The 115,343-nt window shown below is 42.4% G+C and carries 107 protein-coding genes, 2 pseudogenes, 2 riboswitches and 1 other annotated feature (1 of these 112 running past the window's edge); of the genes and pseudogenes, 96 read left to right on the forward strand and 13 right to left on the reverse strand.

What is annotated here, in order from left to right; translation table 11 throughout:
* From BMI76_RS03670 to BMI76_RS10760, 14 genes are all read left to right on the forward strand, one after another.
* Positions 1 to 95: IS3 family transposase (locus tag BMI76_RS03670; protein WP_142355034.1), on the forward strand; the 95-nt coding region annotated here is incomplete at its 5' end.
* 31 nt (positions 96 to 126) lie between these two features.
* Positions 127 to 639 carry a GNAT family N-acetyltransferase gene (locus tag BMI76_RS03675; RefSeq protein WP_075346258.1) on the forward strand — a complete coding sequence of 171 codons (513 nt, stop codon included), beginning with the start codon at positions 127 to 129 and terminating at the stop codon, positions 637 to 639.
* Positions 640 to 773: 134 nt separating this feature from the next.
* On the forward strand, positions 774 to 1,463 hold the full coding sequence (locus BMI76_RS03680) for a response regulator transcription factor (RefSeq protein WP_075346259.1): 690 nt from the start codon (positions 774 to 776) through the stop codon (positions 1,461 to 1,463).
* Entirely contained in the window at positions 1,453 to 2,625 is a 1,173-nt protein-coding gene (locus BMI76_RS03685) for a cell wall metabolism sensor histidine kinase WalK (protein WP_075346260.1), read from the forward strand. Before BMI76_RS03680 ends, BMI76_RS03685 begins: the two co-directional genes overlap by 11 nt.
* Positions 2,625 to 2,747, forward strand: coding sequence for a teichoic acid D-Ala incorporation-associated protein DltX (locus BMI76_RS03690; protein ID WP_075346261.1), 123 nt, complete (start codon positions 2,625 to 2,627; stop codon positions 2,745 to 2,747). The genes BMI76_RS03685 and BMI76_RS03690 overlap by 1 nt, the downstream gene beginning before the upstream one ends.
* A 13-nt stretch (positions 2,748 to 2,760) precedes the next feature.
* Positions 2,761 to 4,299: a D-alanine--poly(phosphoribitol) ligase subunit DltA gene (gene dltA / locus BMI76_RS03695; RefSeq protein WP_075346262.1), complete on the forward strand. Its 1,539-nt coding sequence runs from the start codon at positions 2,761 to 2,763 to the stop codon at positions 4,297 to 4,299.
* Positions 4,296 to 5,561 (forward strand): D-alanyl-lipoteichoic acid biosynthesis protein DltB, encoded by a 1,266-nt coding sequence (dltB, locus tag BMI76_RS03700; protein WP_075346263.1) that lies wholly within the window; start codon positions 4,296 to 4,298, stop codon positions 5,559 to 5,561. The genes dltA and dltB overlap by 4 nt, the downstream gene beginning before the upstream one ends.
* 180 nt (positions 5,562 to 5,741) lie before the next feature.
* Complete coding sequence (gene dltC / locus BMI76_RS03705) at positions 5,742 to 5,981, forward strand: D-alanine--poly(phosphoribitol) ligase subunit DltC (RefSeq protein ID WP_075346264.1); 240 nt, start codon at positions 5,742 to 5,744, stop codon at positions 5,979 to 5,981.
* Positions 5,974 to 7,233, forward strand: a complete 1,260-nt coding sequence (gene dltD / locus BMI76_RS03710) for a D-alanyl-lipoteichoic acid biosynthesis protein DltD (protein WP_075346265.1) — start codon at positions 5,974 to 5,976, stop codon at positions 7,231 to 7,233. The genes dltC and dltD overlap by 8 nt, the downstream gene beginning before the upstream one ends.
* Before the next feature lie 308 nt (positions 7,234 to 7,541).
* The gene (locus BMI76_RS03715) at positions 7,542 to 8,063 is read left to right on the forward strand and encodes a nitroreductase family protein (protein ID WP_180372825.1); all 522 of its coding nucleotides are present in this window, start codon (positions 7,542 to 7,544) and stop codon (positions 8,061 to 8,063) included.
* A 181-nt stretch (positions 8,064 to 8,244) separates the two neighbouring features.
* The gene (locus BMI76_RS03720) at positions 8,245 to 8,661 is read left to right on the forward strand and encodes a hypothetical protein (RefSeq protein WP_075346267.1); all 417 of its coding nucleotides are present in this window, start codon (positions 8,245 to 8,247) and stop codon (positions 8,659 to 8,661) included.
* Positions 8,662 to 8,855: 194 nt separating this feature from the next.
* On the forward strand, positions 8,856 to 9,245 hold the full coding sequence (locus BMI76_RS03725) for a PaaI family thioesterase (protein WP_075346268.1): 390 nt from the start codon (positions 8,856 to 8,858) through the stop codon (positions 9,243 to 9,245).
* Between the two features lie 49 nt (positions 9,246 to 9,294).
* The gene (locus tag BMI76_RS03730) at positions 9,295 to 9,768 is read left to right on the forward strand and encodes a hypothetical protein (protein WP_075346269.1); all 474 of its coding nucleotides are present in this window, start codon (positions 9,295 to 9,297) and stop codon (positions 9,766 to 9,768) included.
* A 29-nt stretch (positions 9,769 to 9,797) separates the two neighbouring features.
* Positions 9,798 to 9,947: a hypothetical protein gene (locus tag BMI76_RS10760; RefSeq protein ID WP_180372826.1), complete on the forward strand. Its 150-nt coding sequence runs from the start codon at positions 9,798 to 9,800 to the stop codon at positions 9,945 to 9,947.
* Between the two features lie 357 nt (positions 9,948 to 10,304).
* Here BMI76_RS10760 and BMI76_RS03735 read toward each other — a convergent pair whose 3' ends face one another.
* Positions 10,305 to 11,231: an aldo/keto reductase family oxidoreductase gene (locus BMI76_RS03735; RefSeq protein ID WP_075346270.1), complete on the reverse strand. Its 927-nt coding sequence runs from the start codon at positions 11,229 to 11,231 to the stop codon at positions 10,305 to 10,307.
* Positions 11,232 to 11,494: 263 nt separating this feature from the next.
* Here BMI76_RS03735 and BMI76_RS03740 point away from each other — a divergent pair, with 263 nt between their 5' ends.
* The 3 genes from BMI76_RS03740 (at position 11,495) to BMI76_RS03750 (ending at position 13,086) form a co-directional block, all read left to right on the forward strand.
* Positions 11,495 to 11,905, forward strand: coding sequence for a thioesterase family protein (locus BMI76_RS03740; protein WP_075346271.1), 411 nt, complete (start codon positions 11,495 to 11,497; stop codon positions 11,903 to 11,905).
* Positions 11,906 to 11,991: 86 nt separating this feature from the next.
* Positions 11,992 to 12,834 carry an SDR family oxidoreductase gene (locus BMI76_RS03745; RefSeq protein WP_075346272.1) on the forward strand — a complete coding sequence of 281 codons (843 nt, stop codon included), beginning with the start codon at positions 11,992 to 11,994 and terminating at the stop codon, positions 12,832 to 12,834.
* A gap of 27 nt (positions 12,835 to 12,861) precedes the next feature.
* A complete protein-coding gene (locus BMI76_RS03750; RefSeq protein ID WP_075346273.1) occupies positions 12,862 to 13,086 on the forward strand; it encodes a DUF4649 family protein in 225 nt (74 codons plus the stop codon).
* 83 nt (positions 13,087 to 13,169) lie between these two features.
* On the opposite strand, the gene BMI76_RS03755 is transcribed toward BMI76_RS03750, so the two are convergent.
* Positions 13,170 to 13,532: a thioesterase family protein gene (locus tag BMI76_RS03755; protein ID WP_075346274.1), complete on the reverse strand. Its 363-nt coding sequence runs from the start codon at positions 13,530 to 13,532 to the stop codon at positions 13,170 to 13,172.
* A 182-nt stretch (positions 13,533 to 13,714) separates the two neighbouring features.
* On the opposite strand from BMI76_RS03755, the gene BMI76_RS03760 reads away from it, so the two are divergent.
* The 6 genes from BMI76_RS03760 to BMI76_RS03780 all read left to right on the forward strand — a co-directional run bounded on the left by BMI76_RS03760 (position 13,715) and on the right by BMI76_RS03780 (position 17,938).
* Positions 13,715 to 13,843, forward strand: coding sequence for a DUF4044 domain-containing protein (locus BMI76_RS03760; RefSeq protein ID WP_003087827.1), 129 nt, complete (start codon positions 13,715 to 13,717; stop codon positions 13,841 to 13,843).
* A 54-nt stretch (positions 13,844 to 13,897) separates the two neighbouring features.
* Positions 13,898 to 15,208 carry a GTPase ObgE gene (gene obgE / locus BMI76_RS03765; protein ID WP_075346275.1) on the forward strand — a complete coding sequence of 437 codons (1,311 nt, stop codon included), beginning with the start codon at positions 13,898 to 13,900 and terminating at the stop codon, positions 15,206 to 15,208.
* A 557-nt stretch (positions 15,209 to 15,765) separates the two neighbouring features.
* Positions 15,766 to 15,927, forward strand: coding sequence for a hypothetical protein (locus BMI76_RS10640; protein ID WP_142355036.1), 162 nt, complete (start codon positions 15,766 to 15,768; stop codon positions 15,925 to 15,927).
* Between the two features lie 134 nt (positions 15,928 to 16,061).
* Entirely contained in the window at positions 16,062 to 16,433 is a 372-nt protein-coding gene (locus tag BMI76_RS03770) for a GntR family transcriptional regulator (protein WP_075346470.1), read from the forward strand.
* 3 nt (positions 16,434 to 16,436) lie between these two features.
* Positions 16,437 to 17,288 carry an ATP-binding cassette domain-containing protein gene (locus BMI76_RS03775; protein WP_075346276.1) on the forward strand — a complete coding sequence of 284 codons (852 nt, stop codon included), beginning with the start codon at positions 16,437 to 16,439 and terminating at the stop codon, positions 17,286 to 17,288.
* Positions 17,285 to 17,938, forward strand: coding sequence for an ABC-2 transporter permease (locus BMI76_RS03780; protein ID WP_075346277.1), 654 nt, complete (start codon positions 17,285 to 17,287; stop codon positions 17,936 to 17,938). The genes BMI76_RS03775 and BMI76_RS03780 overlap by 4 nt, the downstream gene beginning before the upstream one ends.
* Before the next feature lie 420 nt (positions 17,939 to 18,358).
* Here the strand turns inward: BMI76_RS03780 and BMI76_RS03785 are convergent, their stop codons facing one another.
* A complete protein-coding gene (locus tag BMI76_RS03785; RefSeq protein WP_075346278.1) occupies positions 18,359 to 19,099 on the reverse strand; it encodes an amino acid ABC transporter ATP-binding protein in 741 nt (246 codons plus the stop codon).
* Complete coding sequence (locus BMI76_RS03790) at positions 19,099 to 21,291, reverse strand: ABC transporter substrate-binding protein/permease (RefSeq protein WP_075346279.1); 2,193 nt, start codon at positions 21,289 to 21,291, stop codon at positions 19,099 to 19,101. Before BMI76_RS03790 ends, BMI76_RS03785 begins: the two co-directional genes overlap by 1 nt.
* 158 nt (positions 21,292 to 21,449) lie before the next feature.
* Here BMI76_RS03790 and uvrB point away from each other — a divergent pair, with 158 nt between their 5' ends.
* The 9 genes and pseudogenes from uvrB (at position 21,450) to rpsU (ending at position 29,587) form a co-directional block, all read left to right on the forward strand.
* Complete coding sequence (gene uvrB / locus BMI76_RS03795; protein WP_075346280.1) at positions 21,450 to 23,441, forward strand: excinuclease ABC subunit UvrB; 1,992 nt, start codon at positions 21,450 to 21,452, stop codon at positions 23,439 to 23,441.
* A 10-nt stretch (positions 23,442 to 23,451) separates the two neighbouring features.
* Positions 23,452 to 24,597: an FRG domain-containing protein gene (locus tag BMI76_RS03800; protein WP_075346281.1), complete on the forward strand. Its 1,146-nt coding sequence runs from the start codon at positions 23,452 to 23,454 to the stop codon at positions 24,595 to 24,597.
* A 27-nt stretch (positions 24,598 to 24,624) separates the two neighbouring features.
* Complete coding sequence (locus tag BMI76_RS03805; RefSeq protein ID WP_180372827.1) at positions 24,625 to 25,119, forward strand: hypothetical protein; 495 nt, start codon at positions 24,625 to 24,627, stop codon at positions 25,117 to 25,119.
* Positions 25,068 to 25,637: pseudogene (locus BMI76_RS03810) on the forward strand (transcriptional regulator); the annotation flags it as partial. The gene BMI76_RS03805 and the pseudogene BMI76_RS03810, both read left to right, overlap by 52 nt.
* A gap of 58 nt (positions 25,638 to 25,695) precedes the next feature.
* Positions 25,696 to 26,160, forward strand: a complete 465-nt coding sequence (locus tag BMI76_RS03815; protein ID WP_075346282.1) for an 8-oxo-dGTP diphosphatase — start codon at positions 25,696 to 25,698, stop codon at positions 26,158 to 26,160.
* A 140-nt stretch (positions 26,161 to 26,300) separates the two neighbouring features.
* Positions 26,301 to 27,116, forward strand: a complete 816-nt coding sequence (locus BMI76_RS03820; protein ID WP_075346283.1) for a transporter substrate-binding domain-containing protein — start codon at positions 26,301 to 26,303, stop codon at positions 27,114 to 27,116.
* A gap of 165 nt (positions 27,117 to 27,281) precedes the next feature.
* Positions 27,282 to 28,400: an aminotransferase gene (locus BMI76_RS03825; protein WP_075346284.1), complete on the forward strand. Its 1,119-nt coding sequence runs from the start codon at positions 27,282 to 27,284 to the stop codon at positions 28,398 to 28,400.
* Positions 28,401 to 28,450: 50 nt separating this feature from the next.
* On the forward strand, positions 28,451 to 29,263 hold the full coding sequence (locus tag BMI76_RS03830; RefSeq protein WP_075346285.1) for a transporter substrate-binding domain-containing protein: 813 nt from the start codon (positions 28,451 to 28,453) through the stop codon (positions 29,261 to 29,263).
* A 147-nt stretch (positions 29,264 to 29,410) separates the two neighbouring features.
* Complete coding sequence (gene rpsU / locus BMI76_RS03835; RefSeq protein WP_000048058.1) at positions 29,411 to 29,587, forward strand: 30S ribosomal protein S21; 177 nt, start codon at positions 29,411 to 29,413, stop codon at positions 29,585 to 29,587.
* A 247-nt stretch (positions 29,588 to 29,834) separates the two neighbouring features.
* Here the strand turns inward: rpsU and mscL are convergent, their stop codons facing one another.
* A complete protein-coding gene (mscL, locus tag BMI76_RS03840) occupies positions 29,835 to 30,215 on the reverse strand; it encodes a large conductance mechanosensitive channel protein MscL (protein WP_075346287.1) in 381 nt (126 codons plus the stop codon).
* Between the two features lie 136 nt (positions 30,216 to 30,351).
* On the opposite strand from mscL, the gene BMI76_RS03845 reads away from it, so the two are divergent.
* The 16 genes from BMI76_RS03845 (at position 30,352) to gorA (ending at position 52,545) form a co-directional block, all read left to right on the forward strand.
* A complete protein-coding gene (locus BMI76_RS03845) occupies positions 30,352 to 31,839 on the forward strand; it encodes an HlyD family secretion protein (protein ID WP_075346288.1) in 1,488 nt (495 codons plus the stop codon).
* Between the two features lie 178 nt (positions 31,840 to 32,017).
* Positions 32,018 to 33,775 (forward strand): DNA primase, encoded by a 1,758-nt coding sequence (gene dnaG, locus BMI76_RS03850; protein ID WP_075346289.1) that lies wholly within the window; start codon positions 32,018 to 32,020, stop codon positions 33,773 to 33,775.
* A 7-nt stretch (positions 33,776 to 33,782) separates the two neighbouring features.
* The gene (gene rpoD / locus BMI76_RS03855; protein WP_075346290.1) at positions 33,783 to 34,898 is read left to right on the forward strand and encodes an RNA polymerase sigma factor RpoD; all 1,116 of its coding nucleotides are present in this window, start codon (positions 33,783 to 33,785) and stop codon (positions 34,896 to 34,898) included.
* Positions 34,899 to 34,912: 14 nt separating this feature from the next.
* A complete protein-coding gene (locus BMI76_RS03860) occupies positions 34,913 to 35,248 on the forward strand; it encodes a metal-sulfur cluster assembly factor (RefSeq protein WP_075346291.1) in 336 nt (111 codons plus the stop codon).
* Between the two features lie 152 nt (positions 35,249 to 35,400).
* A complete protein-coding gene (rfbD, locus tag BMI76_RS03865) occupies positions 35,401 to 36,255 on the forward strand; it encodes a dTDP-4-dehydrorhamnose reductase (RefSeq protein ID WP_075346292.1) in 855 nt (284 codons plus the stop codon).
* Positions 36,256 to 36,267: 12 nt separating this feature from the next.
* The gene (locus BMI76_RS03870) at positions 36,268 to 38,094 is read left to right on the forward strand and encodes a hypothetical protein (protein ID WP_075346293.1); all 1,827 of its coding nucleotides are present in this window, start codon (positions 36,268 to 36,270) and stop codon (positions 38,092 to 38,094) included.
* A 263-nt stretch (positions 38,095 to 38,357) separates the two neighbouring features.
* Entirely contained in the window at positions 38,358 to 39,512 is a 1,155-nt protein-coding gene (gene cps2T / locus BMI76_RS03875) for a beta 1-4 rhamnosyltransferase Cps2T (protein WP_075346294.1), read from the forward strand.
* Complete coding sequence (locus tag BMI76_RS03880) at positions 39,502 to 40,455, forward strand: glycosyltransferase family 2 protein (RefSeq protein WP_075346295.1); 954 nt, start codon at positions 39,502 to 39,504, stop codon at positions 40,453 to 40,455. Before cps2T ends, BMI76_RS03880 begins: the two co-directional genes overlap by 11 nt.
* Positions 40,456 to 40,464: 9 nt before the next feature.
* Complete coding sequence (locus BMI76_RS03885) at positions 40,465 to 41,277, forward strand: ABC transporter permease (protein WP_003087886.1); 813 nt, start codon at positions 40,465 to 40,467, stop codon at positions 41,275 to 41,277.
* Complete coding sequence (locus BMI76_RS03890) at positions 41,277 to 42,500, forward strand: ABC transporter ATP-binding protein (RefSeq protein ID WP_075346296.1); 1,224 nt, start codon at positions 41,277 to 41,279, stop codon at positions 42,498 to 42,500. Before BMI76_RS03885 ends, BMI76_RS03890 begins: the two co-directional genes overlap by 1 nt.
* Positions 42,501 to 42,514: 14 nt before the next feature.
* Positions 42,515 to 43,909, forward strand: a complete 1,395-nt coding sequence (locus BMI76_RS03895; RefSeq protein WP_075346297.1) for a glycosyltransferase — start codon at positions 42,515 to 42,517, stop codon at positions 43,907 to 43,909.
* Entirely contained in the window at positions 43,906 to 45,657 is a 1,752-nt protein-coding gene (locus BMI76_RS03900) for a rhamnan synthesis F family protein (RefSeq protein ID WP_075346298.1), read from the forward strand. The genes BMI76_RS03895 and BMI76_RS03900 overlap by 4 nt, the downstream gene beginning before the upstream one ends.
* Positions 45,654 to 48,125, forward strand: coding sequence for an LTA synthase family protein (locus BMI76_RS03905; protein ID WP_075346299.1), 2,472 nt, complete (start codon positions 45,654 to 45,656; stop codon positions 48,123 to 48,125). Before BMI76_RS03900 ends, BMI76_RS03905 begins: the two co-directional genes overlap by 4 nt.
* A 27-nt stretch (positions 48,126 to 48,152) precedes the next feature.
* The gene (locus BMI76_RS03910) at positions 48,153 to 49,088 is read left to right on the forward strand and encodes a glycosyltransferase family 2 protein (protein WP_075346300.1); all 936 of its coding nucleotides are present in this window, start codon (positions 48,153 to 48,155) and stop codon (positions 49,086 to 49,088) included.
* A 187-nt stretch (positions 49,089 to 49,275) separates the two neighbouring features.
* Positions 49,276 to 50,919 carry a GBS Bsp-like repeat-containing protein gene (locus BMI76_RS03915; protein WP_075346301.1) on the forward strand — a complete coding sequence of 548 codons (1,644 nt, stop codon included), beginning with the start codon at positions 49,276 to 49,278 and terminating at the stop codon, positions 50,917 to 50,919.
* Positions 50,920 to 51,192: 273 nt separating this feature from the next.
* Complete coding sequence (gene gorA, locus BMI76_RS03920) at positions 51,193 to 52,545, forward strand: glutathione-disulfide reductase (RefSeq protein ID WP_075346302.1); 1,353 nt, start codon at positions 51,193 to 51,195, stop codon at positions 52,543 to 52,545.
* Positions 52,546 to 52,560: 15 nt separating this feature from the next.
* On the opposite strand, the gene BMI76_RS03925 is transcribed toward gorA, so the two are convergent.
* Both BMI76_RS03925 and BMI76_RS03930 read right to left on the reverse strand, forming a co-directional pair.
* On the reverse strand, positions 52,561 to 53,811 hold the full coding sequence (locus BMI76_RS03925; RefSeq protein WP_075346303.1) for a folylpolyglutamate synthase/dihydrofolate synthase family protein: 1,251 nt from the start codon (positions 53,809 to 53,811) through the stop codon (positions 52,561 to 52,563).
* A gap of 123 nt (positions 53,812 to 53,934) precedes the next feature.
* Entirely contained in the window at positions 53,935 to 54,417 is a 483-nt protein-coding gene (locus BMI76_RS03930) for a DUF6556 family protein (protein WP_075346304.1), read from the reverse strand.
* 128 nt (positions 54,418 to 54,545) lie between these two features.
* Here BMI76_RS03930 and BMI76_RS03935 point away from each other — a divergent pair, with 128 nt between their 5' ends.
* The 7 genes and pseudogenes from BMI76_RS03935 to rpmA all read left to right on the forward strand — a co-directional run bounded on the left by BMI76_RS03935 (position 54,546) and on the right by rpmA (position 60,293).
* Positions 54,546 to 55,688: a cysteine desulfurase family protein gene (locus tag BMI76_RS03935; protein ID WP_075346305.1), complete on the forward strand. Its 1,143-nt coding sequence runs from the start codon at positions 54,546 to 54,548 to the stop codon at positions 55,686 to 55,688.
* Between the two features lie 226 nt (positions 55,689 to 55,914).
* A complete protein-coding gene (gene thiI, locus BMI76_RS03940) occupies positions 55,915 to 57,132 on the forward strand; it encodes a tRNA uracil 4-sulfurtransferase ThiI (RefSeq protein ID WP_075346471.1) in 1,218 nt (405 codons plus the stop codon).
* Positions 57,133 to 57,492: 360 nt separating this feature from the next.
* A pseudogene (locus BMI76_RS03945) lies at positions 57,493 to 58,542 on the forward strand (CapA family protein); the annotation flags it as partial.
* Positions 58,543 to 58,572: 30 nt separating this feature from the next.
* Entirely contained in the window at positions 58,573 to 59,106 is a 534-nt protein-coding gene (locus tag BMI76_RS03950) for a GNAT family N-acetyltransferase (RefSeq protein WP_075346307.1), read from the forward strand.
* Positions 59,107 to 59,207: 101 nt separating this feature from the next.
* Positions 59,208 to 59,281, forward strand: a sequence feature (ribosomal protein L21 leader region).
* A gap of 35 nt (positions 59,282 to 59,316) precedes the next feature.
* The gene (rplU, locus tag BMI76_RS03955; protein ID WP_075346308.1) at positions 59,317 to 59,631 is read left to right on the forward strand and encodes a 50S ribosomal protein L21; all 315 of its coding nucleotides are present in this window, start codon (positions 59,317 to 59,319) and stop codon (positions 59,629 to 59,631) included.
* A gap of 11 nt (positions 59,632 to 59,642) precedes the next feature.
* A complete protein-coding gene (locus BMI76_RS03960; RefSeq protein ID WP_075346309.1) occupies positions 59,643 to 59,978 on the forward strand; it encodes a ribosomal-processing cysteine protease Prp in 336 nt (111 codons plus the stop codon).
* Positions 59,979 to 59,999: 21 nt separating this feature from the next.
* On the forward strand, positions 60,000 to 60,293 hold the full coding sequence (gene rpmA / locus BMI76_RS03965) for a 50S ribosomal protein L27 (RefSeq protein ID WP_027976253.1): 294 nt from the start codon (positions 60,000 to 60,002) through the stop codon (positions 60,291 to 60,293).
* Between the two features lie 235 nt (positions 60,294 to 60,528).
* On the opposite strand, the gene BMI76_RS03970 is transcribed toward rpmA, so the two are convergent.
* Positions 60,529 to 62,325, reverse strand: a complete 1,797-nt coding sequence (locus tag BMI76_RS03970; RefSeq protein ID WP_075346310.1) for a hypothetical protein — start codon at positions 62,323 to 62,325, stop codon at positions 60,529 to 60,531.
* Positions 62,326 to 62,622: 297 nt separating this feature from the next.
* Here BMI76_RS03970 and BMI76_RS03975 point away from each other — a divergent pair, with 297 nt between their 5' ends.
* The 12 genes from BMI76_RS03975 (at position 62,623) to thiD (ending at position 77,093) form a co-directional block, all read left to right on the forward strand.
* Entirely contained in the window at positions 62,623 to 63,528 is a 906-nt protein-coding gene (locus BMI76_RS03975; RefSeq protein ID WP_075346311.1) for a LysR family transcriptional regulator, read from the forward strand.
* Between the two features lie 9 nt (positions 63,529 to 63,537).
* A complete protein-coding gene (gene lspA, locus BMI76_RS03980) occupies positions 63,538 to 64,005 on the forward strand; it encodes a signal peptidase II (RefSeq protein ID WP_075346312.1) in 468 nt (155 codons plus the stop codon).
* Positions 63,989 to 64,885, forward strand: a complete 897-nt coding sequence (locus BMI76_RS03985; protein ID WP_075346313.1) for an RluA family pseudouridine synthase — start codon at positions 63,989 to 63,991, stop codon at positions 64,883 to 64,885. Before lspA ends, BMI76_RS03985 begins: the two co-directional genes overlap by 17 nt.
* Positions 64,886 to 65,460: 575 nt before the next feature.
* Positions 65,461 to 66,033: a TVP38/TMEM64 family protein gene (locus BMI76_RS03990; protein ID WP_075346472.1), complete on the forward strand. Its 573-nt coding sequence runs from the start codon at positions 65,461 to 65,463 to the stop codon at positions 66,031 to 66,033.
* Between the two features lie 211 nt (positions 66,034 to 66,244).
* Positions 66,245 to 66,769 carry a bifunctional pyr operon transcriptional regulator/uracil phosphoribosyltransferase PyrR gene (gene pyrR / locus BMI76_RS03995; protein WP_075346314.1) on the forward strand — a complete coding sequence of 175 codons (525 nt, stop codon included), beginning with the start codon at positions 66,245 to 66,247 and terminating at the stop codon, positions 66,767 to 66,769.
* Between the two features lie 91 nt (positions 66,770 to 66,860).
* Positions 66,861 to 67,787 carry an aspartate carbamoyltransferase catalytic subunit gene (locus BMI76_RS04000; protein ID WP_075346315.1) on the forward strand — a complete coding sequence of 309 codons (927 nt, stop codon included), beginning with the start codon at positions 66,861 to 66,863 and terminating at the stop codon, positions 67,785 to 67,787.
* A gap of 117 nt (positions 67,788 to 67,904) precedes the next feature.
* The gene (locus BMI76_RS04005; protein WP_075346316.1) at positions 67,905 to 68,990 is read left to right on the forward strand and encodes a carbamoyl phosphate synthase small subunit; all 1,086 of its coding nucleotides are present in this window, start codon (positions 67,905 to 67,907) and stop codon (positions 68,988 to 68,990) included.
* 115 nt (positions 68,991 to 69,105) lie between these two features.
* The gene (gene carB, locus BMI76_RS04010) at positions 69,106 to 72,285 is read left to right on the forward strand and encodes a carbamoyl-phosphate synthase large subunit (RefSeq protein ID WP_075346317.1); all 3,180 of its coding nucleotides are present in this window, start codon (positions 69,106 to 69,108) and stop codon (positions 72,283 to 72,285) included.
* 417 nt (positions 72,286 to 72,702) lie between these two features.
* Complete coding sequence (locus tag BMI76_RS04015) at positions 72,703 to 73,998, forward strand: efflux RND transporter periplasmic adaptor subunit (protein ID WP_075346318.1); 1,296 nt, start codon at positions 72,703 to 72,705, stop codon at positions 73,996 to 73,998.
* Positions 73,999 to 74,003: 5 nt separating this feature from the next.
* A complete protein-coding gene (locus BMI76_RS04020; protein ID WP_075346319.1) occupies positions 74,004 to 74,711 on the forward strand; it encodes an ABC transporter ATP-binding protein in 708 nt (235 codons plus the stop codon).
* A 14-nt stretch (positions 74,712 to 74,725) separates the two neighbouring features.
* Positions 74,726 to 75,964: an ABC transporter permease gene (locus tag BMI76_RS04025; RefSeq protein WP_075346320.1), complete on the forward strand. Its 1,239-nt coding sequence runs from the start codon at positions 74,726 to 74,728 to the stop codon at positions 75,962 to 75,964.
* Between the two features lie 164 nt (positions 75,965 to 76,128).
* Positions 76,129 to 76,228, forward strand: a riboswitch (TPP riboswitch).
* A gap of 73 nt (positions 76,229 to 76,301) precedes the next feature.
* Complete coding sequence (gene thiD / locus BMI76_RS04030) at positions 76,302 to 77,093, forward strand: bifunctional hydroxymethylpyrimidine kinase/phosphomethylpyrimidine kinase (protein ID WP_075346321.1); 792 nt, start codon at positions 76,302 to 76,304, stop codon at positions 77,091 to 77,093.
* A 111-nt stretch (positions 77,094 to 77,204) separates the two neighbouring features.
* On the opposite strand, the gene thiE is transcribed toward thiD, so the two are convergent.
* From thiE to thiW, 3 genes are read right to left on the reverse strand one after another with little or no spacing between them, the layout of a single operon-like run.
* A complete protein-coding gene (gene thiE, locus BMI76_RS04035) occupies positions 77,205 to 77,831 on the reverse strand; it encodes a thiamine phosphate synthase (protein ID WP_075346322.1) in 627 nt (208 codons plus the stop codon).
* A complete protein-coding gene (locus tag BMI76_RS04040; protein WP_075346323.1) occupies positions 77,828 to 78,628 on the reverse strand; it encodes a hydroxyethylthiazole kinase in 801 nt (266 codons plus the stop codon). Before BMI76_RS04040 ends, thiE begins: the two co-directional genes overlap by 4 nt.
* Positions 78,625 to 79,152: an energy coupling factor transporter S component ThiW gene (gene thiW, locus BMI76_RS04045; RefSeq protein WP_075346324.1), complete on the reverse strand. Its 528-nt coding sequence runs from the start codon at positions 79,150 to 79,152 to the stop codon at positions 78,625 to 78,627. Before thiW ends, BMI76_RS04040 begins: the two co-directional genes overlap by 4 nt.
* Positions 79,153 to 79,361: 209 nt before the next feature.
* Positions 79,362 to 79,450: riboswitch (TPP riboswitch) on the reverse strand.
* A gap of 190 nt (positions 79,451 to 79,640) precedes the next feature.
* Between thiW and rpsP the strand changes: the two genes are divergently transcribed.
* From rpsP to BMI76_RS04165, 24 genes are all read left to right on the forward strand, one after another.
* Positions 79,641 to 79,916 carry a 30S ribosomal protein S16 gene (gene rpsP / locus BMI76_RS04050; RefSeq protein WP_057490283.1) on the forward strand — a complete coding sequence of 92 codons (276 nt, stop codon included), beginning with the start codon at positions 79,641 to 79,643 and terminating at the stop codon, positions 79,914 to 79,916.
* A gap of 11 nt (positions 79,917 to 79,927) precedes the next feature.
* Complete coding sequence (locus tag BMI76_RS04055) at positions 79,928 to 80,170, forward strand: KH domain-containing protein (protein WP_075346325.1); 243 nt, start codon at positions 79,928 to 79,930, stop codon at positions 80,168 to 80,170.
* Positions 80,171 to 80,292: 122 nt separating this feature from the next.
* The gene (locus BMI76_RS04060; protein WP_075346326.1) at positions 80,293 to 81,030 is read left to right on the forward strand and encodes a bifunctional 2-polyprenyl-6-hydroxyphenol methylase/3-demethylubiquinol 3-O-methyltransferase UbiG; all 738 of its coding nucleotides are present in this window, start codon (positions 80,293 to 80,295) and stop codon (positions 81,028 to 81,030) included.
* A gap of 91 nt (positions 81,031 to 81,121) precedes the next feature.
* Entirely contained in the window at positions 81,122 to 81,640 is a 519-nt protein-coding gene (gene rimM / locus BMI76_RS04065; protein WP_075346327.1) for a ribosome maturation factor RimM, read from the forward strand.
* Entirely contained in the window at positions 81,630 to 82,352 is a 723-nt protein-coding gene (gene trmD, locus BMI76_RS04070; RefSeq protein ID WP_075346328.1) for a tRNA (guanosine(37)-N1)-methyltransferase TrmD, read from the forward strand. The genes rimM and trmD overlap by 11 nt, the downstream gene beginning before the upstream one ends.
* A gap of 83 nt (positions 82,353 to 82,435) precedes the next feature.
* Positions 82,436 to 83,449 (forward strand): NAD(P)/FAD-dependent oxidoreductase, encoded by a 1,014-nt coding sequence (locus BMI76_RS04075; RefSeq protein ID WP_075346329.1) that lies wholly within the window; start codon positions 82,436 to 82,438, stop codon positions 83,447 to 83,449.
* 496 nt (positions 83,450 to 83,945) lie between these two features.
* Positions 83,946 to 84,689 carry a DeoR/GlpR family DNA-binding transcription regulator gene (locus BMI76_RS04080; protein WP_142355038.1) on the forward strand — a complete coding sequence of 248 codons (744 nt, stop codon included), beginning with the start codon at positions 83,946 to 83,948 and terminating at the stop codon, positions 84,687 to 84,689.
* Positions 84,686 to 85,597: a 1-phosphofructokinase gene (gene pfkB / locus BMI76_RS04085; RefSeq protein ID WP_075346331.1), complete on the forward strand. Its 912-nt coding sequence runs from the start codon at positions 84,686 to 84,688 to the stop codon at positions 85,595 to 85,597. The genes BMI76_RS04080 and pfkB overlap by 4 nt, the downstream gene beginning before the upstream one ends.
* Positions 85,594 to 87,555 (forward strand): fructose-specific PTS transporter subunit EIIC, encoded by a 1,962-nt coding sequence (locus tag BMI76_RS04090; RefSeq protein WP_075346332.1) that lies wholly within the window; start codon positions 85,594 to 85,596, stop codon positions 87,553 to 87,555. The genes pfkB and BMI76_RS04090 overlap by 4 nt, the downstream gene beginning before the upstream one ends.
* Positions 87,556 to 88,178: 623 nt before the next feature.
* The gene (metE, locus tag BMI76_RS04095) at positions 88,179 to 90,416 is read left to right on the forward strand and encodes a 5-methyltetrahydropteroyltriglutamate--homocysteine S-methyltransferase (protein ID WP_075346333.1); all 2,238 of its coding nucleotides are present in this window, start codon (positions 88,179 to 88,181) and stop codon (positions 90,414 to 90,416) included.
* A 16-nt stretch (positions 90,417 to 90,432) separates the two neighbouring features.
* Positions 90,433 to 92,286, forward strand: coding sequence for a bifunctional homocysteine S-methyltransferase/methylenetetrahydrofolate reductase (locus BMI76_RS04100; RefSeq protein ID WP_075346334.1), 1,854 nt, complete (start codon positions 90,433 to 90,435; stop codon positions 92,284 to 92,286).
* 177 nt (positions 92,287 to 92,463) lie between these two features.
* The gene (locus BMI76_RS04105) at positions 92,464 to 92,967 is read left to right on the forward strand and encodes a phosphatase PAP2 family protein (RefSeq protein WP_075346335.1); all 504 of its coding nucleotides are present in this window, start codon (positions 92,464 to 92,466) and stop codon (positions 92,965 to 92,967) included.
* Positions 92,968 to 93,160: 193 nt separating this feature from the next.
* Entirely contained in the window at positions 93,161 to 93,682 is a 522-nt protein-coding gene (locus tag BMI76_RS04110; protein WP_075346336.1) for a hypothetical protein, read from the forward strand.
* A 69-nt stretch (positions 93,683 to 93,751) separates the two neighbouring features.
* A complete protein-coding gene (locus BMI76_RS04115; RefSeq protein ID WP_075346337.1) occupies positions 93,752 to 94,126 on the forward strand; it encodes a DUF1149 family protein in 375 nt (124 codons plus the stop codon).
* A 5-nt stretch (positions 94,127 to 94,131) separates the two neighbouring features.
* Positions 94,132 to 94,992: a DegV family protein gene (locus tag BMI76_RS04120; protein WP_075346338.1), complete on the forward strand. Its 861-nt coding sequence runs from the start codon at positions 94,132 to 94,134 to the stop codon at positions 94,990 to 94,992.
* Entirely contained in the window at positions 94,989 to 95,756 is a 768-nt protein-coding gene (gene dapB, locus BMI76_RS04125) for a 4-hydroxy-tetrahydrodipicolinate reductase (protein WP_075346339.1), read from the forward strand. The genes BMI76_RS04120 and dapB overlap by 4 nt, the downstream gene beginning before the upstream one ends.
* Entirely contained in the window at positions 95,753 to 96,964 is a 1,212-nt protein-coding gene (locus tag BMI76_RS04130) for a CCA tRNA nucleotidyltransferase (RefSeq protein WP_075346340.1), read from the forward strand. Before dapB ends, BMI76_RS04130 begins: the two co-directional genes overlap by 4 nt.
* Positions 96,957 to 98,825, forward strand: a complete 1,869-nt coding sequence (locus BMI76_RS04135) for an ABC-F family ATP-binding cassette domain-containing protein (RefSeq protein ID WP_075346341.1) — start codon at positions 96,957 to 96,959, stop codon at positions 98,823 to 98,825. Before BMI76_RS04130 ends, BMI76_RS04135 begins: the two co-directional genes overlap by 8 nt.
* Entirely contained in the window at positions 98,825 to 99,298 is a 474-nt protein-coding gene (locus tag BMI76_RS04140; protein ID WP_075346342.1) for a GNAT family N-acetyltransferase, read from the forward strand. Before BMI76_RS04135 ends, BMI76_RS04140 begins: the two co-directional genes overlap by 1 nt.
* Positions 99,299 to 99,313: 15 nt before the next feature.
* The gene (locus BMI76_RS04145) at positions 99,314 to 101,050 is read left to right on the forward strand and encodes an ABC transporter ATP-binding protein (RefSeq protein ID WP_075346343.1); all 1,737 of its coding nucleotides are present in this window, start codon (positions 99,314 to 99,316) and stop codon (positions 101,048 to 101,050) included.
* A gap of 8 nt (positions 101,051 to 101,058) precedes the next feature.
* The gene (locus tag BMI76_RS04150) at positions 101,059 to 102,834 is read left to right on the forward strand and encodes an ABC transporter ATP-binding protein (RefSeq protein ID WP_075346344.1); all 1,776 of its coding nucleotides are present in this window, start codon (positions 101,059 to 101,061) and stop codon (positions 102,832 to 102,834) included.
* A gap of 108 nt (positions 102,835 to 102,942) precedes the next feature.
* Positions 102,943 to 103,863: an AEC family transporter gene (locus BMI76_RS04155; RefSeq protein WP_075346345.1), complete on the forward strand. Its 921-nt coding sequence runs from the start codon at positions 102,943 to 102,945 to the stop codon at positions 103,861 to 103,863.
* Between the two features lie 184 nt (positions 103,864 to 104,047).
* Positions 104,048 to 108,442, forward strand: coding sequence for a glycoside hydrolase family 70 protein (locus BMI76_RS04160; protein ID WP_075346346.1), 4,395 nt, complete (start codon positions 104,048 to 104,050; stop codon positions 108,440 to 108,442).
* A gap of 131 nt (positions 108,443 to 108,573) precedes the next feature.
* Entirely contained in the window at positions 108,574 to 110,016 is a 1,443-nt protein-coding gene (locus BMI76_RS04165) for an IS1182 family transposase (RefSeq protein WP_374057269.1), read from the forward strand.
* A 59-nt stretch (positions 110,017 to 110,075) separates the two neighbouring features.
* On the opposite strand, the gene BMI76_RS04170 is transcribed toward BMI76_RS04165, so the two are convergent.
* Positions 110,076 to 110,582, reverse strand: a complete 507-nt coding sequence (locus BMI76_RS04170) for an HdeD family acid-resistance protein (protein ID WP_075346347.1) — start codon at positions 110,580 to 110,582, stop codon at positions 110,076 to 110,078.
* A 280-nt stretch (positions 110,583 to 110,862) separates the two neighbouring features.
* Between BMI76_RS04170 and gdhA the strand changes: the two genes are divergently transcribed.
* The 5 genes from gdhA (at position 110,863) to BMI76_RS04195 (ending at position 114,908) form a co-directional block, all read left to right on the forward strand.
* Positions 110,863 to 112,212, forward strand: a complete 1,350-nt coding sequence (gene gdhA, locus BMI76_RS04175) for an NADP-specific glutamate dehydrogenase (protein ID WP_075346348.1) — start codon at positions 110,863 to 110,865, stop codon at positions 112,210 to 112,212.
* A 182-nt stretch (positions 112,213 to 112,394) separates the two neighbouring features.
* Complete coding sequence (locus tag BMI76_RS04180; protein ID WP_075346349.1) at positions 112,395 to 112,847, forward strand: LytTR family DNA-binding domain-containing protein; 453 nt, start codon at positions 112,395 to 112,397, stop codon at positions 112,845 to 112,847.
* Positions 112,837 to 113,277, forward strand: coding sequence for a hypothetical protein (locus BMI76_RS04185; RefSeq protein ID WP_075346350.1), 441 nt, complete (start codon positions 112,837 to 112,839; stop codon positions 113,275 to 113,277). Before BMI76_RS04180 ends, BMI76_RS04185 begins: the two co-directional genes overlap by 11 nt.
* Positions 113,278 to 113,286: 9 nt before the next feature.
* On the forward strand, positions 113,287 to 114,123 hold the full coding sequence (locus tag BMI76_RS04190) for an ABC transporter ATP-binding protein (protein WP_075346351.1): 837 nt from the start codon (positions 113,287 to 113,289) through the stop codon (positions 114,121 to 114,123).
* Positions 114,120 to 114,908 (forward strand): ABC transporter permease subunit, encoded by a 789-nt coding sequence (locus tag BMI76_RS04195; RefSeq protein WP_075346352.1) that lies wholly within the window; start codon positions 114,120 to 114,122, stop codon positions 114,906 to 114,908. Before BMI76_RS04190 ends, BMI76_RS04195 begins: the two co-directional genes overlap by 4 nt.
* 225 nt (positions 114,909 to 115,133) lie before the next feature.
* Here BMI76_RS04195 and BMI76_RS04200 read toward each other — a convergent pair whose 3' ends face one another.
* Positions 115,134 to 115,343, reverse strand: partial view of a hypothetical protein gene (locus BMI76_RS04200; protein WP_075346353.1) — the final stretch only. Its footprint extends 774 nt past the window's final position; only the last 210 of its 984 coding nucleotides appear in the window; the start codon falls outside the window, past its right edge — the gene reads right to left on this strand; it ends in the stop codon at positions 115,134 to 115,136.

Raw genomic sequence — 115,343 nt, forward strand, 5'->3', positions numbered from 1 at the left:
TCACAGACTATATTTTTTATTACAATCACAAACGCATTAAGACAAAATTAAAAGGATTTAGCCCTGTTCAATACAGAACCAAATCCTTTCAATAATAGTTCTTGTCCAACTTTTTGGGGTCAGTACATGGAGGACAAGGAGCAATTTATTCGTGACAATCAAGAAGCGTTTAACTATGGAGCGCTGGAAGAGTTTGGCAGAAGAGATGATCATTTTGAAGAAGATGGAGAGATTATCTCACGGGAGACCATTGTTAACTCAATTGACAGCGGTCAGGCGTACAGAATTTTATGGAAGGGTAAGAAAGTCGGCGGTTTGGTCGTCCGAGTGGATGGTCAGCAGGGTGAACTTGACTTGCTGTTTACAGCGCCTGCTTTTCACAGTAAAGGGATTGGCTATGCTGCTTGGTGCGAGGTAGAGCGGCTTTTCCCCGAGGTGAAGGTTTGGGAAACAGTGACTCCTTATTTTGAAACGAGAAACATCCATTTTTATGTCAATCGCTGTGGTTTTCATATTATTGAATTTTTTAACAGCCACCATCTTAATCCTAATGATCCTGACGACAGGCATAAACCAGAAGATGAACAGTTTGCGGACGGCATGTTTAGATTTCAGAAAAAAATACAGCATAAACTCTGAGATATGAAAACAGCAGCGCAGCTTGCCTGCTGTTTTATCTATTTTTAAAAATAATTTAGGATTTCAAGGTTAATTCAATCCTAATGGTTTATACTAAATAACAACAGATTTTAAAAGATAAGGGAAAGAAGTGTATGCGAATTTTAGTTGTTGAAGATGAAGAAGGTATTGCAGAAGCTATAAAAGCTATCTTGGAAGAGGTTCATTACGATGTTGATTTAGCTTTTGACGGTGAAATGGGAATGGATTATATTTTAACGGAACTTTATGATTTAGTTTTGCTGGATATTATGCTGCCTAAGATGGATGGTATGACAGTCTTGAAACGAGTTCGTCAGCTGGGCTCAGAAGTTCCTATTATTTTCCTGACAGCTAAGTCTCAGCTGGATGATAGGGTATCTGGTCTTGATTTAGGAGCAGATGATTATATAACAAAGCCTTTTGAAGCGGATGAGCTGCTGGCACGCATTCGCGCAAGAACCCGCCAGTCTTCCGCCTTAAACGTTAACTATTTAAAGCTGGGGAATATTATGCTGAATTTGGATAAACGCGAGTTAAGTGCCAATGACCATGAGGTTAAGCTGTCCAATAAAGAATTTCTGCTAATGGAAGCTCTGCTGCGGAATCCCAGCCAAATTATCCCTAAAAATCAGCTGATTCTTAAAGTTTGGGGGCCAATGGATGGTTCGGAATATAATCAGCTGGAAGTTTTTGTTTCCTTTTTAAGAAAAAAGCTCCGCTTTTTAAAGGCCGATGTGGAAATTAAAACAACTAAAGGAGTTGGTTATTCTTTGGAGGAGGATTCTAAAAAGTATGCTAAGTAATCTGCGAAAGCAATTTGTTATTATCACCATGTCTTTGCTGGCAGCGGTTATTCTCCTGTTGTTTTTTATCAGCAATCATTATGACCGCTATTGGGATTATTACGATACTTACCGAATTGTTAAAATTGTGGCTAAAAATGGTTATGTCAAAGATTACTCTGATGAAGCTATTGCCATGGTCACTGTCAGGGAAGACGGGGAGGCCGCTATTATTGTCAATGAGACAGAACTAGCTGACAAGGCTGTAAAAGAAGTGAGCCGTTCTCTGCTGAAAAGAAATAAAAAAGGCTGGAAGTGGCGGCACTATGTTTATTCGTTACAAGAAAAGAAAGAGGGCGTCTGGCAGCTGGCCTTCATTGATTTAAACAGCTATTCGAGCTCATCTGAGCAGCTTTTGCTGACGGCTCTCTTCACTGTTTTTGACTTTTTGCTTCTGACGGGTGTCAGTATTTATCTGTCGCGCTTTATTATTCAGCCAGCTAAGGATGCTATCGATCGGGAAAAGCAGTTTGTTTCTGATGCCAGCCATGAATTAAAAACCCCTATTGCAGCTATTCGGGCCAATGCTCAAGTGCTGCAAAATCAAATCGAACCCAACCGTTACTTGGATCACATTCTTTCAGAAACCAAGCGAATGGAGCATTTAGTTCAGGACTTGCTTGGCCTCTCCAAATTGGATGAGACTAAGCAGACGGCTAATTTTACCAGGGTCGATTTGTCGAAAATCTGTGAGGAGATGATTCTCAGCTATGAAAGTCTGGCTTATGAAGAGGGCAAACTGATTGATTCTCAAATAACTGATGGTGTTTGGATCCTGGGTGAGGAGTCACAATTAAAGCAATTAATTACCATCTTACTGGACAATGCCATCCAATATTCTCTGGCTAACAGCACCATTCATATCAGCTTGGCACAAGTGAAGAAGACGGCTGTTTTGCAAGTATCGAATCCAAGTCAGATTTATTCAAAAGAAGTCATGGACAATCTGTTTGAACGTTTTTATCAGGCAGAAGGCTCTCGCCACAGCACATCTAGTTTTGGGCTTGGTTTAGCCATTGCTAAGGGAATCGTTAAGCATCATCAAGGACAGGTGAGGGCTTGGCAGGATAAAGGAGAAATGATTTTGGAAGTGCGGCTGCCAATCACGCAAGGAGTTAATTAATGAAACCATTTGTTCAATTTGTACTGAGAACATTCGTTTATGCTTTGATTTTCTTAATTTTAATTTATTTTTTCAGTTATCTGGGTCATGGCAAAGGTAACTTTATCTATAATGAATTCTAGAAAGGATCGATGTATGCTGCATGATATGATTGACAATCTTGAGCATCTGGCTCAATCGCAGGGAGATTTTCCCGTTTATAATATTTTGGGAGAGGTTCACACTTATGGGGACTTGAAGGCTGACTCTGATTCCTTAGCGGCTTACATTGATGTTGTGAAGCTGCCAGCCAAGTCACCTGTATTGGTCTTTGGCGGTCAGGAGTATGAAATGCTGGCTAGTTTTGTGGCGCTGACAAAATCAGGTCACGCTTATATTCCAGTGGATCAGCATTCAGCTTTAGAGCGCATTGAGGCCATTATGGAAATAGCAAAGCCCAGTCTCATTATTTCCGTTGGGACTTTTCCCTTGGCTGTTAAGGCTATTCCTGTCATTGAGCTGACGCAGTTAAAGGATATTTTTGCACAAAAGACTTCTTATGAGCTGACGCACTCTGTCAAGGGTGACGATAATTACTACATTATCTTTACCTCCGGCACGACTGGCAAACCTAAAGGAGTGCAAATTTCTCACGACAATCTGCTCAGTTTTACTAATTGGATAATTTCAGCAGAAGCTTTTTCGGTGCCAGATCAACCGCAGATGCTGGCGCAGCCGCCTTATTCTTTTGACCTGTCGGTCATGTATTGGGCACCGACCTTGGCTAAAGGAGGTACGCTTTTTGCCCTGCCAAAAGAACTGACAACAGACTTCAAGTACCTCTTTGACACTATCAACCAAATGCCTATCCAAGTCTGGACATCAACGCCGTCCTTTGTAGACATGGCCATGCTGTCAAACGACTTCAATGCTGAGACTTTGCCGCACTTAACTCATTTTTATTTCTGCGGAGAAGAACTGACCGTCAGGACAGCGCAAAAACTGCACGAGCGGTTTCCGAAAGCCCGTATCGTTAATTCCTATGGTCCGACGGAAGCAACTGTTGCGCTGTCAGCTCTTGCAGTGACTGATGAGATGCTAAAAAGCTGTCAGCGTCTGCCAATTGGTTACCCTAAGCCTGACTCACCAACCTTTATCATTGACGAAGAGGGCAGGGAGCTGCCCCATGGGCAGCAGGGTGAAATCATCGTAACGGGTCCTGCCGTGTCCAAAGGCTATTTCAACAATCCGGAACGCACCGAGACGGCTTTCTTTGAATTTGACGGTCTGCCTGCCTACCACACTGGTGATGTGGGCAGCATGACTGAGGAAGGTCTGCTTCTTTACGGAGGCCGTCTGGATTTCCAAATAAAATTTAATGGCTACCGCATTGAGCTGGAAGAGGTATCGCAAAATCTTAATAAATCCCGTTACGTCAAGTCAGCTGTCGCTGTGCCCCGGTATAATAAAGATCACAAGGTACAAAATCTTTTAGCCTATGTCATTCTTAAAAAAGGTGCCGGCAAGCAGTTCAGCCGGGAATTGGATCTAACCAAGGCTATCAAAACAGATTTGAAAGACATCATGATGGACTATATGATGCCATCTAAGTTTCTTTACCGCGACAGTCTGCCGCTGACGCCAAATGGCAAGATTGACATCAATGGTCTGATGAGTGAGGTAAACAGCCGATGATTGACTTTCTCCATCAGCTGCCTCACTTAGCGGCCTACAGCAATCCCCAGTACTTTATCTATTTGATTGCGGCAGTTACGCCCATTTTTGTCGGTCTTTTTTTCAAGAAACGTTTTCCAGTTTATGAAGCCCTGGTCAGCCTGGCCTTTATTGTGCTCATGCTGACAGGCAAAAATCTCCATCAGCTGGCCTCGCTCTTAGCTTACGTCATCTGGCAGAGTGTGCTGGTTTGCAGCTACAAGTTTTACCGCAGGATGCGTGATAATAAATGGGTTTTCTATCTGTGGGTATTTCTATCTGTTTTTCCTCTTGTTTTTGTGAAAATCAGCCCACTGATTGAAGTGGGAAATCGATCCTCGCTCTTTGGCTTCTTAGGAATTTCCTATCTGACGTTTCGTGCGGTGGGCATAATTATGGAGCTGCATGACGGGGTACTGACAGACTTCAGTCTTTGGCAATTCCTGCGTTTTCTGCTCTTCATGCCGACTTTCTCCAGCGGACCAATTGACCGTTTCAGACGTTTTAATGAAGACTATGAGACTATCCCTGAGCGTGAAGAATTGCTGGATATGTTGGAACAATCTGTTCGCTATATCATGCTAGGCTTCCTCTATAAGTTTATTTTAGCCTATATTTTTGGGCAGGTGCTCATGAATCCTATCAAGGTAATGGCTCTGCAGCGCGGCGGTATTTTTAATCTGCCGGCACTCGGTGTTATGTATACTTACGGTTTGGATCTCTTCTTTGACTTTGCAGGTTACAGTATGTTTGCCTTAGCCATTTCCAACCTTATGGGCATTAAGAGTCCTGCCAATTTTAATCAGCCGTTCAAATCACGTGATTTGAAAGAATTCTGGAATCGCTGGCACATGAGTTTATCCTTTTGGTTCCGAGATTTTGTCTTTATGCGTCTGGTTAAGGTTATGGTCAAAAACAAAGTTTTCAAAAACCGCAATGTGACATCAAGTGTTGCCTATATCATCAATATGCTCATCATGGGCTTCTGGCATGGGGTGACTTGGTATTATATTGCTTATGGGCTTTTCCACGGCTTTGGTCTGGTCATCAATGACTGGTGGCTGCGCAAGAAGAAAACAATCAACAAGGAACGAAAAAACAAAGGACAAAAGCCGCTTCCGGACAACAAATGGACCAAGGCTCTGGGTATCATCATTACCTTTAATACCGTCATGCTGTCCTTCCTGATATTTTCAGGATTTTTAGACCAGCTCTGGTTTCCAAAACCACTGATAAAACCGTAGACTTTATCTCCCGACACTAATCATTGGGTGACGGGCTTTGTATCTTAACCAACTGAACACGGGCTAAACGCTGTGTCAAAAAGATAGAAATCCTAGAGTCTTGAGGACTCTTCGGCTTTTTCCTATTTTGACTTTGCGTTCTTAACGCCCTTTGTATCTTAATTAAAGGAGTGACTGACAATGGATGTAAAATCAGAAGTATTAGCAATTATTGATGATCTTTTCATGGAAGATGTTTCTGACATGATGGATGAAGATTTGTTTGATGCGGGTGTGCTTGACAGTATGGGAACTGTTGAGTTGATTGTAGAGCTGGAAAGCCGTTTTAATATTACAATTCCCGTATCAGAATTTGGCCGTGATGACTGGAACACTGCCAATAAAATCATCGCCGGAATAAAGGAGCTGAACCATGCTTAAACGCCTCTGGCAGATTTTAGGCCCTGTTTTTTGCGCTCTGCTGTTAGCCCTAACTCTCATTATTTTTCATCCTATAGCTGTAAAGTACTCCTTGACGGCTGAAAAAAAGGATGCAGTGGCTCTGACTAAAACTAGTTTTAAAAGCAAATATAAAAAAGTTCGCGCATTGACAGACCCTAAGCAGCGCTTTGTCCCCTTTTTTGGCTCAAGTGAGCTGTCGCGGCTGGACAAGATGCATCCGTCAGTTTTAGCTCAGGCCTATCATCGTAATTACAGGCCTTATCTATTGGGACAAAAAGGGGCGGCCTCTCTGACACATTACTTTGGTATTCAGCAGATTAGCAAAGAACTTGAAAATAAGCAGGCTGTCTATATTATCTCACCACAGTGGTTTGTGCCTGAGGGAGCCAATTCTCACGCTTTTCAAAATTATTTTAGCAGCAGCCAGTTCGTTGATTTTTTGCAGAATCAGACCGGCAGTCCTTATGATCGCTATGCTGCTAAGCGTTTTCTGCAACTCTATCCAGATTCAGAATTTAAACCTTTAGCGCAAAAAACAGCGAAAGGAAAAGAAATAAACTCTTCCGACCAGTCTTGGCTGGCTTTAAAAGAGAAAATGTTAGCTAAAGAAGATGCTTTTTTCAGTGATCTGTCATTTTTTGATGACTATAAGAAAAAGGTTTTATCCCAGACGGCTGATTTACCCTCCCATTTTTCCTATGCTGCATTGAAACGGCTAGCTACTGAAGAAGGGGAAAAATCAACGTCTAACAATAGGTTTGGGATTGAAAATACTTTCTACAGCATGCGTGTGCAGCATCAGCTTAAAAGACTGCAAGGGTCGCAAAAGTATTTTGATTATATTAAATCTCCTGAGTACAATGATTTACAGCTGGTATTGGACCAATTTGCGAAAACCCATACTAATGTTCTCTTTGTTATTCCGCCTGTTAACAGTAAGTGGGCTGCTTTCACAGGACTTAACCAGACTATGTATCAAAAAGCTGTTGCCAAGATTAAGTATCAGCTGCAGAGCCAAGGTTTCACTAACATTGCTGATTTTTCAAAAGACGGCAGCAAACCCTACTTCATGCAGGACACCATCCACATAGGCTGGAACGGCTGGCTGGCACTGGATAAGGAGGTTAACTCCTTTCTCAGTAAAGAGGAAGATGCTCCCGCCTATACGATTAACAATCGCTTCCTGAACAAAGACTGGGCTAATTTTACGGGGCAGCCGGATAAATTTTAGACTGGCTGATAAGATTGCTGCTTTGATAGCTATTAAAAAAGCATACTTCTGTACAATATGAGACTAATAAATGGAGTGGGGAAGACAGCCATGATTGCTGCTAAAGTCTAAAGCATCGAAATTTCTTCTATCTCTCCCAAAAGTGCTATAATAAAGTTAGCTGAAATCGATTTCAGCTAAGGTGACAAATCTGACTGCTTTAGGTTTAACTGCTAACCAGCGGAGATTTTAAAGCGATTCATTTGAACTTTATGCTGGGTCGGTTGGATGCCAAAAAGGCAAATCATGATTTAAAGGAGGGAAAATCGATGAATACAATGGAAGCAATCACAAGCCGCTATGCTTGCCGGAAGTTTACAAAGACACAGCTTACAGATGCAGAGACGCAAGCTTTGATTCAAGCAGCTAACGCAGCTCCAGCTGGAATGGGTGATTACAGCGGACTGAAGCTGACTGTTGTACAAAGTCAAGAAAATCTTGAAGCTATTGAAGCAGCCGCTGCACATGGTATGCCTAGGATGGGAGACCACCCGACTTATCAGGCACCAACATTAATGATACTCAGTGCAAAAATCAATGAGCAGGTTCCCATGATTTCTCATTGTAATGTGTCTGCTGCAGCTGAAAATATTATGCTGGCGGCGACAGATATGGGACTGGCTTCAGTTTTCATCATGTCTGTTCCAGCTGTTATACAGGATAAGCAGGAACTACTGGAAAAACTGAATATCAGAGATGGCTTTAAACCTCTTGTTATCGTTGCGGTAGGACATGCAGAATCTCAGATGACAGTTGAAAAAGAAAAAAGGCTTGCAGTGGAAATACTGTAACTGCCGATTGGTTCATATCAAAAAAAGAGCAGGTATCTCTGCAGGAAGACTTCCGCAGATACTTGCTCTTTGTCTATTTAATGGTAAGATGCGATAATAAGCCGAGCCTTCTTCTGAAAAAGTGTTATAATAAAAGCAAAGCTAGTCATCAGAGGTCGTGAAGAATCAAGGAGGTTTGCTGATGAAAAAAATAAACAGTAAAATCTATCTCGTTGGTCTTTCAGTGGCCGGCATGCTGTCCTGTCTTCTACCATGGTCAGGTGTCTATATGGGCAGTATACCGCCTGGGGACCTTCCGAATAAGATTTTTTATGGCTACCAGAAAAACGGCATCATTTGCGGCGCTTGTTTTGCTTTTATTCTTTTAATCTGTTTGCTGACTTCCGTTAAGAAGCCGATGAGCCGTACAGTGGCAAGGGCCAATCTGTTCCTTTCACTTATATCATTAGCTGTCTGTTTATGGGATATAGTTGGGATTATGCTGAAATCTGGCATGGTAGGAGCTGTTCCTCTTTTGGAAGTGGGACCGTTTGTGATGGGAGTTATAGCTATTCTTACAATAGTTATTGTCATTGCTGCAGTCAGACGGAAATCTTAAGCAATTACTGATGAAGCAAATAGGTTTAACTGGTCTAGCTTTACTGAAGAGACGGAAGTCTGTTGCTTATTTAAAAATACAGCAACACAGCCCTCAGTTTGAAAGTCTGAGGAAAGCAAGAGAGCTGCTGTTTCAACTGATTGATGATGAGGGCAATGGACCGTTTGAATGTTAGAATACTGAAAGGAAAACGAATGACTGATAAACATTTGCACGAAATTCGCGTATTTGAAAATTTTGATATGGTTTCTTTTGACAAAGGCCATGTGGTGGTGACGACAGAAGTAGTGGATAAATCTTTAAATTACTACGGTTTTGCCCATGGCGGCTATATCTTTACCCTGTGTGACCAAATCAGCGGCTTGGTTTCGATTTCGACCGGCTTTGATGCGGTGACGCTTCAGTCCAGCATTAATTATTTAAAATCTGGAAGGCTGGGAGATACATTATTGATTGACGGGCGCTGTGTCCATGACGGCCGGACAACAAAAGTCGTTGATGTCACCGTCACCAATCAGCTGGAACAAGAAGTGGCCAAGGCTACCTTTACCATGTTTGTCACAGGTGAGCGCGCGAATGATTGACCGTTTATTTTGCCATCAATAAAGCGCATGCCAATGGGAGAATAATCTGATGAAAAAAATAATGATCTGGATTTCAGCTATTTTTCTTGTCATTGTTCTAGCTGGAGGTATCTATATTATAGGGTGGGGAATGCCGGGAAATGCCCTGCATGCCAAAATCAGCTACGGACACTCTAAAATCTACACCCTAAAAGATCGAAAAGCGGCTGCTAATCTGATAAGGAGAAATTTCATTACCTTTAATGGCTGCCGTCTGGAAACATTGAACTATACTTCAGATAAAACATCTCTGGAAATGTTAGCATCAAAAAAACAGATGGATACTGACAGGTATAAGGAGAAGTATGCTAAGAAAGATGTTTCCAAGACCTATGATGAGTGCATTGTTTACCAATCAAGCTTCAGCACCGACGGCTGTCCTGATGAAGGTTTTAGTGCTAATAGTCATTACAGTCATTGGAATTGGATTTTAGTCCGGAAAAAAGGCGGCTCTTGGCGGCTTTACAGCTATGGTCATGATTAAAAATGGCTTGGGCAGAAATAACAGAATAATTGCTGAATCTAGCGACCTCAACCTTTGCGGATGGGATTGCTATTGTCATTACTGTAGCGAGGGTTAAAGCTGCGCGGCTGGTTTTTCATTATGACATGACTAATCAAAAGAGAGAAACTGTCTGTCAGGCTCAGTCCAAGACTCAATAAGAAGTTTTGCTGCGGGCTGTCTGAAAACTTTTTCATGCACAAAAAAAGCAGGTGCTCCTGCTTTAGCTTGAAGAAAAAGTCTTTTCTTTGATACTTCCTTAGATGATGTCGGACGGCAGCGACTTCCTAGGGAATTCCATGCCTAAACTTTGAGCCACGGTCTCAAAGTTTCCGAGTGTCAGAATTGGCTAAAATTCACCATTTCTGACACTTTCATCACGGCGGAAGTATCCTTTATCTAACTCGTCTGTGTTTGTGGAATTTATATGGTAGTCTGCAGACTTTTTTGCTGATCAAGGTAGACAAATGGAGATTTGTCTACAGTCTGAAGAGAGTGTGCCCCACTCTCTTTAGCTATTAAGGTAAAAATTTGCCGGCTGCCAGATAGAGCTGATACCATTCGTGGTGAGTCAGTTCCACATCGGCTGCTGCACAGACATCAATGAGGTGCTTGGGATTCATGGTTCCGACAATAGCCTGCATTTTGGCCGGATGGCGCAGGATCCAAGCGATAGCTACAGCGGCTTTGGATACGCCGTATTTATCGCCCAGTTCCTGCAGGGCTTGATTGAGTTCTGGGAATTTAGGGCTGTCTATAAAGCTGCCTTCAAACATACCGTATTGGAGCGGAGACCAAGCTTGAACAGTGATGTCGTTCAAACGGCAGTAGTCTAGCGTGCCGTTGTCGCGGTCAATAGACATATCGGTTGTTTTATTGTTGACGTAGAGAGCTTGATCAATGAGCTGAGATTGTTCCAAAGAAAGCTGCAGCTGATTGAAAACAAGCGGCTGCTTAACGTATTTTTTGAGCAGCTCCATCTGAAGCGTCGGCACATTGCTGACACCGAAATGGCGCACTTTTCCGCTTTGTTCCAATTCATCGAAAGCTTGCGCGACTTCCTCAGGATCAAAGATCAGATCAGGCCTATGCAGCAAGACAGCGTCCAAATAGTCAAGCTTCATGCGGCGCAAACTGTCATCAACACTTGAGAGAATATTTTCCTTGGTCCAGTCAAATTCATTGCGCTCAAAGCAGAGCCCGACTTTGGACTGAATAATGACATCCTCGCGTTTAATGCCAGTCAAAGCAAAAGCGTCACCAAAGCGGGTTTCAGCCTCGCCACTGCCATAGCAGGTGGCATTGTCAAAGAAATTCACACCGTTTTCGACAGCGGTCTGAATCATCTCTGCAGCCTTTTCGACAGAAAGTGCCGGCATGCGCATGCAGCCAAGGATAATAGCAGCAGCGTCCTGCGGACCGTTTACAACATTGATTGTTTTCATGACACAACCTCCAGAGTTATTTTGATAAAATAAGTATATCATTTATAATAAATCCATTCCATTTTTTAAATACGATAGCCAGCATGAATGCTGTGCTATAATGTCAGTAGGAGGGATTGATATGCGGCGCTTCAACCTGCACACCCCAATCCTGTTGCAAGAAAGCTGAAAAAGCTGCCCTGCTTGCTGATGCTTGGGATGGTTTTCTGATCTTATCTTAGACAGGTGTCAATGTATTATTGTTATTTGTGAAAGGAGCTGACATGACAGCATATAAGCACTTGGTTCAATATTATGAAACGGATCGCATGGGCATTACCCATCATTCCAATTATATTCGCTGGATGGAAGAGGCGCGTGTTCATTTTTTGACAGAAATCGGCTGGCCCTATGATAAATTGGAAGAAGAAGGCATCATCTCTCCGGTTGTTTCAGTCAGCTGTCACTATCTAGCGACATCAACCTTTGCGGATGAGATTGCTATTGTCATTACTGTAGCGAAGGTTAAAGCTGCGCGATTGGTTTTTCACTACCAAATGACCAATCAAAAAGGTGAAACTGTCTGCCAGGCTCAGTCTGAACACAGCTTTTTAGCTCAAAGCGGCAGCTTTGTCAATATCAAAAAAGAATATCCTGACTTTTACAGCAAGTTATCAGAACTCAGCCAGTCTTGACCGTAACTGCCTGCCAAACTAAAACCGCTCTTTTTTGACCTTTCAATGTTATAATAAGTTTATAAGATTAAAAGGAGGTCGTTACGATGATTGCTATTACAGGTGTGACAGGAAAATTAGGCGGTAAAACTGCTGAGCTGATTTCAAAAAAAGGAATTGCAGCCAGACATCTTGCCCGAAATCCGCAAAAAGCGACTAATTATGACAATGCTGAAATTGTCAGAGCTGCTTTTGAAAATTCTCCAGAAGCTATTAAAGCTCTAAAGGGGATTGATACTTTATTGATGGTATCTGCTTCAGAAAGTCCCAATCGCTTGCAGCAGCATTTTGATTTTATCGATGCAGCTGACGCGGCTGGTGTCAAGCATATTATTTATACTTCTTTTTATAATGCCAATGCTGAGGCTGATTTTACTTTAGCGCGCGATCATGCCAAGACAGAAAACTACATCAAGGAAAAAGGCTTTGCCTATACTTTTTTGCGGGATAATTTTTATTTGGATTTCTTTTTGGATCTGTGTTTAGAAAATGGTGAAATTCGCGGACCAGCCGGTGATGGGAAAGTATCTGCCGTCGCTCGGCAGGATGTTTCTGAAGTGGCAGCAGCAATTTTAGCCGATCCTGATCAATGGAAAAATCAAACATTAAACATGACCGGACCAGAAGATTTGTCCATGACTGATATTGTTCAATTTGTCGGCAAAGAAAGAGGTCAAACCATTCCGTATATCAATGAAACGATTGAAGAAGCCTATCAGTCACGCAAGGCTTGGCCGGCGCAAGACTGGGAATACGATGCCTGGGTCAGTACTTATACAGCTATCAAAGAAGGAGAGCAAGCCGGGGTCTCCTCTGATATTGAGCGTGTCCTCGGACGTCCGGCGACCTCTTTGCAACAATTAATGCGTCAAAAAACTGACCTGAAATAAACTGTTGATTTTGTAAAGGAACCATTCATGATTGTATTAACTTATTTAGATGCTTACCAAACTAAAAGAGAAAGCCATTTTAACAGTCCTGAAGAATTTATGCTGTCCCTCAGCGGCTGTGTGACCCTGCCGGATTCTTACCAAGTTGTGTCTTTGACCTACAAGGGGCAGGATGTTGGCTATAAAGGAGCGATGGGAGATTTATACCGAACAGTCAGCCAGATGGACTGGCGGCAGTTTGAATCAAATTAAATCTTAGCTGCTTGGCTGAAAAGAAAAAAACAAAAGCGGAAAAATCGTGTGTTCAACCGAACAGATTTTCCCGCTTTTTGATTTTAATCTAACTTATCAAGAAACTTTTTAATATCAACAGTGACGCGCGTGTGATCTCCCTTGCCAATGAGTTTATCACCCTCGTAAACCTCAATATTGAAATGGGAGCGCCGCCCGTCTTTCTCAACATCCAAGATTTTGACGTCTACTGTTTTTCCGATTTTAGTAGCAGCTAAGTGCTGAACAGAAATTTGAGCACCAACCGTTGTTGTTGACACATCTAAGTCTTCTTCACAATACAAAAAAGCTGCATTTTCTATGAAAGCAATCATACTGGGAGTTGACAAAACGTTAAGACTGCCTGAACCCCAGTTCATAGCTGAATGCTCAGATGTGGTGACATAAGACTTACTGTAAATTGACATGGCTGCCTCCTTTTGCTTAAGAAAAATAAAGCGTTAATGGTTAGCTTGTATTCTAACTTTAACACATTTAATTAGAAATCACAAATAATTTCTGGAAGCGTTTCCCATAACTTGCTGTTTGCTTATTCCTGCAATTCATGGTAAGATAAATAAGATAAAACGCTGTGAAAGAGGTAAAAAAATTGGCTTTTGGAGATAATGGACCGCGTAAGAAAACACCGTTTGAAAAACTGACCTTAGTTGTCGTTATCATTATGGTTTTGGTTACTGTTGGAGCACTGGTTCTCAGTGCCCTTAGCGCCGTTATTTAAAAAGAAACGCTCACGGGCGTTTTTTTAAGCGAATTACAATAAGGTAGAAAAGTTATGAGCATGTTTTTAGATACCGCTAAGGTTTCGGTAAAAGCTGGGCGCGGCGGTGATGGTATGGTTGCTTTCCGCCGTGAAAAATATGTCGCTAATGGCGGTCCTTGGGGCGGCGATGGCGGCCGCGGCGGCAATGTCATCTTTGTCGTTGATGAGGGACTTCGCACCCTCATGGATTTTCGCTACAACCGCAAATTTAAGGCAAAAAATGGTGAAAAAGGCATGACTAAAGGGATGCACGGCCGCGGTGCTGAAGATCTCTATGTGCATGTGCCGCAGGGGACAACAGTCCGCGATGCTGAAACTGGCAAAGTCCTTGCAGATTTGGTTGTAAACGGTCAGGAATTTATTGCGGCTCACGGCGGCCGCGGCGGCCGCGGGAATATTCGGTTTGCGACACCTCGCAATCCGGCTCCTGAGATTTCTGAAAATGGAGAACCGGGAGAAGAACGTGAACTGGCTTTGGAATTGAAAATTCTGGCTGACGTTGGTCTGGTAGGCTTTCCTTCCGTTGGGAAATCAACGCTGCTCAGTGTCATTACAGCAGCCAAACCTAAAATCGGAGCCTACCATTTCACAACCATTGTTCCCAATTTGGGCATGGTGCGTACCAAATCCGGGGAATCCTTTGCAGTGGCTGACTTGCCGGGCTTGATTGAAGGAGCCAGTCAAGGCGTTGGTCTTGGAACACAGTTTCTGCGCCATATTGAGCGGACACGTGTTATCCTGCATGTCATTGATATGTCAGCGGCAGAAGGCCGTGATCCTTATGAGGATTATTTGGCCATCAATAAGGAGTTGGAAACTTACAATCTGCGTTTGTTGGAACGCCCGCAAATTATTGTTGCCAATAAAATGGATATGCCTCAGGCCGCGGAGAATCTTGAAAAATTCAAAGAAAAATTAGCTGCTAACTATGACGAGTTTGAGGAGCAGCCGCTAATCTTTCCTATTTCAGGGATTGCTCATCAGGGATTGGATGCACTTTTGGATGCAACAGCCCAGCTTCTGGATCAGACAGATGACTTCTTGATTTATGATGAATCAGACATGCAAGAAGAAGCTTATTATGGTTTTGCCGAGGAAGAAAAAGCCTTTGATATTTCACGTGCAGACGATGCTTCTTGGATACTTTCGGGTGAGAAGTTAGAGAAGCTCTTTGTCATGACCAATTTGGAACGCGATGAGGCTATCATGAAATTCTCCCGGCAATTGCGGGCTATGGGAGTTGACCAGGCTCTGCGCGAACGCGGAGCCAGAGACGGTGACACTGTCCGCATTGGCAAGTTTGAATTTGAATTTGTGGATTGATGTTGGAAGCATATCTAAGTACTAAAGTACTTGATATGCAACGGCAGCCGCTATGGCGGACTGCCTACCATCATCACTAAGGCAGTCAAGTCAGTAATACGGACTGACCTGACCGCCTGTCGTAACATTAAGCATTTTATTGGCAAGTTATCCGGTGAAAGGCGATAATTATTAGGCCGCATAGCTAAGCGACTGACTAGCTCGAAAAATGCTTAATATCGAACCGTTTTTCTCACGTCGTGATGGATGCATGAGTAATTGAAATCGATAGAGGACTGCCTACCAGCATCACTAATGCGGTCAAGTCAGTAAAATGGACTGACCTGACCGCCTGTCGTAACATTAAGCTTTTTATTGGCAAGTTATCCGGTGAAAAGCGATAATTATTAGGCCGCATAGCTAAGCAACTGACTAGCTCGAAAAATGCTTAGTATCGAACCGTTTTTTTCACGTCGTGATGGATGGATTCATGAGTAAGCAAAATTGTTAGGGCATTGCCTGCCAACCCTTAGCACTACTAACAAAACGTTAAGCACAATCAAGATGGAGGTTTTATTATGGGTGATAAACCAATATCATTTAAAGATAAAGATGGTAATTTTGTATCAGCAGCTGATGTCTGGAATGCTGACAAATTAGAGAAACTTTTCAATAAACTCAACCCCAACCGCAAGCTGCGCTTGGAGCGCGAAAAATTGGCCAAAGAAAAAGCGGAATAAGTCAAAATACCAGCCTGATATTCAGATCAGGCTGGTATTTTTAAAAAAAAATTTGCGATAAACAGCATATAACACTTGACAAGAGATATATACTGTTATATACTGTTTATAACAAGAAGGAAGACATTCAGATGATGCAAATAATAATTAATAACTCTTCTATGGTTCCAATCTATGAACAGATTGTGGAGCAAGTAAAGAAAGGCATTCGAACAGGTCAGTTAAAAAAAAATGACCTCTTGCCGTCCGTTCGCTCCTTATCCAAGGATTTAAAAATCAGTGCACTGACCGTAAAAAAGGCCTATGATGTTTTAGAAAGTGATGGTTTTACAATCACTGTCCATGGCAAAGGCAGCTATGTTGCTGCTGTAAATCCGGCACTCTTATTGGAAGAGCAGAAAAAAGAAGTAGAAACTGATTTTGAGCGTGCCATTCAAAAAGGACGGCGTTACGGCCTTTCCGATAAGGAGATCAGGAGTTTATTTGATTTGATTTTGGAGGATTAAGCAATGTTAAAAATCAAAGATGTAAGGAAACAATATGGTCGCTTTTCTCTGAATGCTTCGTTAGAAATAAAAGAGGGAATGATCACTGGTTTGATTGGACAGAACGGCTCTGGGAAAACCACACTGTTTAAGTCCATCTTAGGTTTAATTTCAACGGATGGCGGGCAAATTAGTCTGTTTGGAAAAGATAGTCGGAATTTGACCGCTAAGGACAAAGAAAAACTAGGTGTGGTGCTTTCTGATTCTGGATTTAGCGGCTATTTACGGATAGTAGATATTGTTTCGATTTTAGAAGCTATGTATCCGGCTTTTGACAAGACATTCTTTCTTAGACAGCTCGATAGATTTCAGCTGCCAAAAGAGAAGTTCTTAAAAGATTTCTCAACAGGTATGAAAGCCAAATTGAAGGTCTTAGTTGCTATTTCTCATCAAGCAGAACTTCTAATACTGGATGAGCCGACAGCAGGTCTGGATGTGATGACCAGAGACGAACTGCTGGATTTACTGAGAGATTATATGGAGCAGGATGACAGACGCTCTATCTTGATCAGTTCCCATATTTCAAGCGATTTAGAAAGTCTGTGCGACGATCTCTACATGATAGATGAAGGCCAGATTATTCTGCATGAAGAAACGGATGTTTTACTGAGTGATTATGCTGTTCTGAAAGTCACAGAGGAACAGTTTGCTGAACTGGATAAATCATTTATTCTTCGCTTTAAAAAAGGAACATTTGGTTATAGCTGTCTGACCAATCAAAAGCAATTTTACTTGGAAAACTATCCTACGATTGCTCTTGAAAAGGGAACCATTGACACGGTGACAACCTTGATGATAAGGGGGGATAAATTATGAAGGGCCTTTTGATAAAAGATTTTAAATTGATAGGGCAGCAAAAAACCTTCTTTTATTTGCTGCTGGCTGTTGTGATTGGGTTGGTTAGCTTTTCTGATGATATTGCTTTTCCTTTATATTTTATGACTTTTTCCGTTTCCTTATTTGCTCTAACAACTACTAGCTATGATGAACTCGACAATGGAAGTGCCTTTTTGTTCACCCTTCCTCTCACCCGCGGGAAGTATGCTCTTGAGAAGTATATTCTGGCCGTCCTGCTGAGCTTCAGTTCTTGGGTAGCTGCTCTCCTTTTGGCAATAGTAGCTGCCAGTTTAAGGGGAATGGCAGTTAAAGAAATTGTGATAACAGCCATCTTTGTTTTTCCCCTAGTTGTGATGATGCAAGCCATCATGCTCCCGATTCAGCTGAAATTTGGAGCAGAAAAAGGCCGTATCGCTATGATTGCAAGCATTGCCGGGCTTGTTGTTCTGGGCATTGTTCTTCTTAAAGCTGCTAAACTGTTGTTTAACATTGACTTAGCAAATTTACTCACCCAGATGCCTGCTCTAAGTGCAGAAGCACTAGCCGCTTTACTAACTCTCGCAGCTCTGCTGATTTTAGCTTTTTCCTTAAAAGTCAGTATTGGCATTATGAAAGCTAAAGAGTTTTAGCAATAAGGTTAGCTAGGAATGAAAAGAGGGTAGGACAGGCAGCCATGATTGCTGCGCCATCATCTGCAAAATAATGTTAGCCACAAGATTCAGTATAATCATCTTGACTACTGCTGAAGTTCTATAGAATTTTTTCGCAGATAAGTTAGCTTATCCTTCACGGCACCAAAGCAATTACGACAATTAAAAAGCAAGGCCGATAATGTCTTGCTTTTTAACTTAGTAAGGGAGCTAGTCAGTCCACTATAGTGGCTGACGTTGATAACTAGGACCTATAAAAGATTCATTTGCTGATGTTACGATGTAAAACAACTTAGTTCGATAATAACGAAGTTGTTTGACTAGTAAGGTGTTTAGCAAAGTCCCATAGGAGTTTGCGTAGTTTAGCTAGTGACTTTAGTCACAGATAAACTTAACACATTAGACATTCAGCACCTTATCCAAGAAGTCTTTGAGACGCGGGTGCTGTGGGTTATCGAAGATTTCTTCGGGGGTACCGTCTTCGAGGAACTGTCCGCCATCGGTAAAGATGACGCGGTTGGCAACCTTGCGGGCAAAGCCCATTTCGTGAGTTACAATCAGCATGGTCATGCCTTGTTCAGCTAAGTCCTTCATAACGTTGAGAACATCACCGACCATTTCAGGGTCAAGAGCCGATGTCGGCTCATCAAAGAGCATGATATCCGGATTCATGGCCAGACTGCGAGCGATAGCCACACGCTGTTTCTGTCCGCCTGACAGGCTGTCCGGGTAGGCCTGAGCCTTGTCAGACAGTCCGACTTTTTCCAAAAGTTCCATGCCGTGCTTTTGAGCTTCTTCCTTAGACTCTTTCCCCAGTTCAATCGGAGCAAAGGTGATGTTTTCAAGAACGGTCATATGCGGGAAAAGGTTGAAGTGCTGAAATACCATGCCGATATTTTCCCGCGCCTTATCGACATTGGTAGAAGGATCTGAAAGTTCATAACCGTCAACGATGACCTTGCCGCTGGTAACCGATTCGAGAAGGTTCAGCGTCCGGAGGAAAGTTGATTTTCCGGAACCCGAAGGGCCGATGATACAGACAACATCTCCCTCATTAAATTGCACATCAATGCCCTTGAGGACTTCGTTTTGTCCGAAAGATTTATGCAAATCCTGAACATCAATTTTTAAATCAGTCATTAGTTAATCCTCTTTTCTAAGCGTTTTGCCAGACGTGTCAAGAGTGTAATGATTACAAGATACATCAGAGCAAGAATGGCATACATGCGGAATGATTGGTAGTTGCGGGCGATGATAATTTTGCCGGCTTGGAAAAGCTCAATCAGTCCGATAGCTGAGATAATGGTTGTATCTTTAAGCGAGATAACAAATTGGTTGATGAAGTTAGGCAGCATCATTTTGAAGGCCTGCGGCAAAATAATTTTTTGCATGGTTGTCTTGTAGGAAATACCCAAACTGCGGCTGGCTTCCATTTGCCCGGTTGGAACAGCTTCGATACCGCCGCGGACGATTTCAGCGATATAAGCACCGCCGTTTAGGGTCAGGGCAATGGTACCTGCTACGAAGTCGTTGATTGGACTTTGATGGCCGGTAACAGACTCAATCAGGTTAGGAATTCCCCAGAAGATAAAGGCCGCAACAATCATCAGCGGAATACCGCGAACGACATCAACAAAAATGGCAGCTATAACACGCAATGCCTTATAAGGGCTGACACTCATCATACCAAAGAGAATACCGACAATCAGAGCAAGAGCAAATGACAGAAGAGCTAAACTCAGGGTTGTTCCAAGGCCGGATAAGAGCTGTTTATAATTGTTGGTAATCAAGCCCCGAATGGTTGATTCATCAACAGCTGAGGCTGATGAATCCTTTTGCTTATCATCAGACAGGTATTTATTGATAATCTTATCGTACTGACCGGATTTTTTAAGAGCTGCCAAACCGTTGTTAAACATTTGAATGAGCTCAGGATTATTTCCTTTTTTAACGGCAAAACCGTATTCGCCGGATTTTTCACCCGGAATCGGTGTTTCAAATCGACGACCCTGCTTAATAGCATATTTAAGTACGGCTTCATCATCCATGAGGGCATAGATAGAACCTGAATTCAGACTGTCGTACATGGTTGAGGCTTCATCGAATGATTTCAATGAGTAGCCGTATTTGTCTTTGTTTTTTTCAAGAAAGGCATAAGAAGCAGTTCCATTTTTGGCACCAACTTTTTTGCCTTTCAAATCCTTATAAGACACCACGTCGCTTCCCTTGCGGACAGCAAGCAGGGTGTTTGAAGTGTAGTAAGGATCTGAAAAATCGAAAATTTTCTTGCGTTCATCGGTAATGGACATGCCTGCCATAACAGCGTCTGCCTGACTGGCTTGGACAGTGTTGAGAGCTGCATCAAAACCAGGATTCTCGGTTTTGATATTAAAGCCCTGCTGTTTAGCAATGGCCTTGATCAGCTCGACGTCAATTCCTACGTATTTGCCGGCATCATTTTGGAATTCAAATGGTGCAAAGGAAGAATCCATGACAATTTTGTAGCTGCTTTTAACAGGTTTTGCCTTTGCATTGGCATTGCCAGTACCGGTGCTTTGCGATTTAGCGGTATCAGCAGAAGCAGACTTAGAAGAAATCCACTTGTTCATGATTTCATCATAAGTCCCATCGGCTTTCATCTGTTTTAAGGCTTTGTTGAAATCTTTGATGAGGTATTCATACTGGCTGCCTTTTTTGACGGCGAAGGCAAAGCTGCCGATAGGCTCACCCTCCATTTCGATACGGAGATTTTGCCCCTGATTGATAGCGTATTGAGCAACAGGCTTATCATCCATAACCGCATCAACAGAAGCCGACTCTAGGCTGTTGTACATAGAATCCCCAGTGTCAAAGGATTTGATTTTATAGTGGTATTTGTCCTTCTTTTTTTCAAGGAAGTTTTGAGCGGCTGTTCCGTTCTTGACACCAACCGTTTTTCCTTTTAACTGGCTGTACTTGGTAATTTTGTCCTTTTTGCGGGTAACAATGACAATTTTAGTATCATAGTAGGTATCTGAAAAAGTAAAGACCTTCTTACGTTCTTTAGTAACAGTTGTCCCTGCCATCAAAGCATCGGCCTGACCGGACTGAACGGCATTGACCGCCGCATCAAAGCCAGGGAAGGTCATCTTATAATCCCAGCCGCTGATTTCAGCCGCTTTTTTAATGATATCTACATCAATGCCCTTATAAACCTGGTCACTGTCCTTAAATTCAAATGGTGCATAAGTGGAGTCTGAGACAATCTTAATCGTATCAGCAGAAACTTTTGCGCCAAACATAAAAGCCAGTGTCAAAAATGCTGTCATAAGAGCAATTATCTTTCGCTTCATGTTCGTACTCCTTCATAAAAATTACCTTATTATATCAAATATTAGGGATTTAGGCAACTTTCATTTAAAGTAGTGTTAGGTTTTCTGACATATATAGTAAGGTTCTTCCTCCCTTAATTTTTTATCAGAATATGTTAGAATAAAAAAGAGGTAAAAACATGATTGACAAAGTTGAGAACAATAGATTTAAGTTAGTTTCTAAATACCAGCCTTCCGGCGATCAGCCGCAGGCCATTGAAGCTTTGGTGGATAATATTGAAGGCGGCGAGAAGGCACAAATCCTGATGGGTGCAACCGGTACAGGTAAGACCTATACCATGAGTCAGGTTATTCAAAGGGTCAATAAGCCAACCCTAGTCATCGCCCACAATAAAACTCTGGCCGGACAGCTTTACGGGGAGTTTAAAGAGTTTTTCCCTGACAATGCGGTTGAGTACTTTGTATCTTACTACGATTATTACCAGCCGGAAGCTTATGTGCCATCTAGCGACACCTACATTGAAAAAGACAGCTCGGTCAATGATGAGATTGACAAACTCCGTCACTCGGCGACCTCATCCTTACTCGAGCGCAACGATGTTATTGTGGTGGCGTCTGTCTCCTGTATTTACGGTTTGGGTTCGCCCAAGGAATATGCAGACAGCGTTGTCAGCCTGCGGCCCGGTCAGGAGATTTCCCGGGATCAGCTCTTAAACGATTTGGTGGACATTCAGTTTGAGCGTAATGACATTGATTTTCAGCGCGGCCGTTTTCGTGTGCGCGGCGATGTGGTTGAGATTTTTCCGGCCAGCCGTGATGAGCACGCCTTTCGTGTGGAATTTTTCGGCGATGAAATTGACCGCATTCGTGAAATTGAAAGTCTGACCGGCCGTGTTCTCGGTGAGGTTGACCACCTAGCTATCTTCCCGGCTACTCACTTCATGACCAACGATGAGCACATGGAAATTGCTATCGCAAGGATTCAAGAGGAGCTGAAAGAGCAGCTCAAGCTCTTTGAATCAGAGGGCAAGCTCTTAGAAGCGCAGCGATTGAAACAAAGAACCGACTACGACATCGAAATGCTGCGGGAGATGGGCTATACCAATGGCGTCGAAAACTATTCCCGCCATATGGATGGAAGAAGTGAGGGCGAGCCGCCTTACACGCTTTTGGACTTTTTCCCTGAGGATTTTCTGATTATGGTTGATGAAAGTCACATGACCATGGGGCAGATTAAAGGAATGTATAATGGTGACCGTTCGCGTAAAGAGATGCTGGTTAACTACGGCTTTCGTCTCCCCAGTGCCTTGGACAATCGCCCCTTGCGCCGGGAAGAATTTGAAAGCCATGTTCATCAGATTGTCTATGTCTCAGCAACGCCGGGGGATTACGAGCTTGCGCAGACTGACACAGTCATTGAGCAAATTATCCGTCCGACCGGTCTCTTGGATCCGGAAGTAGAAGTGCGGCCGACCATGGGGCAGATGGACGATTTGCTGGGTGAAATTACTAAGCGTGCCGAAAAAGGGGAGCGCACCTTTATCACCACGCTGACTAAGAAGATGGCGGAAGATTTGACAGACTACCTCAAGGAAATGGGGATCAAGGTCAAGTACATGCACTCGGACATCAAGACCCTGGAACGTACCGAGATTATCCGCGACCTGCGTCTGGGCGTTTTTGATGTGCTTGTAGGGATTAATCTGCTGCGCGAAGGTATCGATGTACCTGAGGTCAGCTTGGTAGCTATCCTCGATGCGGACAAGGAAGGCTTCCTGCGCAATGAGCGCGGTCTCATCCAGACCATTGGCCGGGCTGCCCGCAACAGCGAGGGTCATGTTATCATGTATGCTGACACTATGACCCAGTCCATGAAAAATGCCATTGATGAAACCCACCGCCGCCGTCAAATTCAAATGGCCTACAACGAAGAACACGGCATTGTTCCGCAAACCATCAAGAAAGATATTCGCGACCTTATCGCCATCAGCAAATCCACAGACAGCGATGTAGCAGAAGAAACCGTTGATTATAATGCTATGACCAAATCTGAACGCCAAGAAACCATCAGGAAGCTGCAAAAGCAAATGCAGGAAGCCGCCGAACTGTTAGACTTTGAGCTGGCCGCCGAGATCCGCGATATGGTACTGGAACTGAAGGCGATGGATTAAGAGAGGTAATATGCCAGAAAATAATTTTAATATTCAAAAAGTTAATACTATAACAGAATTTGTAAGTTTAATAAATGATTCTTTGCAATCTGACAATAAAAATTATTATTATAGAGGTGAAAATGAATACTTTGATTATAGAACTCCATCACTATATTTAGAGGAATCTCTTGTTTATTTAGGTTCAGAATATTATTATCGAACACTTATTAAAGAAATGGGAGATGAAGTGTTACTCAATAATGTTGAGTTAACACGACAACTAGCTGAAAGACAGCATTATGGTGCTAAAACTAGGATATTGGATATTACAACAAATCCTTTGGTTGCATTATTTTTTGCTGTAGATATTGATAATGATAAAGATGGATATGTTTATATTTATGAAGAGGAAAATCAAAAAGAAAAATTTGATAGTGGACATACGATTGCAATAAAAACTGCTTTGAACTTTATTGACCAAAAGGTGATTAATAATTTTCTAAGTTATATGGATTTTGCGGAGAAGTTAGATAAACAATCAAAATCTTTTGATATTAGTGAAAGTCAAACTACTGACGATATTATATCTAAATTTAGTAATAATATGCAATTTGATTTAATAAGATCTTGTATTGATGATGGCAAAAAATACTCTGAAGGAGATGATGGTCTTTATTATGTTGTTGGTGAAAAGAATTTTGGCTATTATCCCGAAGATATCGATTGTTATAAATCTTTGAGTCAGAATGAGAGGGAGCATTTTAATGATATTTTAAATAGTGATTATTTAAGTAATTTTATGGAACTACTTAATCAACGTGCTATGGTAAAGGAAAAACTCATTTATCCATATAAAATTTATAAAGATTTAAAAAAAGCTCATATTGTCTTTATTAGCAAATCAACCGAAAGAATAAAGCAACAACAAGGAGCTTTTATCTATCCTTGTTTTGTCAATACAATGGACAAAGATTTTGAAAATATAAAATCAGAAATTAATGATTCTATTAAGAAAAAATCAAATTCATTAATTATAAAAATTAAAAGTGAGATGAAAAAGACAATTAGAAAAGAGTTAAGAAAGTTTGGAATAACTGAAGGCTATATTTACCCTGATATTCAACATAAATCTAAAGATATATTGGAAGTATTAAAGGATGAATATAATAAATGATGGAACTAAGTAAAGGAGTCAGTTGATATGCATCCTAAAACTACGATTAAGATGATTGGAGTCAGTCTTATCTGGTTAGTCCTTTTTGGCTTAACGGTTAATCTGGGTTTGTCTCATGATCTTCTCAGTCTTTATATGGATGAAAAGGGAGTGATCGTCGGTGGTGTGCTGCTTAATAGTGTAGGGTTGGCAGTCCTTGCTTTTAGTCACCGCCAATGGACTAAATCGCTCATAGCGGTTAGGCAAAGGAAAACTTATCTGCTTTATCTCATCTTACTGCTGGCTGCTGGGAGTGTTCTGCTGCATTATCACTGGACGGGATTGCCGGCGGTCTACTATTTACTTTTTACGACAGTATCAGTAGTTTGGCAGGATTACCTTACCTTTGGTTTTTTGCAAAATTATTTGCGGCAGCTGTTCTCTTTTAAACAAGTTTTAATCCTATGGGCGGTGCCTATGAAGTCATCCTGCAAGCCGCTAAGAGTGAAAAGGTTAAGGTCAGTCTTCTCAGCAATGTGTTAGACAGGTTAGAAGAACTTTTTAAAATAAAGATTGATGACATTAAAAACAGCATTGATATTGATTTAAATCGGTTAGAAGATATGACTGAAGCTATTGCTAAGGAAAATCTAAAGGTTCTGATTGTCCTGCCTGAAAAATATCTTGGGAGTCTTGAACTTGGGGTCAACTGCAAGGAACTACACTTGATTAATATATGCAGTTCCAATTTTGAATTGACCGGAAAAGTCTCACGTATTACTGTGGATGGCGGTGTCGGAGAGATGGAATTTGACAGCAACTTAGATATGTTTGTTGATGTTTTATCTCACCAGGGCGAGATTGCTCTCAACCAGATTGCAGGGACATCTAAGATTCAGGTGCCTAAAGATTATGTTTTTCAAGCTGTTAAAAAGGGATTGGCTACAAAAATATCCTTTGAAGAAAATGGGGAGGCCTGTGATGATTTTTCACTTCAGGATTGTGAAAATGTCCTCGAATTAAATGGTTTTAAAAGCGAGCTGGTTATTTCAAAGAAATGAATAATTAATGCTAACTATGTTATAATGGATGTCATTAAAAAACATGAAGGAGTTCTCTATGTCCCGTTCAGAAAAGGTCATTCTAACCAATATGTGCTTAGTTGAAGATGGAAAGGGTAATATTCTTATACAGTTTCGCGACCCTAAGCGCTACACTTGGTCAGGAGCTGCTCTGCCCGGCGGGCATGTCGAAGCTGGAGAATCTCTGCACGCTTCGGTTGTTCGTGAGATTTTTGAAGAGACCGGCCTGACCATTGCCAATCCCAGTTTGGTTGGTATGAAGCACTGGCATACCAAAGAAGGTATTCGTTATCTTGTCTTTTTGTATCGAACTCACGAATTTGAAGGGGAAATTCGCTCATCGGAGGAGGGAGAAGTGCGCTGGATAGCGCGTGAAGAATTGCCTCATATAAATCTGGCTTATGATTTGCTCAATTTGCTGCGCGTCTTTGAGGAAGATGAGCTCTCGGAACTTTTTTACAGTGAGCGTTTGCAGGATGACTTTGTCAGAGAATTTTGGTAATAGTTTTTTAGCTGTTTAAGCTAATAGCGAAGTGGACTAAGATATAATGTTTTTGGATTTTTATAAAAAAATGCTTGACAAATGCATAAATATGAAATATAATAATCCTATCTTAATAAAATTAGAAATTGAGGATTGTTATGAAAATAGTTAAAAAAGTTTTAGTAGGAGCTCTTACCGCTTTATCGCTGATCAGTCTTGCTGCCTGCAACTCTTCATCCAAGGATGATTCTGTAAAAAAGATCGAAGACAAAGGAAAGCTTGTTGTTGCCATGAATCCTGAGTTCGCTCCGTTTGAATTCAAGACACTGGTTAACGGCAAAGATACCATCGTCGGAGCAGATGTTGAGATTGCTAAGGCTATTGCCAAAGAATTGGGTGTAAAAGTAGAATTTTCAGCTATGTCTTTTAACAATGTCCTGTCAAGTGTTCAGTCAGGTAAGGCTGATATTGCTATTTCAGGCATTTCGGCAACCAAAGAGCGTCAAAAGGTTTATGATTTCTCAGAAACTTATTACGAATCTGTTAATGTGGTGATTGTCAAAAAATCTGAGTTGGCAAAATATAAGAAAACTGATTCCCTGAAGGGTCTCTCCGTAGCCACTCAAAAGGGAAGCATTCAGGAAGATGTTGCCAAGAAACAATTGACAGGTGCTAAAATTATCTCTCTCGTTCAAAATGGTGAAATGATTAACGAATTAAAATCTGGCCAAGTTAACGGCGTTGTTTTAGAAAAGCCGATTGCAGAAGGCTATGTTGCTAAAAACAGCGATTTGGCTATTGCCCAAATCAAATTAAAATCCGGGGCTTCCGATTCTTATGCTGTTGCCATGCCTAAGGGAAGCACCTCTCTTAAGAAAAAAGTGGATAAGGTTATCAAGGAGCTTAAGAAATCTAACAAAATTGATAATTTTGTTAAAGAAGCCTACAACTTGTCTGTTTCCAGCAAAGAATAAGAAAATCTTCTTTGGGATAAACGTTCAGGAACTATCACGAAACCCTTCAGCAGGTGTTTGCGCATCTGCTGGAGGTTTTTTTGTTAATGCCAACCTGATTTCTTGGCATTGACAAGTACCTGTTTATTAAGTATTATCATTAGTAGGAAAACTAAAGGAGTCAAGATGAAATTACCACGTTTTGGAGTGGAAGAATGGCTGAACGTTCATGAAAAGGAGGCCCTCTATGATATTGCCGGTGTGTCTATCTCGGCTTTGACCCTGGAGGAGCTTTTTGAGCTGGCACACCAGGATCTGAGCGCTTTTTTTCAGGAACTCTCCCGAAAAAAGATGGACTATGGCTGGATAGAGGGCTCACCCGAATTTAAAAAGCAAGTTTGCGGACTTTATAAAAAAATGAGGCCTGAGCAGATTTTGCAGACCAACGGTGCAACGGGTGCTAATTTGCTGGCGCTCTATGCCCTTATTGAGCCTCAGGACCATGTCATTTCAGTCTACCCCGCCTACCAGCAGCTCTATGATATTCCCAAATCTTTGGGAGCGCAGGTAGACTTGTGGCGGATCAGAGAGGATCATAATTGGCTGCCGGATTTGGATGATTTGCGCAGGCTGATTCGTCCTAATACTAAAATGATCTGCATCAACAATGCTCATAATCCGACGGGGGCCATCATGGATGAGGCCTACTTACAGGAATTGGTCGCTATTGCTGAATCCTGCGGGGCCTATATTCTGTCCGATGAAGTCTATAAGCCATTTTCTGATCAGTCAGAAGTTCCTGCTATTGCTGACTTGTACGACAAGGGGATTTCAGTCGACAGTCTGTCCAAGGCCTATTCACTCCCCGGCATTCGTGTAGGCTGGGTAGCTTCAAATAAGGAAGTAGCGGATATTCTCAGAAACTATCGTGATTATACCATGATTTGTGCCGGTGTCTTTGATGATCTGCTGGCTGCCTTTGCACTGAAAAACCGGCAGGTCATTATTGAGAGGAATCAAAAGATCGTGAGTGAAAATCTGGAGATTTTAAAAAATTGGCTGGCGCAGGAGCCGCGAGCTCATGCTATTTTGCCGGATCATGTTTCCACCTCTCTGGTTAAACTGGATGTGCCGCTTCCCATTGAGGAGTTCTGCCGGCAGCTCTTAGCAGCTTATGGGGTGCTGCTTGTCCCGGGAAGTCGTTTTGATCTTGAAGGCTATGTTCGCCTCGGTTACTGCGGTGACAGGGACATTTTAAAAACGGCTCTGTCAAAACTATCCCAGTGTTTGGAAAGCTTTGATTAATAAAGGTTATAACTGTTATAACAGACTTATCAAATAGAAAAGAGAAAAAAATGACATTAAGAAAATTATTGCTGGCTTGCTTCAGCCTTTTGGCTGTGATTGCTCTGACTGCCTGCGGCGCTTCAAATGCAAAAGACATGCAGGATAAAGTAAAGGAGAAGAAGAAAATTGTTGTTGCTGTCAGTCCGGACTATGCACCCTTTGAATTCAAGGCTCTGATTAACGGAAAAGATACTGTTGTCGGTGCTGATATCGAATTGGCAAGGGCAATTGCCGATGAACTGGGCGTCAAATTGGAAATCTCCTCCATGAGCTTTGACAATGTTCTCTCTAGTTTAAAGACAGGAAAGGCTGATATCGCTATCTCCGGTCTGTCCTATACTAAGGAACGTGCCAAGGTTTATGATTTTTCAGATGCTTATTACGAGACTGAAAATGCTATCCTAGTCAGAAAGTCTGATGTTAATAAATATACATCACTGGCTGCTTTCAACAAGGCTAAGGTGGCCGTTCAAAAAGGAACCATTGAAGAAGGTTTGGCAAAAGATCAGCTGAAGAAATCAAATATCACTGCTCTGACTTCCATGGGTGAAGCTGTTAATGAACTGAAATCAGGGCAGGTCGATGCTATTGATTTGGAAAAGCCGGTAGCAGAAGGCTATATTTCTCAAAACAGCGACCTTGTTCTTGCGAAAGTTGCCCTGAAAACGGGTGAAGGTGACGCCAAAGCAGTTGCCCTGCCCAAAGACAGCGGTAAATTAGTTAAGACAGTTAATAAGGTTATTAAAAAGCTTAAAAAAGAAGGCAAGTACAAACAGTTTATCAGCGATGCGGTTAAATTGACCGGACAGCAAGTTGACTAAAAAGGACTTATTTTCGGGTTTAATTTTCAGCGTTCGTGAAAATAAATTTTAAAATAGTCTGAAAATGTCTTGACATTTATTTCCACATTCCTGTATAATGTTTAAGAACGTGTAAATGTTACAATGAAATTGAGGGGAGTGAGATACATGTCAAAGACTGTAGTGCGTAAAAATGAATCACTTGACGATGCTCTTCGTCGTTTCAAACGTTCTGTAACTAAAGCTGGTACACTTCAAGAATCACGCAAACGTGAATTCTACGAAAAACCTTCTGTAAAACGTAAACGTAAGTCAGAAGCAGCTCGCAAACGTAAAAAATTCTAAAGTGATTATTGTGAAAGGCTGAAACAAAGTTTCAGTTTTTTATTTTGCCATCAATTCAGTTAACTCCTTCTTTATATGTACTGTGTTTTAAAAAAGCCAATAAAAAAAGACAGCCTCACTATTGAACTGTGCCAGAAGTCAGATGAAAACTCTAACGATTGGGCTCAGTACCGTAAGGTCTGTCTTTTTTCAAGAAGAGAAGAAGCAGTTCATCGATTGTTTAATCATGATTGCTTCTCGGCGGTTTTTACTTTTGGTTTTCTAAGAGGGCTTTAATGTCTGCCAGCAGTTCAACTTCAGTAGGCTCAGTTTCAGCAGCATCTTCTTCTGCCTTTTTGGTAAGAGCCATTGCATGATTAGCAGCTTTAACAACGAAAAAGAGTGTTGTTCCCACAATCAAGAAGTTAATGACAGCACTTAAGAAGTTACCGTAAGCGACACCGTTCCATGAAAGATCAGCAATCTTGTCTACACCGGCAGCTTTTAAAGCAGGGTTCAAGAAGAGCGGTGTGATAACGTCTGAAACGAAGGATGTGATAATAGCATTGAATGCTGCCCCCATAACAACAGCTACAGCAAGGTCAAGAACACTTCCTCGGAACAAAAACTCTTTAAGTTCTTTAATCATTTCATTTTTCCTTTCTTATTATTAGTTACCTATTATACGGGAAAAAGAGACATTTGACAATATATGTGCTTCACTTTTTTCAAAAATATGGTAAAATTGAAATGCTGTAAAAAATATATTTTCTGAAGGGAAGACAATGGGAAACAGAAGACACAAGCGAAAGGGGCTAGTTCGGAAAAGAGAAATTATCGCATTAGCTATTTTTGTTTCGTCGGCCGTTTTGCTTCTGGCGGCAACGAATTCTTTCGAGGTTCTGGCCAGAACCCTGAATTTAAAGCCTATCGGAATCACCCTTCCTTTTGTCAGTAAGGAAGCAGGGCAAAAATCACGATACGATTCCGGCCAAAAGGTTCAAATAAGTTCTGGTCAAAAACTGGCAGATTACCAAAACTGGATTGGAACAATCAAGAAGGTCAAATCGACAGAGACCTCACAGCAAAAATTAGCATACACCTATGAAATTAAATTTGACAACGGACGCACCATTAAAAACGTTGGGGAAAGTGATCTAGCCAAAACTAAGAAATCAAGATACCAGCAAGGCCAGATTGTCAAGCTAAAATCGTCTGCCAAAGAGAACTTAAATGGCCGCAGCCTGTCTGATTATCGGACATCGGCCGGCCGAGTTGAGCAGGTCTCTTATAATCACAGCAGTGCTGCCGGCGGCTATAAATATGATGTTACCTTTGATGACGGCGGCAAGGTCACTGACATCCAAGAAGGGGATTTGGAGACTATTTACCAAGTTAAGCTAAAAGCAGAAAACAGTGCGGCTCAAAACAATGACGTTTTGAGACAGGCCTTTGCTTATGCTAAGGAGCACCCGGGCACCATTTTAAGTCTGCCCAGCGGTAAATTTAAAATCGGCAGTCAGACACCGAATAAAGATTACCTCACCCTGGCTTCCGATACTGAAATCAGAGGCGACAATACAACGCTTGTGGTTGAAGGAGCGGCTTACTGGTTTGCCCTGGCAACAGGACCCAAAGCAACTGATGGGGTTAAAAATTTCACCATGCGCAATCTTAATATTAAGGCCAGCGATTTGGATAAGGGCAACCACTTTATGATTATGGCCAACCACGGCGATCATTGGCGGGTTCTTAATAACAGTTTTACCATGGTTCATAAAAAGGGCAGCCACGTTTTTGACTTGGGAGGCCTGCAAAATTCCACTTTTAAGGGGAATCAGTTCACGGGCTATGCTCCAGAGCTGGTTAATGCTAAACAAATTGATGCCAATCTTTCCCTTCACGACTATTATTCGGAGGCCATTCAGTTAGATGCTTCGAGTGACAACGGTGTATGGGACGGCGGTTTAATCAAGGCGATTGACCCTAATTACGGTACGCACAATAAAGACAGGCAGATCAGCCGAAATATCGTTATCACTGATAATTCCTTTGTTCCTTATTACGACAGCAAAGGCAATATCAAAGCTTACAGCGGAAGTGTTGGTCAGCATTCTTCGGATGTAGGTCCGATTAAAATTTACAATAATGTCTTTAGCAATACGTTGGTTGACCGGCTTAATGTCAATGAGAAAAATAAACTTTGGCTGTTTAAGGCCGTCCATCTAAAGTTGGAACGCAAAGGCACTGTATACGATAATGATATAGACTAATCGCTCCTCTTAAAAAATTCTGACAGGGCACTCTCTGAGCCGGTCGCAAAGACCAAGCTCAGAGAGTGCTTTTGTACCTCTTTAATTTACAAAAAGTCCTAAAAATGTTATAATGAAAAGCAACGCTAAAATAGGGATTTTGATGTGGAGGTGATGATTTCTGGCTATTGATAAGGAAATGATTAACGACATTAAAAACAGCGTCAATATTGTTGATGTGATTGGCGAAGTTGTCAGTCTTTCACGGGCTGGCCGCAATTATTTAGGTCTTTGTCCCTTCCACAAAGAGAAGACGCCCTCCTTTAATGTTATTGAAGACAGGCAGTTTTTTCACTGTTTTGGCTGCGGGCGTTCAGGCGATGTCTTTAAATTTTTAGAAGACTACCGCAATATCAGCTTTTTAGAGAGTGTTCAGGTGCTTGCTGACCGCGCTGGAATTAATATTACGGTTCAGGACAAGAGTCAGGAAACAAGGCAGGAGCACCCCAACCAACGATTTTTCAGCATCAATGATGATGCCGGCAAGTTTTATCAGGCTGTTTTAAAGACGACCAAGATAGGGGAAACAGCCCGCCAGTATCTTTATGAAAGAGGACTGACGGATGAGCTGATTGATTATTTTAAGATAGGTTTGGCTCCGGATGAACATGATTATCTTTATCAGGCCATGCTGAAAAAATATGATGAAGATACCATCATTAATTCTGGTCTTTTTAATCTGTCGGACAGCAACACGGTTTATGATGCCTTTCGGAACCGCATCATGTTTCCTTTGACGGATGAGTTTGGTCACATTGTCGGTTTTTCAGGCCGTATTTGGACAGAGGCCGACAGTGCCAAAAAACTGGCGAAATATAAAAATACACGTGCGACAGCTGTCTTTAATAAGTCTTATGAACTTTATCATTTGGACCGAGCCAAAGCAGTTGCCAAAAAAGAACATGAAATCTACCTTATGGAGGGTTTCATGGACGTTATTGCCGCCTATCGCTGCGGAATCAGCAATGCGGTCGCTTCCATGGGAACAGCGCTGACGCCGGAGCATGTGAAGCATTTGCAGAAATTCACTAAAAAAGTAATCCTGACCTATGACGGTGACAGTGCCGGGCAGAACGCTATTGCCAAATCCTTGGACATTTTATCAGATATGGCAGTGGAAATCGTCAGAATTCCCGGTCAGATGGATCCCGATGAGTTTATCAAGGAAAATTCTGCGGAAGAACTGAAAAAACTTCTGACCCAGTCAAGGATTAGCAGCGTTGAGTTTTGGCTCCATCATCTAAAACCTGAAAATATTGATAACTTGCAGGCAGAGATTGACTATGTGGAGAAGATGGCGAAAATCATCGCCGCCTCCCCGTCAATTACTGCTCAAAACACCTATATCAATATGGTGGCAGAAGTTCTGCCGGACTTCAATTATCAGCAGGTAGAGCAGGCGGTTAATAATGAGCGCCTGCAAACGCGCTCACAAAGAAGCGAACAGGCGCTCAGCCAGCCTATTAAGGCAGAGCTGCCCATGAGTAAGCATCTGAGTGCTGTGGTTAAGGCTGAGAATCAGCTCTTTCACCGGATTCTTCACCATGGTTACCTTTTGAATGAATTTCGCAATAGGGATGATTTTAAATTTGAGACTCCGGAATTGCAGGAACTTTATCAGCTTTTAAAAAGCAATGGTGAATTGAATGCCTATGATTTGGCTCAGCTTCCCGAGGAACTTCAAAATGCCTACTACCGTGTTTTAGAGGAAAATCTTCCTGAAGAGATTGCTGAGGGTGAAATCAGGCAGCTGGAAAGCCAGAGAAATAAATACCTGCAGCAGCAGGAGATGCGAAAACAAAGCAAAACCATCCGTGAAAGCAGCAATCACGGAGACATAGATACTGCAGTTGAGGGCTTGGCGGCTCTCATCGCTCAAAAAAGAAATATGGAATAGAGGAAAAATGGCAAGTAGTAGTAAAAAAACATCAAGTACCTTTAATGTTCAAGTGGCAGATTTTATTCGCAATCATAAAAAAGAAGGGGTTGCTATTGACGATGAAGTTACTGAAAAACTCGTCATCCCTTTTGGACTTGAAGCCGAGCAAATTGACGATCTGCTGGAACGTTTGACTGACGGCGGTATCTCTATCACTGACAAAGACGGCAATCCTTCGTCTAAGTATGCTGTTGAAGAGATTAAACCCGAGGAGCTGACTGATGAAGAGCTGCTGGGCAGTAATTCTGCAAAGGTCAATGATCCTGTACGTATGTATTTAAAAGAAATTGGCGTTGTTCCTCTTTTGACAAATGAAGAAGAAAAAGAACTGGCTATTGCAGTTGAAAACGGTGACCTTGAAGCCAAACAGCGTTTGGCAGAAGCCAATCTGCGTCTGGTTGTCTCCATCGCTAAGCGCTATGTCGGCCGCGGCATGCAGTTTTTGGATCTTATCCAAGAAGGTAACATGGGCTTGATGAAGGCGGTTGATAAGTTCGACTACTCCAAGGGATTCAAATTTTCAACCTATGCAACCTGGTGGATTCGTCAAGCTATCACACGTGCGATTGCGGATCAGGCCCGCACGATTCGGATTCCCGTTCACATGGTGGAAACCATTAACAAATTAGTGCGCGAGCAGCGCAATCTCCTGCAAGAACTGGGACAGGACCCAACGCCTGAACAGATTGCAGAGCGGATGGATATGACCCCGGACAAGGTTCGTGAAATCCTGAAAATTGCTCAGGAGCCAGTGTCTCTGGAAACACCGATTGGTGAAGAGGACGACAGCCATCTGGGGGACTTTATCGAAGACGAAGTCATTGAAAATCCGGTGGATTATACAACGCGTGTTGTGCTGCGCGAGCAGTTGGATGAAGTGCTTGATACGCTGACCGACCGAGAAGAAAATGTCCTGCGCCTGCGTTTCGGTTTAGATGACGGCAAGATGCGCACACTGGAAGATGTGGGCAGAGTGTTCAATGTTACTCGTGAACGCATTCGTCAGATTGAAGCTAAGGCCTTGCGTAAATTGCGCCATCCCAGCCGCAGCAAGCAGCTGCGTGATTTTGTAGAGGATTAAAAGGAGAGGGAACTATGGCAGAAGCAAACTATACTCCCGAGGAAGTCACAAAGATTAAAGACAGAATTCTTGAAGCTTTGGAAATGGTTATTGATCCGGAATTGGGCATTGATATTGTCAATCTGGGGCTTATCTATGACATTCGTTTTGATGATTCAGGCCATACGGAGATTGATATGACCCTGACCACCATGGGCTGTCCTTTGGCCGATTTGCTGACGGACCAGATTTACGATGTTTTAAAAGATGTGCCTGAGGTTCTTGATGTTGATGTCAAGTTAGTGTGGTCACCAGCTTGGTCAGTTGACAAAATGAGCCGCTATGCACGGATTGCTTTGGGGATTCGCTAATTGGCAGCAAACAAATTAAGACAAAGACTTGATAAAAAAGATGAGGCTGTTAAGGCTGACTAAATCGCAGAAAGTTTGATAAAGTCGGCTTTTTTGCCATTTTTTGGTAAAGCTGCTGTTTTTTGATGAATATATTTTAAAGGAGAATACGAATGATTTTAATCACAGGAAGCAATGGACAGTTAGGCACTGAATTACGCCATCTGCTTGACGAGCGCAATGAAGATTATGTGGCTGTAGATGTCGCAGAAATGGACATTACGAATGCAGAAAAAGTAGATGAGGTTTTTTCACAAGTGCAGCCCAGCCTTGTTTATCACTGCGCGGCCTATACAGCCGTCGATGCGGCAGAAGATGAAGGCAAGGAACTGGATTACGCGATCAATGTGACAGGAACTGAAAACATTGCTAAAGCCTGTGAAAAATACGGTTCAACTTTGGTTTACATTTCAACAGACTATGTCTTTGACGGTCAAAAACCTGTCGGTCAGGAGTGGGAAGTTGATGATCAGCCCGATCCAAAAACGGAATACGGCCGGACAAAACGCTTAGGTGAAGAAGCCGTTGAAAAATATGTCAGCCATTTCTACATTATCCGTACTGCTTGGGTTTTTGGCAATTATGGGAAGAACTTCGTTTTCACCATGCAAAATTTGGCTAAGACCCATGATACCCTGACTGTCGTAAATGATCAGCACGGCCGTCCGACCTGGACCCGTACTTTAGCTGAGTTTATGACCTATTTGGCTGAAAATCAAAAAGAATTTGGCTATTACCATCTGTCAAACGATGCAGCAGAAGATACAACCTGGTATGATTTCGCCGTTGAAATCTTAAAAGATACAGATGTTGTTGTAAAGCCTGTCGATTCCAGTCAGTTCCCTGCTAAAGCTAAGCGCCCATTAAATTCAACGATGAGTTTGAAAAAAGCCAAAGCAACCGGTTTTGTTATTCCAACTTGGCAGGAAGCTCTGCAGGAGTTTTATAAACAAGATGTAAAGAAATAAAAAGGGGAAAGAATGAAACAGAGTTTGAGGAATTCAAGACCGTTGCTAGTGGATTTTTTGGCTAAATTAGTTCAATCTAACTCCAAAAAAATATTTTATACTTCAGTGGTAGTATTCGCTATTTTTAGAATACTATTATTAAATCATTCTAATTTTCATCTCTATCTTGAAGGTTATGATGACTTACTTCAAATTAAAAATAGTGTGACACTTGCTAATTTTGAGTGGCTGGGAGCATATACAAATATTACAATGGCCAAAAATATTGGCTTCCCGAGTTTTTTAGCTTTAGCTCAATACTTAAATCTTCCTTATGCTTTTTTATACGGATTATTGATTGTTTTAGCATCGTTTGTCTTTATTAAAGCAATTGAGCCCTGTATTAAAAATTATAGAGTTTTATTTTTAACTTATCTGTTTGTTTTATATATTCCTGTTAACCATTGGGGAGCTTTTCGCATCTATAGGAATGCTTTGGTTCCTTGGCTCGTTTTGCTGGTAGTTTCCTTTTTAATTGGAATGTTTATCAGGAGACAAGCAGCCTTTAATCAGTATTTTTTATGGTCTTTCGGCTCTTTTTGCTCTATTGGTTATTTTTGGATTTTGAGAGAAGATTCTGTTTGGTTGTTGCCCTTTATTATTACTGCAATAATTTGTCTGATTGTCTCGAATTTTTTCTACTTTAGGAAAGATAGAGGTCAGCTTTTTAGCAGAATTTTTGCTTCTCTCTTTCCACTTTTGGGAATTTGTTTCGTTACATTTTTTGTTTCTGTAATGAATTATCATTATTATGGTATATATGCAACGAATGACCGTTCACAAACCTATGGTGCTAAATTGATGACTTACCTTTATAAGATAGATGATGGGAGGAATAATAGAAAAAATTCTGATGTTTGGGCTTCTAAAAAATCTTTTCAATTAGCGATAAAAGCTAGTCCGACGCTAGCAACGATAAAGAAGCCGTTATTAGATAACTATACTGCTTGGGCTGGTGGTAAGTCAAATATTAAGGGTGATCTTGTTCAGTGGGCTGTGAGATCAGCCATGTCTGATAAGAGTGTGGGTTATTATAATAACAATGCCGTTGAAACAAACAAATTTTATAAAAAAGTATGTCAAGAATTAGACACAGCTTTTAAATCTGGTAAATTAAAGAAGAAAGACGGCATTTTCTTATCTGCGCAAACTGGAGCTTTTCATGTTAAAGATTTTTCAGAAAGTATCGGATTGAGTTTGCAGTCAACTTTCAACATTCTTAATTATCAAGATGCGGATCCGGTTGAAGAAATTTTTCACGATAACTTTAGTGAAAAAGAAATTGCATACTTCCAAGATGTTTTAGGAACAGCAATACCTAGAAATACAGTACAGTTGATTAATATTAATGTTAATCAAGAAACAGCTAAACAGGAATTTGGCTTAACTAGTACAATTGATTCAATGATGGTTAAAAACAATGCTCTTATTCGCAATCATCAATTAAGTCTAAAATTTCAAAAGGGGATTGTAAAGATTTATAAGCTTATTTCAAAATTAATGCTTCTTTGTGGTTTTTTAGGCTATATTATTTTAGTTGTGAATTTATTTAGAGATAAATTGAAAGTTGATAGCAATATACTTAACTTTTTCTTAGCCATAACAGGTTGTGCACTTTCGGGATTTCTTAATATTATGGTCGTCGTTTTATTTTCACGATGGATTACCAGAGATCCGAACAGTATTATCTATGGTTACTATGCTTCATCTTCATATGTTCTATATTCAATCGCAATGCTATTAGGATGCCTTGTTTTGTATCTTCAGGCGAAGAACGTGTATCTGAAAAAACGTAATTAAATCTTTGTAATAGTATAAATGGAGGTCGGGTAAAAAGGTTAACCTCCTCAATTAGAGTTCGTTTTAACATCATAACGCAGTGGTTGAATGGCATTTCGTTCGCGTTTTACGCTTTTGATCTGATCTATTCAACTGTGCGGGGGTGGGAAGACGAACTCTTTTGTTATTTGTTGAGTTCTTTCCCACTCCCGTTTCTTTTCGCAAAATTCCATGAAATATGCTATAATGATATGGATTGTATTGTTAAAATGGGGGAATAGAGTTTGCGTCATGTATTCATCATCGGAAGCCGAGGATTGCCGGCTAAATACGGCGGTTTTGAGACTTTTGTAGAAGAATTGGTTAAGCATCGACAGTCACAAGAAATAATTTATCATGTGGCCTGCCTGAGCGACACGGACCACCATAAGCATTTTACCTATCTGAATGTTGATTGTTTTACAATCAAAGCTCCTAAATTAGGACCTGCCAGAGTGATTGCCTATGATATGATGGCCATTAGCTACGCTTTAAAATTAATTAAGACCCAAAGTATTGCAGCCCCTATTTTTTATGTTTTAGGCAATACAATAGGCGCCTTTATGGCACCTTTTGCTAAAAAGATTAAGGGGATAGGCGGGCAGTTTTATATTAATCCAGACGGATTAGAGTGGCGCCGTTCTAAATGGTCTCGTCCCGTACAGTCTTATCTGAAATATGCTGAAAAATGCATGACAAAGTGGGCAGACTTGGTTATCTCAGATAATATTGGAATCGAAGACTATATCAAAAGGACCTATCCTTGGTCAAAGACCGTTTTCATTGCCTATGGAACTGATACATCGCCATCCGGGCTGAGTGCAGATGTTCCCAAAGTCCAAGAATTTTACGAGCGGTGGGGGCTTAAGAACAAGGATTATTATTTAATTGTTGGCCGTTTTGTACCTGAAAACAACTATGAGACGGCTATTCGAGAATTTATGACATCGACAAGTAAACGCGATTTAGTCATTATCTGCAACCATGAAGGAAATGTCTATTTTGAAGAATTGAGGCAAAAGACTGCTTTTGATAAGGATCCGCGCATTAAATTTGTCGGGACGGTCTATGACCGCGATTTACTGACCTATATTCGCGAGCATGCTTTCGCTTATATCCACGGACATGAAGTTGGTGGGACAAATCCCGGATTGCTGGAGGCCTTAGCCCATACTGACTTGAACCTTGTCTTAGGTGTTGATTTTAATCGCTCGGTTGCACGGGATGCCGCTTATTATTGGACTAAAGACACAGGCAGTCTTGCGCATTTGATTGAACAGGTTGACAGACAGGCTGATTTTTCAGAATATGGTCAAAAAGCCAAAGAGATTGTTCACAGCCATTACACATGGAAAAAAATTGTAGGAGAGTACGAGGACTTATTTTTGCATGAAAATTAATATTGTAATGTCTGCCTACAATGGTCAGGAATTTATCGCAGAACAAATTAGGAGCATTCAGCAGCAGACCTTCAAAGATTGGAAACTGCTGATCCGCGATGACGGCTCAACTGATGACACACCAAAGATTATTGCAGACTTTGCACAGCAAGATTCCCGTATTCATTTTATAAATGCTGCTGAGCGTATTAACTACGGTGTGATTAAAAATTTTTATACGCTGGTTAAATATGAAAAGGCTGATTATTACTTTTTAAGCGACCAGGATGATATTTGGCTGCCTAATAAATTAGAACTGTCTTTGGCAGAAGCACAAAAATATGACAATGCGAAGCCTCTGATGGTTTATACTGATTTGAAGATTGTTGATAAACATCTGCAGGTTTTGCATGAGAGCATGATTAAAACACAGTCTCATCATGCAAACCAGACACTGCTACAGGAATTAACAGAAAATACAGTAACCGGCGGTACAGCCATGTTTAACCATACTTTAGCTGAAAAATGGAAGGTTTACGATGGCATTCTTATGCACGACTGGTATCTGGCATTGCTGGCTGCTGCTTTAGGAGAATTGGTCTACATGGATGCTGCGACAGAACTTTATCGTCAGCATGAGAGCAATGTTCTGGGAGCGAGGACCTGGTCTAAGCGTTTAAAAAATTGGCTGCAGCCCCATAAACTGCTTGCCAAGTATTGGTGGCTGATCACATCCAGTCAAAAACAAGCTGCTTATTTATTAGACTTGGATCTGCCAAAAGATAAGCGCCAGTTGGTGACAGCTTATGTTGAGCTGCTCAATCAGCCATGGCTGCAAAGACGGCATGACCTTAAAAAATACGGCTTTGCTAAAAACAGAGCTTTTCATACCTTGATCTTTAAAACCTTAATTACAACAAAAATCGGCTATAGTCACTATCTAAAAAATGGCTATCAGGCATAGGAGAATATCATGGACTTACTTAGTAAGAAGAATCGTATCCTACTAAAAGAACTTATTAAAACAGATTTTAAATTGCGCTATCAAGGCAGCGTCATCGGTTACCTTTGGTCAATTTTAAAACCTTTGCTGCTGTTTATGATCATGTATATGGTCTTTATCCGTTTCCTGCGGTTGGGCGGAGATGTTCCGCATTTTGCTGTGGCGCTGCTCTTGGCCAACGTTATCTGGTCTTTCTTTACCGAGGCAACCAGCATGGGAATGGTCTCTATCGTAACCCGCGGTGATCTGCTGCGTAAACTGAACTTTTCAAAATCTATCATTGTACTGTCAGCAGTCTGCGGAGCCTTGATTAACTTTGGTATCAATTTAATTGTGGTGCTGATTTTTGCCTTGGTCAACGGAGTTCACATCGGCTGGTCAGCTCTTTTGTCTATTCCGCTCTTTTTTGAGCTCTTTATCATGGCTTGGGGAGTAGCGCTACTCTTGGCAACTCTCTATGTTAAATTCCGTGATATCGGCCAAATCTGGGAAGTTATCCTGCAGGCTGGCATGTATGCAACGCCAATCATTTATCCTTTAACCTTTATCACTAATCAAGGAGCTAAGGGAGTGCTTGCTGGTAAAATCATCATGCTCAATCCTTTGGCGCAGATGATTCAAGACCTGCGTTACCTTTTGATTGACAAGGCCAATCTGACCATCTGGCAGCTGATTAATCACTGGTGGTATTACGCTATTCCTTATGTGCTGCCTTTTATTATTTTTGGCATAGGATTAGTCGTTTTCAATCGTAGTTCTAAGAGATTTGCGGAGATTCTATAATGACAGAAAAAAATAATATTGCAGTAAAAGTTGACCATGTCAGTAAGTATTTTAAGCTGCCTGTTGAATCAACAAACAGCTTGCGTACGACTTTGGTTAACCGTTTTAAAGGCGTTAAAGGCTATAAGAAACAGCATGTTCTGCGTGACATCAATTTTGAAGTGGAGAAGGGCGATTTTTTTGGAATTGTCGGCCGAAATGGATCGGGAAAATCCACGCTTTTAAAAATCATTTCACAAATTTATGTACCTGAAAAAGGCTCTGTCAGCATTGATGGGAAATTGGTTTCCTTTATTGAGCTGGGAGTTGGTTTTAATCCTGAGTTGACAGGTCGCGAGAACGTTTATATGAACGGGGCTATGCTGGGCTTTTCAACTGAAGAAGTAGACGCCATGTACGACGATATCGTGGAATTTGCTGAACTCAAGGAGTTCATGAACCAAAAGCTCAAAAACTACTCCAGCGGTATGCAGGTTCGCTTAGCTTTCTCGGTTGCCATCAAGGCCCAGGGAGATATCCTGATTCTTGATGAGGTTCTAGCTGTCGGTGATGAAGCTTTCCAACGTAAGTGCAATGACTACTTTATGGAAAGAAAAGAAAGCGGCAAGACGACGATCCTTGTGACCCATGACATGGCAGCTGTTAAGAAGTATTGCAACAAGGCTGTTTTAATTGATGACGGCTTGATCAAAGCTTATGGTGAACCTTTCAATGTTGCCAACCAATACAGTTTTGACAATACCGACAAGGTTGTTGATGACAATGGTGAGATGATCGAGGCGGATGCCGATAAAGAAGAGGTCACCCATGTTGAACATTTGGCGGTTAAACTCCTGTCTGACAATCCGATGACACCCAAAGACAAGATTAGGTTTGAAATTTCTTATGATGTGCTCAATGACGTTCCAACCTATATTGCCTTGTCTCTGACAGATATTGACCGCAATATCTGGGTTTACAATGATAATTCCATGGATTATAAAACATCGGGTGCCGGTCATAAATCGGTCGTCTATGAATGTGACATTGCGCATTTGAATGATATTAAACTGAAATTGGAAGTGACTGTTCGCGATGACGACAATCAGATGCTGGCCTTCTCTGATGCCAAGCAGACCCCGATTATCGTTGTTCACCGTGATGATATTGAGGCAGATGATCTTTCAGCTTTGGATTCAGCCAGCGGTCTTTATCAGCGCAATGGTCAGTGGCAGTTCGGATAAGATAAGGAAGAAATATGAAGGTTTCCATTATTTGTACTAATTTTAATAAGGGAGATTGGATCGCAGAAGCTATTGAAAGCTTTTTGGCTCAGCAGACAGATTTTCCGTTTGAGATTATTGTCGTAGATGATGCTTCGAGCGACCGCTCACCGGAAATCATGCGGCAGTACGGTGAGCGCTATCCCGATAAAATTAGGCTGTTCTTTAATGAGACCAACAAGGGCATAACGAGAACCTGGCTTGATATTTGCAAAGAAGCTAAGGGGCAGTATATTGCCAGATGCGATGGCGACGATTACTGGACAGATAAGCTTAAACTTCAAAAACAGGTCGAACTTTTAGAAGCCTCTCCGGAATCCGGATGGTCCAACACGGACTTTGATATGGTAAATTCTAAAGGGGAAGTCACTCAAAAAGACGTGCTGAAAAACGGCATTATTCCTTTTATGGATTCTTATGAGAAAATGCTGGCCTTAAAAGGCATGACCATGGCTTCAACCTGGCTTGTGGAAACTGAGCTGATGTTAGAGGTAAACAGTCAGATTGACAGCGATGCTGTTGATGACACCTTCAATATTCAGCTGGAATTATTCCGCAGAACAAAGCTGGCTTTCCTGGAAGACTCAACAACTGTCTACCGAATGGACGCCGAATCCGATTCCCGAACAAAGGATTCCGCCAAGATAGGGAAACGTTTTGACAAACTTTTGGCAACACAGTTAGAGTATATTGCTAAGTATCCTGACAGTGACTGCAGAAAGATTTTAGAATTTTTACTGCCCCAGCACAATGAATTTGAAAAAGCTCTGGCTCAACAGGGAGAAAACAGCTGGGACAATCAGCAGATTACCATTTATTTGGATCGCGGCAGTGAACAGCCTTTTTCAGAAGAAGACAGTCTGCATTTTCCTTTGGAGCACTCAGGCAGTCTTCAGCTGACCTTTGCAGAAGATGTGCAAAAAATCCGCATTGACCTGTCTGAAATTCCAAGTTACTATCGCAAGGTTTCTTTGGTCAATACCCAATTTGACACGGAATTGCTGCCGGCTTGGACCAATGCCAAGGTGATTGGCGAAGCTTACTATTTTGTCGCTCCTGATCCTCAGATTATCTATGAGATTCCTCAGCAAAAAGGCAGAGACTTTCAGCTGACCTATGAATGGTTCAATGCTGACAGACCCGATCAGCCTGACTTCGTTGCAAACAGTTTAGCAGAAGAGTTAGCAGCAGCAAGAGCGGAATTAAAAGAAGTGCTGTCCTATAAGTATCAGTACCAAAAGACTGCCTCTGAAAGGGATCAGTACCGCCAGCAGCTCAATGAAATGACCAATCGTTACAATGCGGTCATCCATTCCCGCCGCTGGACTATTCCGACAAAAATTATCAATCTATTCAGGAGAAAGAAATGAAGCGTCTGCTTTTGTATGTCCATTTTAATAAATATAACCGCCTTAGTTCTCATGTCATCTACCAGCTGACGCAGCTAAGACCGCTGTTTTCTAAAATTGTTTTTATCTCAAACAGTGAGCTTGCCTCAGCCGATTTTGATAAGCTGAGAGAAGAGCAGCTGATGGATCATTTTATTCAGCGTCAAAATTCCGGTTTTGATTTTGCCGCTTGGCGTGACGGTATGGCTTTTATCGGTTTTGAAGAGTTAAAGACCTATGATTCCGTTACCACCATGAACGACACTTGTTTTGGTCCGCTTTGGGATATGGCGCCAATCTATCAGAAATTTGAAGCTGATCAGGCAGTGGATTTCTGGGGACTGACCAATAACCGTGCCACCAAAGCCTTTCGCGAACATATTCAAAGTTATTTCATTTCTTTCCAAAAGCCAGTTATAAACAGCAGTGCTTTCATAGACTTTTGGGAAAGTGTAAGAGAATTCCAAGACGTTCAAGAGGTTATTGCTCACTATGAAACGCAGGTGACAACCGTCCTTTTGGATGCCGGATTCAGATACGGTGTGGTTTTTGACACGCGGGAAGAAGATGCCAGCCAGCTCTTGCATGCAGATTTTTCCTATTATCACCCGACAGCCATTTTAAACCACAAGGTTCCCTTCATTAAGGTTAAGGCAATTGATGCCAACCAGTCTATAACACCTTATCTTTTGAATGATATTGAAAGCCGCTCATCCTATCCGGTTGACCTTATTGTGTCTCACATGTCAGAAATTAATTATCCGGATTTCAGCTATTTATTAGGCCATAAATACATTAAAAAAGAACACACTGCCAATTTGAGTGGACAAAAAGTAGCAGTGCATCTCCATGTTTTTTATGTCGACTTGCTGAAAGAATTTTTGGACAGTTTTGCTCACTTTCACTTTCCTTATGATTTATTTATCACGACAGACAGTGAAGATAAGAAAAGTGAAATTGAGAAAATTCTGGCAGCAGACATGGAGGAAGCTAAAATCTTTGTTACAGGCAATGTGGGCCGCGATGTGCTGCCCATGCTAAAATTAAAAGCAGAGCTGTCCCAATATGATTATGTCGGTCATTTTCACACCAAAAAATCCAAAGAAGCTGACTTTTGGGCAGGTGAGTCTTGGCGCAAAGAACTGATCAACATGCTGATTAAACCGGCCGATAGCATTCTCTCAGAGCTTGTTAGCAATCCAAAGATTGGTTTAGTTATCGCAGATATTCCTACTTTCTTTCGTTATAATAAGATTGTTGATGCTTGGAATGAGCATTTGATTGCACCAAAAATGAATGACTTATGGCAAAAGATGGGACTGAGCAAATCCATTGATTTTGAGAATTTTCAAACCTTTGTCATGAGTTATGGTACTTTTGTTTGGTTCAAATACAGCGCCTTAAAGCCGCTTTTTGACTTAGAACTATCCGATAAAGATGTGCCTTCAGAACCCCTGCCGCAAAATTCAATCTTGCATGCCATCGAAAGGCTGTTGATTTATATTGCTTGGAATGAGCATTACGATTTTAGAATTTCTAAGAATCCTGTTGATCTGACACCGTTTATAGACAACAAACTGTTAAATGAGCGAGGAAACTCAGCGCCTCATACCTTTGTTGATTTTAACCATATGGGAGGAATAAAGGGAGCCTTTAAATATATTTTCATCGGCCCAGCCAAGGCAGTCAAATATATCATCAAACGCTCTCTGCAAAAGATAAAATCATGAAAAACAATCTAAAAAATATTAATTGGGTAAAGTTGGGCTATGGTTCACTTTTACTTCTTTCCATCTTTGGCATTAATTTTTTGACGCTTAATAACAGTATTCTCAATAATCTGGGACAATCAGGCAAGAGTTTTCTGAACCATCTTAGCTTTATGCCAATTGTTTTTGTTGTTTCACTTGCCGTTATCGCTTTTGATTTGGTCCGCAATATATCTTGGAAATTTGTGGGAAAGCTAAGTCTAGGTTATGTCATCTATTTGATTGTTGCTTATTTTTTACTGATTACTCGAAATCTGAATAATGAAAAATTTGAATTATGGGACTTAGAGGGCAATGGCTTTTGGCAGGTTGACTTTTTACCCATATTAATCCCGCTGGTTATCTCTGCCTTTTTGATAAAGGTTCTGTTTGATTACCTGAAACCCAAACGCCTTAGGATTGAGTTGTTAAAAGACTGTTCAACCTCAAACCTACTGCTTGCTGGCTTGCTGGCCTCTGTCGCTGTTAATGATGGGCATTACATTAATATTCTGCGTGAAGGCTTTGTGTATGATGTCAGCACTGGCCAATTTGATGCCTATTTATATCATTTCATTACTGCCTCAGCACTTTCATTGATTGGTCTTGTTTTAGTATCTTATACAGGTCTGAAAGCAGCAAAAGAATTAACGAGAAATCAACCGACCTGGTCTCTTATTTTTTCAGCCAGCGCTCTTTTAGCAGTTATTTTTAACTATACTTTACAATTGGGAGTGAAAGAAAATGGTGCTATACTGAATAAATTTATTTTTCCAGGTGCAACCCTTTATCAAATATGCTTTTTGATAGTTATTTATCTTCTTGCCTACTTTATCATTAATCGTTTCATGATAACAACTTTTATCATTGTGACATCAGGAATTATTATTTCTGTAGTTAATGCGGTTAAACAAGATTTAAGAAGTGAACCTCTTCTAATAACAGATTTTATTTGGTTACAACAACCCGAATTGTTATTAAAATTTGTTAATATAAGTACAGTTATTATGACATTCATTTTAATTGTTGGAATCAGCTGTTTACTTTTCTTTTTAAGAAATAAAATTCTTCCTGGACCGATTATTAAGAAAAAGAGAGTTCGTCTTAGCTTGATTTCAGCTTTAGTCTGTCTTAGCTTATCTGTTTTTTTGATTTTTCGAAATGAAAATGAAAACAAAGTGTTGGAAGGAATTCCCATAATTTCAAAAATTAATAATTGGAATAATATCAATTGGATGGGATTTTCGACGAATGCCAGATACAAATCACTGATGTACGTTTGGAGTAAACAAGTTGCTAAATCTATTATGGATACTCCAGAGGGTTATAGTGAATCTAAAATTTTAGCCCTTGCTAAAAAATATCAAATTAGGGCTGATGCTATTAATAAAACAAGAAGTAGAAGTATTTCAAAGCAGACAGTTATCTATGTTTTAAGTGAAAGTTTTGCTGATCCTAGTAGAATTTCTAATGTGAATTTATCTCAGGAACTTATTCCTAATATTAATCAGATTAAAAATTCCACTACAAGTGGGTTGATAGTTTCTAACGGTTATGGTGGTGGAACGGCTAATATGGAATTTCAAACTTTAACTGGTTTGCCGTTTACTAATTTTTCATCTTCTGTATCAACACTTTATACTGAAGTAGTTCCTGGAATGCAGCTCTTTCCATCTATTAGTGATCAGTTTTTGTCTAAAAATAGAATTGCAATCCACCCATCAGATGCTGCGAACTATGGCAGGGGATTAGTCTATAGAAAATTACATTTTGATAAATTTATCACTTCTAAAAATGGTACTGAGACTTTAAAAAATGTAAAAAAAGAAGGTATCTATCCAAGTGATGAGACAACTTATAAAAATGTTTTAGCGCAGATAAATTCTAAAGAAAGTCAATTCTTTTCTGTTATCACTATGCAAAATCATGTCCCATGGTCATCGGGTGAACCTAGCCAAGTTGTAGCAACAGGTAAAGGATTTACAAAAAAAGCGAATGATGATCTGACTAGCTATTCAAGATTACTTACTTATACCGATACCTCTACTGAACAATTTTTAACTCAGCTCTCAAAAATCAATAAAGATATTACAGTTGTTTTCTATGGAGATCATTTGCCAGGATTATATCCTGATAGTGCTTTTGAAGATAGTTCTGATTTAAAGTACAGAACTGATTATTTTATTTGGAGTAATTTTAAAACGACTAAGTTAAATTATCCTTTAGTTTCTTCCAGTGATTTTTCTGCGGAACTGTTTGCTCATACTAATAGTAAGGTTTCCCCTTACTATGCTCTGTTGACAGATGTGTTAAATAATGCTACTGTTGATAAGAAGAAGTTAACATCAAGTCAAAAAGTTATTGCTGATGATTTAAAACTCATTCAATATGATATGACTGTTGGAAAAGGGTATATAAAGAAAAACAAAAGTTTTTTTAAAACTCCTTAAAAAATTCATTTTAAAGAAAGAGATATCATGACAGAAAAAATTGCAGTCTTATTACCAGCTTATAACGAAGAAGTAACTATTCAGAAAGTCATAAGTGATTTCAAAAGAGCTTTACCAGAAGCAGATATTTATGTTTATGATAATAATTCTAAGGATAATACTAATGCTCTAGCGCGTGAAGCAGGAGCCATCGTCCGTTTTGAACCACGTCAGGGGAAGGGAAATGTTGTACGAACAATGTTTCGTGAGATTGATGCTGACTATTATATTATGGTTGATGCTGATGATACATATCCTGCAGCAGAGGTAGATAAGCTTTTGGAGCCCTTGAGGAATGGTTCAGCAGACATGACTATTGGCGATCGTTTGTCAAATGGTACTTATTCTCAAGAAAATAAGCGAGGATTCCATGATTTTGGAAATAATTTTGTTAAATTCTTAATTAATAAACTATACGGAGGAAATTATAGGGATATTATGACAGGTTATCGTGGCTTTAATCGCTTATTTGTTAAAAACTTTCCTGTACTATCTCCAGGATTTGAAATTGAAACTGAATTATCAATTCATTCTTTGGATAAGCGTTTTAAATTAGTAGAAATACCGATTACTTACAAAGATAGGCCTGAAGGAAGTGAATCAAAGCTTAATACTTTCTCAGATGGTTTTAAGGTTTTAAAGATGATTTTTAATCTTTTCAAGGATTATAAACCTTTGATTTTCTTTTCAATAATATCTATAATTCTTTTTATCCTAGGATTGTTTTTTGGTATTCCGGTTATTGCAGAATTTGCTAGAACTGGAATTATTAATAAATTTCCTTCTGCTGTTTTAGCAACAGGCTTTATGATTCTAGCTGCCTTATCTTTTGTTTCTGGTTTTATTTTAGATACAGTAGTAAGACAAAACCGAATGCAATATGAGCTAAAAATTTATGATTATTATAGAGAACTTGAAAAATGATTGTTAACTGTAGTGGATGACTTGTCTTAACATCTGGAGAGAACCAACTTGGTTCTCTTTTTTTGATGCTTAAAATGATGAGAATGTTTATTTCTATGATAAGTTTATAAAAAATAATTCTTTAAATTTCTTCTTTTATATTTCGAATAATAAAGATGTAGAAAGAAATAGAAGGAGAAATTTTTTATTGAAAACGATTAAATCGCTGCTTTGGGCGGCTGGTATCCTAGGTATGGCAGCTGTGGTCAGCCCTGCTGCAGCAGATGAAAAAGGGGGTCAGGTCAGGATCAGCCATTATAATAAACAGTTTGGGACCTTTGATATTGAGGTTAATCAAGCGCCAAAGGGCAAAATTGCCCAGTCTTTAGATGTTGCTGTCTGGTCGGAAGAAGGAGGGCAGGATGATATGCAGTGGTATTCGGCTTATAATACTGGGAATGATTCTTTAACAGTTCATTTTGATCCTGTCAATCATAGCAGCAAGGCTGGAAAGTATTCGATCCATGCGTATATGACCTATAGGGATGGCAGCAGGCGGGGTATCGATTTGGGAAAGCAAGAGATTGCATTGGCAGAGCCTCAGCTGGGACTGGCTCAAAATGGTATCGAGATATTTTCCAAATTAAAACCAAGCGGGCAGGGGAAACTGGTTTCAGCGGTTTGGTCCGATGAAAATGGTCAGGACGATCTTAAGTGGTATGAGGCTGATGCTGCGGGAGAGGCTTTGGCTGATTATGACAGTCACAAAGGTTACGGCACCTACCATATCCATACCTACTTAAAGCAAGATGGGAAAATGCGGCCTGTCGCTGCTCAGACCTTACAGCTGCCTAGGCCTCATGTCAGCTGTCAGATTAATAAAATAAAGGATACAAGTTATGAAGCTGTCATCAGCAATGTTCCTCCTTATATGACCTCTATTTCTGTTCCTGTCTGGAGTGAGCAAAACGGTCAGGATGATATTCAATGGTATCAGGCAAGGAAAGAAGCAGATGGTACTTTTAAGGCGAAAATCACTTTGAAAAAGCATGCTTTTAATCTTGGAGCCTATCAGTGTCACCTGTATGGGAGCGGTCCTTTAGGGGAATGGAATGTGGAAGGTTTAGCATCGTCTGCTTTTAATGTCGAAAAGATAGCGGCTTATGAGGCTCCTCAGATAACGGTCTATAATTATAATCTGAAAGAGGGAACCTTTGAGGTCAGTGCAGATGAAACGGACGATTCTAAGATAATCAAATCAATCAGCCTTGCTGTCTGGTCGGATGCGAATCAGGCAAATCTCTACTGGTATGAATCGGATCAGCTGTCAGACGGTCAGGCTTCCATTAGTGCTGATGTGCAAAAGCATGGCAATAAGAGCGGCAGCTATAACGTCCATGCTTATATTCATTATACAGATGGGACGTCAACAGGGCAGATATTGCCAAATCTACAGCTCAATGAAGTGAAATCCTCACCTCTTGAGACTGCTGCACCGAGGATTATGGCCTATATCAGCGAGACCAACACTTATCCGGTCGGTCAGTGTACCTGGGGCGTAAAAGAGTTGGCACCCTGGGCTCCAAACTGGCTGGGCAATGGCGGTCAATGGGCTGCTTCTGCGCGTGCCAAGGGCTTCCGGACAGGCAATGAGGCACGGGTAGGTGCTATTGCCTGCTGGGATGACGGCGGTTATGGTCATGTCGCCTATGTCACGCATGTAGAAAATGATCATCGGATTCAGGTCAAGGAAGCCAACTATCAGAATCAGCAGTATATTGCTAATTTTCGTGGCTGGTTTGATCCGACCGCTTCTTACTGGGGACGTCTCACCTACATCTATCCGGACTAAGGACAATAGTCTCAAAGACAAATCCCGCAGAAAGGATGGTTATTTGAATTAGCAAAACAGTGGAAGTTCTAAATCTAAAATGTCCTTAGTCATTTGAGAGCAAAAAACAGGCATTTTGAGAAGGCCGGACCGCTTTATCTGAATGCAGTCTCCTTTCATGAGCAGGAACATCGCAGCTCAAAAGTAAGGTATTCGTTTTTCTGTAGCAAAATATTGTCAGCTGATTTTTTTTGTGATACAGTAAATCTATTATGAAATCGAGGAGTTGTTTGTATGACAAAACAATATGATTATATTGTTATCGGCGGCGGTTCCGGCGGGATCGCATCTGCCAACCGTGCTGCTATACACGGTGCTAAGGTGGTTCTTTTTGAGGCCAAAGAAATTGGCGGAACCTGTGTTAATGTTGGCTGTGTGCCTAAAAAGGTCATGTGGTACGGTGCACAGGTTGCAGAAACGATAAATACCTATGCGGCTGACTACGGCTTTGATATAGGAGAAAAGACTTTTGATTTTGAAGTGTTAAAGAAAAATCGTCAGGCTTATATTGACCGTATTCACGGCTCTTATGAGCGTGGTTTTGACAGTAACGGTGTTGACCGTGTGTATGACTATGCTACTTTTGTGGACAGTCACACGGTAGAAGCAGGCGGTGAGCTTTATACAGCACCGCATATTTTAATTGCGACAGGCGGACACGCTTTGATTCCTGACATTCCGGGCAGCCAATACGGCATGACTTCGGACGGCTTTTTTGAATTAGATGCTGTTCCCAAGCGTACCGCTGTGATTGGTGCTGGCTATATTGCAGTTGAACTAGCCGGTGTTTTGCATGCTTTGGGCAGTCAGACCCATCTTTTTGTTCGCTATGACCGTCCTCTTCGAAAGTTTGATGAGGAAATTGTTGAGACACTGGTTGACAGTATGAAAGAAGACGGCCCTGAACTGCATACTTTTTCTGTACCGAAGGAAGTCATTAAGAATGCTGATGATAGTTTGACCTTGGTCTTGGAAAACGGGGAAGAATATACGGTTGATGCTCTGATTTGGGCAATTGGCCGTGCGGCTAACACAAAGGGCTTTAATTTAGAAGTGACTGGGGTTGCCTTAAATGAAGACGGTTTTATCGCGACAGATGAATTCGAAAATACCAATGTTGAAGGGCTCTATGCACTGGGCGATGTCAACGGTAAATTAGAATTGACCCCCGTTGCAGTGGCAGCAGGCCGCCGTCTGTCAGAGCGTCTGTTTAACAACAAGCCTGAAGAAAAGTTAGACTACAGCAATGTGCCAACTGTTATTTTCAGCCACCCTGTTATTGGTTCGGTCGGTTTGTCAGAAGAAGCTGCTCTGGCTAAATACGGTGAGCAGGACGTAAAAGTGTATCGTTCAGCTTTTACCTCCATGTACACAGCAGTTACCAGCCATCGTCAAGCCTGTAAGATGAAGTTAGTGACTGTCGGACCGGATGAAAAAGTTGTAGGTCTGCACGGCATCGGTTACGGTGTGGATGAGATGATTCAAGGTTTCGCTGTCGCGATTAAGATGGGAGCTACCAAGGCTGATTTTGACAATACTGTGGCCATTCATCCGACGGGGGCCGAAGAATTTGTCACTATGCGATAAAACTAAAAACAAGGTTCAGCTGAGCCTTGTTTTTTTAAGCAGGTAATTTCTGATTTCAGAGATGAAGTAGAGGGAGCCCGTCACGACAAAGAGGTCTTCGGACTGCTCGGCTCTTTTCAGCCAAGTACGGTAGTCTTTTGTTGTGGGGTAGCACTGAGGATAATTTTCCAGCTGTTCTGCTTCATAAAAAGAAAAGGTAGTCAGGGTAAGATCAAAAGGTGCAAGCAAATCCAGCATAGTTTCTAAAGGTTTTCGTTTTAGACCGGCAAAGAGAATATGAATCGTTTTATCAGGAAATTCGTCTGTGAGCAGCTGGATAAGTTTTTTGATGCTGTCTTCGTTGTGAGCCCCGTCAAGCAGCAGGTTGTCTGCAATTAGCTCGCTTCGTCCCGGCCACACTGCTGACTGAAGTCCGCTTTTTATGACAGAGGGAGTGATTCTGGGGAACTTTGAAGAGAGAATGAGACCGGTCATGGCAGCCAGACTGGCATTGATCTTTTGATGGCGGCCCAGCATTTTTAAGTGGATATCGCTAATGTTCGCCCTTGGACTGGTGAAATCAAATGTCCTGCCTTTTTCTAAAATGGAAAAATCTTCTCCAAACTCATAAGGCGTGCTTTGCAGCTGCTGAGCAGTTTGATAGAAAATAGGCCTGACGTCATCTGTCATAGGACCAAATATGAGAGGAACGCCTTCATCCAGAGCACCCAGTTTTTGCCTTGCGATTTCTGTCAGGCTCTTTCCCAGCGTTTCTGTATGATCTTTGCTGATAGATGGACAGACAAGTGCCAAAGCCTTGAAAACATTGGTGGAGTCACGCAGGCCTCCAATACCGGCTTCAATAATGGCTATATCAACCGGATTAACCTGTCCAAAATAGACAAACATCATAAACGTTAGGACTTCAAACTCGGTTGGCCTACCAAGAGCAGTGCGCTGCAGTTTTTCAATAGTAGGCCTTACTCTGGCAGTCAATCTTATGAGTTCTTCATCGGAAATCCCTTCTCCATTGATGGCTAAGCGTTCGTTGAAGCGCGTAATGAAAGGAGAAGTGAAGGTTCCGGTCTTATAAGCGGCTTTGCTAAAAATATGCTGGAGAAAACTGGTCACAGATCCTTTGCCGTTAGTGCCGACGACGTGAACAGCAGCTAAGTTTTGCTGAGGATTGCCGCTGTTTTCAAGAAGAAAGGCCATCCGTCTTAAATCAGGCCTGCGTCCATTGGCTTTGAAAGAGTGAATCCATTCCAGTGTTTGCTGATAGTTCATAAGGCATCCTTTGACAGTTTTAATCTATTTTATTATAGCATTAACCTAGATTTATAAGGCATAAGTTTGAAAGATTTTGGACAAAAGAAAAGGCTGGGAAATGCTGTTCCAACCTTTTGAGAATTATTGACCAGCATTAGCAGCACTGTCTGTGTTATTTTGCTGTTCTTGCTGATTATTGGCTGCTGACGCCTGGCTGTCTGCCTGGTTTTGATTGGCAGCAGCGTTGCTGTCGCTGTCGTTTGCGACTGTTGTTGCCGCTTGATTTTGATCAGCAGCATTGTTGCTGTTGCCGGCAGCATTACTGTCAGCAGCATCTCCGGCCTGAGCATTATCAGCATTGCTGTTGCTGCCTGTATCCGAATTATCTACTTCTTTTTCTTTGATGATAGTGGTTTTCGAAGTCGTATCGTTTTTATCGCTGTTGGCATTGCGGTAATTATTGATAGTAATCAAAGCTGTAATAATCCCTAAGATCCCGGCAGTAATAGCAACGGTCTTTTGCAGGGCTGAAAAGCCTGTCTTGATATGCTCAGTCGGACGTCTGCGATTTTGTCCTTTAGGTTTTTTATTAGGTTGTTGACGACGAGAATAATTATTTGCCATGTTTCCTCCTTTTTTATAATATTATACGCTTTTTCCCTAAAAAAGCCATAAAAAAGCAGCTCTTATTTTCTAAAGATGTATGGGGAAATATGATATAATGTAGCTATTGTATTAAAAAAGGTGATAAGATGATTTATTTTGATAATTCAGCTACAACGCTTCCCTATCCAGAGGCCGTCAAAACCTATGAGGAAGCAGCAGTTAAGGTTTTTGGCAACCCCTCGAGTTTACACCGGCTGGGCAGCCAGGCAACGAGGATTTTACAAGCTTCCAGACAGCAGATTGCAGCTCTTTTAGGCAAGTCTGAAGAGGAGATTTTTTTCACTTCCGGCGGGACAGAGGGGGATAATTGGGTCATTAAAGGTGTGGCTTTTGAGAAGAAGCACTATGGCAAGCATATTATCGTTTCCGCTATTGAACACCCAGCTGTTAAGGAATCTGCCAAATGGCTGCAGGAACAGGGCTTTGAAGTTGATTTTGCTCCTGTTGATGCTAAAGGTTTTGTTGATGTAAAAGTCCTAGCTGACTTAATCAGACCTGAGACGACACTGGTCTCTGTTATGGCTGTTAACAATGAGATTGGTTCTGTTCAGCCGATTGAGGCTATTTCTGAGCTCCTGTCTGATAAGCCGACAATTTCCTTTCATGTTGACGCTGTGCAGGCTGTCGGCAAGATTGCAAGGGAAACTTATCTGACTGACCGTGTTGATTTTGCGACTTTTTCCGGTCATAAATTTCACTCGGTGCGCGGCGTTGGCTTTATTTATAAAAAAGCAGGCAAGCGCATTTCACCCCTTTTAAATGGCGGCGGTCAGGAAGCAGGACTTAGAAGTACAACTGAAAATGTGGCTGGCATTGCAGCGACTGCCAAGGCCTTAAGGATGGTACTTGACAAGGAAGCGGTAGCACAGCAAAAACTTCAGTCCATCAAGGAAACGCTGGCAGACAGCCTGTCTGATTATGATGATGTCACTCTTTTTTCAGGGATGGATGATTTTGCGCCCAATATTTTAACTTTTGGCATTAAAGGCGTCCGCGGTGAAGTGCTGGTGCATGCTTTGGAAGAACATGATATTTATGTTTCAACAACCAGTGCCTGCTCATCTAAAGCGGGCAAGCCTGCCGGTACGCTGATTGCCATGGGAATCCCGGCAAAATTGGCTCAGACTGCCGTTCGAATCAGTCTTGATGATGATAATGACAGGAGTCAGGCTGAACAATTTTTAACAGCCTTTAAGCATATTTACCAACAAACAAGAAAAGTCAGGTAGACTCTTGTTGTACACTTGGCAAAGCTAAGGGAAATGCATAGCGTCTCAGATAAGCAGTGAAGAATTCTGAAAGTCTTACTGACCGTTGCTTTCTTGGCTTTCCTATATATTTTTAGAAAGGACTGAAAAACAGCCCCAAAAACTCGAAAATTTAAACAGCGGTGCAGCAGAATCTGACTTTTGCCGCAGTGGTTTTCTTAGTTGAGGGGACTTATATTTTTATATGATGCAGTATTCAGAAATTATGGTACGCTACGGAGAGCTGTCCACCAAGGGCAAAAACCGGATGCGCTTCATTAATCAATTAAAACGAAATATGAAACATGTCTTATCTGTTTATCCCGATGTCAAGGTGGCAGCAGATCGAGACCGTGCCCATGTTTACTTAAATGAAATGGATTATCATCCGGTGGCCGAATCGCTCAAGCAGATTATTGGTATTCAGGCCTTCTCACCCGTTTATAAAGTTGAAAAAGACGTCACTGTTTTGGAAAAGGCGGTGCAGGAAATCATGACGGGTCTGTACCGTGAGGGATTAACCTTTAAGATTTCAAGCAAGAGAAGTGACCACGGTTTTAAGCTGGACAGCCGTGAGCTTAATCAAGTATTGGGCAGCGCCGTATTTGAAGCTTTACCGCAGATACAGGCTCAGATGAAAAATCCCGATGTTACTCTCAAGGTTGAGATTCGTGAGGAAGCGGCTTATCTATCCTATGAAAACATTAAAGGAGCTGGCGGTTTGCCGGTAGGTACTGCTGGCAAGGGCATGCTCATGCTGTCAGGAGGTATTGATTCACCGGTCGCTGGCTATCTTGCGTTGAAGCGCGGGGTTGATATTGAAGCAGTACATTTTGCCAGTCCGCCTTACACCAGTCCGGGTGCTCTGAAAAAGGCTCAGGATTTGACCCGTAAACTGACTAAATTCGGCGGCAATATCCAATTTATCGAAGTGCCCTTTACAGAAATTCAGGAAGAAATTAAAGCCAAAGCACCTGAGGCCTATTTGATGACTCTGACCCGCCGCTTTATGATGCGTATTACGGATCGCATTCGAGAAGAACGCGGCGGTCTAGTCATTATTAATGGTGAAAGTCTGGGTCAGGTTGCCAGCCAAACCTTGGAATCTATGCAGGCTATCAATGCGGTGACCGCTACGCCTGTTATTCGGCCGGTTGTGACCATGGATAAACTGGAAATAATTGATATTGCAGAAAAAATCGATACCTTTAATATCTCCATTCAGCCGTTTGAAGACTGCTGTACGATTTTTGCGCCCGATCGGCCCAAAACCAATCCCAAGATTAAAAATGTAGAGCAGTATGAAAGCAGATTAGATGTTGAGGGCCTGGTTGCGCGTGCTGTAGCCGGTATCAAGGTCACGGAAATAACCCCGCAGACGCATGAGACAGATGAAGTGGACGATCTGATTGCTGATTTATTGTAGTGCTGTTAAAAATAATAAAGCTGAGAGATCAGAACTGCCCCTTAAAAAGCTGGAAAAAATAAGCCAGCTTAAAGGGACCAGTTAGGACTCTCAGCTTTTTAAATAGCAGCGGCAATCGTTGGAAACAATATCCAGAAGCAAAAATAATATGATATAATAAACTAAAAACTTATTAAGAAACCGCTTTCTCTTGCTAGGAAGGTGATTATAATGAAAAAGAAAAGGTTTGCCAAGGATCGTAAAAAAGAAGAAACACTTGTTTTGGCAGTTGGCTTTGGCTTTTTGCTGATTTTGCTGCTGATATATCATTTCATGGATAAAGACAGCAATGAAGCGGTGAAAAACACAGGTGACGGAATTAAAACGGCTCGTGTCGTGGCAAACGGGGATATTCTTTACCATGACATCCTTTATACGAGTGCCAGAAAGAGTGATGGTTCTTACGATTTCAATCCCTACTTTGAATACGCTAAAGAATGGATTTCTAAAGCCGATCTGGCCATTGGCGATTTTGAAGGGACCATCAGTCCGGACTTTCCTTTGGGAGGCTATCCCTTGTTTAATGCACCGGCAGAAGCCGCCCAATCTATGAAGGACACAGGTTATGACGTCGTTGATTTAGCCCATAACCATATCCTTGATTCCCAGCTGTCAGGCGCTTTGAACACAGTGAAAACCTTTAATGATTTAGGATTGGATACCATTGGCATTTACAAGAAAAACCGTGCTAAAGAAGGGATACTGATTAAAAATGTCAAAGGCATCAAAATAGCTATTTTAGGCTATGCCTATGGCTATAACGGGATGGAAGCCAACCTGACTAAAAAAGAGCGGGCAGCACATCTTTCCAATCTCAATCAAAAGAAAATCAAGGCCGAGCTTAAAGAAGCCGAAAAGAAAGCGGATGTCACCATAGTGATGCCGCAGATGGGAACGGAGTACGCTCTGGAGCCGACGGATGAGCAAAAGACACTCTATCATAAGATGGTCAAGTGGGGAGCAGATGTCATTTTCGGAGGCCATCCGCATGTAGCAGAGCCGTCTGAAACACTGAAAAAAGACGGAGAAAAGAAGTTTATCATTTATTCTATGGGAAATTTCATCTCTAATCAGTCTTATGAAAATCTGCAAAATTATTGGACAGAACGCGGACTGCTTATGGATGTTACCTTTGAGAAAAAAGCAGGCAAGACGACCATCAAAACAGTCAAAGCTCACCCGACCATGGTCTGGTCTTGGGGTAAGGGCCAAGTAGGTGCAGAAGGCTATGAATATAAGGATTACCGAGTCCTGATTTTGGAAGACTTCATCAAAGGCGGCAAGTACCGCAAAAAGCTGGATGCTGCCATGAAAGAAAAAGCTGATACAGCCTATAAAGAAATGAAAGACCTGGTTCATTTGCAATGGTAGCCAAAGCATTGTTGACAAGAAAGGAAAACGATGACCTTAACCCGGCAAAAAGTAAGCCCCTTCAGCAAAGCTTATAATGATGTCAAAAAGCTCTATCTATCAGCCTTTCCGCCTAATGAGCGTCTGCCTTATTTCTTGCTGCTGGTAAACAGTGTGCGGTCTCTGGCAAAGTGCTATGCTTATTATGAGCAGGAAGAGTTTGTCGGTTTTGCTTATATTCTTGAATCTAAAAAGCAGGTGTTTATCCTCTTTTTGGCGGTTAATGAGCCGGTTCGCTCTAAGGGATACGGCAGTATGATACTGGCGCAGATTCGAGAATACGCTGGCCTAAGACCGCTTATATTGACAATAGAACCGCCTGATAAAGAAGCCCCAAATAGTGAGCAAAGGAGGCGGCGCCTGTCCTTTTATGAGCGCAATGGCTATCAGGCAACATCACATTACTATTATGAAGGGCAGGAATGCTATCAGATACTGACTACGGATCAGAATGCTGATTTGGAGCATTTCCAAAAATTAGCCAGAAGAGCTACTCTGGGATTTGTGCCTATCGAAGTTAGGTAGTTATCAGCATCAGGATTCTAGAATAATTCTCTAAATAAATTGTCTCTAATCCTTGAAATAGCCAGCTGACTGTGCTATAATGTAAAAGTTGACTAAATGCACATCCTGTGCAACCGCACGAACACCGTTTTAAGCAGTTTCGCACTCACGGTGCAAGGCGAGTCTTCACATGAGGGAAACCTCGCAGCAAAATCTTATAGGAGGTGCATAATGAGCACATACGCAATTATTAAAACTGGCGGAAAACAAGTTAAAGTTGAAATAGGACAAACAATCTACGTTGAAAAACTTGATGTTGAAGCCGGATCAGAAGTAACATTTAACGAAGTTGTTCTTGTCGGCGGCGACAAAACGGTTGTCGGTACTCCGCTTGTTGAAGGAGCTTCAGTTGTCGGCACTGCTGAAAAACAAGGCAAACAAAAGAAAGTTGTTACTTTCAAATACAAACCTAAGAAAGGCAGCCATCGTAAACAAGGACACCGTCAGCCTTATACAAAAGTTGTTATCAACGCTATCAACGCTTAATCTTTCTTTTTATGATTCAAGCAACGTTTATTCGTCATGACAGCCTGCTGGAAAGCAGCCAGCTGACCGGACATGCCGGCAGCGGCGAATATGGTTTTGATATTGTCTGTGCAGCTGTCTCAGCCCTAGCAATGAATTTTGTCAATTCACTCGAAGCTCTGGCAGACTGTAAGGCCGCTTTAGATTTAAATGAAATTGATGGTGGTTACATGAGAATTGATTTGTCGCATGTAAGCCACAAAAGAGATGAGAAAGTTCAGCTTTTGTTTGAAAGCTTTCTCTTAGGTATGACTAATTTGGCGGAACATTCATCAGAATTTGTATCCGTCAGGGTCATCGAAAATTAACTGAAAAGAGGAGACAACATTATGTTAAAAATGAATCTTGCTAACTTGCAGCTTTTCGCCCACAAAAAAGGTGGCGGTTCTACATCTAACGGACGTGATTCAGAAAGCAAGCGCCTCGGTGCTAAAGCTGCTGACGGCCAAACTGTTTCAGGCGGCTCAATCCTTTACCGTCAACGCGGAACACATATCCATCCAGGAGCTAACGTAGGCCGCGGCGGAGATGATACGCTCTTTGCTAAGGTTGAAGGTGTGGTACGTTTCGAACGTAAAGGCCGCGATAAGAAACAAGTTTCTGTTTACCCAATTGCAAAATAAACAAGACAAAACCTGCTTTTATGCAGGTTTTTTTACGCTGTGTTCTGTCTTCAAAAGACATGAGATTTTTATTTTAAAAGCCAAAAAGAAAGTGAAGCAGGATTGGATTTCTTAAAACGCTAATCTGTGCTTCACTTTTTGCTTTTAACATTAATTTTAATGCGCTTGTAGCAGCTTTATCTTTTTGGCTGTTAATATGTGAGCTTCCTGAATGAAAAGCATTGATTATAAGCGGTTAAGGCTGCTGGAGACTTGCCTTGCCTTGGGAATCAATGTGATAGGTTTTGCCATTATATGACAGCGTACGGTCAGTCCATTTTTCGCCGGTATCCGGATCAAAATAGTAGAGACTGCCATCAATTTCAAAAAGCTCTCCTTTGATTTGTCCGCCTTCTTGATGAGAATAGCCCAGCTTACTGTCATAGGAGGGCTGAAAGTAGAGCTGCTTACCGTCAATCGTCTGCCAGCCTAAAAGGGCGGCGCCATCTGCTCCCAAGTAGAGCCAGCCGCTGAAAACAGGCTGATAATAGTAATTGTTAGATGGGGTAATGTAAACAAAGCGGTTGGTCCACATCTCTCCGCTGTCCGGATCAAAATAATAAAATTTCCCCTGATCTTGAATCAGCCGGCCTTTAGCCTGACTGCCGTCAGCATAGAAATAAAGCCGCTTGCCATCAATCGTCTGCCAGCCTGAAAGGGCAGCGCCATCGTCATCTAAATAATACCAGACATCGTAGTAGCTGCTGTAGCGGTCGCTGTATTGCTTCTGACTGACAAAACGATTCGTCCACATCTCCCCGCTGTTTGGATCAAGATAATATTTCTTGCCATTAACTACCAGCATCGTTCCTTTAACTTGGCTGCCATCACTGTTAAAATACAGTCTTTGTCCGTTGATAGTTTGCCAGCCCTTGGCAAGTTGATTGTTCTCATCGAGGTAATACCAGTTGTTTTCATTCTGGTAGAATTGGCCGTTTTCGATTTTTTGATTGAGAAGAAGCCCGCTTTGGCGATCGGTCAAAATGAGCTGACCATTATCGTCGTAGCCGATACCCTTTAGCTGTCTGCCTTGCTTGTCAAAATAGTAGCTTTGATTATTGATGGTTTGATAGCCGGTCAGAGCCTTTCCCTGACTGTCAAGATAATACCAGTCACCGATATAATTGACGAAACGGTTGGTCCACATTTCCCCGCTGTTCGGATCAAAATAATACTTGTCACCATCAATCGTGTATAGGTTTCCCTTATACTGAGCGGCCGTTCTGGCCTTACCTTTTTCGGCGAAGTAGAGCTGTTTGCCATCAATGGTCTGCCAGCCGGTGAGAGCCTTTCCGTCTTCGTCCAAATAGTAGAAGCTGCCAGCTTTTTTGACAAATTGACTGACAGTTGGATGTCCTTGTGAGTCCATATAGTAAATCTCATCATTTACAGTAATCAGCCGGTCCTTCTGCAGGCTTCCGTCTGTTGAAAAATAGTAGGTCTGACCGTCAATCGTTTGAAAGCCGGTGAGAGTCTGGCCTTCTTGGTCAATGTAGTAAGTTTTTCCGTTATCTTTAGTGATAAAGCCCCTTGTTTCAGCAGAGGTCTGCCTTTTGTTTTTGGCTGTCTGTGCCTGAGAAGAAGCAGAGGTCTGTTTTTGAGCGGCTTTTTCTTTCCTTGCAGCAGCAGTTGTTTGCCCTTCGCTGCCGGCAGCCGTTGCTTCCGCTGTTGTGGCTGCTGTTTGTTCTTGGCTATCTTTTTGGGAAGCGGCCGTCGCTGGCTGAGTCTGTGCTGTGTCGTCAGAAACACTGTTGGCTTCTTGCGGCTGATCGGAATCTTTGGTGACATCAGAACTTGAATAGTGGTCTGAAACAGGCTCAGAAACAGTTTCGGTCGTTTGGGCAAGGACAGAGCTGCTTGGTGCAGGTGCCTGATCCTCAGCCAAAACCGAAGTGCCTAAAGAGCCTAGCAGCAGAGCGGCTGTGCTCATGAGGAACACTCTGTGTTTTTTAATCTTTTCCTTAGCAAATTTAAAATGTCCTTGTCTTATCATAAAAACCTCTTTCTTCTAAAGCAAAGTACCGGTCGGCACCTTTATTATAGCACGCTGTCTGGGCTTTATTCCTTAGTGACTGTAAATGATAGCGATCTGTAATGCTGCTGAGATGATGACGCTGGTTTGTCAAAAAAACGATATCTGGAGCTGTCTTTTGTGGCAGTAAAATGATTAAAAAGATCTCCTTTTCTACAGGTCAGGTGCCTGCCTTGCAAAGATAATAAGAGAAAATCACGCGTAAAGTCTGACTTTTATTGTATAATAGAAACAGCAGTTAAAAAAGAAAGAAGTATCATGAACATTCAACAATTACGATATGTGGTAGCTATTGCTAACAGCGGAACCTTTCGCGAGGCGGCTGCCAAACTTTTTGTCAGTCAGCCCAGCCTGTCTGTAGCTGTCAAAGATTTGGAGCAGGAGCTGGATTTTAAAATTTTTACACGAACAACAACAGGAGCAGTTTTAACAAGCCAGGGGCTGACTTTTTATGAAAAGGCACTGGATGTCGTCAAGAGCTTTGATTCTTTCGAGAAGCGCTATGCCAAGCCAGACAGTGATAAGAATCAATTTTCGGTAGCCAGTCAGCACTACGATTTTCTGCCGCCTCTTCTGATCGCCTTTTCTAAAAAATATCCGGAATATAAGGATTTTCGGATTTTTGAGACAACAACAGCCCAGATTTTAGATGAAGTGGCTGAAGGACACAGTGAAATCGGCATTATTTATATGAACCAGCAAAACCGCAAAGGTATCTTGCAAAAGATGGATAAGCTGGGCTTGGAATTTGTCGAAATGATTCCGTTTAAGACGCATATTTACCTGCGTCAGGACCATCCTCTGGCTCAAAAAGAACTTTTAACCATGGCCGATTTAGAAGGTCTTGAGACGGTTCGTTTCACTCAGGAAAAAGATGAATACCTTTATTATTCGGAAAATCTCGTTGATACCACCGGCAGTTCCTTGATTTACAATGTCACCGACCGGGCAACTCTCAATGGTATTTTGGAACGTACGGATGCCTACGCGACCGGATCAGGATTTTTAGACAGCCGCAGTGTCAATGGCATTACGGTCATTCCCTTGGATGACCAGCTGGACAATCGCATGGTTTATGTCAGACGCAGCAGCACGGCCTTGTCGACTTGTGCCCTCAAGTTTATCAACGTCATGTTTGCTTATTTTGAAACCTACCAGCCTTAAGGAGAACTTATGAGAAAGATATTATTGCCTTTTGCCGTTCTTCTTTTGGTTGGCTTTGATCAGCTCAGTAAAATGTTGGTTGTCAAATCAATTGCTTTGGGTGAAATCGTCAATGTGATTCCCAATGTTGTCAGTCTTACTTATTTGAAAAATACAGGGGCAGCCTTTTCAATTTTAGAAAACCAGCAGTGGTTCTTTACAATTATTAGCATAGTGGTGCTGGGAGCAGCCAGTTACTACCTTATCAAATTTATGCAGTCTGACGACGTCTGGCTGTTAGCCGGCCTGATTTTGATTATTGCCGGCGGTTTGGGCAATTTTATTGATCGCTTGCGGCTGGGCTATGTAGTTGATATGGTTCATCTTGATTTTATTGATTTTGCAATATTTAATGCAGCCGATACGTATTTGAGTATTGGAGTGCTGCTTTTGATTATTGCCTTATGGAGAGAAGAGAAAAATGGAGATTCGCATTAAAGAAGCAGGGGCGCGTCTGGATAAGGCGCTGTCAGATTTGACAGAACTGTCCCGCAGTCAGGCCGGTGAACAGATTAAGGCGGGGCTTGTTTTGGTTAATGGCAGAGCTCAAAAGGCCAAATATGCGGTTAAGGCCGGAGACGTAGTTATTTATGAGCTGCCGCAGGAAGAAATACTGGACTGCCCGCCTCAGGATTTGCCGCTTGATATTATCTACGAAGATGCCGATGTGGCAGTTGTCAATAAGCCCCAAGGAATGGTGGTACACCCTTCGGCAGGCCACCCTACTGGAACTTTGGTCAATGCTTTGCTCTTTCATATCAAAGATTTATCGACCATCAACGGCGTGGTAAGACCGGGCATTGTTCACCGCATTGATAAGGATACTTCGGGACTTTTGATGATTGCTAAAAATGACCAGGCCCATCAGTTTCTGGCTGATGAATTGAAAGAAAAGAAATCTTTGCGTCAGTATCTGGCTATTGTTCACGGAAATCTGCCAAATGACCGCGGTGTTATTGAAGCACCGATCGGCCGCAGTGACAAAGACCGCAAAAAACAGGCTGTGACAGCAAAGGGTAAGCCTGCCTTAACACATTTTCAGGTAGTGGAGCGTCTGGGTGACTACACTTTGGTAAAGCTGACTTTAGAGACTGGAAGAACCCATCAGATTCGCGTTCATATGGCCTATATCGGCCATCCGGTTGCCGGAGATCCGCTTTATGCACCTAAAAAAACGCTTAAGGGACAGGGACAGTTTCTTCATGCGGAGACCTTGGCCTTTACTCATCCTGTCAGCGGCCAACTCATGCGTTTTTCCGCAGAAGTACCGGCAGTTTTCCAAGAAACATTGGATCAGTTGCGCCGCCAGTTAAGCTAATACTCAATAAAAATCAAAAATAGACTAGGTAACGAGCTGCAGGCTGTACTAGGGTAGGCCAAAGTGATATAGTCAGGTTGTAGACAAACTCTATAGTTAGCATTTCACAAGCATACACATCTTAGGATAATATCAATTCACAATCTGTAAGAAAAATAGGCGAATTGAATGAGTCTGACCCAGATACTTTCCGCTGCAGCAAAAAACGAGAGTGGGACAAAAATCAGTAAATCGTGGTAAAATCACGATTTTGATTTTGTTGTCCCACCTCCGCACAGTTGATTAGGATGGCCGCTATCACTTGCCTAGCAAGGGATAAGGACCTCCAATCAACCACTGCGTCAAACTGCTATATCTTAAATAATTAAAGGAGGAAGGACTTTTGTCCCAGCCTCGTTCGGAGATTTTGAGACAGAGTATAAAATTAAAATCAGGATAGCAGCCGGCAGCACATGTTTGCCCGGTTTTTTTTGAGCCGACAGTTTATCGCGGTGGATTTCACAAGTTTTTGCTACAATAAATACATGAAAAAATCCAATCCTTTAAAAACAGAAACCAAACTGAAATATGTCCGCATGTTTTTACGCATTCTTACCTGGCTGGTGATTTTAGCGATGATCCTTTTGACCATTCATCTCTACAATAAGGGCTACCTGACAGATGTTCAAAAACTGCGTGCTGCCATGAAGCGTTACGGTACGTGGAGCCCGTTAATTTTTATTTTGTTGCAGATTATTCAGGTGGCTATTCCGATTTTGCCGGGAGGCGTTTCCACTTTAGCAGGAGTTCTTATTTTTGGTCCTGTCTGGGGCTTTATTTGGAATTATATTGGCATTTGCACCGGTTCTGTTTTAGGGTTTCATATTGCTAAACGGTTCGGACGCCCTGCTTTGGAAGCTTTCTTTAGTCCCAAGCTCCTTGAAAGCTATGAACACCGGACCAATTCGGACAGTAAATTTGCTAAATATTTCGCCTGGGCCATCTTTTTGCCGATTGCGCCGGATGATCTGCTCTGCTATTTGGCTGGGACAACCAGCATGACTTACAAACAGTTTATAACCATTATACTGTTAGGAAAGCCGGCGGCGATTTTGGCCTATAGTATGGGCTTAACGACCATTTTGTCAAAATTATTCGGCCTGGGCTGAGCCTGGTCTGTCTTGCTGACAGAAAAATATAGATGATGCTTGAAAAATAAAAGCAGTATGTTATAATAAATGAAATGAATATTCCTTTAACACTGTCCCGTGAGGCAGGCAAGGAGCTGGTTAGAAAAAAGTGCAGGGGAAACTGTACTTATATTTCGTGAAATCTCCTTGTATAAGGAGATTTTTTCTTATTTTTACAGAAAGGCATTCTATGAAAACAAAAGAAATTGTTGACGGTGTCACTATGAAGCGTGCTATTACACGCATCACTTACGAGATTATTGAGCGCAACAAAAGCCTTGATAAGATTGTTTTAGCAGGTATTAAGACGCGCGGTGTTTTTATTGCCCGCCGCATTCAGGAGCGTCTTAAGCAGATTGAAGGTATCGATGTCCCGATTGGCCAGCTTGATATCAGACCTTTCCGCGATGATATTAAAATCGAGGAAGATACAACCGACATGCCGGTTGATATTACAGACCGTGATGTGATTTTGGTAGATGATGTGCTCTACACGGGCCGCACTATCCGTGCCGCGATTGACAACCTTGTCGGTCTCGGCCGCCCGTCCAGAGTAAGTCTGGCTGTTTTAGTAGACAGGGGCCACCGAGAACTTCCTATCCGTGCAGACTACGTTGGGAAAAATATTCCAACCAGCGGCTCAGAAGAAATTGTTGTTAATATGACAGAGATTGATGGCAAAGATAATGTTTTGCTGCTTGCGAAAGAAGATTGAGGCTAATCTGTTGGATGCGGCCTGAGATATGGTGAATATCCGGCCGCAAAGCAAGCCCTTATGGCATTCTCTCAGAAAAGGACAGGTTCTAATGATAGTTACTGATGGTGTTGTGTCGCTTAAGCATTTGGTCAGCATGGAGATTTTATCCAATGAAGAAGTGCTTGGCTTAATTAAAAGAGGATTGGCTTTCAAAGAGAAAAAGGTTCATTTTTCGCTGGACAGGCAGTACTTTGCGGCAAATTTGTTTTTTGAATCGTCAACGCGGACTCACAAATCTTTTGAAGTGGCAGAGAAAAAGCTGGGTCTGGACGTTATTGAATTTGATGCTAAGACCAGCTCTGTAAACAAGGGTGAGACCCTCTATGATACGATTTTGACCATGAGTGCTTTAGGTGTTGATATCTGTGTTGTCCGCCATTCGCAGGATGACTATTATAAGGAGTTGATTGACAGCCGGACCATCCAAACGTCTATTGTAAACGGCGGTGATGGTTCCGGTCAGCACCCCAGCCAATGTCTGCTGGATTTGATGACCATCTATGATGAATTTGGAAGCTTTGAAAACCTTAAGATTGCCATTGCAGGGGATATTTCCCATTCTCGTGTGGCTAAGTCCAATATGCAGATTCTTAAGCGCTTAGGAGCCCAGATTTATTTTTCAGGGCCTAAAGAATGGTATTCTTCTGAGTTTGATGTTTACGGCAAGTATGTTGCCATGGATGAGATTATTGATCAGGTGGATGTTCTCATGCTGCTGCGTGTTCAGCACGAGCGCCATGATGGGCAGGGCAGCTTTTCAAAAGAGACTTATCACGCACACTACGGTCTGACCCAAGCTCGCTATGATCAGCTGAAAAGCTCTGCGATTATCATGCATCCTGCTCCGGTAAACCGTGATGTGGAGATTGCAGACAGTCTGGTAGAAGCCCCTCAGTCGCGCATTGTGGCTCAGATGCAAAACGGGGTTTTTGTCAGAATGGCTATTTTAGAAGCTATCCTTAAGGGAAAAACCTAATTAGAGCTGTAGAAATAAAGATAAAAAAGATAAATGAGAATTTCAGTCAGCCGTTTTTACTGAGCATCTGCGAATGCCTAAAGTGAAAACGTGCTGATCTTACTGAAAGGTAAAAATATGGGAAAGAGACTTTTAATTTTAGAAGACGGAACTATTTTTGAAGGACAGGCCTTTGGGGCAGACCTTGATGTAACCGGAGAAATTGTTTTTAATACTGGCATGACGGGCTATCAAGAGTCTATTACTGACCAGTCTTACAACGGTCAAATTTTGACGTTCACCTATCCGCTGGTTGGCAATTATGGCGTTAACCGTGATGATTATGAGAGTATCAAACCGACCTGTAAGGGAGTAGTCGTGTCAGAAAATGCCCGTCTGGCAAGTAATTGGCGTAAACAGATGACCTTGGATGAATTTTTGAAAGCTAAGAATATTCCGGGGATTTCTGGCATTGATACCCGCGCGCTTACGAAGATTATCCGTCTTCATGGGACAATGAAGGCGACTCTTACTAACGGCGGAGACGAAATAAACCACCTGCAGGATCAGCTGCGGGCTACTGTTCTTCCGACAAATAATATTGAGCAGGTATCCACCAAGGCAGCCTATCCGGCTCCGGGGATCGGTAAAAACATTGTTCTCGTTGACTTTGGTCTCAAGCATTCCATCTTGCGTGAGTTTTCAAAGCGCAGCTGCAATGTGACGGTTGTGCCTTATGATACAACTGCTCAGGAAATTCTTGACCTGAATCCGGACGGTGTCATGCTGTCTAACGGCCCCGGCAACCCGGAAGATGTTCCGGAAGCCTTGGATATGATTCGGGGAGTTCAGGGGAAAATTCCGATTTTTGGTATCTGTATGGGTCATCAGCTCTTTAGTCTGGCTAATGGCGCCACTACTTACAAGATGAAATTCGGACATCGCGGTTTTAACCATGCAGTGCGTGAAATTGCTACAGGACGGATTGATTTTACCAGCCAAAACCACGGCTATGCGGTGGAACGTGAAAGCCTGCCGGAAGAATTGATGATTACGCATGAAGAAATTAATGATAAGTCAATTGAAGGCGTGCGCCATCGCCATTATCCGGCCTTTTCGGTTCAGTACCATCCGGATGCTGCACCGGGACCGCACGATGCGTCTTATCTGTTTGATGAATTTTTAGAAATGATTGACGCTTTCCAGCAAGGTGCTAAAAATTAAAAAGAGAAACATTCCCATGTTCCAAGTGAAGGGAGAGACTTGCTGACAGAGACGTTTTTCACATTGGAAAATGATATTTAATGTTAACCAGAGAGCTAGCAAATAGGAGAAATAAATGCCAAAACGTACAGATATTAAAAAAATCATGGTTATCGGTTCTGGTCCGATTATTATCGGTCAGGCTGCGGAGTTTGACTATGCAGGGACACAGGCCTGTCTGGCCCTCAAAGAAGAAGGCTACAGTGTTGTGCTTGTGAATTCCAACCCGGCCACTATTATGACCGATAAGGAAATCGCAGACAGTGTTTACATCGAGCCCATCACCATCGAATTTGTAACACGTATCCTGAGAAAGGAACGGCCGGATGCTTTGCTGCCGACTCTTGGTGGGCAAACAGGTCTCAATATGGCTATGGAACTGTCCAGAGCTGGTATTTTGGATGAATTGGGTGTTGAGCTCTTAGGAACCAAGCTGTCTGCCATTGATCAGGCTGAGGACCGTGACCTCTTTAAGCAGCTGATGGAAGATTTAAAACAGCCCATTCCTGAATCTGATATTGTCAACAGCGTTGAAGAAGCGGTAGCTTTTGCCAAGGAAATCGGCTATCCTGTCATTGTCCGTCCGGCCTTTACCCTAGGCGGCACTGGCGGCGGCATGTGTGCCGACGAAGCAGAGCTCAGAGAAATTGCCGAGAATGGCCTCAAGCTCTCACCAGTAACCCAGTGTTTGATTGAACGCTCCATCGCTGGTTTTAAGGAAATCGAATACGAAGTGATGCGCGATGCGGCTGACAATGCCTTGGTGGTCTGTAACATGGAGAACTTTGATCCTGTCGGCATTCATACGGGAGATTCCATTGTTTTTGCGCCGACGCAGACACTGTCAGACATTGAAAATCAGATGCTGCGCGACGCCAGCCTCAGCATTATCCGTGCCCTGAAAATTGAAGGGGGCTGCAATGTTCAATTAGCGCTTGATCCAAATAGCTTTAAATATTATGTCATAGAAGTTAATCCGCGCGTGTCCAGATCCTCAGCTCTGGCGTCCAAAGCGACCGGCTATCCCATTGCCAAATTGGCTGCCAAGATCGCTGTCGGTTTGACCCTTGATGAAATGATTAATCCGGTTACCGGCACTACCTATGCTATGTTTGAGCCCGCTCTTGACTACGTGGTGGCTAAAATTCCGCGTTTTCCATTTGATAAATTTGAACATGGCGAACGCCGTCTGGGAACACAGATGAAAGCCACCGGTGAAGTTATGGCTATCGGCCGCAATATTGAAGAGAGTCTTCTCAAAGCCTGCCGATCGCTTGAAATCGGTGTTTACCACAATGAAATCGCAGAGCTCGCTGAGGTGACGGATGATGCCTTGGTTGAAAAAATTGTTAAGGCTCAGGATGACCGGCTCTTCTATCTGTCAGAGGCTATCCGCCGGGGCTACACCATTGAAGAACTGTCAGAATTGACAAAGATTGATATCTTCTTCCTTGATAAGCTGCTGCACATCTATGAAATTGAGCAAGCTTTAGCAAACCATATCAAGGATTCTGCTGTGCTTAGGGAAGCTAAGCGCAACGGTTTTTCAGACTGTAAGATTGCTGACATTTGGAAGATGTCAGCTGAGGATGTGCGCCAGTTTCGTCTGGATCAGCAGATCCTTCCTGTCTATAAAATGGTTGATACCTGTGCCGCTGAATTTGAATCGGCAACACCTTATTTCTATTCGACCTATGAGTGGGAAAATGAGTCCGTCAAATCGGACAAGGAATCCGTTCTCGTTCTTGGTTCAGGTCCGATTCGAATCGGTCAGGGCGTGGAGTTTGACTATGCCACTGTTCATTCTGTAAAAGCCATTCAGGCGGCTGGTTATGAAGCCATTATCATGAATTCCAATCCGGAAACAGTGTCGACGGACTTCTCAGTCTCAGACAAGCTCTATTTTGAACCATTGACCTTTGAAGACGTTATGAACGTTATCGAATTAGAGCAGCCAAAGGGTGTCATTGTTCAGTTTGGCGGGCAAACAGCCATTAATTTAGCTGAGCCCCTGTCCAAAGCTGGTGTGACAATCTTGGGAACACAGGTAGCTGACCTTGACCGCGCTGAAGACCGTGATCTCTTCGAGCAGGCCTTGAAGGATTTGGAAATTCCTCAGCCGCCCGGCCAAACAGCGACGAATGAAGAAGAAGCTGTTGATTCTGCCCGTAAAATTGGCTTCCCTGTTCTTGTGCGCCCGTCTTATGTTTTGGGCGGCCGCGCCATGGAAATTGTCGAAAACGAAGACGACTTGCGTTCCTACATGCGGACAGCAGTCAAGGCCAGCCCAGACCATCCGGTTCTGGTTGACTCTTACTTAGTCGGCCGCGAGTGTGAAGTTGATGCCATTTCTGATGGCAAAAATGTCCTTATTCCCGGAATTATGGAACATATCGAGCGTGCAGGTGTCCATTCCGGAGATTCGATGGCCGTCTATCCGCCGCAGACGCTTTCAAAAGAAATTCAGGAAACAATTGCTGACTACACCAAACGTTTAGCTATCGGTCTTAACTGTATCGGTATGATGAACATTCAGTTTGTCATTAAAGATGAAACGGTTTATGTTATTGAGGTCAATCCTCGTGCCAGCCGGACAGTTCCTTTCTTATCCAAAGTTACTGATATTCCCATGGCTCAGGTAGCCACTCAATTAATTTTAGGACGCACACTGTCTGAACTTGGCTATAGGGATGGACTCTATCCAGAAAGTCAAAACGTCCATGTCAAAGCTCCTGTCTTTTCCTTTACCAAGTTAGCTAAGGTTGACAGTCTTCTGGGACCTGAAATGAAGTCCACAGGTGAGGTGATGGGGACAGACTCAACTCTTGAAAAGGCTCTTTATAAAGCCTTTGAAGCTTCTTATTTCCATCTTCCGTCTTTTGGTAATGTCATCTTTACTATTGCTGATGATACAAAAGAAGAAGCACTGGATTTGGCACGGCGCTTTTCCGATATCGGTTACAGCATTCTCGCAACTAAGGGAACTGCCGAGTTCTTTGCTAAACATAGCTTAGACACTCAGGTTGTCGATAAACTCGGAGAAAATGATGCCAACGATATTCCTGCCTTTGTCCGAGCAGGCAAGGTTCAGGCCATTATCAATACGGTCGGCAACAAGCGTACCTTTGATGAGGACGGTGCGGCCATTCGCAGCTCTGCTATTGAACACGGGGTGCCGCTCTTTACAGCCTTGGATACGGCTGCTGCAATGGTTCGGGTTCTTGAAAGCCGAGGGTTTATTACGCAGGCTATATGATTTAAATGTAAAAAGGTCAGCTGATCTCCATAGGGTTTTCCCTTATATACAAAGCCAAATCAAAAAATCCTCAGAACTTAACTAGCTGCTTCTAGGAAAGGATGATAGGAGTTTTGATAGTTTTATAAAAATGGGAAACCCTTATTCAGCGGATTGTTGCTTAGGTTTTGAAGTGAGGGAGTGAAGTCAATCATTGTCATTTTTGCTTCACTCTCTTTTTTTCGTTTGTAGCCAGAAAAAACTTGACATCAACTGATAAAGGTTGTATATTTGTATTATAAAGTTAGAACAATAAGCTGTCTGTTTGATTTACATACAGCAGTCTTACATTTTTGTAAGGTTTTTGGGCAAAAGTGTAAGGCTTTTACGTTCGCTTTAACGGTATGATGAAAAGGAAAAAAGCAGGAGGAGAAGTTTATGCCAAAAAGAAAGGGAAAAATGACCAAAAAGAAAAAAGGCTGGATTATCGGGGGCAGCTTTGCAGCTGTTGCAGTTCTGCTGGGACTGATCTGGATTAGATTGCAGCAGTCCAGCCAAATAGAGTCACAGAATGTCGGCTATCAGACGGTTAAGGTAAAAGAGGGTTCTATCTCCTCATCAACCTTGCTTTCTGGGACAATCAAGCCTGAATCAGAACAGTATGTTTATTATGACAGCAGCAAGGGAAGCAATCCCAAAGTAGTAGTGGCTGCCGGAGATCAGGTTACTGCAGGTCAGCAACTGGTACAGTATGATACAGGCGAAGCCCAAGCGGCTTACGATCAAGCGGTTAGAAACCTTAACAAGGTTAACCGTCAGATTACCAATTATCAAAACTATGGGATTGCACCGTCAGCAGACAGTTCTGCTGACACTGGTTCTGCATCTGGCAATCCGGCAGCAGATGAAGGGAACGCTTCCGGTGCTCAAGGCAGCAATTCAGCAAGCGGTGTGACTGACAGCAGTGCAGCTGCTCTCACACCGACGAATTCTACGACCTATGATCAGCAGCTGCAGGACTTGTACGATGCCCAAGCCACTGCTCAAGATGAGGTAAACAAGGCTCAGACAGCTCTTAATAATACTTCTGTTACCAGTGAAGTCACTGGAACAGTGGCAGAAGTTAACAATGATATTGACCCTTCCGGTAAGACCAGCAAGGCTTTGGTTCATGTAACCAGCGAAGGGAAATTGCAGGTTCGAGGAACTCTGACAGAGTATGATTTGGCTAATATCAAGGTCGGTCAAGCCATTAAAATTAAATCCAAAGTCTATGATAATAAGGAATGGGATGGCAAAATCTCTTACATTTCAAATTACCCGACTCAGTCGGATCAGGATCAGTCTCAAGGTTCCGGCTCATCCGGCAGCGGTTCATCTTCCAGTGCGGCTGCTTACGAATACAAGGCAGATATTACCAGTGATTTAGGCGATTTGAAACAGGGCTTCACGGTATCTGTAGAAGTCGTTAACGAAAACAAGAGCCTTATTATTCCTGCATCGGCACTGGTGCGCCAGAATAAGAAAAATTATGTTTGGGTTTACGACAAATCAAACTCCCGAGTTTTGCGAAAAGAGGTTGCCGCAGGCAATGCCGATGCCAAGTCACAGGAAATTTCTTCCGGTCTTAACAAAGGACAGGTTATCATTGCTAATCCTGATAAGGGATTGAAAGAAGGTAAGAAGATTGACAAACCTTCTGCTAAAAACGATAAGGCTGGCGAGAAGGGGTGAGCAGTATGAGTGATAAAAAAGAGCTCATCCATCTTGAGGGTATTACAAAAAGCTATCATAACGGCAATCAGGAATTACAGGTTTTAAAGGGTATCGATTTGATTGTCAATGAAGGAGATTTTCTGGCTATTATGGGGCCGTCCGGTTCTGGGAAATCAACCCTGATGAACATTATCGGTCTTTTAGACAAGGCAACAGACGGCTCTTATGCTTTAGCAGATGAGTCCATCGAAAAGCTAAATCAAAATAAACTGGCACATCTTCGCAACGAAGAGATTGGCTTTGTCTTTCAGCAGTTTTTCCTTTTGTCCAAGCTTAATGCGCAGGATAATGTTGAGCTGCCTCTTATTTATGCAGGTGTATCAGCGTCTAAGCGCCATCAGCTGGCCCAGCAGTTTTTAGAAAAAGTCGAATTGGCTGACAGGCGCAAATATCTGCCATCAGAACTCTCCGGCGGACAAAAGCAGCGCGTTGCTATCGCACGGGCCTTGGTCAATAATCCCTCAATCATTTTAGCAGATGAACCCACGGGTGCTTTGGATACCAAGACCAGCAACCAAATTATGGAATTGCTGACTCAGCTCAATCATGAAGGGAAAACCATTATCATGGTAACCCATGAGCCTGAAATTGCTGATTATGCGACTCGCAAGATTGTTATCCGTGACGGAGAGATTACTTTAGATACGACTGACAGTGTCCGTATTGATTAAGGGAGGAAATTTTTATGCAAAATTGGAAATTTGCCCTTAGTTCAATTATGGGGCACAAGATGCGCTCCTTTCTGACAATGCTGGGAGTGATCATCGGGGTGACAGCCGTCTCTGTCATTATGGCCATGGGAACAGGCATGCGCCATTATATTACAGATCAAGCGACTAAATATCAGCATGATGTTCAGATTTATTACGCGTCAAATGATGAGGATGCACAGGAGCAGTATTATAGCTTAGATCAATCGCAGGAGGATGCACCTAAAATTAAAGAGGAGTGGCTTCAAAGCATTGTAAAAGAAGTTGATGGAATTGATAACTACTATGTGACTAATACAACTTCAAGCAATGTTCTCTATCAAAATAAAAAAGGCAAACAGGTTACTCTTACAGGTGTCAGTCAAGACTATTTTGATGTCAAGGGCTATAAAGTTGTAGCTGGCCGTCAGCTCAATACCAGTGATTACACGAACTTTTCGCGTTTTATCATGATCGATGAAATGTTAGCAGGAAAGTTATTCTCCAGTCATGAGGAAGCACTGAATAAGATTATTGAAGTCGGAGATAAAAAATACCGTGTTGTTGGGGTTTATAAGGATCCTGATGCCGGCTCGTCTGTCTATGGCATGAATTCAGATGGTAATGCTATTTTGACTAACAGTCAGCTGGCTTCTGAATTCGGTGTTGATGAAATTAGCAGCATTTATGTTCATGTGCCTGATGCCAGTGTTTCTTCAAGGGTCGGAAAAGAAGCAGCCAAACGGTTGACTAAGCTTTCCAATGCTTCTAATGGTCACTATACCATGTTTGACATCAGTAAAGAATTGCAAAGTGCTCAGTCACAAATCACTGCTATTACAACCTTTATAGGGATTATCGGCGGAACATCGCTTTTAGTTGGCGGTATCGGCGTGATGAATATTATGCTGGTGTCGGTAACAGAGCGTACCAGAGAAATTGGTTTGCGTAAGGCCTTGGGAGCTACACGCCGCAATATCTTGACGCAGTTTCTGATTGAGTCCATTGTACTGACCTTAATCGGAGGTTTTATCGGTTTGCTTTGCGCCTATGGTTTGACCAATGCTCTGGGCAATTCAGAAGGTCTGGTCAATGCTATCGGCAAACCTGTCATTGCATTGAACACGGTGCTGGTCAGCATCGCCTTCTCAGTCTTTATCGGTGCCGTCTTTGGTATTTTACCGGCCAATAAGGCAAGTAAATTAGATCCGATCGAAGCCTTGAGATATGAATGATACTTATCAAAAGGGAGAGTAGGAGAGACAGCCACAATAGCCGTCGCTCCTATTCACTCTTTTTCTTTGGACTATTCTGTAATATCTGGGCTGTCATTTGCTGAACAGACTGTTAAAAAGTGGACGGAAGGTTAAAATATTGCTATAATAAAACCAATTAAACAATAAGCCACTAGGGGTGCTGATTGCTGAGATTAACGAAAGTTAAATCCCTTAGACTTGAACTAGGTAATGCTAGCGTAAGAAATGTGGGAATCTTAATAACAGTGCCTTTTGGGGTATCTCAATCTCACACTTGCCGGTGTGAGATTTTTAGTTAACCAAAAAGGAGAAAAAGATGACAAAATTAGCGGTTGCTTTAAGTATTGCAGGAACTGATCCGACAGGCGGAGCGGGAATTATGGCAGACTTGAAATCTTTTCAGGCGCGCGGTGTTTACGGTATGGCAGTTGTCACCAGCGTTGTTGCCCAAAATACAACGGGTGTTCAGCAAATCGAAAATCTAAGTTTGGACATTTTAGAAGCACAGCTGGACAGTGTTTTTTCAGATATTGAACCGGATGCTGTCAAAACAGGTATGCTGGCGACAAAGGAAATGATGACGGTTATTAAACCTTATTTGGAAGGTTCAAAAGCAGCCTATGTTTTAGATCCTGTTATGGTAGCGACAAGCGGGGACGTCCTCATTGACGAAGAGGCCCGCCGGCACTTAAAGGCCGAGCTGCTTCCTTTGGCCAAAATAATAACACCTAATCTTCCTGAGGCAGAAGAAATTGCCGGATTGAAAATCCAAACTGCCGAGGATATTTTAAAGGCCGGAGAGATTATCCTAAGAGATTTTGGTCCGCAGGCGGTTCTTATCAAGGGAGGGCACCTGCAGGGTGATGCCACAGATTACCTTTTTACAAAGGATGAGAGATTTCATTGGTCCAGTCCAAGAATTGAAACAGTGCACACACATGGAACCGGCTGTACTTTTGCAGCGGTTATAACAGCTGAACTGGCTAAGGGTCGCACGCTGTATCAGGCTGTTGATAAGGCCAAGCAGTTTGTTACAAAGGCTATAGCTCAGGCACCGCAGCTGGGTCACGGCTCAGGTCCTGTCAATCACATGGCTTATCACGATTAAAAAAGCTGTATCTCTGATCCGCTCCAATCGTTAGATTTTTAACCTAACTTTGGGGTGCCATTCAGAGGTGCAGCTTTTTATGTCAGTGATTTAGTTATAAGTGGGCGCTTCTTACTCAATAAATTCCAAAGCCTTTTGGAATTGTTTCACTTCTTTTTGAACATCATTTGCCAGCATAATAGCACTGACGACAGCAGCACCTGCAATAGGAATGTTATGCAGCTGATTGATGTTTTTGGGAGTTATACCGCCAATCGCTACCACAGGAATATGAACTGTTTCTGCGATTTCTTTAAGGGTCTGCAGCTTGGTGTGCGGAGAATTTTTGGTTTGTGTGGGGAATATGGCTCCGCATCCTAGGTAATCCGCACCCTGACTTTCAGCCTCAAGAGAGCGCTCAACTGTTTTAGCACTGACGCCTAAAATTTTATCTTTACCCAGAAGTTTGCGAGCTTTGGCAACAGGCAGGTCATCATCACCAATGTGAAGGCCGTCTGCCTCAACTGCTAAACAAATATCTAAGCGGTCATCAATAATCAGAGGAATGCGGTAATGATCCGTAATGGCTTTGACTGCTTTAGCCAGTTTATAATAACGCAGGGTGCTGATGTTTTTTTCTCTGAGCTGCAAGAGTGTAATACCGGCCTTGCAGGCCTCCTCGACAATAGTTAAAAAAGTTTTATCGCTGAACTCATAGCGATTGGTTACCAGATAGAGTTTTAAATCACTTTTTTTCATAAACTGTCTCCTTTTATCTCTTTCAGCCAACTTTTGTCCTTATGCAAAAGGGAGAGTTGGTTGAGTGTTTGAAAACGAAAGTCAGCTAGTCCCTGAGCAGTCCTTTGGGCTTTTTCGCCGCAAATATTGATATAAGAAACAGCAAGTGCAGCGGCTGCAACCTTTTCTTCTCCGGCGCCTAAAAAACAGGCGGCCAGTGCTCCGACCAGGTCTCCGGTTCCGGTAAAGGCGTTGAGCAAAGGGGTGCCGTTTTTTAAAATAAGTACCCTGTCCTGATAAACAATGAGATCTTTGGAGCCGGTTGCCAAAAAAACAGTGTCAGGATAATGCTGGCTCATGGCTTTGAGATGGACAGTCAAGTCAGTCAGGTCATAATCAAGCGGATGAGCGTCAATGCCTCTGCCTTGAGCAGTCAGTCCGCAGAAGTGCCGCATTTCAGCTGTATTGCCTTTGATAACGGCCGGCTGATTTTGCAGCAAATCCAGAGCCAGCTGATGGCGAACAGGGGATGCTGCAATACCGACCATATCAATCAGACAAGGCTTTTCTTCCGAGCAGGCTAATTGACTTGCCCTGCGGATGGCCTTTTCTTTTTCCCTTGACAGATGGCCTAAATTTAGCAGGAGTGCCTGACTTTGTTTGAGGAAATACGTAATTTCTCTGGGATCATCTGCCATAACCGGCTTAGCACCTATGGATAAGATGGCATTGGCGACACTTTCAATAGAGATTTCATTGGTCAGGCAATGAATGAGGGGCTGTCCTTTTAAGGGGAAAGGATTATTGAAAGTTATCATAAGGCCTCCTTTTTTGAAAAGAACAGCCTTTGAACACGTTTAAAGAACTCTTGCTTGTCAAGCAAATTTAAAATGGGTAAGGCAATAACAGTTCCAATCAAAGTTGCCCCAATGAAACGCGGCGTGTAGATAAACCAGAACAGCCCCGTTTTGGTTCCCGTGAACCAGACCATCACAGGATAGGAAAGGAGCGATCCAATGATTCCTGTTCCTAACATTTCCCCCAGAGCAGATAGATAATAGCGACGCCCTAATTGATAGAAGAGACCTGCAAAAAAGGCGCCAAAAACTGCTCCGGTCAGAGCGAGCGGAGGAATGCCCTGGGCTGTCATCCGAATGATGGCTGTCACCAGTGCCATAAAGACACTGTAAGCAGGCCCCATGACAGCAGCTGCAATAATATTGACGACGCTGGACATGGGAGCCATTCCTTCGATTCGAAAGACAGGTGTCAAAACCACATCAAGGGCAATCATCATGGCTAGAACTGTTAATTTTTTAAGGTGACTATTAGTTTGATTCATATAAATGCCGCCTTTCCATTGAATGAGAAGAGATAATTAATCATTGCAGTACACAAAAGCCCCCTTTTTAAGCAACATCAAGGGAGCTGTGGAGTTAGGAATACAAACGTTTTTGGCTGTCAGGTTTGCAGCGATTAGAACGTATGCATACAGATGATTTCTTGCGATGATATAAAAACCCTAATCATATAATTATGATTAGGGGACATTTATCCATTGTGACATTTCCCTGCGTCAGTGCTAACTGCATCAGGTTCAATGGGTATCATCTCAGCCAAAGGCACCCCAAATGTTTGCTTGATATTTATGATTGCCTTAATCATAACATGAAAAATTTAAAATGTAAATGGATTCATTTTAAAATGCTATTTTTATTTCAGACTGTCAAGTTTTTTTCTTGACAGTCTGATTTTTTCTGCTATAATAAATAAAGTAGTTCATAGCACAGCTATGCTCAAAATAAAAAACAGAAAAGAGATTATTTCAAAATGGCAGTAAAAATCCGTTTAACTCGTATGGGTTCTAAAAAGAAACCTTTCTATCGTATCAATGTTGCAGATTCACGTTCACCGCGTGACGGCCGCTTCATCGAAACTGTTGGAACCTACAATCCACTTGTAGCTGAAAATCAAGTGACCCTTAAAGAAGATCGTATTCTTGAGTGGTTAGGCAATGGTGCTCAGCCATCAGATACTGTTCGTAACATCCTTTCAAAAGCTGGAATCATGAAAAAATTCCACGAAGCTAAATATTCAAAGAAATAAAGTAATTGCCTATGGATACCATTGAAAATCTGATTATCGCTATTGTGAAGCCTTTGATTTCGCAACCGGATAATTTTACCATTAAAATTGAAGATACACCTGAGTTTTTGGAGTATCATCTTGACTTAGATTCTAGTGATATTGGCCGAATTATCGGTAAAAAAGGTCGCACCATCACAGCGATAAGATCGATTGTCTATTCGGTTCCAACTCAGGGTAAAAAAGTTAGACTTGTGATTGATGAAAAAGAGTAAAAAGGTCACCTAAGGGTGGCTTTTTCTCTTGCTTGTGAAATCATCTCTGTCATGATAAAATAAGTGCAATGTTTTGAAATATAAAACCATAATTGTGAATATTATTTTTGGGGGAATAAAAGTTGGCAAGGCAAAATATATATGACAATCAGCTATTTTTTGAAGGGTATAAAAAAATTAGAGAAGATGAAGCGAACGCCAATACATTAATTGAAACTCCAGCATTATTATCTTTATTACCAGATATGACAGATAAAAATGTGTTAGATTTAGGGTGTGGTTTTGGAGAGCATTGTAAGTTATTTGCGGAAAAAGGCGCTGAAAAAGTAATTGGCATAGATTTATCTCAAAAGATGTTACAAATCGCTCAAAATGAAAATTCCCATCCTAAAATTAGCTATGTAAATCTCCCAATGGAAGAAGTAGCTACACTTAACCAAAAATTTGACATAGTTGTCAGTTCCTTAGCTTTTCACTATGTTAAAGATTATGAAAATCTAATACAGGATATTTATAATTTAATGGTGGACAAAGGAACACTGATTTTTTCACAGGAACATCCATTTGTGACCAGCCATTTAAGTGGTGAAAGATGGACAAGGGATGTCCAAGGAATGAAAATACATGCTAATATTTCTAACTATGCTAAAGAGGGAATTCGTGATACAGTATGGTTTGTCGATAATGTAAAAAAATATCATAGGACATTTTCAACCATCATCAATACGTTAATAACAGTTGGTTTTCAAATAGATAAGATAATTGAGCCACTACCAAATGAGGAGACTCTAGAAGCGTATCCCCAATATACAGATTTATATCACAGACCAGATTTTTTGCTTATAAAAGTAAAAAAATAGAATTTAGTTTTCGAGTGATGTCTGTTTCTAAATTGGAGAAAGTCTTCTGAAAATGATAAAATAAGTGTAATGTTTTGAAACGGGAGACACTATGAATTACTTTAACGTTGGAAAAATTGTCAATACGCAAGGTTTACAGGGAGAGTTGCGGGTCATGTCTGTAACGGATTTTGCGGAAGAGCGCTTTAAAAAAGGCAGCCGTCTGGCAGTTTTTGACGAGAAAGACCAGTTTGTGACCAGTCTTGAAGTTGCCAGTCATCGCAAGCAAAAAAACTTTGACATTGTGAAATTCAAAGGCCTTTATCACATCAATGATGTAGAGAAATACAAAGGTTGCTCGCTCAAAGTTGCAGAAGAAGACTTGTCTGACTTAGAAGACAACGAGTTCTACTATCATGAGATTATTGGTTTGGATGTCTATGAAAATGACCTTTTGATCGGTCAAATCAAGGAAATTTTGCAACCAGGTGCCAATGATGTCTGGGTGGTCGCGCGAAAAGGGAAGCGTGATTTGCTGTTGCCTTACATTCCGCCAGTTGTGCTAAATGTTGATGTGGCAAACAATCGCGTTGATGTGGAACTTTTGGAAGGATTAGACGATGAAGATTGATATTCTGACCCTTTTCCCAGAAATGTTCGCCCCTTTGCAACATTCGATTGTCGGCAAGGCGCAGGAAAAAGGCTTGTTGGACATTCAGTATCACAATTTCCGTGAAAATGCAGAAAAAGCCCGTCATGTAGATGATGAACCCTACGGTGGTGGTCAAGGGATGTTGCTGCGTGCCCAGCCTATTTTTGACACTTTTGATAAGATAGAATCCCAAAAGTCACGTGTTATCCTTTTAGATCCAGCAGGACGGAGGTTCAGCCAGTCTTATGCAGAAGACTTAGCACAAGAAGAAGGACTTATTTTTATCTGCGGTCACTATGAAGGGTATGATGAGCGCATCAAGTCTTTGGTGACTGATGAGATTTCTTTGGGGGATTTTGTTTTAACAGGCGGTGAATTAGCTGCTATGGCTATAATTGATGCAACCGTCAGACTGATTCCCGAAGTTATCGGCAAGGAAGCCAGCCATCAAGATGACAGCTTTTCATCTGGTCTTTTAGAATATCCCCAGTATACACGTCCTTATGAATACAGGGGCATGAAAGTGCCTGATGTTCTTATGAGCGGTCATCACGAAAAGATTCGCCTCTGGCGCTTAGAGCAAAGTTTGCGCAAAACCTGGGAGTACAGGCCTGATTTGTTGGAGCATTATCATTTTACTGAAGAAGAAAAGCAGCTTTTAGAAAAAATAAAGAGCGAGGGACTGAGCTGACCTTGATGCCTGTTTGGAAAGTTTGTTTCCTACTCTTTTTATTTGCTGGCTTTCAATTGTGCTATAATGGAATTACTTTGTTTATGGAGGAAGAAAAATTGACATCTGAAAAAGATATTTATGATATAACGGTTATCGGCGGCGGCCCCGTCGGTCTTTTTGCGGCTTTTTATGCTGGTTTGCGCGATGTGCGGGTCAAAATCATTGAAAGTTTGTCTGAACTGGGCGGCCAGCCTGCTGTCTTGTATCCGGAAAAAGTTATTTACGATATTCCCGGTTTTCCAGCGATTACAGGAGCCAATTTGGTAGACAGTCTTATTGAGCAGACAGAGCGTTTTAAAGATAAGACCAGTATTTGTCTGAAAGAAGAAGTCAAGATCTTTGAAAAAGAAGGCGATATTTTTACTATTGAGACCAATAAAGGGCAGCACTTTTCAAAAGCTATTATTATTGCTTGCGGAAATGGAGCCTTTGCGCCGCGGCAGCTCGGTCTAGAAAATGAAGAGCGCTATGCTGATTATAATATCTTTTACAATGTTCATAAATTAGATCGGTTTGCCGGTAAAAAAGTTGTCATTTGCGGCGGTGGTGATTCTGCTGTTGACTGGGCTAATGCCTTAGATAAAATTGCAGAAAGTGTTACTTTAGTGCACCGCCGTGACGCCTTTCGTGCTCATGAGCATAGTGTGGAAGTTTTGAAAGCTTCCAATGTTACTATTATGACACCTTATCTTCCTTTGGAACTTAAAGGAGACGGTGAAAAGGTCCAAAGTCTTGTTATTCAAAAAGTAAAATCAGATGAGACTCAGGAACTTGCCCTTGATGATCTCATTGTCAGCTTCGGTTTTTCAACATCCAATAAAAATCTAAAAAATTGGAATATTGATTACAAACGTTCCAGTATCAATGTATCTCCTGTCTTTCAGACCAGCCAGGAAGGTGTCTATGCTATTGGGGATGCAGCTCAGTATGCTGGCAAGGTAGATTTGATTGCGACTGGTTTTGGCGAAGCGCCAACGGCAGTTAATCAAGCTATTCACTACATTTACCCGGATCGTGACAATCGTGTGGTTCACTCAACGTCATTGATTAAATAGACGTCAGAATAAAGGAGAAGTAGGATCAAAAAGAGCTAAGAAGCTACAGCTTTTCTGCCTACTCCCAGCTGGCTGGCAGACGGATAAAGAAAGTTCACAGAGCCGGCAAAATAATTTAATGAAAAGAAAGCGGAGAGAAACCAGTCATTCGAAGAAGGTACTTTCTCTCCGCTTTTTTATGTTAAGGTGTTCAACTGTTGCGTCAAGAAGTATAATTATGAAAGATCGGCTCTTTCATGCTCAGCAGCTAGCCAAAGTCGTTTTCGTCAGTCTTTCTGCTTTTAAAACTTTAAGACAGAACGGACAATAGCAGCAGATTTACGATTTGTAAGAGATTGACAGACCATTTTGTATGTTTCGCAGGAGCTTTACTATTGTTGCTTACTTTTAAGACCTTTGTTGCTTTTTGAAAGAATTTGGCAGAAATTGCTTGACAGTTATCCTATAGCAGTATATAATAACAGGTGTAAACGATTTCAACAGGAGGTGAGGTCATATTTTAAAATCTGAACGTAAGCAGATTATCATGGAAAAGCTGTCGCAGGAAAATTTTGTAACCTTGGAATTTCTTGTTAGTATTCTTGATACTTCTGAATCGACCGTTCGCAGAGATTTAGACGAGTTGGCAAGTGAGAAAAAGCTTCACCGGGTTCATGGCGGAGCTGAAAAAAATCATCCCTTACAAGAGGAAGAAACGATTCTGCAAAAATCTATCAAAAACGTTCAAGCCAAACAGGCTATTGTTCAAAAAGCAGCTGAGATGATTTCTGCCGGTGATGTTATCTTTATTGATGCCGGCACAACGACTGAACTGCTCTTAGACATGCTGCAGCAGGAAGGGCTGACTGTGGTGACGAATTCCATTCACCACGCAGCAAAATTGGTGGAAAAAAACATCAATACCTTGGTTATTGGCGGCTATGTTAAAAATTCGACAGACGCCAGTATCGGTCAGTTTGCGATTAATCAGCTCAGTCAGCTGAATTTTGATAAAGCTTTTATTGGCATGAACGGTGTTGATTTGCATTTCCTGACAACCCCTGATACAGAAGAGGCAGCTATTAAAAAGACGGTTATCGACAATGCTCAGACGACCTATGCTTTGGTGGATGCTTCAAAAATGGGACAGACCTCATTTGTTAAAGTTGATCGGCTGGAAGCAGTGACTATCATCACTAATAAATCGGACAGCCGTATGTTAAAAGAGACGAAGAAAAAAACGAAGGTGATCGAAGTATGATTTATACCGTAACTCTCAATCCTTCCATTGACTTTATCGTCCGCATTGATACTGTAGAAATTGGCAGTGTTAACCGTATGGACAGTGACGATAAGTTTGTCGGAGGAAAGGGGATTAATGTCAGCCGTATCCTGCAGCGCTTAGGACAGGATAATACTGCAACAGGTTTCATTGGCGGTTTTACCGGCAGGTTTGTTGAAGAGGGCTTGACTGCTGAAGGCATCAAGACTGATTTTGTTCATGTTGATCAGGACACGCGGATCAATGTTAAAATCAAGGCTGATGAAGAAACCGAGATTAATGGGACAGGCCCCCGTATAAGCGAGGAGCAGGTAGAAGCTCTGGAGGCTGTTTTAAGCCGGCTTTCCTCAGAAGATACCGTTGTGTTTGCAGGAAGCGCTCCGACCAATCTGGGCAATCAAATCTATAAACGTTTGATTCCGCTTGTCAGACAGACCGGTGCCCAAATCGTGTGTGATTTTGAGGGACAAACCCTGCTTGATGCTCTTGCTTATCAGCCGCTTTTGGTCAAACCCAATAACCATGAACTGGAAGCTATTTTCAATGTCGAGCTGAAAGGATTGGATGATGTTGAAAAATATGCGCGTGAGATTTTGGCCAAAGGAGCACAAAATGTCATCATCTCAATGGCAGGTGACGGCGCTTTATTGGTAACGCCGGAGGCAGCTTATTTTGCTAAGCCAATCAAGGGACAGGTAAAGAACTCTGTCGGTGCCGGTGATTCCATGGTTGCAGGCTTTACGGGTGAATTTGTCAAGACAGCAGATCCTGTCGAAGCCCTCAAATGGGGAGTCGCCTGCGGCACAGCAACAGCTTTTTCAGATGATTTAGCCAGTATTGATTTTATAAAGGAAACTTACAAAAAAGTAGAGGTAGAAAAAAGATGAAAATTCAGGACTTACTGAACAAAGACGTGATGTTGCTTGATCTTCAGGCGACCACTAAGGAAGCTGTGATTGATGAGATGGTTTCAAAGCTGGCTGAAAAAGGTATCGTTACCGATTTTGATACTTTTAAAGCTGGCATCATGAACCGTGAAGCACAGACTTCAACAGGGCTTGGTGATGGTATTGCCATGCCCCACAGCAAGAATGCAGCTGTTAAGGAAGCAACTGTCCTCTTTGCTAAATCCAATAAGGGCGTTGATTATGAAGCCCTTGACGGTGCACCGGTTGATCTTTTCTTCATGATTGCTGCACCGGACGGTGCCAATGATACGCACTTGGCTGCCTTGGCTGAACTGTCTCAATACCTTTTAAAAGATGGATTTGCTGATAAATTGCGCCAAGTAGCCACTCCTGACGATGTTATCACGCTCTTTAATGAAACCGAAGAAGAAAAGAAAGAAGAAGCACCAGCTGCACCGGCGGCCGACAATCAAGATTTTATCGTGGCTGTAACAGCTTGTACAACTGGGATTGCCCACACTTATATGGCAGAAGAAGCCCTCAAGAAACAAGCTGCTGAAATGGGCGTTGCTATCAAGGTTGAAACAAACGGTGCTTCCGGTATCGGCAATAAACTGACTGCTGATGATATTAAGCGCGCCAAAGGTGTTATCATTGCAGCCGACAAGGCTGTTGAGATGGATCGTTTTGATGGCAAGCCTTTAATTTCGCGGCCAGTTGCAGAAGGTATCAAAAAACCGGAAGAGCTGATTAGTATGATTCTTGATGATAAGGCTGACGCTTATGCAGCTGCAGCCGACAGCACTGCTGTCAGCGAAGCTTCGGCTGCTGAAAAGCCAAGCTTGGGCGGTGCCTTCTACAAACACCTGATGAGCGGTGTTTCGCAGATGCTGCCATTTGTTATCGGCGGCGGTATCGCTATTGCCCTTGCTTTCTTGATTGATAATTTGATGGGAGTTCCTAAGGATCAGTTATCTAATCTGGGATCTTATCATGAACTGGCTTCCCTTTTCAAGAATGTCGGTAATGCAGCCTTTGAATTTATGCTTCCGGTTTTAGCCGGTTATATTGCCTACTCTATTGCTGAAAAACCTGGTTTGGTTGCCGGTTTTGTTGCAGGCTTTATTGCTAAATCCGGTCTGGCTTTCGGCAAGGTGCCATTTGCCAGCGGCGGTAAAGAAAGTTTAGCTTTAGCAGGAGTACCTTCCGGTTTCCTGGGTGCCCTTGTTGGTGGTTTCCTTGCCGGCGGTGTTATCTTGCTTCTTAAGAAACTCTTGACCGGACTTCCGCGCTCGCTTGAAGGGGTTAAATCAATCCTTCTGTATCCTTTGCTGGGCGTTCTGGTAACTGGTTTCCTCATGCTCTTTGTTAATATTCCGATGGCCAGCATCAATACGGCTCTGAACTCCTTCCTTGAAAATCTTTCAGGCAGCTCAGCTGTTTTGATGGGACTCTTGGTCGGCGGCATGATGGCCGTTGACATGGGCGGTCCTGTTAACAAAGCAGCCTATGTATTTGGTACAGGTACATTGGCAGCGACTGTTTCCTCAGGTGGTTCTGTGGTTATGGCTTCTGTTATGGCCGGAGGTATGGTACCGCCGCTTGCTGTCTTTGTTGCTACGTTGCTCTTCAAAGATAAATTTACTAAAGAAGAACGCGATTCAGGATTGACTAACATTGTTATGGGACTTTCTTTCATCACTGAAGGTGCTATTCCGTTCGGTGCAGCTGACCCGGCGCGTGCGATTCCTAGTTTCATCGTTGGTTCAGCCCTCACAGGTGCCTTGGTTGGTCTGTCAGGTATCAAATTGATGGCCCCTCACGGCGGAATCTTTGTTATCGCCTTGACCAGCAATGCTCTGCTTTATCTTTTGTATATCCTTATTGGAGCTGTGGTCTCAGGTATCCTCTTTGGCATGCTTCGCAAGGCAAAATAAAAATAGAGCCTTGGCAGCTCTGTCAATAATCTATAAAGCGTAAGCCGGATGTTAATCCGGCTTTCAGACTGAAGAAAAAGTCAATTTTTATCAAAAGAACTATTGTGTTATGATACTTTCCTTAGGTAGCGCGGACGGTAGCAACTTCCTTTGGAATTTCATACCTAGATTTTGAGCCCAAGTCTCAAAATCTCCGAACGCCAGAAATAAGTGATTTCTGGCGTTTTTGCTACAGCGGAAAGTATCTGGATCAGGCTCGTTCAATTCGCCTATTTTTCTTATAGATTGTGAATTGATACTATCCTAAGATATGTGTGCTCGTGAAATGCTAACTATAGAGTTTGTCTACAACCTGTAAGCCGGATGTTAATCCGGCTTTTTTGTGTGCTGGGCTGCAGTTTTTGGATTTTAGCTCCTGAGCAATTTTTGTTATAGTTATTAGCTATAACAACTCCTACATATATAGTTTCAAACTATATAAAAGCATAAAAACCTAAAAAGCTATAAAGTATTGATTTCACAGTAATTATCTAGTATTATTTTAATCAAAATAAAAAAATAGGTTATAGTTATGAGGTAAACTATCTAGGCACCTCTAAGCTCAAAACTATAGGGAGGATTAAATGACAAAAGTTTCTAATTTGGGTTATCCGCGTTTGGGAGAAAATCGTGAATGGAAAAAGCTGATAGAGTCTTACTGGTCAAAGAAAATTAGCCAAGAAGAGCTGTTTGCAGGTGCCAAAGCACTGCGCAATGATTTTTTGAAAAAGCAGCTGAATGCAGGATTGGATTTAATTCCGGTTGGGGATTTTTCACTTTACGACCAGATTTTGGATTTGTCTGTCCAGTTCAATATCATTCCTAAACGCTTTGCTAGGGAGGCAGCAGACATTGACTTGTATTTTTCTATTGCGCGCGGCAGCAAGGACAATGTCGCCTCTTCTATGAAGAAATGGTTTAATACTAATTACCATTATATTGTTCCTGAGTGGTCCAAACAAAGACCTAAACTGACTAATACGCGTCTGTTGGAGCTGTATCTGGAAGCAAGAGAGATTGTAGGAGATAGAGCTAAACCTGTTATTACTGGTCCCATCACTTATGTGGCACTTTCGTCCGGTGTTGAAGATTTTACCGCTGCTGTCAAAAGTCTTCTGCCGCTTTATAAAAAGGTTTTCAAGGAATTGACCGATGCAGGAGCGGTTTATATCCAGATTGACGAACCGATCTTTGTGACCGATGAAGGGGCTGATTATCTTGAGGCAGCAAAGGCGGTTTATGGCTATTTTGCTAAAGAAGTTCCGCAGGCCAAGTTTATTTTTCAGACTTATTTCGAGGCTCTGATTGATGCGGAAAGCCTGTCTCAGCTGCCTGTCGCAGCTTTTGGTCTTGATTTTGTCCATGGTTTGGAAGAAAATCTCGCAGCTCTGAAAAGGGGGCTTTTCCAAGATAAGGAAATCTTTGCCGGTGTGGTTGACGGCCGCAATATTTGGAGTTCTGATTTTGTGAAGACCGCTGAACTCTTACAGACGATCAAAGAAAATGCTGCTGAGATAACCGTCCAGCCTTCCTGTTCGCTCTTGCATGTGCCTGTGACTGCTAAAAATGAGACAGATTTAGAAGCTGTTTTGTTAAATGGCCTGGCCTTTGCTGATGAAAAATTACAGGAAGTTAAGCTTCTGGCAGAAAAGCTGGATGGCCGAGAAAGCCCTGCCTACAGGGAGCAGATTTCCCATTTTGAAGCTCTTCAGGCCGCTGATTTCAGAAATGTTGAGCTGGAAAATCTTGAAAATGTAGCGACTGAGCGAAGCAGCAGCTTTGACAAAAGGCGGCAGCTGCAGCAGGAAAAATTGCAGCTGCCGCTTTTGCCAACGACAACAATCGGCTCTTTCCCGCAGTCGCAGGAAATCCGACGGACGCGTTTGGCCTGGAAGCGCGGCAAGATAAGCGACGAAGACTATCAGGCCTTTATAAATGCTGAGATTGAGCGCTGGATCCGCATTCAAGAGGACTTGGATCTTGATGTTTTAGTTCACGGCGAATTTGAACGGGTTGATATGGTCGAATTCTTCGGCCAGAAGTTAGCAGGTTTTGCCACGACAAAACTGGGCTGGGTTCAGTCTTACGGCTCTCGGGCTGTTAAGCCGCCTATTATTTACGGGGATGTCCAGCATGTAAAACCGTTGACTGTCCGTGAAACGGTTTATGCGCAGAGTCTGACGGATCGGCCGGTCAAGGGAATGCTGACGGGGCCGATTACCATTACTAACTGGTCTTTTGAACGAACAGATATTCCGCGCAGACAGCTCTTCGATCAGATCGGTCTGGCTATCAAAGATGAAATCAAGCTTCTGGAAGATGCCGGTATTGCTATTATCCAAGTTGATGAGGCAGCGCTCCGCGAAGGACTGCCGCTGCGTAAGTCTAAGCAAAAAGCTTACCTCGATGATGCCGTTCGGGCCTTTCATATCGCGACATCGTCTGTCAAGGATGAAACGCAGATTCATACGCACATGTGCTATTCCAAATTTGATGAAATCATTGATTCCATTCGGGCTCTTGATGCGGATGTCATCTCCATTGAAACCAGCCGCAGCCACGGTGATATTATTGAATCTTTTGAGACGGCAGTCTATCCGCTCGGCATTGGTCTGGGTGTCTATGATATTCACTCACCGCGCGTGCCTTCTAAAGAAGAAGTTGTTGCTAATATTGAAAGGCCTCTGCATAAACTTTCTCCTAAGCAGTTTTGGGTGAATCCTGATTGCGGACTGAAAACCCGACAGGAAGCTGAAACTATTGCAGCTCTCAAAGTTTTGGTCGCTGCGACCAAGGAAGTTCGTCAAAAATTGGGAAATTAAGTCAAGGAGAGTGTCCATGTCCAAATTGCTAGATAAATTAAAAACCGATATTTTAGTAGCTGACGGCGCTATGGGGACCCTTCTTTATGCCGATGGTTTAGAGTCTTGCCACGACTACTATAATATCAGCCATCCGGAACGTATTTTAGCTATTCATCAGGCTTATATTGAGGCAGGAGCTGATGTTATTGAGACCAATACTTACGGTGCCAAACGGCACCGTCTTAAAAGTTTTGGCTACGACAATGATGTCAAGCAAATCAATCAGAAAGCAGTCGAGATAGCCCGTCAGGCTGCCGGAGAGAATGTTTTTGTGCTGGGAACAATAGGGGCTTCGCGAGGGCTGAGACAGTGTGAGCTTAGTCTGGAAGAGATTGTCGATGAGACCCTTGAACAGGCTCAGGCGCTTTTAGAAACAGGACAGTTGGATGGCTTGCTGTTTGAAACCTATTATGACAGAGAAGAGCTGGAAGCTGTTTTGAAAGCAGTAAGACCGCTGACTGACCTGCCCATAATAACAAATATGGCGCTCCACGAAGCAGGCATTACCGAAGACGGCCGCCCCTTAGTAGAAGCTCTCAGCAATTTAGTGATGCTGGGCGCTGATATTGTCGGGCTCAACTGCCATCTGGGACCTTATCATATGATTCAGTCCCTTAAACAGGTGCCTCTTTTTGCCCAAAGCTATTTGTCTGCTTATCCTAATGCCAGCCTTTTATCATTTGTCAGTGATGATGAAAAAGGGCAGTATCGTTTTAGTCAGAATGCTGATTATTTTGAATACTGCGCTCGGCTTTTTGTAGAAGAAGGTGTGCGTTTGATCGGCGGCTGCTGCGGAACGACACCGGATCATATAAGAGCTATTAAGCGAGGTATCCAAAATCTAAAGCCGGTCGAACGCAAGGTTATTACCCCGCTGATTACGGAACAAGAATTCATTGATGAAATCAGCAAAAAAGAAACGCTGGCAGACAAGGCTAAAAAAGAAGTGACGATTATTGCAGAGATTGATCCGCCTAAGACACTGGCCATTGATAAATTTGTTGAAGGTATCAGGGCTCTGGACAAAAAGAATATCGCTGCTATCACTTTAGCGGATAATTCTCTGGCCAAAACCCGCATTTGCAATCTCAGTCTGGCGTCTTTGTTAAAAGATGAAGTGACGACACCTTTCTTGCTTCATCTTTCCTGCCGTGATCATAATATGATTGGTCTCCAATCGCGCCTTTTGGGCATGGATGTGCTGGGATTTGATCAAATCCTTGCTATTACAGGGGATCCTTCAAAAATCGGTGATTTTCCAGGAGCGACCAGTGTTTACGATGCCACCAGTTTTAAATTACTGTCTTTGATTAAGCAGTTGAATCAAGGAAAAGGCTATAGCGGAGCCAGCCTGAAAAGGGCAACTCATTTTACAGCAGCGGCAGCTTTTAATCCTAATGTCCGCCAGTTAGAAAAAAGCAGCCGTCTTATTGAACGTAAAATAAAAGCGGGAGCTGACTACTTTATTACACAGCCTGTTTTTAACCAAGAAACGATTCATCAGTTGGGAGAATTAACCAAAGCCTACGATCAGCCTTTTTTCATTGGAATTATGCCGATAACGTCTTATAACAATGCTGTTTTTCTGCACAACGAAGTCCCAGGAATTCATTTATCAGAAACACTTCTGGAAAAGCTCGAAGCTGTTAAGGACGATAGAGCGGCCTGTCAGGCAGCTGCGCTGGCAGAAAGCAAGGCATTAATTGACTGTGCCTTAAACTATTTTAAGGGCATCTACCTGATCACGCCTTTTCTGCGCTATGATCTTACTTTGGAGTTAATCGATTATATCCAAGAGCGGACAGCTGTTGTGAAAAAGCGAGCTTAATGAACTGCAGTTTAAGGGTTAGTCTGCAACTAGCTGAGCTGCTCGTTTTAAACTGGATGCTGATGGATTTGACTAGAAATGCTATAATAGATTTGAACTGAGAGTGGGACAGGCATGGTTGGAGCACAATCGTGTCTGTCTCAGCCTTCCAGTATCTCTTAGAAATGCAGATGACAGATGAAAAATTACGCAGTCTTTTATGAAAATTTGACGGAACCAATCCGAACAAGACCTGGACTTATCCGGCTCATCAAATGGACAAATAGTCTTATTACTAAGCTGATGCCCATTCTCTATCTGCTTTTGCTGGCCTATCTTTGTTGGTCTCAAAAAACGATAGGGGCTTTGGGGCCTTATATTATCATTCCAGCTACGGCTTTTATTTTGCTGTCGCTGGTCAGGCGGATTCTTAACAGTCCCAGACCTTATGAAGTCTGGGAAATTCAGCCGTTGATTACCAAGCAAACAAAGGGGCAGTCTATGCCCAGCCGCCATGTTTTTTCGGCGACGGTTATCAGTGTCTGCGTCCTGCATGAAACTCTTTTTCTGGGCCTTGTTTTGCTGCTGCTGTCTCTTTTATTGGCCTTGTGCCGTGTTTTAGGCGGTGTTCATTATCCCAAAGATGTTATTGCCGGCTATCTAATCGGTCTTGCAGCAGGCAGCCTGCTTTTTTTGCTCTGATGGGTTTGGCGGTTCTGACACAGCTGCGCTTAGAGGCTGTAAAATTTTTTAAAGCATAAAGAAAAACTAAAAAGTAAATCTTATTTGCGGCTAAATCAAGCCATGGCCGTTAACTAAAAGAGAAGGGCTTGCACCATCAATTTCTGAGGAAGAAATGATTTGGGTGCTGCTCTTTTTTTGTTACAATAGGAGCATGAAAAATTTTTATGATGTCTATGAAAATCACGCAGAACTTCCTTATTTTGCTCCCCACTATCAGGAGGAGCTCCTAAAAAAGCCCATTCCCAAGCGCAATATGGTACGCACAGCAGAAAGTCTGCTGCCCGGCCATATCATTATGCTTTGGCGGATTAGCTTTGGCACCTACACCAATCAGTCTTCCCACCATAAGTATTTTTATACCAGCTACGGTATCGATGCCCAAAAAGAATTAGACTGGCTTATTCAAGAAAACTATGTCAGACTGAATACGGCCTTTGAGTCCTTGAAACATTTGGCTGTGCCCAAATTAAAGGAATTTTTGCAGCTGCAGCATGTTAAAGGGCTGTCCAAAATGAAACGCCTTGATGCAGAAAAAACTCTTGCACAGCTTTATTCCAATGAGGAGCTGGAAGCTCTGTTTGACCTTAGAGGCTATCAATTAACAGATAAGGGGAGGGCTGTTTTAGAGCGGCATCCAGACATCGTTGCCAAGCATCCGCAAAAGAAATTCTGATAAGGGATTTCTTTAATTTTACTTTTAAGTGTGCTATAATGAAAAGTAATGTGAAACAAGGAGAAAACAATGGAAATTGTACGTCAAAAAGAGTTTGTCAACCAGTATCATTACGATGCCAGAAATTTAGAATGGGAGAAAGAAAACGGAACACCGGAAACCGATGTTGAGGTAACCTTCCAATTAGTTGAAAAAAATGAGGAGTTAAACGAAACCACAGTTGTAGCTGTTTTGCAGTTTATGATTGTGCGTGATGAATTTGTTCTCAGCGGTGTCTTGTCGCAGATGGTCAAGATTAAGGATCGTATTGTCAACCAGCCCAGTGAATTTTCACAAGAAGAAGTGGCAACACTGGCAGCACCGCTTTTAGATATTTTGAAACGCATGACCTATGAAGTGACGGAAATTGCGCTGGATAGAGAAGGCATTACACTGGAGTTCTAAAAGAGATGAAATTAGCTGTGATTACGGACTCATCGGTCTATCTTCCGCAAGATTTTAGGCCAAGCAAGAGCCTGTTTATCCTTGACATTGAGATTACCATTGAGGGTGAAACTTACATTGAAGGTAAAAATCTAACCTTGGATGAGTTTTATAGGAAAATGGCGGCTTCTGCGGAACTGCCTAAGACCAGCCAGCCCAGTTTGGCGGAACTGAGCGACTTGCTGACAAGGCTGGAAAAAGATGGCTATACCCATGTTATCGGCCTTTTTCTATCAGGCGGTATTTCAGGTTTCCATCAAAATATTCAATATCTGACTGAGGAATACGACAATTTAACAATTGCTTTCCCGGATACCAAAATCACTTCCAGCCCTATGGGATGGATGGTCATGGAAACCTTGAGATGGGGGAAAGAAGGTTTGTCTTTTGAGCAGATTTTAGCTAATCTGGAGGTTATGATTGAAAAGACCAATGCTTTCATTATGGTAGATGATCTCAATCATTTGGTTAAAGGCGGCCGCTTGTCAAATGGCTCGGCTCTCTTAGGCAATCTGCTGAGCATTAAGCCCATTCTTTATTTTACTGATGGCAGGATTGAGGTTTTTGAAAAGGTCAGAACGGAGAAAAAAGCAGTTAAGCGTCTGATTGATATCTTAGGTGATGTTACTGCAGACGGCGATTACATGACTTATATCATCCATGCCAATGCCAGCAAGAAGGCCGAGGCTTTGCAAAAACGTTTAATGGAGGATGGTTATACAGAAAATTTAGCCATTGTTCCTTTCAACGGGGTTATTGCAACCCATCTGGGAGAAGGAGCGATTGCGCTTGGAGCCGTACCGATAGTTAAAGGAGAAGAAAAATGAGTATTAAAGTGATTGTTGCAGGTTTTAAGGGAAGAATGGGCTCAACAGCTGTTGATATGGCTAAGAGTGACAGCGAGCTGGAATTGGCTGCTCTGTTGGATCCTTTCGCAGCTGAAAAAGACCTTGATGGGGTGCCTGTCTTCACGGACAAAGCAGACCTGGCTGGTTTTGATGCTGATGTCTGGGTAGATTTTACCATGCCTAAAGTAGCTTATGAAAATACGCGCTTTGCTTTAGAAAATGGCTTTTGCCCGGTCGTTGGAACAACGGGATTTACCGAAGAACAGATTGCAGATTTAACAGCCCTGTCTGCTGATCGAAAATTGGGCGGCCTGATTGCTCCTAATTTTGCTATCGGAGCTATTTTACTGATGGAATTTGCAGCCAAGGCCTCTAAATATTTCCCTGATGTGGAAATTATTGAGCTGCACCACGATAAGAAAAAAGATGCGCCAAGCGGAACTGCAATCAAGACTGCGGAACTCATCCGTGAGGCCCGTACTTATAAAAAACAGGGTGCTGAAGATGAAGAGGAAACTCTGGCCGGTGCACGCGGTGCCGAATATGATGGCTTTAGAATCCATAGCGTTCGCCTGCCGGGTCTGGTTGCCCACCAAGAAGTGATTTTTGGTGCACAGGGTGAAGGATTGACGCTTCGTCATGATTCTTATGACCGCATTTCTTTCATGAGCGGCGTTAACTTAGGGATAAAAGAAGCAGTCAAGCGAGAGCAGCTCGTTTACGGTTTGGAACATTTACTATGAAATTAAAACATCTGCCTTCTGAATTTCAGGAGGCTTTACCAGTATTAGAGAAAATTAAGGCAGCCGGTTTTGAAGCTTATTTTGTAGGCGGCAGCGTGCGCGATGCCTTGCTGGGCCATCCCATTCATGATGTAGATATCGCCAGCAGCTCTTATCCCGCAGAGACCAAGAAGATTTTCCCGCGAACGGTAGATATTGGCATTGAGCACGGCACCGTCTTGGTTTTAGAAAACGGCCATGAGTATGAAATCACGACCTTTCGGACTGAGGATGTCTATGTGGACTACCGCAGACCCAGTCAGGTGTCTTTTGTGCGTTCTTTGGAAGAAGACCTAAAGCGCCGCGATTTTACCATCAATGCCTTTGCTCTTGATGAGCAGTCTCATGTGATTGATAAATTTAACGGTTTGGCAGATTTAAAGCACAAGCGGCTGCGGGCGGTCGGCAATGCTGCTGAGCGTTTTAATGAAGATGCTCTGCGGATTATGAGAGGCCTGCGCTTTGCTGCTGTTCTTGATTTTGATATTGAAGAAGAGACTTTTGCTGCCATGAAAGAACATGCGCCCTTATTGGAAAAAATTTCTGTAGAGCGCTCTTTTATTGAGTTTGATAAACTTTTACAGGCTCCTTTTTGGCGTAAGGGGATTGCTTATTTGCTTGCCAGCAAGGCTTACAACCATCTGCCTTTGCTGGGCGATTCCGCTGAAAATTGGCAGCGGCTGTTAAGTGATTTGCCGGAAACCCTTACTTTTTCGACGTCTGAGCAGGCATGGGCAGCAGTGCTTTTGTATTTGGATATTAAAAATCCCAAGTCTTTTTTGAAGCAATGGAAGACTGCCAATCATTTTCAAAAGACGGTAGAGAAACTCCTAGCTGTCTATGATTTGCGTCAAAACAGGCAGCCGGACAAGGCTGCTGTCTATCACTACGGCGAGGACTTAATGCTCTTGGCTGAAGAATTGCGCAAGGCTCAGGGGCTGACTGCTGACGCTGAGCGTATTAAGGACCTCAATGCCAGTCTCACCATTCACGATAAACATGACATTCTTGTTAAGGGCGGTGACTTGATAGCGGAACTGGGACTTAAGCCGGGTCCAGAACTTGGTAAACTGTTGAATCGCATTGAAATGCTTATTGTAGCAGGTGATTTGAAAAATGAGCGAGAGGCTATTTTTGATTTTGTCAGAAAGGAACTGAGGCGTGAGTGATTTTTTAGTTGACGGACTGAGTAAAATAGTCGGTGATAAAACGGTCTTTGAGGATATTTCCTTTATTATCCACGATCTGGACCGCATTGGTATTATTGGTGTCAATGGAACAGGAAAGACAACGCTGCTGGATGTTCTTTCAGGCAGGCTGGGTTTTGATGGGGATAAGTCCCCTTTTTTAAAGAAAAATGACTATAAAATAGCCTACTTGATGCAAGAGCCTGATTTTGATGAGACAAAAACAGTGCTTGATACTGTGCTGTCATCAGAACTTCGGGAAATAGAACTGGTTCGCTCTTATGAGATGCTGATGGCGGATTATAAGGAGGCTAATCAGGACAGGCTGGAAAAGATTATGGCAGAGATGGATGCCTTAGATGCCTGGACCGTTGAAAGCGAAGTGAAGACTGTCCTGTCTCAGTTAGGTATCAATGACACCAGTCAGCTGGTCGGTCAGCTATCCGGTGGTATGCGCCGTCGGGTTCAGCTGGCTCAGGTCCTGCTGGCAGAGGCTGATTTACTGCTTTTAGATGAGCCGACCAACCACCTGGACATTGACACCATTGCTTGGCTGACGAATTATTTAAAGAGCAGCCGCAGGACTGTGCTTTTTATCACCCATGACCGCTATTTTTTGGACAATGTAGCCACTCGTATCTTTGAATTGGACAGGGCTCGTTTGCTGGAATATCAGGGAAATTACCAGGATTATGTGCGTCTGCGTGCGGAACAGGACGAACGCGATGCTGCCAGCCTGCACAAGAAAAAGCAGCTCTATAAGCAAGAACTGGCTTGGATGCGCAGGCAGCCGCAGGCCAGAGCAACCAAGCAGCAGGCTCGCATTAACCGATTTCATGATCTCAAATCCGATCTGTCAGGTTCAAGGACTTCAACTGACCTTGAAATCAACTTTGAAACCAGCCGTATCGGTAAGAAGGTCATTCAGTTTGAACATGTGGATTTTGCCTTTCCGAATAAATCGATCTTGTCTGATTTTAACCTGCTGATTCAAAATAAGGATCGCATTGGGATTGTTGGTGATAACGGCGTCGGGAAATCGACCCTGCTCAATCTCATCAATGGTGATTTACAGCCCAATTCCGGGCAGCTCATTACCGGAGAGACCGTTCGCATTGGCTACTTTTCGCAGCAGATCAAAGATATGGATGAGGATAAGCGGGTTATCAACTACCTGCAGGAAGTTGCTGATGAGGTCAAGACAGTTGGTGGAAGCAGCAGTGTTACGGATCTGCTGGAGCAATTTCTCTTTCCCAGATCAAGCCATGGGACACTGATTTCCAAGCTGTCGGGCGGTGAGAAGAAGCGTCTTTATCTGCTCAAAATTCTCATTGAAAAACCCAATGTTTTGTTGCTGGATGAACCGACAAATGACCTCGATATCGCCACCCTGACGGTACTTGAAAATTTTCTTCAGCAGTTTGCCGGACCTGTCATCACGGTCAGTCACGACCGTTACTTTTTGGATAAGGTCGCCACTAAAATTCTGGCATTTGAAGACGGCGGAATCCGTACATTTTTTGGCAATTATACCGATTATCTGGATGAAAAGGAATTTGAGAAATCCAGCTCTGCTATGGCACAAAAAATGGAAAAACCTAAGACTGAAAGGGTTAAGAGCGAAAAGAAGCGCATGTCTTACTTTGAAAAGCAGGAGTGGACGACGATCGACGATGATATTGCGGCTTTGGAAGACAAAATCGAAACAATCGAGGCAGCCATGCAGGAAAATGCTTCAGATTACGGCCAGTTAGCCAGTCTGCAGCGTGATTTAGATGCTGCCAATGATCAGCTCCTGGAAAAATACGAGCGCTATGAATACTTGAGTGAGTTGGAGAACTAATGCAGCTAAGACCTATTGAAAAAAGAGACAATGCAGCAGTTGCCCAGCTAATTCGCCATTCCTTAGAAAAAGAAGATTTGGCTATTGAGGGCACCGCCTACTTTGATCCTTATTTAGATGATTTGGCGGGTTATTATCAAGCTACTCCCAGATCAGCTTATTTTGTTGTAGAAGACAATCAGATGATTATTGGAGCTGGCGGATTTGCCCCTGTTTCTGAAGAAACAGCGGAACTGCAAAAACTCTATGTGCATGAAGCCTATCGCGGCAAGGGCATAGCTAGCCTTTTGCTGAGGCGTATTTTTCAGGAGGCTCAAAAAGAGGGATTTATTAAGCTCTACCTGGAAAGTTCGCAGGTACTCAAGCAGGCTCTTAAGGTGTATGAGCATTTTGGTTTTACCGCTTTAGAAGCTCCCATGTCTTTTGGAAATTCGCATGATGCTATGGATGTTTGGATGCTAAAGGATTTATAAGAAAAAGGAGAGGATATGGCTTATATTTGGTCTTATTTGAAAAAGTATCCTAAATGGCTGATACTGGATATTTTAGGTGCTTTTTTATTTGTTGTGGTGAATTTAGGGCTGCCGACAGCTTTGGCCCGAATGATTGACCAGGGAATCACACCGGCTGATAAAAAGGCTCTTTATTTTTGGGCTGCGATCATGCTTATTATTGTTTTGCTTGGTATAGCCGGGCGGATTACACTGGCCTATGCTTCGGGAAGACTGACAACAACGATGATTCGTGATATGCGAAACGATATGTATGACAAACTGCAGCAGTATTCCCACCACGAATATGAAAAAATCGGTGTCGCTTCCTTGGTGACACGTATGACCAGCGATGCCTTTGTTCTCATGCAGTTTGCTGAAATGTCGCTGCGAATGGGGATTGTGACTCCCATGATGATGGTCTCCAGTGTCGTTATGGTTCTTTTGACCAGCGCCTCATTGGCTTGGGTTGTCGTTGTTGCCATCCCTTTTTTAATTCTGGTTGTTTATTATGTGGCGGCTAAAACACGTCCCTTGTCTGAGAAGCAGCAAAGTACACTGGATAAGGTTAATCAGTATGTGCGTGAAAATCTTACCGGTCTTAGGGTCATTCGTGCCTTTGCCCGTGAATCCTTTCAAGAGGAGCGCTTTGCGCAAAAAAACAGCACTTATGAAAACACCTCCAGCCGGCTGTTCAAGTTAACCGGTCTGACAGAAGCTCTTTTTGTGCAGATTATTATCATTATGATTGTGGCAATTGTTTACTTTTCACTGGAGCCCCTGCAAAAGTCTGAGATTAAGATTGGCGATCTTTTTGCTTTTATTGAATACAGCTTTCATGCCCTATTTTCCTTTCTGATGTTTGCCAATATTTTCACCATGTATCCACGGATGGCTGTATCCAGCAAACGCATTCAGGAAGTGATGGCTATGCCTATTTCAATTGACCCTAATGAAGGCGGCATTGTTGACAGCCAAACGAAGGGCTATTTGGAGTTTGACAATGTCACCTTTGCTTATCCCGGGGAAACTGAAAGTCCTGTTTTGCATGATATCAGTTTTAAAGCTGGTCCGGGTGAGACTATTGCCTTTATTGGCAGTACGGGATCCGGAAAATCATCACTGGTCAATCTGATTCCGCGATTTTATGATGTGACCTTGGGCAAAATTCTCGTTGACGGTGTCGATGTCCGTGATTATAATTTGAAAGCTCTGCGCCAGAAAATCGGTTTTATTCCGCAGCGAGCCCTGCTTTTTACCGGAACCATCGGTGAGAATCTTAAGTATGGGAAAGAAGATGCTACTCTGCCTGAATTGGATTCAGCAGCTGACGTAGCGCAGGCTAAAGAGTTCATTGAAAGCCGAAAAGAGAAATTTGATACCCATTTGGCTGAAGGCGGCAGCAATCTATCAGGCGGTCAGAAGCAGCGCTTATCCATTGCTCGGGCTGTCGTGAAAAAGCCAGATATCTATATCTTTGATGATTCTTTCTCAGCTCTGGATTATAAGACAGATGCTCAGCTGCGGGCACGTCTGAAAGAAATAACTGGGCAGGCTACTGTTTTGATAGTTGCCCAGCGTGTCGGAACCATTATGGATGCTGACCAGATTATCGTCTTGGATGAAGGTGAAATTGTCGGCCGAGGAACCCATGATGAACTAATGAAATCCAATGAGATATACCGCGAAATTGCTAATTCGCAGATTGATAATCATAGTTTGACAGAAGGTTAGGAGGACTCATGAAACAGAAAAATGTTTTTCTTCGCTTGTGGCAGTACTTAAAAACCTATAAAAGGTCGCTTTTTCTTGCTATTTTCCTTAAAATTCTCAGCAGTGTCATGAATGTCCTCGAACCTTTTATTCTGGGGCTTGTGATGACGGAGCTGACGGCTAATCTGCTCGATATGGCCCGCGGTGTCAGCGGAGCCCGTATCAATACTGGCTATATTTTTGGAATTTTACTGCTCTATTTTTTGCGCGGCCTTCTTTACAGTATTGGTTCTTATGGATCCAACTATTTTATGACCAATGCTGTTCAGAAAAGTATCCGTGATTTACGTCAAGATTTGAGTGAAAAAATCAACAAGATTCCCGTCTCTTATTTTGACAGGCATCAATTCGGAGATATGCTGGGGCGCTTTACCAATGATGTTGAAACCGTTTCAAATGCTTTGCAGCAGAGTTTTTTGCAGATTATCAATGCTTTTTTGACGATTATTCTGGTGATTGCTATGGTGCTCAGTCTTAATCTGCCTTTGGCTATGATTGTTATTGCCTGCATTCCTCTGACTTATTTTAGCGCCCGCTTTATTTTGAAAAAATCCCAGCCCTATTTTAAAAAGCAGGCTAATGCTCTGGGAGATATGAATAGCTTTGTTCAGGAAAATTTGACAGGTTTTAATGTCATCAAACTCTATGGTCGTGAAGACATATCTGCGGCAGATTTTCGTGATATTACGGAAAATTTGCGCAACGTCGGCTTTAAAGCAAGTTTTATCTCGGGAACCATGATGCCAGTGCTCAATGCTATTTCAGATGGGGCTTATCTGATTGTTGCAGTTGTGGGCGGTTTGCAGGTTTTGGCAGGAAAACTGACTATTGGCAATCTGCAGGCTTTTGTGCAGTATATTTGGCAGGTCAGTCAGCCAATTCAGACAATCACCCAGCTGTCAGGTGTTTTGCAGAGTGCCAAATCATCGTTGGAGCGTATTTTTGAAGTTTTGGATGAAGAAAATGAAGTCAGTCAGCCAACTGAAAAACTGGAGCATGATTTGACCGGTCAGGTCAGCTTTCGGGATGTCTCTTTCCAATACACACCTGATAAACCGCTTATCCGCCATTTTAATCTGGATGTTAAACCTGGTGAAATGGTTGCTATTGTTGGTCCGACAGGTGCCGGTAAGACAACTTTGATTAATCTTTTGATGCGTTTTTACGATGTCACCCAGGGTGCTATTGAGGTTGACGGTCATGATATCCGTCACCTGTCCCGCCAGGACTACCGTCAGCAATTTGGAATGGTTTTGCAAGATGCCTGGCTCTACGAAGGAACGATTAAGGAAAATCTGCGTTTTGGCAATTTAAAAGCCAGTGATGATGACATTATTGCAGCGGCCAAAGCAGCCAATGTCGATCATTTTATCAGAACGTTACCAGGTGGCTATAATATGGAGATGAATCAGGAATCAAATAATATTTCTCTGGGACAAAAACAGTTATTGACAATTGCCCGAGCTCTTTTAGCTGATCCTAAGATTCTTATTTTGGACGAAGCAACCTCGTCTGTTGACACACGTTTGGAGCTGCTGATTCAAAAAGCGATGGCTAAACTCATGGAGGGCCGTACCAGCTTTGTTATTGCCCACCGTCTGTCAACCATTCAGGAAGCTGATAAAATCCTTGTTTTGAAAGACGGGCAAATTATTGAGCAGGGGAACCATCAAAGCTTGCTGGCTGATAAAGGTTTCTATTATGATCTGTATATGAGCCAGTTTAGCCAATCGGCAAAAGCTTAGCAGTTAAAACAGTCTGGCTGCTTGCTTAAAGGGGAAATTCAGAATCATTTCGTTGGTTCTTACAAGATAATGTTATAAGAAAGCAAAAGCAGAATAGAAGGAGTTTTTATGGCCATTGCAAGTCTGGTTTTTCAGAAATTAGTAGTGCTTTTCCTGATTATGGGAGCAGGAATGTTTCTAGCCTATAAGGATATTTTTACCAAGGATGTCACCTTTAAATTATCAAAACTGCTGACGACCTATGTTGCGCCGAGTTTGTTTGTTTCTTCCTTTATCAGTCAGGAGTTTTCTGTTAAACGGCTGAGTCTGCTCTTAATCATGATCGGTTCTGCCTTCTTTCTCCTTATCACACGGATATTTCTGGTAAAATTTCTGCTGGCTGATGATCGCAATATGGACAGGTATGCAGCCTTATTTGCCAATGTCGGCTTTATGGGAACACCCTTGGCGGAAGCCGTAGGCGGTACTAATGCAGTCTTTTTCATCTCAGGTTTTGTTGTTGCCAATCAGATTATGCAGTGGACTTACGGTCTCTATCTCATTGCCGAAAATAAAAGTGCTATTAATTGGCGGTCTCTTTTTATCAACCCTGCCATGATTGCAACGGTTATCGGACTCTTTTTCTTTAGCCTGCCTTATGAGTTGCCCGGAGTTATGACTGATGCTATTGAAACGATAGCTAAATTAAACACGCCTTTATCAACTTTGGTTCTGGGCTCTTATTTCTACAAGGCTGACTTTAAGGAGATTTTTCTCTACAAGCCGGCGTATTACACAGCCTTTCTGCGCTTGTTTGTGACTTCTTTAGTCAGTATCATTCTTATCTGGCTTTTGCCGGTAGAGGCTTATGATATGAAGCTGGCACTGACAATAGCCTCCTGTTCGCCGACAGCCATGAATGCTGCCTTGCTCAGTCAGGTTTACGGCGGCGATTATGAATATGGTTCGCGCCTAGTACTCCTGACAACGATTTTGTCACTGGTTTCCATACCGATAAATATGACAATTGCAAGTCTTTTATATCTATAAAAATTCGGTCGCTTGACTGGGTTTTTTATTTTTTATCAACAGATTATATTCTGATTAAAAAACATTTCTAGGTTTTTGGCCTTAATCAGTTAGCAAAACAAAGAAAGAAGTTTGTAATCCGGGCGTCATCAGTTTTATAGGATTATGAAGTTATAATGTTGAACTAATAAAAGGAGGAATTTTTATGGAAACGAAACTACGTTATAAAATGCGCAAAGTGAAAAAACACTGGGTGACAATCGCCGTTGCCTCCAGCATACTTACTTTGGGCAGTGCAGGGCTGAATGTATCTGCAGCGGAGACTGAACAGGCAGCGAATAATCAGGTTGCTGTCACTCAGCAAAGTCAGAGTGAGAGCACAGCGGAGACCTCTGCAGCTGATCAGTCTGCCGCAGAAAGCGGCCAAGCACAACAGGTCACTGAACAAGAAGCACAGGTTAGCGAACAGGAAGCTCAGCAAGTTCAGGAACAAAGCAGCCAAACGGTTACTGAAACAACAGAGAATCAAGCTCAGAGCCAGAGTACCACTGTTCAGGAAAGCACTGAAGAGGCAGTGACAGCTCCGGAACATGAACAGGCAGCAAGCTCAGAGACAACAAGAGCAGCCAAAATTCAGACGTCAGGAGAACGTGTGACAGCGGCTCAGACGGCTGATCAAAATCAAACAAAAAAATTAAGTGATGCTGATTTATCAGCCATTCCAAATGTCAAAAAGATTGATGACAAGTATTATTATATTGGCTCAGACGGTCAAGTGAAAAAGAACTTTGCCTTGACTGTCGATGGGGCAACACTGTTCTTTGATAAAGAAACAGGGGCTCTGTCGGATACGGCACAGTATCAGTTTACTCAAGGTCTGACATCTTTAAATAATGAGTATACACCGCACAACCAAATCGTTAATTTTGAGAAGGAGAGTCTTGAAACCGTTGATAATTATGTAACAGCGGACTCTTGGTACCGTCCTAAAGACATCCTGAAAGACGGCAAGACCTGGACAGCGTCAACCGAATCGGATCTTCGTCCGCTTTTGATGTCTTGGTGGCCTGATAAGCAAACGCAGGTAGCTTATCTGAATTACATGAATGAGCAGGGACTGGGAACAGGCACTAGCTATACGGCTGACAGCAGTCAGGAAAGTCTGAACTTAGCTGCCCAAAATGTTCAGGCAAAGATTGAAGCTAAAATTTCGCAAACCCAGCAGATAGAGTGGCTGCGTGACATTATCAACAGTTTTGTGAAGACTCAGTCCAATTGGAATATTGAGACAGAATCCGATAGTTCGGCTGGTGAAAAAGACCACCTTCAGGGCGGAGCTCTTCTCTATGTCAATGATGAACGTACCCCTCATGCTGATTCTGACTACCGTTTGCTCAACCGCACACCAACCAGTCAGACAGGGGAGCAAAAGTATTTCGATGATAATTCTATGGGGGGCTATGAATTCCTCCTGGCGAATGATATTGACAATTCCAATCCTGCTGTTCAGGCAGAGCAGCTCAACTGGCTTCATTATTTAATGAACTATGGTTCTATTGTGGCCAACGACCCTGAAGCTAATTTTGACGGCGTACGGATTGATGCCGTTGACAATGTCAATGCTGACCTGCTTCAAATCGCCTCAGACTATTTCAAAGCTTACTATGGTGTGGATAAGAGCGAGAAAAACGCCCTTGATCACCTGTCTATCTTAGAAGCTTGGTCAGACAATGACCCGCAGTACAACAAAGATACTTACGGGGCACAGCTGCCGATTGACAATAAGCTGCGTCTGTCGCTCCTCTATGCCTTGGCCCGTCCTCTTGAAAAAGATGCAACAGATAAAAGCAATGTTCGCAGCGGATTGGAATCTGTTATTACCAACAGTTTGAATGACCGTTCAGCTGAGGGCAAAAACAGCGAACGTATGGCCAACTATATCTTTATCCGAGCTCATGACAGTGAAGTTCAGACGGTTATTGCCAAGATTATCAAAGACAATATCAATCCTAATACAGATGGTTTAACCTTTACGCTGGATGAGCTGAAGCAGGCCTTCAAGATTTATAATGAAGACATGCGTCAGGCCAATAAGAAATATACCCAGTCTAATATTCCGACAGCTTATGCCTTGATGTTATCCAACAAGGATTCCATCACCCGTGTTTACTATGGTGATATGTATACTGACGATGGACAGTACATGGCTACTAAGTCACCGTACTACGATGCCATTGAAACCCTAATGAAAGCTCGCATCAAGTATGCAGCCGGCGGTCAGGATATGCAGATAACCTATGTTGAGGGTGATAAGACCAATATGGATTGGGATTATACCGGCGTCTTAACATCTGTGCGCTATGGTACAGGAGCTAATGAAGCGACTGACAGCGGCAATGAAGCCACCAAGACCCAAGGAATGGCTGTCATTACCAGCAATAACCCAAGCTTGAAACTAAGGGCCGATGATAAAGTAGTTGTTAATATGGGGGCAGCCCACAAAAATCAAGAGTACCGCCCGCTCATCTTAACAACTCAGGACGGACTTGCCACCTACGCATCTGACGATGCTGCTAAATCGCTTTACCGCAAGACAAACGATAAGGGTGAATTAGTCTTTACGGCGGCTGATATTCAAGGCTATCTCAATCCGCAGGTATCCGGTTACCTAGCTGTCTGGGTGCCAGTAGGAGCCAGTGACAGCCAAGACGTCCGCGTGGCAGCCAGCGACAAGGCCAATGCTGACGGTCAGGTTTATAATTCTTCAAGCGCTCTGGATTCACAGTTAATCTATGAAGGTTTCTCAAACTTCCAAGATTTCGTTACCAAGGACTCTGAATACACCAATAAATTAATTGCTCAAAATGTTGATTTATTCAAATCTTGGGGTGTTACCTCCTTTGAAATGGCACCGCAGTATGTGTCATCTGAAGATGGTTCTTTCCTTGATTCAATCATTTTAAATGGCTATGCCTTCGAAGACCGCTATGATCTTGCCATGAGCAAGAACAACAAATACGGTTCTCAGCAGGATATGATCGATGCTCTTAAAGCGCTGCACCGCAATGGTATTCAAGTCATTGCCGATTGGGTGCCGGATCAAATTTACAATCTTCCGGGCAGAGAAGTCGTAACAGCAACCCGTGTCAATAATTATGGTGCATACCGTCACGATTCTGAAATTAAGGATACGCTTTATCTGGCTAATACTAAGACCAAGGGTGATGACTATCAGGCTAAGTACGGCGGAGCTTTCTTAGACGAGCTGAAAGCTAAATACCCTAGCATCTTTGAACGCACTCAAATTTCGAACGGTCAAAAAATGGATCCGAGCGAAAAGATTACCCAATGGCAGGCCAAGTATTTCAACGGTACCAATATTCTGGGACGCGGTGTCGGCTATGTCCTCAAAGATGCAGCCAGCGATAAGTACTTCACTTTGGACGGTGAGGAAACCTATCTGCCTAAACAGCTGACTAACCAAGAAGCTTTAACAGGTTTCGTTAATGATGGCAGCGGACTGACCTTCTATTCAAGCAGCGGCTATCAGGCCAAAGACAGCTTTGTTCAGGACGCCAAAGGCAATTGGTATTATTTCGATAATAACGGCCATATGGTTTACGGTCTGCAGCATTTAAATAATGAAGTCCAGTACTTCCTGCCTAATGGCGTTCAGCTGCGCGAGGCTATTTTGGAAAATGCTGACGGTACCAAGAATTACTTTGGCCGTCTGGGCAATCGCTACAGCAATGACTATTATTCCTTTGAGGGAGATACGAAGTGGCGTTACTTTGATGCCAACGGCGTCATGGCAGTAGGCTTGCAAACAATCAATGGCAATACGCAATACTTTGATCAGGACGGCTATCAGGTCAAGGGTGAATGGATAACCGATGCTGATGGTAAAAAACGCTATTTCGACGATGGCTCAGGCAATATGGTTGTCAATCGTTTTGCCAATGACAGCAATGGTGACTGGTATTACCTTGGAGCTGACGGAACAGCGCTGACAGGTGCTCAAACTATTGACGGTAAGTCTTACTACTTTGACCAAGACGGCAAACAAGTCAAAGGAAAGATTATCACTAATAGTGACGGCAAACTCTACTATTACCTTGCAGATTCAGGTGAGCTGGCGCATGATATTTTTGCAACAGACAGTCAAAATAATTGGTATTACTTTGGCTCAGACGGAACAGCGGTAACGGGCAGCCAGACAATCAATGGGCAAAAACTCTATTTTGCCCAGGATGGCAAGCAAGTTAAGGGCAGCTTTGTCAATGATAATGGCAAGATCCGTTATTATCATGCAGATTCAGGCGAGCTGCAAACCAATCGTTTCGAAGCAGACCAAGATGGTAGTTGGTATTATCTGGGCTCAGACGGAACAGCAGTAACAGGCAGTCAGTACATTAATAATCAGCAGCTCTTCTTTACCAGAGAAGGTAAGCAGGTTAAAGGTGATGTTGCCTATGATGGCTGGGGGCTGATGCGCTATTACGATAAGGACAGCGGCAGCATGGTTTATAATAAAGTCCTTACCTTAGCGAATGGCAGAAGAATCTTTATCAACCGCTGGGGGATTGCACGTTATTTATAACAGATAACTAAAAAGACTGGAATTTTCATTCCAGTCTCAGACTGAAGACAAAGCTCTTAGAATTGAATTTCTAAGAGCTTTTTGCTCTGTTTAGGAGTATACTAAAAGAAAACGGTTTGTGAGGTAAGGCCATGTTTCACAAAGAAAAGCCAGATTATAACCGCCATCAATACGGGTTCTATACGCTTGATCAGCTTGTTCCTGAGGATCACTTTCTGCGTAAGATTGAGGCTGTGATTAATTTTGACTTCATCTATGACTTAGTTGAGGATACTTACTCTTGTGATAATGGGCGTCCGAGTCTGGATCCTGTGATGCTTATCAAAATCCCTCTTATCCAATGTTTTTATGGTATTCGCTCTATGCGTCAGACCATCAAAGAGATTGAAGTCAATAATGCTTACCGTTGGTTTCTAGGGTTGACTTTGGACGATAAAGTGCCTCATTTCACCACCTATGGTAAGAATTACAGTCGGCGTTTCCAAGACAAACAGGTCATTTCTGAAATTTTTAATCAGGTGCTGCATCAAGCCCTGATGGCAGGTTTGATTGACCCCAATGAGATTTTCGTGGACGGCACTCACGTCAAAGCCGCAGCTAATAATCACAAGTATCGCAAGGAAATGGTGGAACAACAGGCTAAATTTATGAGTGACCAGCTGGAACTTGAAATTGATTTGGACAGGAAAAAGCACGCAAAAAAGTCGCTAAAGCCCGCCGCAAAAAGCGAGGCTAAAGAAAAGAAAGTCTCAACGACTGACCCGGAGAGCGGTTGGTTTCATAAAGGTGAGCATAAAGAAGTTTTTGCCTATAATGCTCAGGTTGCCTGCGACAAACATGGCTGGGCGTTAGCTTATAGTGTGGAAGCAGGGAATGTCCATGACAGCCAAGCTTTTCCTGCGCTGTTTGCCAAACTTGAGCCCTTCAGTCCTCACTTCCTTATCGCTGATCCAGGTTATAAAACTCCTTCTATCGCTAAATTCTTGCTGGATAAAAACATCACCCCTGTTTTTCCCTACACCAGACCGAAAGGAAAGAAAGGGCTGTTACAGCCTAAGGATTTTGTTTACGATGAGTATTATGATTGTCACCTTTGCCCCGAAAATCAGACGTTAGAGTATTGTACAACGACTCGTGAGGGCTATCGCGAGTATAAGAGTAAGGCCAAGATTTGTGCCACTTGTCCTTTATTAGGGAGCTGCACAGAGAGTCAGAAGCATCAAAAAGTCGTCACGAGACATCTTTGGAAAGAGGGGATGGAGATTTGTGAGGACATTCGCTATCAAAGAGGGATGAGGGAACGCTACCAACATCGAAAAGAAACCATTGAACGCCTCTTTGGGACAGCTAAAGAATATCACAATCTCAGATATACGAGAGAGATTGGCAAGTCCAAAATGGAAGACAAGGTTGGGCTGATTTTAGCGTGTTTAAATCTCAAAAAACTGGTAAAAATGATGGCAGGAAGGCCTTTTTATTTTGGACAGCTTCAGCTTTCTTATCCATTTTTCATCTCAAAGATAAGAGACACCAAAAAAGACAAACCTCCAAAAAGAAGTTTGTCTTCGGTCTGAGACTGGAATTTTCATTCCAGTCTTTTGTATGTTTTAATCAATTTGTTCTTGGGCATTTATTAAGGCAGGCGCAGAAAAACAAAAATACTTGAAATACCGATTGCTATCAAAAGAAGAGCGACAAAGCGGCCGATGATAGCCGAAGACAGCAGTGGCTGTCCCAGCAGGATAAGCCCTAAAAGAACAGCGAAAATACCGCTAATAAAGAGCCGCTTGCTGTCAGGGAAGCCCATCTTGCGCAGACGGTAAGCAGAAACAATCCGCAGGATACCGATGACAAGTGTCCAATAGGCAGCAATGGTAATAACAGCTGTTGTCAGTGAAAAAATAGAGGATGTTAAGAGGATAAAACCAAAAATAATCGAAATAATACTTTGCAGCAAATTCCAGCCATTGCGTTCTTCGCTCGGCCTTGACATATAGTCTATAAATCCAGTAATCCCCACGAAGAAAATAACCAGTGCCAGCAGCCAGCCGATTGAAGCTGTCACAACCAGCGGATGAGCAAAAATCCAAAAACCGATTAAAAGTGTTAAAACTCCAGAGGTTAGTGTGAACCATTTCATATGAAAACTCCTTAAATATTTATCTTAATTGTATAAAATGAAAGCCGTCTTGTCAAAAATCCTTGATTGTGAACAGGATTTATCTGTCAGAGAAGACTTTGGATGGTCAGTACAGCTAAATGCTGCCCAGCTTTTAATTATACTATGATGTCAGGTTATGTAACATTAAGAGATGAGTTTTTCAAAAAAATAGCGAAAAAGACTTGACAAGAATATTCAGAAAATTTATAATATTCTACGTAATAAAAATTACGAAACTCAATTTCGGAGGAAATACATTATGACAACAGGTAAGGAATACGTTAACAGCGTCTTTGAAAAAGTTAAAGCACAAAACAGCCATGAGGCAGAGTTTCTTCAAGCAGTTGAAGAAGTCTTTGAATCTCTCGTTCCGGTTTTTGATAAATACCCACAGTATATTGAAGAAAATCTTTTGGAACGTTTGGTTGAACCGGAACGCATCGTGTCCTTCCGTGTGCCGTGGGTTGACGATAAGGGAAATGTTCAAGTTAACCGCGGTTTCCGTGTACAATTCTCGTCAGCTATCGGTCCATACAAAGGCGGACTTCGTTTCCACCCATCAGTAAACCAATCAATTATTAAATTCCTTGGATTTGAACAAATCTTCAAAAATTCGCTGACCGGTCAGCCAATCGGCGGCGGCAAAGGCGGCTCTAACTTTGACCCTAAAGGTAAGTCAGACAATGAAATCATGCGTTTCTGCCAAAGCTTTATGACTGAGCTGAGCAAGCATATCGGTGCTGATACTGACGTGCCTGCTGGTGATATTGGTGTCGGCGGACGTGAAATCGGTTATCTCTACGGCCAATACAAACGCCTTCGCAATGAATACACAGGTGTTCTTACCGGTAAAGGCTTGAACTGGGGCGGATCCCTCGCCCGTACAGAAGCAACTGGTTATGGTGCTGTTTACTTTGCTGAACAAATGCTTAAAGCGCGTGGCGAAGATTTTGCCGGTAAAACAGCTATCGTATCTGGTTCAGGCAATGTGGCTATCTATGCAACTGAAAAACTGCAGTCACTGGGTGCTAAAGTTATTGCTGTTTCAGATTCATCTGGCTATGTCTATGATCCAGAAGGTATTGATGTTGCCCTTCTTAAACAGCTTAAAGAAGTTGAGCGTGCACGTATTGTCAAATACGCTGATGCCCGTCCAAGTGCCAAATTTGTTGCAGCTGGCGGCGATTCAATCTGGACGCTTAAGGCAGACCTTGCTTTCCCATGTGCTACTCAAAACGAACTGAACGAAGAAGATGCTAAAACACTGGTTGAAAACGGTGTGATTGCTGTCAGCGAAGGTGCCAATATGCCTTCAACGCTTAAAGCGATTGAAGTCTTCCACAAAGCAGGTGTATCATTTGGTCCAGCTAAGGCTGCCAATGCCGGCGGTGTAGCTGTTTCAGCCCTTGAAATGGCACAAAACAGCGGCCGTACTTCTTGGACATTTGAAGAAGTAGACAGCAAGCTCTACGATATCATGAAAGGTATCTACGACAATTCAGCAGCAGCAGCGAAGGAATTCGGCCAAGAAGGCAATCTCGTTGTCGGTGCTAATATTGCAGGTTTCCTTAAGGTTGCTGAGGCAATGTCAGCACAAGGTATCGTATAAAGAAACCGCCGTGCTTCTTGTTTAGCTTACTGCTGAGCAGTTAAATCTGACCTCCCAATAAAATATCAAGGAAGCTCTCAGGGCTTCCTTTTTTGCATCTTATCAGACAAATATGCAACTTAGCAGATCTGGGGTTTATGCCAAATCAATTTCTGTTATAATAATCGCAAAGGAGAAAAGCAGTGAAGTTACGATTAGAGCAAATTTCCAATGGTGAAGACGAGGTTATCGTGCGTTACCGTCAAATGACTCCGACTGTTCAGGCCATCAGTGACCTTGTGACACAGGAACATGAGAAAATTCTCGGCAGAAATGAACGAGGTGAGCGCTATCTCTTATTAGACGATATTTTGTATTTCGAGAGTATCGACAGCAAGACCTTCGCTTATACTCAAAAAGATGTCTGTCAAGTGGCCTGCAGCCTCAAAGATTTAGTAACCAGCTATGCTTTTAAAGGTTTCTTTCGCTGTGCCAAAGCCATGGTGCTCAACCTTTACAGGATTGAGCATTTCAAAAGCCAATCTTTTGGCCGAATTGAAGCAACCTTGGATAATGGTGAGAGTGTCATTATTTCGCGCAAGTATGCGAGTCATTTGCGGCAGCTATTAGAAGAAGGAGTACAGAATGAAGAATAAATGGGAGGCCTATTTAAGCCGAGAAATTAGTATTAAGTATAAGGCGGGCCTTTACAGTCTCTGCCACCTGTTTTACTGCGCCTCTTACCTGCTCTGGCAGAGGATTTATCATATCGACCTTTTGCAGATTGCAGAAATTGCTCTGCTGGCCTATCTGATTTGCAACCTTCAGGTATATGTTTTAAAGAATTTTGACGAGGCAGATCGGATTTCTCCTTCTGGTATCCTGTCAGCTGTTTTTTGCACCATTCTGTATACCCTCGCTGTGCATACGATGAATTGGTTTGACGGGAGCTGGCCTGCTGCTCTTGGTTTTGGTGCTTATCAGCTCTTTTGTTATTACTGTATTTATTTGATTAACAAAATCAAGCGCAGGATTGACAGCCGCTATTTGAATCAGCTGCTGCAGGAGTATAAAGAAAGGAAGTGAAATGCTCTTATGACAGAACACGTGATTGACATTAAGCATTTGCAGAAATATTACGGCAAGCATATAGGCATAAGGGATGTTTCTCTCAGCGTTAAAAAGGGTGAAATTTTTGGTTTCCTAGGTTCAAATGGTGCCGGAAAATCAACAACCATCCGCTGTCTGCTGGGGCTGATCCGAGCAAGCAAGGGGGAGATGACGCTTTTTGGCGGCAGATATAAGACTTTAACAGAAAATCTTAAGCATATCGGCTACATACCGTCGGAAGCCATGTTTTACCCTAACATGAAAGTTAAGGATGTCATTCTTTTTGCGGCCAAATCCAGAAAAAAAGACTGTTCGCAAGAAGCGGACAGGCTCTGTCGGATTTTGGAAGTACCGCTGGAAAAGAAAATTGAAGACCTCTCACTGGGCAATCGTAAAAAGGTTGGTATTGTCTGCGCTTTGCAGCACCAGCCGGAACTTTTAATCTTGGATGAACCGACATCAGGCCTTGATCCGCTGATGCAGGAGCGTTTCTTTCGTTTGGTTAAAGAAGCTTGTGCAGCAGGCAGTACCTGTTTTCTGTCTTCCCATGTCCTTTCTGACATCAAAAATTACTGTGACCGCGCAGCTATTATCAAGGACGGGGCTATTCTTACGGTTGATACGCTGACCAATCTGACGCGCAGTCAGGTGAAACACGTGACCGTTTGGAAGGACGGTCATTCAGAATCCTTTACGTTTACAGGTTCCAGCAGTGAATTGTTAGAACGTCTGACAGGCATGCAGGCAGATGACTTTTTGGTCGAAGAACCGCCGCTGGAAGACCTCTTTTTGCAGTATTATGAGGAGGTGGTGACCCCATGATTTTGTTCATGCATGAATTGAGACAAAACCTTAAAACGCTCATAATTTGGTCCTTGTCGGTCGGTCTGATTTGCTACGGCTGTATTCTGCTTTATAAGAGTGTGGAGCATCAGCTGAAAGATATGGCGCAGCTGTATACCAATATGGGTGAAATGACGAAGGCTTTAGGATTGGATAAGGTTAGTATTGCCACCCTGAATGGTTACTTTGCTACGGAAATCGTAATCATGTTTGGTCTTGGAGCGGGGATGTTTGCAGCTATGATGGGAGCAAGCAGTCTGTCCAAGGAAGAAGAGGGGCACACAAGCGAATTTCTGCATACACTTCCCTTGGGACGTTTGAATATCTTGATTTGGAAATATTTCAGTCTGCTTTTTATGATACTGATTTTCAATGGGATTGTTGCAGGGCTGGAGGTGCTTGGTATTTGGCAGATTAATCTGGACTTTTCTTATGATCTTTTGCTTAGGTATCAGCTTTTAGCTCTTTTGATGCAGGTTGAAGTTGGCAGCCTTGCTTTCCTGCTTTCGGCTCTCAGCCGTAAAAAACAAATTGGTCTGTCGCTTGGGCTGGTTTTACTTCTTTATGTTATGGATATGATGAGCCGTATTGTGCCGGATATTGAATTTCTTAAATACCTGACCCCATACTATTTTGCGAGCGGTGCAGATGTCTTTAGTCAGGTAAGAGTACAGCCGGAGTATTTAGCAATGGCTTTTGCCGTCATCGCAATCAGTCTGGTCCTCAGTTCACTTTATTATCAAAGGAAAGATTTGAGTGCCTAGATGGGTTCAGAACATCACAGACCCGCCAGAAAAACCTTAGAAATATTAAAAGGAGCGAAAAGACGCAGCTGAAAAAATGTGATTTTTAGTTGGTCTTTCCGCTCCGGGCAGCTACTTTTTTCGGTTCCATAATATCTGCAGTGGTAAATCCACTAAGAGGTATTAGGGAGTTTTTTTGGTTTGACTGTTGGAGTGCAGTTTGGTTTTTACCTTTTCCAAGCTTTGTTATTGCTGCTCCTGTTTTCTTTTTTCTTCTTCCTTGGTAATACCGTGACGTTTTGGCTCATCTTTTCGCATATAGTCTAGTTCGAAAGTGTGAGCTTTAGCGATGGCTTGTTCCAGAGAGTCTTTAAATTTTTCCTGATCTTTTGCTCGGTAGTAGGTGTTGGCTGATATAATATTGTTACCGATCTTAAAAAGATAGATACTTTCGAT

The organism is Streptococcus sp. 'caviae' (assembly GCF_001937065.1).
Taxonomy (GTDB): domain Bacteria; phylum Bacillota; class Bacilli; order Lactobacillales; family Streptococcaceae; genus Streptococcus.

Excerpts from the sequence above, each read along its gene's own strand:
- BMI76_RS03675 (WP_075346258.1), top strand. The coding sequence starts at position 127 with ATGGAGGACAAGGAGCAATTTATTCGTGACAATCAAGAAGCGTTTAAC.
- BMI76_RS03680 (WP_075346259.1), top strand. The coding sequence starts at position 774 with ATGCGAATTTTAGTTGTTGAAGATGAAGAAGGTATTGCAGAAGCTATA.
- BMI76_RS03685 (WP_075346260.1), top strand. The coding sequence starts at position 1,453 with ATGCTAAGTAATCTGCGAAAGCAATTTGTTATTATCACCATGTCTTTG.
- BMI76_RS03690 (WP_075346261.1), top strand. The coding sequence starts at position 2,625 with ATGAAACCATTTGTTCAATTTGTACTGAGAACATTCGTTTATGCTTTG.
- dltA (WP_075346262.1), top strand. The coding sequence starts at position 2,761 with ATGCTGCATGATATGATTGACAATCTTGAGCATCTGGCTCAATCGCAG.
- dltB (WP_075346263.1), top strand. The coding sequence starts at position 4,296 with ATGATTGACTTTCTCCATCAGCTGCCTCACTTAGCGGCCTACAGCAAT.
- dltC (WP_075346264.1), top strand. The coding sequence starts at position 5,742 with ATGGATGTAAAATCAGAAGTATTAGCAATTATTGATGATCTTTTCATG.
- dltD (WP_075346265.1), top strand. The coding sequence starts at position 5,974 with ATGCTTAAACGCCTCTGGCAGATTTTAGGCCCTGTTTTTTGCGCTCTG.
- BMI76_RS03715 (WP_180372825.1), top strand. The coding sequence starts at position 7,542 with ATGAATACAATGGAAGCAATCACAAGCCGCTATGCTTGCCGGAAGTTT.
- BMI76_RS03720 (WP_075346267.1), top strand. The coding sequence starts at position 8,245 with ATGAAAAAAATAAACAGTAAAATCTATCTCGTTGGTCTTTCAGTGGCC.
- BMI76_RS03725 (WP_075346268.1), top strand. The coding sequence starts at position 8,856 with ATGACTGATAAACATTTGCACGAAATTCGCGTATTTGAAAATTTTGAT.
- BMI76_RS03730 (WP_075346269.1), top strand. The coding sequence starts at position 9,295 with ATGAAAAAAATAATGATCTGGATTTCAGCTATTTTTCTTGTCATTGTT.
- BMI76_RS03735 (WP_075346270.1), bottom strand. The coding sequence starts at position 11,231 with ATGAAAACAATCAATGTTGTAAACGGTCCGCAGGACGCTGCTGCTATT.
- BMI76_RS03740 (WP_075346271.1), top strand. The coding sequence starts at position 11,495 with ATGACAGCATATAAGCACTTGGTTCAATATTATGAAACGGATCGCATG.
- BMI76_RS03745 (WP_075346272.1), top strand. The coding sequence starts at position 11,992 with ATGATTGCTATTACAGGTGTGACAGGAAAATTAGGCGGTAAAACTGCT.
- BMI76_RS03750 (WP_075346273.1), top strand. The coding sequence starts at position 12,862 with ATGATTGTATTAACTTATTTAGATGCTTACCAAACTAAAAGAGAAAGC.
- BMI76_RS03755 (WP_075346274.1), bottom strand. The coding sequence starts at position 13,532 with ATGTCAATTTACAGTAAGTCTTATGTCACCACATCTGAGCATTCAGCT.
- obgE (WP_075346275.1), top strand. The coding sequence starts at position 13,898 with ATGAGCATGTTTTTAGATACCGCTAAGGTTTCGGTAAAAGCTGGGCGC.
- BMI76_RS10640 (WP_142355036.1), top strand. The coding sequence starts at position 15,766 with ATGGGTGATAAACCAATATCATTTAAAGATAAAGATGGTAATTTTGTA.
- BMI76_RS03770 (WP_075346470.1), top strand. The coding sequence starts at position 16,062 with ATGCAAATAATAATTAATAACTCTTCTATGGTTCCAATCTATGAACAG.
- BMI76_RS03775 (WP_075346276.1), top strand. The coding sequence starts at position 16,437 with ATGTTAAAAATCAAAGATGTAAGGAAACAATATGGTCGCTTTTCTCTG.
- BMI76_RS03780 (WP_075346277.1), top strand. The coding sequence starts at position 17,285 with ATGAAGGGCCTTTTGATAAAAGATTTTAAATTGATAGGGCAGCAAAAA.
- BMI76_RS03785 (WP_075346278.1), bottom strand. The coding sequence starts at position 19,099 with ATGACTGATTTAAAAATTGATGTTCAGGATTTGCATAAATCTTTCGGA.
- BMI76_RS03790 (WP_075346279.1), bottom strand. The coding sequence starts at position 21,291 with ATGAAGCGAAAGATAATTGCTCTTATGACAGCATTTTTGACACTGGCT.
- uvrB (WP_075346280.1), top strand. The coding sequence starts at position 21,450 with ATGATTGACAAAGTTGAGAACAATAGATTTAAGTTAGTTTCTAAATAC.
- BMI76_RS03800 (WP_075346281.1), top strand. The coding sequence starts at position 23,452 with ATGCCAGAAAATAATTTTAATATTCAAAAAGTTAATACTATAACAGAA.
- BMI76_RS03805 (WP_180372827.1), top strand. The coding sequence starts at position 24,625 with ATGCATCCTAAAACTACGATTAAGATGATTGGAGTCAGTCTTATCTGG.
- BMI76_RS03815 (WP_075346282.1), top strand. The coding sequence starts at position 25,696 with ATGTCCCGTTCAGAAAAGGTCATTCTAACCAATATGTGCTTAGTTGAA.
- BMI76_RS03820 (WP_075346283.1), top strand. The coding sequence starts at position 26,301 with ATGAAAATAGTTAAAAAAGTTTTAGTAGGAGCTCTTACCGCTTTATCG.
- BMI76_RS03825 (WP_075346284.1), top strand. The coding sequence starts at position 27,282 with ATGAAATTACCACGTTTTGGAGTGGAAGAATGGCTGAACGTTCATGAA.
- BMI76_RS03830 (WP_075346285.1), top strand. The coding sequence starts at position 28,451 with ATGACATTAAGAAAATTATTGCTGGCTTGCTTCAGCCTTTTGGCTGTG.
- rpsU (WP_000048058.1), top strand. The coding sequence starts at position 29,411 with ATGTCAAAGACTGTAGTGCGTAAAAATGAATCACTTGACGATGCTCTT.
- mscL (WP_075346287.1), bottom strand. The coding sequence starts at position 30,215 with ATGATTAAAGAACTTAAAGAGTTTTTGTTCCGAGGAAGTGTTCTTGAC.
- BMI76_RS03845 (WP_075346288.1), top strand. The coding sequence starts at position 30,352 with ATGGGAAACAGAAGACACAAGCGAAAGGGGCTAGTTCGGAAAAGAGAA.
- dnaG (WP_075346289.1), top strand. The coding sequence starts at position 32,018 with ATGATTAACGACATTAAAAACAGCGTCAATATTGTTGATGTGATTGGC.
- rpoD (WP_075346290.1), top strand. The coding sequence starts at position 33,783 with ATGGCAAGTAGTAGTAAAAAAACATCAAGTACCTTTAATGTTCAAGTG.
- BMI76_RS03860 (WP_075346291.1), top strand. The coding sequence starts at position 34,913 with ATGGCAGAAGCAAACTATACTCCCGAGGAAGTCACAAAGATTAAAGAC.
- rfbD (WP_075346292.1), top strand. The coding sequence starts at position 35,401 with ATGATTTTAATCACAGGAAGCAATGGACAGTTAGGCACTGAATTACGC.
- BMI76_RS03870 (WP_075346293.1), top strand. The coding sequence starts at position 36,268 with ATGAAACAGAGTTTGAGGAATTCAAGACCGTTGCTAGTGGATTTTTTG.
- BMI76_RS03880 (WP_075346295.1), top strand. The coding sequence starts at position 39,502 with ATGAAAATTAATATTGTAATGTCTGCCTACAATGGTCAGGAATTTATC.
- BMI76_RS03885 (WP_003087886.1), top strand. The coding sequence starts at position 40,465 with ATGGACTTACTTAGTAAGAAGAATCGTATCCTACTAAAAGAACTTATT.
- BMI76_RS03890 (WP_075346296.1), top strand. The coding sequence starts at position 41,277 with ATGACAGAAAAAAATAATATTGCAGTAAAAGTTGACCATGTCAGTAAG.
- BMI76_RS03895 (WP_075346297.1), top strand. The coding sequence starts at position 42,515 with ATGAAGGTTTCCATTATTTGTACTAATTTTAATAAGGGAGATTGGATC.
- BMI76_RS03900 (WP_075346298.1), top strand. The coding sequence starts at position 43,906 with ATGAAGCGTCTGCTTTTGTATGTCCATTTTAATAAATATAACCGCCTT.
- BMI76_RS03905 (WP_075346299.1), top strand. The coding sequence starts at position 45,654 with ATGAAAAACAATCTAAAAAATATTAATTGGGTAAAGTTGGGCTATGGT.
- BMI76_RS03910 (WP_075346300.1), top strand. The coding sequence starts at position 48,153 with ATGACAGAAAAAATTGCAGTCTTATTACCAGCTTATAACGAAGAAGTA.
- gorA (WP_075346302.1), top strand. The coding sequence starts at position 51,193 with ATGACAAAACAATATGATTATATTGTTATCGGCGGCGGTTCCGGCGGG.
- BMI76_RS03925 (WP_075346303.1), bottom strand. The coding sequence starts at position 53,811 with ATGAACTATCAGCAAACACTGGAATGGATTCACTCTTTCAAAGCCAAT.
- BMI76_RS03930 (WP_075346304.1), bottom strand. The coding sequence starts at position 54,417 with ATGGCAAATAATTATTCTCGTCGTCAACAACCTAATAAAAAACCTAAA.
- BMI76_RS03935 (WP_075346305.1), top strand. The coding sequence starts at position 54,546 with ATGATTTATTTTGATAATTCAGCTACAACGCTTCCCTATCCAGAGGCC.
- thiI (WP_075346471.1), top strand. The coding sequence starts at position 55,915 with ATGCAGTATTCAGAAATTATGGTACGCTACGGAGAGCTGTCCACCAAG.
- BMI76_RS03950 (WP_075346307.1), top strand. The coding sequence starts at position 58,573 with ATGACCTTAACCCGGCAAAAAGTAAGCCCCTTCAGCAAAGCTTATAAT.
- rplU (WP_075346308.1), top strand. The coding sequence starts at position 59,317 with ATGAGCACATACGCAATTATTAAAACTGGCGGAAAACAAGTTAAAGTT.
- BMI76_RS03960 (WP_075346309.1), top strand. The coding sequence starts at position 59,643 with ATGATTCAAGCAACGTTTATTCGTCATGACAGCCTGCTGGAAAGCAGC.
- rpmA (WP_027976253.1), top strand. The coding sequence starts at position 60,000 with ATGTTAAAAATGAATCTTGCTAACTTGCAGCTTTTCGCCCACAAAAAA.
- BMI76_RS03970 (WP_075346310.1), bottom strand. The coding sequence starts at position 62,325 with ATGATAAGACAAGGACATTTTAAATTTGCTAAGGAAAAGATTAAAAAA.
- BMI76_RS03975 (WP_075346311.1), top strand. The coding sequence starts at position 62,623 with ATGAACATTCAACAATTACGATATGTGGTAGCTATTGCTAACAGCGGA.
- lspA (WP_075346312.1), top strand. The coding sequence starts at position 63,538 with ATGAGAAAGATATTATTGCCTTTTGCCGTTCTTCTTTTGGTTGGCTTT.
- BMI76_RS03985 (WP_075346313.1), top strand. The coding sequence starts at position 63,989 with ATGGAGATTCGCATTAAAGAAGCAGGGGCGCGTCTGGATAAGGCGCTG.
- BMI76_RS03990 (WP_075346472.1), top strand. The coding sequence starts at position 65,461 with ATGTTTTTACGCATTCTTACCTGGCTGGTGATTTTAGCGATGATCCTT.
- pyrR (WP_075346314.1), top strand. The coding sequence starts at position 66,245 with ATGAAAACAAAAGAAATTGTTGACGGTGTCACTATGAAGCGTGCTATT.
- BMI76_RS04000 (WP_075346315.1), top strand. The coding sequence starts at position 66,861 with ATGATAGTTACTGATGGTGTTGTGTCGCTTAAGCATTTGGTCAGCATG.
- BMI76_RS04005 (WP_075346316.1), top strand. The coding sequence starts at position 67,905 with ATGGGAAAGAGACTTTTAATTTTAGAAGACGGAACTATTTTTGAAGGA.
- carB (WP_075346317.1), top strand. The coding sequence starts at position 69,106 with ATGCCAAAACGTACAGATATTAAAAAAATCATGGTTATCGGTTCTGGT.
- BMI76_RS04015 (WP_075346318.1), top strand. The coding sequence starts at position 72,703 with ATGCCAAAAAGAAAGGGAAAAATGACCAAAAAGAAAAAAGGCTGGATT.
- BMI76_RS04020 (WP_075346319.1), top strand. The coding sequence starts at position 74,004 with ATGAGTGATAAAAAAGAGCTCATCCATCTTGAGGGTATTACAAAAAGC.
- BMI76_RS04025 (WP_075346320.1), top strand. The coding sequence starts at position 74,726 with ATGCAAAATTGGAAATTTGCCCTTAGTTCAATTATGGGGCACAAGATG.
- thiD (WP_075346321.1), top strand. The coding sequence starts at position 76,302 with ATGACAAAATTAGCGGTTGCTTTAAGTATTGCAGGAACTGATCCGACA.
- thiE (WP_075346322.1), bottom strand. The coding sequence starts at position 77,831 with ATGAAAAAAAGTGATTTAAAACTCTATCTGGTAACCAATCGCTATGAG.
- BMI76_RS04040 (WP_075346323.1), bottom strand. The coding sequence starts at position 78,628 with ATGATAACTTTCAATAATCCTTTCCCCTTAAAAGGACAGCCCCTCATT.
- thiW (WP_075346324.1), bottom strand. The coding sequence starts at position 79,152 with ATGAATCAAACTAATAGTCACCTTAAAAAATTAACAGTTCTAGCCATG.
- rpsP (WP_057490283.1), top strand. The coding sequence starts at position 79,641 with ATGGCAGTAAAAATCCGTTTAACTCGTATGGGTTCTAAAAAGAAACCT.
- BMI76_RS04055 (WP_075346325.1), top strand. The coding sequence starts at position 79,928 with ATGGATACCATTGAAAATCTGATTATCGCTATTGTGAAGCCTTTGATT.
- rimM (WP_075346327.1), top strand. The coding sequence starts at position 81,122 with ATGAATTACTTTAACGTTGGAAAAATTGTCAATACGCAAGGTTTACAG.
- trmD (WP_075346328.1), top strand. The coding sequence starts at position 81,630 with ATGAAGATTGATATTCTGACCCTTTTCCCAGAAATGTTCGCCCCTTTG.
- BMI76_RS04075 (WP_075346329.1), top strand. The coding sequence starts at position 82,436 with ATGGAGGAAGAAAAATTGACATCTGAAAAAGATATTTATGATATAACG.
- pfkB (WP_075346331.1), top strand. The coding sequence starts at position 84,686 with ATGATTTATACCGTAACTCTCAATCCTTCCATTGACTTTATCGTCCGC.
- BMI76_RS04090 (WP_075346332.1), top strand. The coding sequence starts at position 85,594 with ATGAAAATTCAGGACTTACTGAACAAAGACGTGATGTTGCTTGATCTT.
- metE (WP_075346333.1), top strand. The coding sequence starts at position 88,179 with ATGACAAAAGTTTCTAATTTGGGTTATCCGCGTTTGGGAGAAAATCGT.
- BMI76_RS04100 (WP_075346334.1), top strand. The coding sequence starts at position 90,433 with ATGTCCAAATTGCTAGATAAATTAAAAACCGATATTTTAGTAGCTGAC.
- BMI76_RS04105 (WP_075346335.1), top strand. The coding sequence starts at position 92,464 with ATGAAAAATTACGCAGTCTTTTATGAAAATTTGACGGAACCAATCCGA.
- BMI76_RS04110 (WP_075346336.1), top strand. The coding sequence starts at position 93,161 with ATGAAAAATTTTTATGATGTCTATGAAAATCACGCAGAACTTCCTTAT.
- BMI76_RS04115 (WP_075346337.1), top strand. The coding sequence starts at position 93,752 with ATGGAAATTGTACGTCAAAAAGAGTTTGTCAACCAGTATCATTACGAT.
- BMI76_RS04120 (WP_075346338.1), top strand. The coding sequence starts at position 94,132 with ATGAAATTAGCTGTGATTACGGACTCATCGGTCTATCTTCCGCAAGAT.
- dapB (WP_075346339.1), top strand. The coding sequence starts at position 94,989 with ATGAGTATTAAAGTGATTGTTGCAGGTTTTAAGGGAAGAATGGGCTCA.
- BMI76_RS04130 (WP_075346340.1), top strand. The coding sequence starts at position 95,753 with ATGAAATTAAAACATCTGCCTTCTGAATTTCAGGAGGCTTTACCAGTA.
- BMI76_RS04140 (WP_075346342.1), top strand. The coding sequence starts at position 98,825 with ATGCAGCTAAGACCTATTGAAAAAAGAGACAATGCAGCAGTTGCCCAG.
- BMI76_RS04145 (WP_075346343.1), top strand. The coding sequence starts at position 99,314 with ATGGCTTATATTTGGTCTTATTTGAAAAAGTATCCTAAATGGCTGATA.
- BMI76_RS04150 (WP_075346344.1), top strand. The coding sequence starts at position 101,059 with ATGAAACAGAAAAATGTTTTTCTTCGCTTGTGGCAGTACTTAAAAACC.
- BMI76_RS04155 (WP_075346345.1), top strand. The coding sequence starts at position 102,943 with ATGGCCATTGCAAGTCTGGTTTTTCAGAAATTAGTAGTGCTTTTCCTG.
- BMI76_RS04160 (WP_075346346.1), top strand. The coding sequence starts at position 104,048 with ATGGAAACGAAACTACGTTATAAAATGCGCAAAGTGAAAAAACACTGG.
- BMI76_RS04165 (WP_374057269.1), top strand. The coding sequence starts at position 108,574 with ATGTTTCACAAAGAAAAGCCAGATTATAACCGCCATCAATACGGGTTC.
- BMI76_RS04170 (WP_075346347.1), bottom strand. The coding sequence starts at position 110,582 with ATGAAATGGTTCACACTAACCTCTGGAGTTTTAACACTTTTAATCGGT.
- gdhA (WP_075346348.1), top strand. The coding sequence starts at position 110,863 with ATGACAACAGGTAAGGAATACGTTAACAGCGTCTTTGAAAAAGTTAAA.
- BMI76_RS04185 (WP_075346350.1), top strand. The coding sequence starts at position 112,837 with ATGAAGAATAAATGGGAGGCCTATTTAAGCCGAGAAATTAGTATTAAG.
- BMI76_RS04190 (WP_075346351.1), top strand. The coding sequence starts at position 113,287 with ATGACAGAACACGTGATTGACATTAAGCATTTGCAGAAATATTACGGC.
- BMI76_RS04195 (WP_075346352.1), top strand. The coding sequence starts at position 114,120 with ATGATTTTGTTCATGCATGAATTGAGACAAAACCTTAAAACGCTCATA.